This window comes from Paraburkholderia humisilvae, from assembly GCF_902859855.1.
GTDB lineage: Bacteria > Pseudomonadota > Gammaproteobacteria > Burkholderiales > Burkholderiaceae > Paraburkholderia > Paraburkholderia humisilvae.
The window spans coordinates 57,345-172,110 of sequence record NZ_CADIKH010000008.1 but is presented as its reverse complement, the minus strand read 5'-3'; the positions used below and the strand labels follow the sequence as shown (position 1 = coordinate 172,110).

104 protein-coding genes, 6 tRNA genes and 1 pseudogene (2 of these 111 only partly in view) are annotated in these 114,766 nt (G+C 63.2%); 36 read left to right on the top strand and 75 right to left on the bottom strand.

The window, feature by feature from the left end; all coding sequences use genetic code 11:
* On the bottom strand, positions 1-1,078 hold the 5' portion of the coding sequence (gene alaS, locus HV796_RS10485; protein ID WP_175226393.1) for an alanine--tRNA ligase. 1,559 nt of this gene lie to the left of the window's left edge; only the first 1,078 of its 2,637 coding nucleotides appear in the window; its start codon is at positions 1,076-1,078; its stop codon lies off the left edge, out of view.
* Between the two features lie 396 nt (positions 1,079-1,474).
* Between alaS and HV796_RS10480 the strand changes: the two genes are divergently transcribed.
* Positions 1,475-2,695, top strand: a complete 1,221-nt coding sequence (locus HV796_RS10480; protein WP_175226392.1) for a CaiB/BaiF CoA transferase family protein — start codon at positions 1,475-1,477, stop codon at positions 2,693-2,695.
* Positions 2,696-2,762: 67 nt separating this feature from the next.
* Here the strand turns inward: HV796_RS10480 and HV796_RS10475 are convergent, their stop codons facing one another.
* Both HV796_RS10475 and HV796_RS44100 read right to left on the bottom strand, forming a co-directional pair.
* On the bottom strand, positions 2,763-3,317 hold the full coding sequence (locus HV796_RS10475) for an RBBP9/YdeN family alpha/beta hydrolase (RefSeq protein ID WP_175226391.1): 555 nt from the start codon (positions 3,315-3,317) through the stop codon (positions 2,763-2,765).
* Positions 3,318-3,407: 90 nt separating this feature from the next.
* Positions 3,408-5,627: a gamma-glutamyltransferase family protein gene (locus HV796_RS44100; RefSeq protein ID WP_246355790.1), complete on the bottom strand. Its 2,220-nt coding sequence runs from the start codon at positions 5,625-5,627 to the stop codon at positions 3,408-3,410.
* A 659-nt stretch (positions 5,628-6,286) separates the two neighbouring features.
* Between HV796_RS44100 and HV796_RS10460 the strand changes: the two genes are divergently transcribed.
* Both HV796_RS10460 and HV796_RS10455 read left to right on the top strand, forming a co-directional pair.
* A complete protein-coding gene (locus tag HV796_RS10460) occupies positions 6,287-8,014 on the top strand; it encodes a glutamine--tRNA ligase/YqeY domain fusion protein (protein ID WP_175226390.1) in 1,728 nt (575 codons plus the stop codon).
* A gap of 149 nt (positions 8,015-8,163) precedes the next feature.
* On the top strand, positions 8,164-9,084 hold the full coding sequence (locus HV796_RS10455; RefSeq protein ID WP_175226389.1) for a transporter substrate-binding domain-containing protein: 921 nt from the start codon (positions 8,164-8,166) through the stop codon (positions 9,082-9,084).
* An 83-nt stretch (positions 9,085-9,167) separates the two neighbouring features.
* On the opposite strand, the gene HV796_RS10450 is transcribed toward HV796_RS10455, so the two are convergent.
* Both HV796_RS10450 and HV796_RS10445 read right to left on the bottom strand, forming a co-directional pair.
* Complete coding sequence (locus tag HV796_RS10450; protein WP_175226388.1) at positions 9,168-9,617, bottom strand: NUDIX hydrolase; 450 nt, start codon at positions 9,615-9,617, stop codon at positions 9,168-9,170.
* The gene (locus HV796_RS10445; protein WP_175226387.1) at positions 9,614-10,015 is read right to left on the bottom strand and encodes a hypothetical protein; all 402 of its coding nucleotides are present in this window, start codon (positions 10,013-10,015) and stop codon (positions 9,614-9,616) included. The genes HV796_RS10450 and HV796_RS10445 overlap by 4 nt, the downstream gene beginning before the upstream one ends.
* Before the next feature lie 261 nt (positions 10,016-10,276).
* Here HV796_RS10445 and HV796_RS10440 point away from each other — a divergent pair, with 261 nt between their 5' ends.
* Positions 10,277-10,537: a hypothetical protein gene (locus HV796_RS10440; RefSeq protein ID WP_175226386.1), complete on the top strand. Its 261-nt coding sequence runs from the start codon at positions 10,277-10,279 to the stop codon at positions 10,535-10,537.
* Positions 10,538-10,619: 82 nt separating this feature from the next.
* Here the strand turns inward: HV796_RS10440 and HV796_RS10435 are convergent, their stop codons facing one another.
* Positions 10,620-11,951 carry a cytochrome-c peroxidase gene (locus HV796_RS10435; RefSeq protein WP_246355799.1) on the bottom strand — a complete coding sequence of 444 codons (1,332 nt, stop codon included), beginning with the start codon at positions 11,949-11,951 and terminating at the stop codon, positions 10,620-10,622.
* Positions 11,952-12,233: 282 nt separating this feature from the next.
* Between HV796_RS10435 and HV796_RS10430 the strand changes: the two genes are divergently transcribed.
* Complete coding sequence (locus HV796_RS10430; protein WP_175226384.1) at positions 12,234-13,850, top strand: acid phosphatase; 1,617 nt, start codon at positions 12,234-12,236, stop codon at positions 13,848-13,850.
* A gap of 142 nt (positions 13,851-13,992) precedes the next feature.
* Here HV796_RS10430 and HV796_RS10425 read toward each other — a convergent pair whose 3' ends face one another.
* Positions 13,993-14,922, bottom strand: coding sequence for a LysR family transcriptional regulator (locus tag HV796_RS10425; RefSeq protein ID WP_175226383.1), 930 nt, complete (start codon positions 14,920-14,922; stop codon positions 13,993-13,995).
* A 100-nt stretch (positions 14,923-15,022) separates the two neighbouring features.
* On the opposite strand from HV796_RS10425, the gene HV796_RS10420 reads away from it, so the two are divergent.
* Entirely contained in the window at positions 15,023-15,919 is an 897-nt protein-coding gene (locus HV796_RS10420) for an alpha/beta fold hydrolase (protein WP_175226382.1), read from the top strand.
* Positions 15,920-15,938: 19 nt separating this feature from the next.
* Positions 15,939-16,766 (top strand): hydroxypyruvate isomerase family protein, encoded by an 828-nt coding sequence (locus HV796_RS10415; protein WP_175226381.1) that lies wholly within the window; start codon positions 15,939-15,941, stop codon positions 16,764-16,766.
* 26 nt (positions 16,767-16,792) lie between these two features.
* Here the strand turns inward: HV796_RS10415 and idi are convergent, their stop codons facing one another.
* From idi to HV796_RS10395, 4 genes are all read right to left on the bottom strand, one after another.
* On the bottom strand, positions 16,793-17,347 hold the full coding sequence (gene idi / locus HV796_RS10410) for an isopentenyl-diphosphate Delta-isomerase (protein WP_175226380.1): 555 nt from the start codon (positions 17,345-17,347) through the stop codon (positions 16,793-16,795).
* A 20-nt stretch (positions 17,348-17,367) separates the two neighbouring features.
* Positions 17,368-17,952, bottom strand: coding sequence for an NUDIX hydrolase (locus HV796_RS10405; RefSeq protein WP_175226379.1), 585 nt, complete (start codon positions 17,950-17,952; stop codon positions 17,368-17,370).
* Positions 17,953-18,476: 524 nt separating this feature from the next.
* A tRNA-Arg gene (locus HV796_RS10400) sits at positions 18,477-18,553 on the bottom strand.
* 219 nt (positions 18,554-18,772) lie between these two features.
* On the bottom strand, positions 18,773-19,603 hold the full coding sequence (locus HV796_RS10395) for an undecaprenyl-diphosphate phosphatase (RefSeq protein ID WP_175226378.1): 831 nt from the start codon (positions 19,601-19,603) through the stop codon (positions 18,773-18,775).
* 634 nt (positions 19,604-20,237) lie between these two features.
* Here HV796_RS10395 and HV796_RS10390 point away from each other — a divergent pair.
* The 6 genes from HV796_RS10390 (at position 20,238) to HV796_RS10370 (ending at position 24,960) form a co-directional block, all read left to right on the top strand.
* Positions 20,238-21,146, top strand: a complete 909-nt coding sequence (locus HV796_RS10390) for an aldose epimerase family protein (RefSeq protein WP_175226377.1) — start codon at positions 20,238-20,240, stop codon at positions 21,144-21,146.
* A gap of 207 nt (positions 21,147-21,353) precedes the next feature.
* Positions 21,354-22,073 carry a peptidoglycan DD-metalloendopeptidase family protein gene (locus HV796_RS10385; RefSeq protein WP_175226376.1) on the top strand — a complete coding sequence of 240 codons (720 nt, stop codon included), beginning with the start codon at positions 21,354-21,356 and terminating at the stop codon, positions 22,071-22,073.
* Between the two features lie 157 nt (positions 22,074-22,230).
* The gene (locus HV796_RS10380) at positions 22,231-22,554 is read left to right on the top strand and encodes a hypothetical protein (protein WP_175226375.1); all 324 of its coding nucleotides are present in this window, start codon (positions 22,231-22,233) and stop codon (positions 22,552-22,554) included.
* 285 nt (positions 22,555-22,839) lie between these two features.
* A complete protein-coding gene (locus HV796_RS43365; protein ID WP_217477879.1) occupies positions 22,840-23,079 on the top strand; it encodes a hypothetical protein in 240 nt (79 codons plus the stop codon).
* A 173-nt stretch (positions 23,080-23,252) separates the two neighbouring features.
* Positions 23,253-23,573, top strand: coding sequence for a DUF2288 domain-containing protein (locus HV796_RS10375; RefSeq protein WP_175226374.1), 321 nt, complete (start codon positions 23,253-23,255; stop codon positions 23,571-23,573).
* Between the two features lie 13 nt (positions 23,574-23,586).
* A complete protein-coding gene (locus HV796_RS10370; RefSeq protein ID WP_175226373.1) occupies positions 23,587-24,960 on the top strand; it encodes an MATE family efflux transporter in 1,374 nt (457 codons plus the stop codon).
* 48 nt (positions 24,961-25,008) lie between these two features.
* On the opposite strand, the gene HV796_RS10365 is transcribed toward HV796_RS10370, so the two are convergent.
* The gene (locus tag HV796_RS10365; protein ID WP_175226372.1) at positions 25,009-25,179 is read right to left on the bottom strand and encodes a hypothetical protein; all 171 of its coding nucleotides are present in this window, start codon (positions 25,177-25,179) and stop codon (positions 25,009-25,011) included.
* Between the two features lie 184 nt (positions 25,180-25,363).
* On the opposite strand from HV796_RS10365, the gene HV796_RS10360 reads away from it, so the two are divergent.
* The 5 genes from HV796_RS10360 (at position 25,364) to HV796_RS10340 (ending at position 27,902) form a co-directional block, all read left to right on the top strand.
* Positions 25,364-25,537, top strand: a complete 174-nt coding sequence (locus HV796_RS10360; protein WP_175226371.1) for a hypothetical protein — start codon at positions 25,364-25,366, stop codon at positions 25,535-25,537.
* 450 nt (positions 25,538-25,987) lie between these two features.
* Positions 25,988-26,146, top strand: a complete 159-nt coding sequence (locus HV796_RS10355) for a DUF3309 family protein (protein ID WP_175226370.1) — start codon at positions 25,988-25,990, stop codon at positions 26,144-26,146.
* Positions 26,147-26,236: 90 nt separating this feature from the next.
* Positions 26,237-26,313, top strand: a tRNA-Pro gene (locus HV796_RS10350).
* 169 nt (positions 26,314-26,482) lie between these two features.
* The gene (locus HV796_RS10345) at positions 26,483-26,947 is read left to right on the top strand and encodes a SixA phosphatase family protein (RefSeq protein ID WP_175226369.1); all 465 of its coding nucleotides are present in this window, start codon (positions 26,483-26,485) and stop codon (positions 26,945-26,947) included.
* Positions 26,948-27,086: 139 nt separating this feature from the next.
* Positions 27,087-27,902: a GNAT family N-acetyltransferase gene (locus HV796_RS10340; RefSeq protein ID WP_175226368.1), complete on the top strand. Its 816-nt coding sequence runs from the start codon at positions 27,087-27,089 to the stop codon at positions 27,900-27,902.
* 167 nt (positions 27,903-28,069) lie between these two features.
* Here the strand turns inward: HV796_RS10340 and ppx are convergent, their stop codons facing one another.
* The gene (gene ppx / locus HV796_RS10335; RefSeq protein ID WP_377692921.1) at positions 28,070-29,581 is read right to left on the bottom strand and encodes an exopolyphosphatase; all 1,512 of its coding nucleotides are present in this window, start codon (positions 29,579-29,581) and stop codon (positions 28,070-28,072) included.
* Positions 29,582-29,886: 305 nt separating this feature from the next.
* Here ppx and ppk1 point away from each other — a divergent pair, with 305 nt between their 5' ends.
* Positions 29,887-31,950 carry a polyphosphate kinase 1 gene (gene ppk1, locus HV796_RS10330; protein ID WP_175226366.1) on the top strand — a complete coding sequence of 688 codons (2,064 nt, stop codon included), beginning with the start codon at positions 29,887-29,889 and terminating at the stop codon, positions 31,948-31,950.
* 120 nt (positions 31,951-32,070) lie between these two features.
* Here ppk1 and phoR read toward each other — a convergent pair whose 3' ends face one another.
* From phoR to HV796_RS10275, 11 genes are all read right to left on the bottom strand, one after another.
* Positions 32,071-33,384 carry a phosphate regulon sensor histidine kinase PhoR gene (gene phoR / locus HV796_RS10325; RefSeq protein ID WP_175226365.1) on the bottom strand — a complete coding sequence of 438 codons (1,314 nt, stop codon included), beginning with the start codon at positions 33,382-33,384 and terminating at the stop codon, positions 32,071-32,073.
* Positions 33,385-33,483: 99 nt separating this feature from the next.
* Complete coding sequence (gene phoB, locus HV796_RS10320; RefSeq protein WP_134193017.1) at positions 33,484-34,185, bottom strand: phosphate regulon transcriptional regulator PhoB; 702 nt, start codon at positions 34,183-34,185, stop codon at positions 33,484-33,486.
* 77 nt (positions 34,186-34,262) lie between these two features.
* Positions 34,263-34,967 carry a phosphate signaling complex protein PhoU gene (gene phoU / locus HV796_RS10315; protein ID WP_175226364.1) on the bottom strand — a complete coding sequence of 235 codons (705 nt, stop codon included), beginning with the start codon at positions 34,965-34,967 and terminating at the stop codon, positions 34,263-34,265.
* A 37-nt stretch (positions 34,968-35,004) separates the two neighbouring features.
* Entirely contained in the window at positions 35,005-35,853 is an 849-nt protein-coding gene (gene pstB / locus HV796_RS10310) for a phosphate ABC transporter ATP-binding protein PstB (protein ID WP_175109329.1), read from the bottom strand.
* Positions 35,854-35,868: 15 nt separating this feature from the next.
* Positions 35,869-36,762 (bottom strand): phosphate ABC transporter permease PstA, encoded by an 894-nt coding sequence (pstA, locus tag HV796_RS10305; RefSeq protein WP_175226363.1) that lies wholly within the window; start codon positions 36,760-36,762, stop codon positions 35,869-35,871.
* A complete protein-coding gene (gene pstC / locus HV796_RS10300; protein ID WP_175226362.1) occupies positions 36,759-37,745 on the bottom strand; it encodes a phosphate ABC transporter permease PstC in 987 nt (328 codons plus the stop codon). The genes pstA and pstC overlap by 4 nt, the downstream gene beginning before the upstream one ends.
* 238 nt (positions 37,746-37,983) lie before the next feature.
* Complete coding sequence (gene pstS, locus HV796_RS10295; protein ID WP_175226361.1) at positions 37,984-39,021, bottom strand: phosphate ABC transporter substrate-binding protein PstS; 1,038 nt, start codon at positions 39,019-39,021, stop codon at positions 37,984-37,986.
* Between the two features lie 377 nt (positions 39,022-39,398).
* Positions 39,399-40,757, bottom strand: a complete 1,359-nt coding sequence (gene glmM / locus HV796_RS10290) for a phosphoglucosamine mutase (RefSeq protein ID WP_175226360.1) — start codon at positions 40,755-40,757, stop codon at positions 39,399-39,401.
* Between the two features lie 24 nt (positions 40,758-40,781).
* Positions 40,782-41,666, bottom strand: coding sequence for a dihydropteroate synthase (folP, locus tag HV796_RS10285; RefSeq protein WP_446687028.1), 885 nt, complete (start codon positions 41,664-41,666; stop codon positions 40,782-40,784).
* A 170-nt stretch (positions 41,667-41,836) separates the two neighbouring features.
* Positions 41,837-43,726 carry an ATP-dependent zinc metalloprotease FtsH gene (ftsH, locus tag HV796_RS10280; protein WP_175226359.1) on the bottom strand — a complete coding sequence of 630 codons (1,890 nt, stop codon included), beginning with the start codon at positions 43,724-43,726 and terminating at the stop codon, positions 41,837-41,839.
* 185 nt (positions 43,727-43,911) lie between these two features.
* On the bottom strand, positions 43,912-44,574 hold the full coding sequence (locus tag HV796_RS10275; RefSeq protein WP_175226358.1) for an RlmE family RNA methyltransferase: 663 nt from the start codon (positions 44,572-44,574) through the stop codon (positions 43,912-43,914).
* 163 nt (positions 44,575-44,737) lie between these two features.
* Here HV796_RS10275 and HV796_RS10270 point away from each other — a divergent pair, with 163 nt between their 5' ends.
* The gene (locus HV796_RS10270; protein ID WP_175226357.1) at positions 44,738-45,274 is read left to right on the top strand and encodes a YhbY family RNA-binding protein; all 537 of its coding nucleotides are present in this window, start codon (positions 44,738-44,740) and stop codon (positions 45,272-45,274) included.
* A gap of 235 nt (positions 45,275-45,509) precedes the next feature.
* Here the strand turns inward: HV796_RS10270 and HV796_RS10265 are convergent, their stop codons facing one another.
* The 7 genes from HV796_RS10265 to gloB form a co-directional block, all read right to left on the bottom strand.
* Entirely contained in the window at positions 45,510-46,022 is a 513-nt protein-coding gene (locus HV796_RS10265) for a DUF4149 domain-containing protein (RefSeq protein ID WP_175226356.1), read from the bottom strand.
* Positions 46,023-46,047: 25 nt separating this feature from the next.
* Entirely contained in the window at positions 46,048-46,524 is a 477-nt protein-coding gene (greA, locus tag HV796_RS10260; protein WP_175226355.1) for a transcription elongation factor GreA, read from the bottom strand.
* Positions 46,525-46,689: 165 nt separating this feature from the next.
* A complete protein-coding gene (carB, locus tag HV796_RS10255; protein WP_175226354.1) occupies positions 46,690-49,944 on the bottom strand; it encodes a carbamoyl-phosphate synthase large subunit in 3,255 nt (1,084 codons plus the stop codon).
* A 144-nt stretch (positions 49,945-50,088) separates the two neighbouring features.
* Positions 50,089-51,243, bottom strand: a complete 1,155-nt coding sequence (gene carA / locus HV796_RS10250; protein WP_175226353.1) for a glutamine-hydrolyzing carbamoyl-phosphate synthase small subunit — start codon at positions 51,241-51,243, stop codon at positions 50,089-50,091.
* 366 nt (positions 51,244-51,609) lie between these two features.
* Complete coding sequence (locus tag HV796_RS10245; protein WP_175226352.1) at positions 51,610-52,851, bottom strand: MFS transporter; 1,242 nt, start codon at positions 52,849-52,851, stop codon at positions 51,610-51,612.
* A 218-nt stretch (positions 52,852-53,069) separates the two neighbouring features.
* Positions 53,070-54,758, bottom strand: a complete 1,689-nt coding sequence (locus HV796_RS10240) for a transglycosylase SLT domain-containing protein (RefSeq protein ID WP_175226351.1) — start codon at positions 54,756-54,758, stop codon at positions 53,070-53,072.
* Positions 54,759-55,038: 280 nt separating this feature from the next.
* Complete coding sequence (gloB, locus tag HV796_RS10235) at positions 55,039-55,830, bottom strand: hydroxyacylglutathione hydrolase (RefSeq protein WP_175226350.1); 792 nt, start codon at positions 55,828-55,830, stop codon at positions 55,039-55,041.
* 18 nt (positions 55,831-55,848) lie between these two features.
* Here gloB and HV796_RS10230 point away from each other — a divergent pair, with 18 nt between their 5' ends.
* The 4 genes from HV796_RS10230 (at position 55,849) to HV796_RS10215 (ending at position 58,095) form a co-directional block, all read left to right on the top strand.
* Positions 55,849-56,670: a class I SAM-dependent methyltransferase gene (locus HV796_RS10230; protein ID WP_175226349.1), complete on the top strand. Its 822-nt coding sequence runs from the start codon at positions 55,849-55,851 to the stop codon at positions 56,668-56,670.
* Entirely contained in the window at positions 56,660-57,106 is a 447-nt protein-coding gene (rnhA, locus tag HV796_RS10225) for a ribonuclease HI (protein WP_175226348.1), read from the top strand. The genes HV796_RS10230 and rnhA overlap by 11 nt, the downstream gene beginning before the upstream one ends.
* 99 nt (positions 57,107-57,205) lie before the next feature.
* Complete coding sequence (dnaQ, locus tag HV796_RS10220; protein WP_175226347.1) at positions 57,206-57,970, top strand: DNA polymerase III subunit epsilon; 765 nt, start codon at positions 57,206-57,208, stop codon at positions 57,968-57,970.
* 50 nt (positions 57,971-58,020) lie between these two features.
* Positions 58,021-58,095 (top strand) — tRNA-Val (locus tag HV796_RS10215).
* 170 nt (positions 58,096-58,265) lie between these two features.
* On the opposite strand, the gene HV796_RS10210 is transcribed toward HV796_RS10215, so the two are convergent.
* The 3 genes from HV796_RS10210 to HV796_RS10200 all read right to left on the bottom strand — a co-directional run bounded on the left by HV796_RS10210 (position 58,266) and on the right by HV796_RS10200 (position 61,209).
* A complete protein-coding gene (locus HV796_RS10210; protein ID WP_175226346.1) occupies positions 58,266-59,015 on the bottom strand; it encodes a DUF2971 domain-containing protein in 750 nt (249 codons plus the stop codon).
* 131 nt (positions 59,016-59,146) lie between these two features.
* On the bottom strand, positions 59,147-59,563 hold the full coding sequence (locus HV796_RS10205; RefSeq protein ID WP_175226465.1) for a site-specific integrase: 417 nt from the start codon (positions 59,561-59,563) through the stop codon (positions 59,147-59,149).
* Between the two features lie 188 nt (positions 59,564-59,751).
* A complete protein-coding gene (locus HV796_RS10200) occupies positions 59,752-61,209 on the bottom strand; it encodes an aldehyde dehydrogenase family protein (RefSeq protein ID WP_175226345.1) in 1,458 nt (485 codons plus the stop codon).
* 187 nt (positions 61,210-61,396) lie between these two features.
* Between HV796_RS10200 and HV796_RS10195 the strand changes: the two genes are divergently transcribed.
* Positions 61,397-62,305 carry a LysR family transcriptional regulator gene (locus tag HV796_RS10195; RefSeq protein WP_175226344.1) on the top strand — a complete coding sequence of 303 codons (909 nt, stop codon included), beginning with the start codon at positions 61,397-61,399 and terminating at the stop codon, positions 62,303-62,305.
* 70 nt (positions 62,306-62,375) lie between these two features.
* On the opposite strand, the gene HV796_RS10190 is transcribed toward HV796_RS10195, so the two are convergent.
* The 7 genes from HV796_RS10190 to HV796_RS10160 form a co-directional block, all read right to left on the bottom strand.
* Positions 62,376-62,714 carry a DUF3828 domain-containing protein gene (locus HV796_RS10190; RefSeq protein ID WP_281369770.1) on the bottom strand — a complete coding sequence of 113 codons (339 nt, stop codon included), beginning with the start codon at positions 62,712-62,714 and terminating at the stop codon, positions 62,376-62,378.
* 12 nt (positions 62,715-62,726) lie between these two features.
* On the bottom strand, positions 62,727-63,575 hold the full coding sequence (locus tag HV796_RS10185; RefSeq protein WP_175226342.1) for an oxidoreductase: 849 nt from the start codon (positions 63,573-63,575) through the stop codon (positions 62,727-62,729).
* Positions 63,576-63,921: 346 nt separating this feature from the next.
* Entirely contained in the window at positions 63,922-66,417 is a 2,496-nt protein-coding gene (locus HV796_RS10180) for a penicillin acylase family protein (protein WP_175226341.1), read from the bottom strand.
* 130 nt (positions 66,418-66,547) lie between these two features.
* A complete protein-coding gene (locus HV796_RS10175; protein WP_175226340.1) occupies positions 66,548-67,390 on the bottom strand; it encodes an NAD-dependent epimerase/dehydratase family protein in 843 nt (280 codons plus the stop codon).
* 125 nt (positions 67,391-67,515) lie between these two features.
* Complete coding sequence (locus HV796_RS10170) at positions 67,516-67,986, bottom strand: DUF2214 family protein (RefSeq protein WP_175226339.1); 471 nt, start codon at positions 67,984-67,986, stop codon at positions 67,516-67,518.
* 258 nt (positions 67,987-68,244) lie between these two features.
* A complete protein-coding gene (locus HV796_RS10165; RefSeq protein ID WP_175226338.1) occupies positions 68,245-69,264 on the bottom strand; it encodes a hypothetical protein in 1,020 nt (339 codons plus the stop codon).
* 321 nt (positions 69,265-69,585) lie between these two features.
* Positions 69,586-70,650 (bottom strand): glycosyltransferase family 4 protein, encoded by a 1,065-nt coding sequence (locus HV796_RS10160; RefSeq protein WP_175226337.1) that lies wholly within the window; start codon positions 70,648-70,650, stop codon positions 69,586-69,588.
* An 896-nt stretch (positions 70,651-71,546) separates the two neighbouring features.
* Between HV796_RS10160 and HV796_RS10155 the strand changes: the two genes are divergently transcribed.
* The gene (locus tag HV796_RS10155; protein WP_175226336.1) at positions 71,547-73,385 is read left to right on the top strand and encodes an ABC transporter ATP-binding protein; all 1,839 of its coding nucleotides are present in this window, start codon (positions 71,547-71,549) and stop codon (positions 73,383-73,385) included.
* Between the two features lie 98 nt (positions 73,386-73,483).
* Here the strand turns inward: HV796_RS10155 and otsA are convergent, their stop codons facing one another.
* Together otsA and otsB are read right to left on the bottom strand one after the other, a co-directional pair.
* Entirely contained in the window at positions 73,484-74,953 is a 1,470-nt protein-coding gene (gene otsA / locus HV796_RS10150) for an alpha,alpha-trehalose-phosphate synthase (UDP-forming) (protein ID WP_175226335.1), read from the bottom strand.
* 79 nt (positions 74,954-75,032) lie between these two features.
* Positions 75,033-75,782, bottom strand: coding sequence for a trehalose-phosphatase (otsB, locus tag HV796_RS10145; RefSeq protein ID WP_175226334.1), 750 nt, complete (start codon positions 75,780-75,782; stop codon positions 75,033-75,035).
* A gap of 516 nt (positions 75,783-76,298) precedes the next feature.
* Here otsB and HV796_RS10140 point away from each other — a divergent pair.
* From HV796_RS10140 to HV796_RS10130, 3 genes are all read left to right on the top strand, one after another.
* Positions 76,299-76,943 carry an SCO family protein gene (locus tag HV796_RS10140; protein WP_175226464.1) on the top strand — a complete coding sequence of 215 codons (645 nt, stop codon included), beginning with the start codon at positions 76,299-76,301 and terminating at the stop codon, positions 76,941-76,943.
* 75 nt (positions 76,944-77,018) lie between these two features.
* A complete protein-coding gene (locus HV796_RS10135; protein ID WP_377692908.1) occupies positions 77,019-77,492 on the top strand; it encodes a copper chaperone PCu(A)C in 474 nt (157 codons plus the stop codon).
* Between the two features lie 100 nt (positions 77,493-77,592).
* Entirely contained in the window at positions 77,593-78,495 is a 903-nt protein-coding gene (locus HV796_RS10130; RefSeq protein ID WP_246355796.1) for a cytochrome c oxidase assembly protein, read from the top strand.
* A gap of 62 nt (positions 78,496-78,557) precedes the next feature.
* Here the strand turns inward: HV796_RS10130 and HV796_RS10125 are convergent, their stop codons facing one another.
* From HV796_RS10125 to uvrC, 6 genes are all read right to left on the bottom strand, one after another.
* Positions 78,558-79,052, bottom strand: a complete 495-nt coding sequence (locus HV796_RS10125; RefSeq protein ID WP_175226332.1) for a GNAT family N-acetyltransferase — start codon at positions 79,050-79,052, stop codon at positions 78,558-78,560.
* Positions 79,053-79,167: 115 nt separating this feature from the next.
* A tRNA-Cys gene (locus tag HV796_RS10120) sits at positions 79,168-79,241 on the bottom strand.
* A 145-nt stretch (positions 79,242-79,386) separates the two neighbouring features.
* Positions 79,387-79,462 (bottom strand) — tRNA-Gly (locus HV796_RS10115).
* Positions 79,463-79,604: 142 nt separating this feature from the next.
* Positions 79,605-79,680: transfer RNA gene (locus HV796_RS10110), tRNA-Gly, on the bottom strand.
* 125 nt (positions 79,681-79,805) lie between these two features.
* The gene (pgsA, locus tag HV796_RS10105) at positions 79,806-80,399 is read right to left on the bottom strand and encodes a CDP-diacylglycerol--glycerol-3-phosphate 3-phosphatidyltransferase (protein WP_175226331.1); all 594 of its coding nucleotides are present in this window, start codon (positions 80,397-80,399) and stop codon (positions 79,806-79,808) included.
* A gap of 142 nt (positions 80,400-80,541) precedes the next feature.
* Positions 80,542-82,752: an excinuclease ABC subunit UvrC gene (uvrC, locus tag HV796_RS10100; RefSeq protein WP_175226330.1), complete on the bottom strand. Its 2,211-nt coding sequence runs from the start codon at positions 82,750-82,752 to the stop codon at positions 80,542-80,544.
* A 151-nt stretch (positions 82,753-82,903) separates the two neighbouring features.
* Here uvrC and earP point away from each other — a divergent pair, with 151 nt between their 5' ends.
* The 4 genes from earP (at position 82,904) to HV796_RS10080 (ending at position 87,093) form a co-directional block, all read left to right on the top strand.
* Positions 82,904-84,178 carry an elongation factor P maturation arginine rhamnosyltransferase EarP gene (earP, locus tag HV796_RS10095; protein WP_175226329.1) on the top strand — a complete coding sequence of 425 codons (1,275 nt, stop codon included), beginning with the start codon at positions 82,904-82,906 and terminating at the stop codon, positions 84,176-84,178.
* A 226-nt stretch (positions 84,179-84,404) separates the two neighbouring features.
* Positions 84,405-84,962: an elongation factor P gene (gene efp, locus HV796_RS10090; RefSeq protein WP_175226328.1), complete on the top strand. Its 558-nt coding sequence runs from the start codon at positions 84,405-84,407 to the stop codon at positions 84,960-84,962.
* Positions 84,963-85,246: 284 nt separating this feature from the next.
* Positions 85,247-85,453 (top strand): CsbD family protein, encoded by a 207-nt coding sequence (locus HV796_RS10085; protein WP_175226327.1) that lies wholly within the window; start codon positions 85,247-85,249, stop codon positions 85,451-85,453.
* A 257-nt stretch (positions 85,454-85,710) separates the two neighbouring features.
* On the top strand, positions 85,711-87,093 hold the full coding sequence (locus HV796_RS10080; RefSeq protein ID WP_175226326.1) for a sigma-54-dependent transcriptional regulator: 1,383 nt from the start codon (positions 85,711-85,713) through the stop codon (positions 87,091-87,093).
* A gap of 116 nt (positions 87,094-87,209) precedes the next feature.
* On the opposite strand, the gene nagZ is transcribed toward HV796_RS10080, so the two are convergent.
* From nagZ to HV796_RS09970, 22 genes and pseudogenes are all read right to left on the bottom strand, one after another.
* Positions 87,210-88,238 carry a beta-N-acetylhexosaminidase gene (nagZ, locus tag HV796_RS10075; protein ID WP_175226325.1) on the bottom strand — a complete coding sequence of 343 codons (1,029 nt, stop codon included), beginning with the start codon at positions 88,236-88,238 and terminating at the stop codon, positions 87,210-87,212.
* A gap of 96 nt (positions 88,239-88,334) precedes the next feature.
* Entirely contained in the window at positions 88,335-88,733 is a 399-nt protein-coding gene (gene acpS, locus HV796_RS10070) for a holo-ACP synthase (RefSeq protein ID WP_175226324.1), read from the bottom strand.
* Positions 88,734-88,746: 13 nt separating this feature from the next.
* Positions 88,747-89,511: a pyridoxine 5'-phosphate synthase gene (pdxJ, locus tag HV796_RS10065; RefSeq protein WP_175226323.1), complete on the bottom strand. Its 765-nt coding sequence runs from the start codon at positions 89,509-89,511 to the stop codon at positions 88,747-88,749.
* Complete coding sequence (gene recO / locus HV796_RS10060; RefSeq protein ID WP_175226322.1) at positions 89,508-90,533, bottom strand: DNA repair protein RecO; 1,026 nt, start codon at positions 90,531-90,533, stop codon at positions 89,508-89,510. The genes pdxJ and recO overlap by 4 nt, the downstream gene beginning before the upstream one ends.
* Positions 90,520-91,419, bottom strand: a complete 900-nt coding sequence (era, locus tag HV796_RS10055) for a GTPase Era (protein WP_175226321.1) — start codon at positions 91,417-91,419, stop codon at positions 90,520-90,522. Before era ends, recO begins: the two co-directional genes overlap by 14 nt.
* A gap of 455 nt (positions 91,420-91,874) precedes the next feature.
* Positions 91,875-93,191: pseudogene (gene rnc / locus HV796_RS10050) on the bottom strand (ribonuclease III); the annotation flags it as partial.
* A gap of 242 nt (positions 93,192-93,433) precedes the next feature.
* Positions 93,434-94,351: a signal peptidase I gene (lepB, locus tag HV796_RS10045; RefSeq protein WP_175226320.1), complete on the bottom strand. Its 918-nt coding sequence runs from the start codon at positions 94,349-94,351 to the stop codon at positions 93,434-93,436.
* A gap of 22 nt (positions 94,352-94,373) precedes the next feature.
* On the bottom strand, positions 94,374-96,167 hold the full coding sequence (gene lepA / locus HV796_RS10040) for a translation elongation factor 4 (protein ID WP_175226319.1): 1,794 nt from the start codon (positions 96,165-96,167) through the stop codon (positions 94,374-94,376).
* 258 nt (positions 96,168-96,425) lie between these two features.
* Entirely contained in the window at positions 96,426-96,707 is a 282-nt protein-coding gene (locus tag HV796_RS10035) for a glutaredoxin family protein (protein ID WP_281369769.1), read from the bottom strand.
* A 5-nt stretch (positions 96,708-96,712) separates the two neighbouring features.
* Positions 96,713-98,242: a DegQ family serine endoprotease gene (locus HV796_RS10030; protein ID WP_175226318.1), complete on the bottom strand. Its 1,530-nt coding sequence runs from the start codon at positions 98,240-98,242 to the stop codon at positions 96,713-96,715.
* A gap of 19 nt (positions 98,243-98,261) precedes the next feature.
* On the bottom strand, positions 98,262-99,308 hold the full coding sequence (locus HV796_RS10025) for a MucB/RseB C-terminal domain-containing protein (RefSeq protein ID WP_175226317.1): 1,047 nt from the start codon (positions 99,306-99,308) through the stop codon (positions 98,262-98,264).
* Between the two features lie 4 nt (positions 99,309-99,312).
* Positions 99,313-99,948: a sigma-E factor negative regulatory protein gene (locus HV796_RS10020; RefSeq protein WP_175226316.1), complete on the bottom strand. Its 636-nt coding sequence runs from the start codon at positions 99,946-99,948 to the stop codon at positions 99,313-99,315.
* A gap of 135 nt (positions 99,949-100,083) precedes the next feature.
* Complete coding sequence (gene rpoE, locus HV796_RS10015) at positions 100,084-100,683, bottom strand: RNA polymerase sigma factor RpoE (RefSeq protein ID WP_075157742.1); 600 nt, start codon at positions 100,681-100,683, stop codon at positions 100,084-100,086.
* Between the two features lie 92 nt (positions 100,684-100,775).
* Positions 100,776-101,228 carry a protein YgfX gene (locus HV796_RS10010; RefSeq protein ID WP_175226315.1) on the bottom strand — a complete coding sequence of 151 codons (453 nt, stop codon included), beginning with the start codon at positions 101,226-101,228 and terminating at the stop codon, positions 100,776-100,778.
* 91 nt (positions 101,229-101,319) lie between these two features.
* A complete protein-coding gene (fabF, locus tag HV796_RS10005) occupies positions 101,320-102,558 on the bottom strand; it encodes a beta-ketoacyl-ACP synthase II (protein WP_175226314.1) in 1,239 nt (412 codons plus the stop codon).
* 248 nt (positions 102,559-102,806) lie between these two features.
* Positions 102,807-103,046, bottom strand: a complete 240-nt coding sequence (gene acpP / locus HV796_RS10000) for an acyl carrier protein (protein ID WP_004197638.1) — start codon at positions 103,044-103,046, stop codon at positions 102,807-102,809.
* A 148-nt stretch (positions 103,047-103,194) separates the two neighbouring features.
* Positions 103,195-103,944 carry a 3-oxoacyl-ACP reductase FabG gene (gene fabG / locus HV796_RS09995; RefSeq protein ID WP_175226313.1) on the bottom strand — a complete coding sequence of 250 codons (750 nt, stop codon included), beginning with the start codon at positions 103,942-103,944 and terminating at the stop codon, positions 103,195-103,197.
* A 126-nt stretch (positions 103,945-104,070) separates the two neighbouring features.
* Positions 104,071-105,006, bottom strand: a complete 936-nt coding sequence (gene fabD, locus HV796_RS09990; protein WP_175226312.1) for an ACP S-malonyltransferase — start codon at positions 105,004-105,006, stop codon at positions 104,071-104,073.
* Positions 105,007-105,150: 144 nt separating this feature from the next.
* A complete protein-coding gene (locus HV796_RS09985; RefSeq protein ID WP_175226311.1) occupies positions 105,151-106,140 on the bottom strand; it encodes a beta-ketoacyl-ACP synthase III in 990 nt (329 codons plus the stop codon).
* Positions 106,140-107,351, bottom strand: a complete 1,212-nt coding sequence (gene plsX, locus HV796_RS09980) for a phosphate acyltransferase PlsX (RefSeq protein WP_175226310.1) — start codon at positions 107,349-107,351, stop codon at positions 106,140-106,142. Before plsX ends, HV796_RS09985 begins: the two co-directional genes overlap by 1 nt.
* Positions 107,352-107,556: 205 nt before the next feature.
* Positions 107,557-107,736: a 50S ribosomal protein L32 gene (rpmF, locus tag HV796_RS09975; RefSeq protein WP_175226309.1), complete on the bottom strand. Its 180-nt coding sequence runs from the start codon at positions 107,734-107,736 to the stop codon at positions 107,557-107,559.
* A 150-nt stretch (positions 107,737-107,886) separates the two neighbouring features.
* Positions 107,887-108,564: a DUF177 domain-containing protein gene (locus HV796_RS09970; RefSeq protein ID WP_175226308.1), complete on the bottom strand. Its 678-nt coding sequence runs from the start codon at positions 108,562-108,564 to the stop codon at positions 107,887-107,889.
* Positions 108,565-108,792: 228 nt separating this feature from the next.
* Here HV796_RS09970 and HV796_RS09965 point away from each other — a divergent pair, with 228 nt between their 5' ends.
* Entirely contained in the window at positions 108,793-109,413 is a 621-nt protein-coding gene (locus HV796_RS09965; protein ID WP_175226307.1) for a Maf-like protein, read from the top strand.
* Positions 109,410-110,129, top strand: coding sequence for an SAM-dependent methyltransferase (locus tag HV796_RS09960; protein ID WP_175226306.1), 720 nt, complete (start codon positions 109,410-109,412; stop codon positions 110,127-110,129). Before HV796_RS09965 ends, HV796_RS09960 begins: the two co-directional genes overlap by 4 nt.
* Before the next feature lie 106 nt (positions 110,130-110,235).
* Here the strand turns inward: HV796_RS09960 and HV796_RS09955 are convergent, their stop codons facing one another.
* The 4 genes from HV796_RS09955 to HV796_RS09940 are packed head-to-tail and all read right to left on the bottom strand — an operon-like array spanning position 110,236 to position 113,391.
* Positions 110,236-111,243, bottom strand: coding sequence for a S49 family peptidase (locus HV796_RS09955; protein WP_175226305.1), 1,008 nt, complete (start codon positions 111,241-111,243; stop codon positions 110,236-110,238).
* Between the two features lie 51 nt (positions 111,244-111,294).
* Positions 111,295-111,708, bottom strand: a complete 414-nt coding sequence (locus tag HV796_RS09950; RefSeq protein WP_377692966.1) for a Rieske (2Fe-2S) protein — start codon at positions 111,706-111,708, stop codon at positions 111,295-111,297.
* Entirely contained in the window at positions 111,708-112,367 is a 660-nt protein-coding gene (locus tag HV796_RS09945) for an HAD-IA family hydrolase (RefSeq protein ID WP_175226303.1), read from the bottom strand. Before HV796_RS09945 ends, HV796_RS09950 begins: the two co-directional genes overlap by 1 nt.
* Entirely contained in the window at positions 112,348-113,391 is a 1,044-nt protein-coding gene (locus HV796_RS09940; RefSeq protein ID WP_175226302.1) for an RluA family pseudouridine synthase, read from the bottom strand. The genes HV796_RS09945 and HV796_RS09940 overlap by 20 nt, the downstream gene beginning before the upstream one ends.
* Before the next feature lie 863 nt (positions 113,392-114,254).
* Here HV796_RS09940 and HV796_RS09935 point away from each other — a divergent pair.
* Positions 114,255-114,766 carry the start of an Rne/Rng family ribonuclease gene (locus HV796_RS09935; protein ID WP_175226301.1) on the top strand. Its footprint extends 2,794 nt past the window's final position, so only the first 512 of its 3,306 coding nucleotides appear in the window; it begins with the start codon at positions 114,255-114,257; the stop codon falls past the right edge of the window.

Here is a 114,766-nt window from a genome sequence, read left to right as displayed (position 1 = left end):
CTTCCTGGCGCAGCACGTCGGTCACGCGCGCCTCGGCTTCCTTCAATTCCGGATAGGCGCCGCCCATCTGCGCGACAAGGTCCGCGACCATCTTGTGGAAGAATGCATGCTTGCGGCCGAGCTTGTAGCCATGACGGATCGCCCGGCGCACGATCCGGCGCAGCACGTAGCCGCGCCCTTCGTTGCCCGGAATCACGCCATCGACGATCAGGAATGAGCACGCGCGGATATGGTCGGCGATCACTTTCAACGAGTTGTTGGTCAGATCGGCGACACCCGTTTCGCGCGCCGCGGCCGCGATCAGCGCCTGGAACAGATCGATTTCGTAATTGCTGTGCACGTGCTGCAGCACCGCGGCGATCCGCTCGAGGCCCATGCCGGTGTCCACGCAAGGCTTCGGCAGCGGCGTCAGGTTGCCCTGCGCATCGCGGTTGAACTGCATGAACACGAGATTCCAGATTTCGATATAGCGGTCGCCATCTTCGTCAGGCGACCCCGGCGGCCCGCCCCACACATCCGGGCCGTGGTCGTAGAAAATTTCCGAGCACGGGCCGCACGGACCCGTGTCGGCCATCTGCCAGAAGTTGTCCGACGCGTAACGCGCGCCCTTGTTGTCGCCGATGCGAATGATGCGCTCGCTCGGCACGCCGACTTCGTTCTGCCAGATACCGTACGCTTCGTCGTCTTCCTGATAGACGGTGACCCACAGCTTTTCCTTCGGCAGCCGATAGACGGTGGTGAGCAGTTCCCACGCGTAGTGGATCGCGTCGCGCTTGAAATAGTCGCCGAACGAGAAGTTGCCGAGCATCTCGAAGAACGTATGGTGACGCGCGGTATAGCCGACGTTTTCAAGGTCGTTGTGCTTGCCGCCCGCGCGCACGCTGCGCTGCGCGGTCGTGGCGCGCGAATACGGACGCTTCTCGGCGCCGAGGAACACGTCCTTGAACTGCACCATGCCGGAATTGGTGAAGAGCAGCGTTGGGTCGTTGCCCGGCACGAGGCTCGACGAACGGACGATCGTGTGGCCCTTCGATTCGAAGAACTTGAGGAATTTCTCGCGGATTTCGGCGGCTTTCATAACGTGCTGGGGACGGTTCCGGGCAGAGGTCCGACGCCTTGCACACCCCTGATGCACGCTGTGCATGGAGTACCGGCGTCGTGAATCGGTGGTTTCCTGAACCGCTGATTATACGGGATCGGCTGGCACGCGCAGCGCCGTAGCGCCGCCTGCACGCGGCGCTGGCCGATCGGCCAGGGGTAACCGGCCGGGGTCCGCACCCGTGCATACGGCAGGCTGTACGCAGCGCGGATCGGAGATTTCCTATGCCACGCTTATGCCGTTTGGCCGAATGGGCTGGAGCGCCACGATCGCTTAAGATGCGCGAGGTTGCTGCGCTACGCCGCCGCAACCCGCTGCCATCGCTGTCCCGGGCGCGACGCCGCGCCCTGCTTATCGAGGAGACATCAACCGAATATGGGCGCTCTCAGTCATATCCGCGTGCTGGATCTCAGCCGCGTGCTCGCCGGTCCATGGTGCGCACAAACGCTCGCCGACTTCGGCGCCGACGTCATCAAGATCGAACGGCCGGGCACGGGCGACGACACGCGTCATTGGGGCCCGCCGTACCTGAAGGCGCCCGATGGCGCCGATACGCGCGAAGCGGCCTATTACCTCGCGGCGAACCGCAACAAGCGTTCGGTCACCGTCGATATCGCCACACCGGAAGGCCAGCGCGTCGTGCGCGAGCTCGCCGCGAAGAGCGATGTCGTGCTGGAAAACTACAAGGTCGGCCAGTTGAAACGCTATGGGCTCGACTACGAATCGCTGCGCGCGGTGAAACCCGACCTGATCTACTGCTCGGTAACGGGCTTTGGCCAGACCGGCCCGTACGCGCAGCGCGCGGGCTACGACTTTATCGTGCAGGGCCTCGGCGGTTTCATGAGCATTACCGGCGAGCGCGAAGGCGAGCCAGGCGGCGGCCCACAGAAAGCCGGCGTCGCGATCGCCGACCTGATGACGGGCATGTATGCGAGCGTCGCGGTCCTGACCGCGCTTGCGCACCGCGAGCGCACCGGTGTCGGCCAGTACATCGATATGGCGCTGCTCGACGTGCAGGTTGCGATGCTGGCGAACATGAACTCGAACTTCCTCGCCAGCGGCACGCCGCCCGCGCGCTGGGGCAATGCGCACCCGAACATCGTCCCGTATCAGACATTCCAGACGAGCGATGGCTGGATCATCGTCGCGGTCGGCAACGACGGACAGTTCCGCAAATTCGTCGAAGCGGGCGGCCGCACGGAACTCGCGGACGACGAGCGGTTCTCGACCAATCCGGCGCGTGTGCGCAATCGCGACACACTCGTGCCGCTGCTGACCGCGATGGTCCGCCTGCGCAGCAAGCGCGAGTGGATCGACGCGCTCGAAGCGGCGCAGGTGCCGTGCGGGCCGATCAATGACCTGCGCGAAGTGTTCGATAACGAGCAGGTCATCGCGCGCGGCATGCAGATCGACCTGCCGCATCCGTCCGGCGGCACGGTGAAGCTGGTGCGCAATCCGGTCAGGATGACGGAAACGCCGCCGCGCGCCGTCGCGCATCCGCCGACGCTCGGCGAGCATACCGATGACGTGCTGCGCAGCGTACTCGGCTACGACGATGCGCAGATCGCCGCGTTGCGCGCGCAACAGGTGGTCTGAATGGACCGCGCACGCAGTTCAGCCGAGTGACCTTCGGGAAACGTGGCCGGTTGCGCCTGCGCCGCGCTCAGACAAGCGACTTGAGCCAGCCCAGCCCGTCCTGCCAGTCGCCGAGGCCGCTGTCGGCGTTGATGTGACCGCGCGCGCCAATGCTGATCCAGCGGCTACCCCAGCCGGCCGCGCACGCCTGCGAGAAGGGCACGCCACCGTACGGGTCATCGGTGCTTGCAACGACGATCGTCGGAAACGGCAAGCGTTCGCCGGGCACCGGTGCGAAGCGCGTCGCCGTGGCCGGAAAGGCGCGGCCCGCCGGGTCCGGCAACGCGACAAGCAGAGCGCCGGCAACCTTGTCGCGCTGCGCGGGCGTCGCATAAGCCGTCGCCCACCACGCGACCGTCAGGCAGCCGAGGCTATGCGCCGCGAGCCGAACCGGCGCACCCGCCGCGGCCACCGCCGCATCGAGCGCGCGGCACCAGTCGTCGCGCACCGGGTGCTCCCAGTCCGGCATACGCACCCTGGAAAAGGACGTATGCGCAGCTTCCCAACGCGTTTGCCAGTGTCCTGGGCCGGAGTCGAGATACCCAGGAAGCACCAGTACGTTCGGTTCTTCTTGCAACACCATCGCGTCACCCCGTCTTCGATCAATGTATTGCCCCGTCACGGTCCGCTGTCCCGTCATCCCTGTCACGCGCGCGCAGCCATGGGTCCGTACTCAACCGCCGTTGCCGGTTAGCGGAACACGCGCGCCACGCGGATCGGCAGCGGGCTGCGGCGTGGTCCCGTCAATCCGGATCATCTGCACATCGCCTTCGAAGTTCTGCTCTTCGAGCGTGTAACCCAGCTTCTGCAGTTGTTGTGCAAGATCGCCCGCGATCGGGCGGTACGGCTCCCAATAAATCGTCTTTGGCGGCAACAGCTGGTGATGAAACCGCAGCGCGGCCAGTGCGTCCATCGGCGACAGGTTGAAGTCGTACAGATCGGTCATCACCTGGAAGATTGTCGTGAAGATCCGTGAGCCGCCCGGCGTGCCGATCACGAGCGCGACCTTGCCGTCCTTCAGCACGATCGTCGGCGTCATCGACGAGACAGGCCTGCGCCCGGGCGCGATCGTGTTCGCCTCGTCAGTGCCGGCCCCAGCCGGCTTCGCGACGAAATCGTCCATTGCGTCGTTGAGCAGGAAGCCGGCGCCGTCGACCACGACGCCCGAACCGAACGAGCCGTTCAGCGTGTACGTGTTGGATACCGCATTGCCCCATTTGTCGACCACCGAGAAATGGGTCGTCTGAGGCTTTTCTGGCGGTGGCGCGTCACCCGAAGCCGGGTTGTTCGACGCCGCCGGGCCCGGCGGCGGGGTTGGCGTTGAGGCCGGCTGGGCTGGCCTCGCCTGGTCGGGTTTCGGTTGACTCGCGGTTGCCTGAGGCGCGCTTGCCTGCCCGGCATTTGTCTGCGCTGCGCCCGGTTGGGTCGCATTCGACTGGGCCGCGCTGGCTTGTCCTCCGTTTGCCGGTGCCGGGTTTGGCTGGCCTGCGGTCGGCTGCGGCGCGCTCGCCTGGCCCGCGTTCGACTGGACCGCGTTTGCCGGACTGACGTTGGGCTGCCCCGAAGTCACTTGTCCCGAAGCCGGCTGCGCTGCGTTCGGCTGACTGGCGCTCGCCGCTTCCGACGCCGCCTGCGCCGCCTTTTCCTGCGCGGCTTTCTCCTCTGCGGCTTTCTCCTCTGCCGCCTTTTCCGCCGCAGCCTTCTCCTCTGCCGCCTTCTCCGCCGCCCGCTGCTGATCCTGCAACTGCTTCACCTCGCCAGCGCGCTGTGCGAGGTACGCATCATCGATCAGCTTGCCAACTGGCACCTGCGTCGCATCCGGATCCGCCGCATATTTCTGCCGGTCCGCAAACACGCGGTCTTCCATCTCCGCGATCAGTTGAATGTACGGCGCCGAATTCAGCTCGATCCCGGCAAACGACGGTTTCAGATCCGCCTTCATCTTCAGCAGCTGAACCAACGCGATGCCGCCCGAAGACGGCGGCGGCGCGGTCACGATCCGGTAGCCGTTCCAGTCCGCCATGAGCGGATCGCGCCAGACGGCCTTGTACTGACTCAGGTCGGTCTTCGAAATCATCCCGTGGCCGTACATCTGCTTCGCGATCAGCTCGGCGGTCTGCCCTTCGTAGAATTCGCGACCGCCGTCGTCGGCAATGCGCTCGAGCGTCAGCGCGAGCTCCGGCTGGCGAAACGTCGTGCCGGTCTTCAGGTTCGCGAAATACGCACCGAAGTTGGTGCGGCTGGAGAACTGCGCCGCCGCATCGTCGCGGCGCTTCTGCAGCGATGCGTCGACGGTGAAGCCGTCAGTCGCGTAATGGATCGCGGGCGCCAGCACCTGCTTCCACTTGAGCTTGCCGAAGCGGCGCTGCGCCTGCCACATGCCATCGACCGTCCCAGGCACGCCTGCCGCGCGAAAGCCGATCGAGCTCATACCCTTGACGACGTTGCCCTTGTCGTCCAGATACATATCGCGCGTCGCGCGCTGCGGCGCCTGCGCGCTGTAGTCGAGAAAATACGGCTTGCCGTCGATCTGCAGCGTCATGAAACCGCCGCCGCCGAGGTTGCCCGCGTCCGGACGGGTCACGGCGAGCGTGAACGCGATCGCCACCGCCGCGTCGACCGCGTTGCCGCCCTGCGCGAAGATCTGCTGCGCGGCGTCCGCGCTATACCGGTCAGGCACGGCAACCGCCGACGCATCGAACGCCGGTTTCTCCGGCGCAGTCTTCGCGCCGGCCGGCGCAGCGCCGGCGAGCACGAGCCCACCGGCCAGCGCCACCAGCGCGGCAGCGTGGATGGCCTGGCGAGCGGCCTTGCTGACAGCTCGCCTGAGGTTGGCCCTATTGCCTGTAAGGGCGTGACGCGCAACGCGCGCATCGAGCGTCGAAGTAGGCATTCAGGGAACTCCGGAATAAATGAGCGCCGGCTGGATGCCGGCAAAGCGAACACGGAAAGTGTTGCACATGACACCGGGTATTCCGGCGCAATAGCCGGTCCCACACGATGCAGCGCACGGGCGGAGCACAGGACGCGCCGCGCGCGACGCCTGCGGCGCGGTGTGAGGCCGCGACCCACCCCACCGTCCGCGGCGGCCTGTCACGACGCACACGACGCGTAACAGGCACCCGGCACGCCGCACCGTACGACGGCTGCCACGCACGCCGTCGTTGTCCGTGCCGCAGTGTGCGCCTTGTCCGCGCTTGATCCGCTTGATCCGCTTGATCCGCTTTGCGACCCGCGACGATGGCGTGTCGTGCAACGCGGCCGCATGACTGCGCGAAGCGTCAGCGTACCTGGCGAAGTGTCGTTCCGACGCGCTTCGGACACATTCCGGACGCACTTCGCCGCTGGCGCATGCTACCGGCGCCGGCGCCTTCGGTTCAAAGCGTTTTACGTCCTGTTACAGCGCCTTTCGAATCGCCTCGCACAGCGCCGCGGCATCGCGCTGCCACCGGTGCGCGCTGGCCGTCAAAGCGCTGTACCTCACAATCCCGTCAGGTAGAATTGTCGGATTAGAGGGAGCAACACGCCCCCTTGTCACCTTCTTCCATTCGAATGAGTACAGACCGTAACCCCAGCGTGCGCGACGACGCACCCGCGCCCGCCGCCAACTTCATCCGTAACATCATCGACGAAGACAATCGCTCCGGGAAGTGGGGCCAACGTGTGGAAACGCGCTTCCCGCCGGAACCGAACGGCTATCTGCATATCGGTCACGCGAAGAGCATCTGTCTGAACTTCGGCATTGCGCGCAGCTTTGGCGGCGTGTGCCACCTGCGCTTTGACGACACGAATCCGGAAAAGGAAAGTTTCGAGTACGTCGAATCGATTATCGACGCGGTGCAATGGCTCGGCTTCGAATGGAAGAAAGACAACGCCGAGCACCTCTACTTCGCAAGCGACTACTACGACAAGCTATACGCGTTCGCCGAACTGTTGATCGAGCGCGGCAAAGCGTATGTCGATAGCCAGTCGGCGGAAGAAATGCGCGTGAATCGCGGCTCGGCCACCGAACCCGGCACGCCCTCCGCGTACCGCGACCGCCCGGTCGAAGAGAACCTCGATCTGTTCCGGCGCATGAAGGCCGGCGAGTTCAGCGAAGGCGAGCACGTGCTGCGCGCCAAAATCGATATGGCGTCGCCGAACTTCAACATGCGCGACCCGGTGTTGTACCGCATCCGCTTCGCGCATCACTACCGGACCGGCGACACCTGGTGCGTGTATCCGATGTACGACTACACGCACTGCATCTCGGATGCACTCGAGAACATCACGCACTCGCTGTGCACGCTCGAGTTCGAGGACCACCGGCCGCTCTACGACTGGATTCTCGACGAACTTGCGGCCGCCGGCGTCTTCACGCGGCCGCTGCCGCAGCAAATCGAGTTCTCGCGGCTCAATCTCACCTATGCGATCACCAGCAAGCGCAAGCTGCTGCAGCTCGTCACCGAAGGCCATGTCGACGGCTGGGACGATCCGCGCATGCCGACCATCGTCGGCGTGCGGCGGCGCGGCTTCACACCGGAGTCGATCCAGTTGCTGTGCGATCGCATCGGCGTGACGAAGGTCGACTCGTGGATCGACATGAGCGTGTTCGAAGGCGCACTGCGCGACGACCTGGACGACAAAGCCCCGCGCGCGACCGCGGTGCTCGACCCGCTCAAGCTGATTATCGACAACTACCCCGAAGGCACGACCGAAGAATGCAGCGCGCCGGTCCATCCGCATCATCCGGATCGCGGCACGCGCACGTTCCCGTTTTCGCGCGAGTTGTGGATCGAGCGCGAAGACTTCGCGCAAACGCCGCCGAAGGGCTACTTCCGGCTGTTCCCGGGCAACCGGGTGCGGCTGAAGTACGGCTACGTCGTCGAATGCACGGGCGTCGACAAGGACGATCAGGGCAATATCGTCGCGGTCCACTGCAACTACTTTCCGGACAGCCGCTCGGGCACCGAAGGCGCGAACGGCTACAAGGTGAAGGGCACGATTCACTGGCTGAGCGCGGCAGGCGCCTGTCCGGCGGAGGTGCGCCTGTATGACCGGCTCTTCAGGGAAGCGCAGCCCGATGCGGGCGGCCGCGATTTCCTCGACGCGCTGAACCCGGATTCGAAGCGCATCGTACAGGCCTACGTCGAGCCGGGCGCGCGCGACGCAGTGCCCGAGCAGCGCTATCAGTTCGAGCGGCACGGCTATTTCGTCGCCGACCGTTTTGACACGAAGCCGGGCAAACCCGTATTCAATCGCATCGTCAGTCTGCGCGACAGTTGGGGCAAACCGGCGTAAGGTGGCCGAATGCCTTATCGGTTAACGCGAGCGCGACGCACCGCGACAGTGCAACGCCCGCTCGCACAACCGCTGAACGCGCCGATTCATGACAACGGTCCTTCGAGGGTGACGGTGCGGTCGTTACGGACGCCGGCCCGGGGAGAACGATGAACGCTGCACTTCGAAACTGGCGTACCGCGCTGGCAATCGCGCTGCTGTCGGTTGGCGCATGCATGGCCGTCGCGTCGCCGGCGCACGCGGACGAGCTTACCGGCACGCTGAAAAAGATTCGCGACGAGGGCGTGGTCGTGATCGGCGTACGCGAGGCATCGATTCCGTTTTCGTACTCCGACGGCGGGCGCACGATCGGCTATTCGCAGGCCATCGCGCTCGCGATTGTCGACGAGATCCGCAAGACGCTCGGCCAGCCAAATTTGCGCATGCGCGAAGTGACGATCACGTCGGCCAACCGCTTCCTGATGCTCGTCAACAACCAGATCGACTTCGAGTGCGGGTCGACAACCCACACCCGGGAGCGCGAGAACGTCGCGGCGTTTTCGAACAGCTTCTTTCAATACGCGGTGCGGATGATCGCGCGCAAGAACGCCGGCATCACCGATTTCCCCGACCTTGCGGGCAAGCCTGTCGTGACGACCGCGGGCACGTCCGACGAAAGGCTCGTGCGCCAGTTGAACAGCAACAAGCAACTGAACATGCGCATTGCGAGCGCGAAGGATCACGCGGATGCCTTTGCCGCGGTGAAGTCGGACCGGGCGGTCGCGTTCGTGATGGATGAGCCGATTCTGTATGGCTTTCGCGCAACCGACCCGCACCCGGACGACTTTGTCGTGACCGGCACGCCGCTCGGCTACGAGACCTACGCATGCATGTTCCGCAAGGGCGACGAGACGTTTCGCGACCTTGTCAACGGCGTCATCTCGCGGATGCAAACCTCGGGCGAAGCGGAGCGCCTGTACAACGTGTGGTTCACGCAACCGATTCCACCGCACGGGATCAATCTGAACTACCCGTTATCGCAGGAAATGCGCGCGATGTTCGCGCACCCGAACGACAAGGCGCTTGACTGAGCGGCGGCGCGCGCCGGCCGCCGCAATCGAACGCACGCTCGCTCCGCATTCGGACCGGCATCCGGACCTGCAAGCCCGGCCGTTCACAAAGACTGATGCAGTTCCGCGAGCGATAGCGTCGTCTGAAAGAGCCGCGTGAGACTGCGGCTCGCATAGCGTTCGACTTCATCGGGCCGGCACCAGCGGTACGCATCCATTTCCGGAATCAACACGCCGTCCGAACGACGCGGAAACAGCGACGTGCAGGTGCACGACGACAGATCGAGTTCGCCCGTGCTCGCCCGCGCGGCGAACAGATGCAGGTCCTTGTCCCGTCGATACAGGAAGCGGCCGAGGTCTTTCAGCCGCTCGGCGCCCATCGCGATGCCGGTCTCCTCGACCATTTCGCGTAACGCGGTGACCGCCGGCGCTTCGCCCGGTTCACCCTGCCCTTTCGGAATGTCCCAATGATCGGTGCCGGTCGCATGCGCGAGCAGCACCCGGCCGTCAGGCGTCAGCAGCACGACGCCGCAGGACACGACGCGCTCGTTCAATTTCTCTTTTGCATGATCCAGCGGCCACTGCTGCCCTGCCGGCAGAAGCGCGGCCGCAGATTCATCGACTGCCCTTTGGAGCTCAGCACGACGCCCACCGTACGACAAGTGTTCGCGCCTTCCTTCGCGGTGTCTTCGATCGTCAGTTGCGCTTCGACTCTGACGCCGTTGCCCGTCCCTGCGTTGGTCCACTGGACAGTCTCGCCGTCCTGCTTCTTGTCGAGCGCATCGTACGCGGCGGCCTTCAGCGAATCGATGTCGGGCTGCTTCATGTAGCTGATCGGCGTGTCATGCAGAAAGCCGAGGTTGGCCGCCTGTGCGGCGAGTGAACCCGCGACCAGCAGAGCGCCGATCATCGTTTGGGTCAGGTGAAGCACGGTCCGGTTTCGCATCGGCATTTTGCTTGGATCTCCGTCGAAGGTCGGGGGCGACAGATCGGCCATGAGAGTCAGGTCTACGATCTGGACCTGAAAAGAATAGCACGCACGCGATCGCGCCGATCTCGCAATGCGCGCGGCATCATGCGTGCCGGCGCGGCTCGACTCGACAGCACATGCCGTTCAATTTTAGGACGCGTCTCATGGCCGCGCCTCCCGGCGCTTCTTACGATGACTGGCTCATTCAGCGCATGCCGCGCCTGAGCCCTCTACGTTCCCGCCATGGACCTTTCTTTCGCGCTGCGATTTTTCACCGTGATGCTCATACTGATCTGCATCGCGCTCATTGCGCTGGCCATACCGCTTGCCGCCCCGGCTTCAACGCGCCGCGCGCCGCATCCGGATACGCATGCGCTGGTGGCCAGCATCGCCGCGCGGCCGCGCGCACGGTGGCCCGGCATGCTGACCGGGGCCGGCATCGCGTTCCTTCTGGTTTCGTTTGCGTTGCTCGCCGCGGCCGGTTGCGCGTTGGCCGCTCGGTAGGCCCTCGGTAGGCCCTCAGTCGCCCCTTCTCGCCCCCTCGGTAGGCCGCTCAATAGACATCAACCCGCCGCCACGCGCGGTTTCAATGTTGCGCTTCCGGCTGGTAACCGTCCGTCAGCGTATTGAGGAAGGCGACCACATCCTTGATTTCCGCTTCGTCAAGCGCGGGTTGGTCGCCGGGCTTCCGGTCGAACGGCGGGTCGGTGTTCAGATTGGCCCAGTACTGCTGCGGCAAGTCGTCGAACTTTTGCACCTTGCCATGTGCCACCGGATAGAACTTTGCCGGATTCGTATCGCGCTGCGCATAGAAGCGCACCACTTCATCAAGCGAATGGTAGATGCCGTTGTGAAAGAAGGTCTTGCGTAACGCGACGTTGCGCAGCGTCGGCGTGCGGAAAATACCGCAGTATTCGTCGCGCCCCTTCAGGTCGGTACGTTCCGGTCCACATGCGCCCAGGTCGTGGAACTTCGGGTCGCGGTTAACCGCGAGCGAGCGATTGCGCGGCACGCCGATCGCAATCAGGCCGAAGTCGCTGAACTGCGGCGGCGCACCCGAACGGGTTCGCTCGCTCACGTGACAGCTCGCGCAATTGCCCTTTTTCTCGTCGTTGAAAAGCTGCAGCCCGTGCAGTTCCGCAGCCGTCAACTGCGTCTTGCCCGCAAGGTACGCGTCGTACTTGCTCGAATACGGATAGAACAGTTCAGGCGTCTGCTCGAACGTTTCGAACGCCTTCAGCACCGCATTGAAGGTGGCGAGATCGCTCTCGAAAACGTGCTCGCCGAACGCATCGCGAAACGCGTCCGCATAGGGCGCCGCGCGCACGGCCGTCGCGACCTTCTGTGGGGTGCTCGCCATTTCGAACGACGACAGCAGCGGAATACGCGCCTGGTCCGAACCGTGGTCCACGCGGCCGTCCCACGTGAGCCCGCCGGTCGGGCCTGCGTCGATGCTCTCGTCGCCGTCGTCGTCCGATTCGTGGAAATGCGCGGTGAACTGCGGCACCGACTGCAGATACTTGAGCGACGGCACGGCGCGCATGCCTTGCTCATGCATATCGGCGCCGCCGAGTTGCACCGCAAGCGCGTTCGGCGGGCCGAATGCGTGATCGGGGCTATGGCATGTCGCGCAGGCGAGCTTGCCTGAGCCGGACAGCGACTTGTCGAAGAACATTAGCTTGCCAACCGCGGTCATTTTGCGCACCGACGCGTAGACCTCGGCGCGCGTCTGGCCGCCGCCATGCGCGGCAGCCGGTGCCGCGACCGGTACGGACGCGCCGGCGTGCTGCGCGGCGGCTTGCACCGCTTGCGCAGACTGTGCGGACGACTGCGTGGCAGTAGCCGCCTGTGCCGAAGCAAGTGCGGGGGAATCCCCTTGCCGGTCACACGCCGCCAGCAGCAGCGGCATGACGAACATCGTCAGACGCACCGCGCGAACGATGCCGCCAGCGGCCCGTTTCTTCATTGTTTTTCCGTGTCCGACCTGCATGAGTTTGTAATCTTCTGTTCAACTTAGACCGCGCAATCGTATTTCTATGTGATGACTTCTTAATGACATATCGCCTACATAAAAATACATATAAAAAGCATTTCGTAATTTTCTACATCGTTCTGTCAAATTCCATTGCGACACTCTCGCCCGCCGGCGGTCCCCTTTTTCAAACCACCCAGCCGGCCTCCCAACCAAGAGAGAGAAACGATGAACAAGAAATGGCTCTGCGCGACGCCTATCGCGATCGCAGCGACACTCGCGCTGTCCGCCTGCGGCGGCGACGATCCAGGCACCCACTCGACACCGACGGATGCCAGTTCGGCGCCTGCGGATGTCAGTTCGGTGAAGAACATTGTGGTCATCTACGCCGAGAATCGTAGTTTCGATAACCTTTATGGCAACTTTCCAAATGCTAACGGTCTGCAGAATGTGACGGCGGCAAGCGCCCAACAGCTCGACCGTGATGGCACGGTGCTGGCGACACTGCCACCCGCATGGGGCGGCCTCACGCAAACAGGGGTGACGCCGGCCGTCACCGAGGCGATGACCGCGAATCTGCCGAACAGCCCGTTCGCCATCAACGACCCCGCCGGTTTCAACACGCCGATCTCAACGACGACGCGCGACCTGTATCACCGCTTCTACGAGAACCAGATGCAGATCGACGGCGGCAAGAACGACAAGTTCGTTGCGTGGGGGGACTCGGGCGGCCTCGTGATGGGCCATTACTCGATGGACGCGAGCACGCTGCCGCTGTGGAAAATCGCGCAGCAATACACGCTCGCGGACAATTTCTTCATGGGCGCCTTCGGCGGCTCGTTCCTGAACCACCAGTGGCTCGTCTGCGCGTGTACGCCGATCTACCCGAACGCGGACACGAGCCCGGCAGCCGGTTCGATTTCCAAGGTCGACGCCGATGGTGTGTCGCTGCAGATCGACAGCGCCAATTCGCCTGCTTCGGCAATGGACGGGATACCGAAATTCCTGACCTCGGGCAACCTCACGCCAGACTTCTACGCGGTCAACACGATGCAGCCACCGTACCAGCCGAGCGGCAACAAGCCGGCAGCGGGCGGCGACGCGACGCTCGCGGACCCGAGCGCCACGAACACGCTCCCGCCGCAGACACAGCAGCACATCGGCGATCTGCTAAGCGCGGCGAACGTGTCGTGGGCGTGGTACGGCGGCGCATGGGGCGCGGCGCTGGCGTCCCGGCAGAACGGCACCAACGGCGTGATCAACGGCTCGAACCTGACCTCGCCGAACTTCCAGCCGCACCACCAGCCGTTCAACTACTTCGCCGACCTCGCGCCGGGCACCACGAACCGCGCGCAGCATCTGCTCGACGGCGGCATGAACGGCGCCGAGTTCATCAAGGCGATCGACGCGGGCACACTGCCGCAAGTCGCGTTCTACAAGCCGCAGGGCAACCTGAACGAGCATGCGGGCTATACCGATGTCGCACAAGGCGACCAGCATATCGCCGACGTGATCACGCGCCTGCAGAACAGCCCGCAGTGGAAGAACATGGTCGTGGTCGTCACGTACGACGAGAACGGCGGCTTCTGGGATCACGTCGCGCCGCCGAAGGGCGACCGCTGGGGTCCGAGCACGCGTATTCCGGCGCTGATCGTGTCGCCGTACGCGAAGAAGGGCTTCGTCGATCATACGCAGTACGACACGACGTCGATCCTGCGCCTGATCACGCACCGCTTCGGATTGCCGAAGCTGGCGGGCCTGACGAACCGCGACAACGCGCTCGTCGCGAACGGCGGCCAGCCGATGGGCGATCTGACGAACGCGCTCGACTTCACGCAGAAGTAAGCGGCACCGGCGGTGCCGCCGGAATCAGCCAAGGTCGGTTCAGGCAGTAGCGCATTGCAGGCGGGGGGCACCACCAGCAAGCGCGCTTTTTCAGGGCAGCTTCGGCTGCCCCTTTTTTATTCGCTAGCCTGGCGCGGGTGCGTTATCGCGATGCCGCGCCCGCGAAGCGGTTTTTTGTGCCCAGTTCGCACACGGCCTTCACGAGCGCCGTCACGGCAGGCGCAACCTTGCGCACGAACGCATAGAACTGCACGTCCGGCAGTTCGGGCAGACCGTCTGCGGCATCCAGCTCGCGCAGCCCGTCGCGCAACTGACTGCGCGCAAGCGGCGTGACCGCGAAACCGGCCAGCGCCGCCGCCACACAGCCCGCCATGCTGCCGCTCTCGAACGCGATGCGCCACGGCCGCGCCTGCGCGGCGAGCGCGGCCAGCGCCGACTCGCGATAGACGCACGGGTCCGGAAACACCGCGAGCGGCACGGGCGCGTCGAGCTCGAGCCCCGCTGCCTGCGAGTATGCCCACACAAGCGGTTCCGCCCACAGCAGTGCGCCTTCGTCGCTGGTTCCGTCGCCGATGCGCGTGCACTGCTTGCCGAACACCACATCGAGCTTGCCACGCGCCTGCTGACGTAGCAGGTCCGCGGTAATGCCGACCTTCAGCTCGATCGTTGCATCCGGATGCCAGCGGCGAAATGTCTGCAGCACCTGAGGCAGCCAGGTGCCCGCGAAATCTTCCGAGGCGCCGACGCGCAGCCTGCCGTGTACCGCGTCGCCGTGCAGTTTTGCGCGAGCCTCACGTTCCAGATCGACGATATTGCGTGCATACATGTACAGCGTCTCGCCGGCCTGCGTCAGATCGAGACGGCGTGTGGTACGCGCGAGCAGCTTCGCGCCGACGCCCTCCTCGAGCCGCCTGATGTGCCCGCTGACCGCCGATGGCGTGAGCGCAAGCTGGTCGCCCGCCAGCGCGAAGCCGCCCGCATCGACCACTTGCAGGAACGTGCGGAGCAGCACGATGTCGAGCGACGACGACCCGGCCGCCGAGCCCGTTTCGATCGAATTAGCACTCTGCATGATTCGTGAATAAAACCGGTTGATTAGTCACGAATTGCATTCTATCTCTGAACTATGATGAGCGGATCGATTACGCTGTGACGCGCTACAGGAGCGAACAATGGACGATTACCAATTCGTCGGCACCCGGTTGCTGGATGTCGGCTATCTCGAATGGAACCCACAAGGCACACGCACTGCGGTGCTGGTGCACGGCTGGCCCGATAGTCCGGAGAGCTGGTCGCGGGTCGCACCGGCGCTCGCCGCCGCCGGCTATCGCGTGCTGGCGCCTGCGCTGCGCGGCTTTGAACCGACCCGGTTTCTCGACGCGTCGACGCCGCGCAGCGGCCAGTTGGCCGCGCTTGGATGCGATCTGCTCGAGTTCTGCGACGCGCTGGGGGTGACGCAGCCCGTGCTGATCGGACACGACTGGGGCGCGCGCGCGGTGGCGAACGCGTGCGGGCTCGATCGCGGCGCCGCATCGCATCTCGTAATGCTATCGGTCGGCTACGGCACCAACGATCCGTCGCAAACACTGTCGCTGCAACAGGCGAGAAACTACTGGTATCACTGGTTCATGTCGACGTCGCGCGGACAACGCGCGGTCGAAGAGGATCGACGCGCGTTCACGCGTCTGATGTGGGACACCTGGTCGCCCGCCGGCTGGTATGACGCCGCCGCATTCGACGAAGCCTGCCGCGCGTTCGACGGCCCCGACTGGGCGCAGGTGGTCGTGCATTCGTACCGTCATCGCTGGGGCTTTGCCGAGGGCGACGCGGAGTACGCGGCAGAGGAAGCGAAACTGAACCCGGCGCCTACGCTCGACGTACCGACGCTGATACTGCATGGCGGCGCCGATACATGCAATCCTCCGTCGTCGTCGAGCGGCCGCGAAAGTTACTTCAATGGCCCTTATGACCGCGTCGTGCTCGACGGCATCGGCCATTTTCCGCAGCGCGAGGCGCCGCAAGCAGTCGCATCGCAAATTCTGAAGTTTTTGACTGCGTACTCTCTGTAACCGAAACACGATCCCACCGATGATGCTCAAGTTCTCCGCCAACCTGTCGACGCTGTTTCAGGATCGCCCGCTCGCTGAACGTATTGCCGCCGCGCGCGCGGCCGGCTTCGGCGCAGTCGAAATGTGGTTTCCGTATGACGTTCCCCCCGATCAACTGCGCGCCACGCTGCACGAACATGGCCTGCCGATGATCGGTATCAATTCGGCGCCCGGCAACGTCGGCGCGGGCGATTGGGGCCTCGCCGCGGACCCGCGCCGGCGCGGCGCGTTTGTCGACTCGCTGCACGAGGCGTTCGAATACGCGCGCATGATCGGGTGTCCGAACGTCCACGTGATGGCGGGCATCGTCGATTCGTCGATATCGCACGCGGCGGCGTGGGACACGTATGAGGCCAATATCGACGAAGCCTGCAGGATCGCTGCTCACCACGCGCTGACGGTCATGATCGAGCCGCTCAATGCGGTCGATCGTCCCGCCTATCTTCTAACGAGACAGCGGCAGGCGATTGCGCTGATCGAGAAGCTGAAACGTCCGAATCTGAAGATCATGCTCGACCTGTTTCACGTGCAGCGCGGCGAAGGCAATCTGATCGAGCGGATGTTGGCGAGCCTGCCGCATGCGGCGCACGTGCAGATCGCCGATGTGCCGGGGCGGCATGAACCTGGCACCGGGGAAATCAACTTCAGGAAGGTGTTCGATACGCTGCAGGCGGCGGGATGGAATGGGTGGGTCGGGGCGGAGTATTTTCCGCTGGGGGGGACGGAGGCGGGGCTGGGATGGATGGGAAGCGCGGCGGATGGGACTTGGCACGGCCAGCAGATCGCCGCTCATCGAACCGCGCTGTGAATTCCCGGCGATATCCGTGCAACGTCTCAACGTCTGGCCAGAGATCGTGATCCCGGTGCGTTCAGCGGCGTGAAGTGTGCGAGGACGGTTGGAAAGACGAGCTTGAACCAGGGCGCATAGGCCTGCGGCGTTAGGGCAAAGCCTCGCTGGATTTCGTCGAGCGGGCGGTACATAAAAGCATCAGCCTCGCCACGGGCGGGGACGGGCACGCTGTCTGTTCGCCCGAAGAAAATGTGGCCAAATTCGTGTTCGATAAGCCCGCCCGGCAGGGCCGCGCGATAACTGAATTCGAACATTTTCGTCAACTCACAGTTGAGGTTCATTTCTTCGAAAAGCCGGCGGTGCGCAGCATCGGCCGTCAGCTCCCCTGGCAGCGGATGACCGCAGCATGTGTTGGTCCACAGGCCGCCGCAGTGATACTTACTGGTCGCACGCCGTTGCAGCAGCAGTTCGTCGCGCGAGTTGAAGACGTAAACCGAGATTGCCCGATGCAGCCGACCCTGCAGATGCGCCGCAAGTTTTTCCATCGTGCCGACCTCGCAGTCATGCTCGTCAACCAGGATCACCTCGATATTCTCCACGGGTATCCTCCGTCGCACTTTCAGGCTCGTGGCCGCAATACGCCTTTCCAGTCGAGCAGACCGAGCCGCATCAGTGCATAGAACACGCAGGTCAAGTGTCCATTGTCAAGAAGTGCCCCCGAATCAAGCAGCGTTCGGACGCGGTCCAAGGGAATGCGCTCGAGCTCGAGTTGCTCGTCGGCGTCGGGTTGAAGTGCACCTGAGCGCACTCCGCCCGTCGCGAGAAAACAGTGCAGCCGGTTCGCGTGCGTCTCTGGATTTGGCGATACGCTGACGAGTGGCGTAAGCATTTCGAATACGTGTCCGGTTTCTTCGCGCAATTCGCGGCGGATGGCTGTTTCGGTGTTCATGTCGCCGGGTCTCATCCAGCCACCGGGAATCTCGAGATTGCGCTCGCGCGTGCCATTGCGATACTGGCGCACAAAAAGAGCGTCTCCCTCTCTCGTGAGTGCGAACGCGCTGACCCAATCCGGGTATTCGAGGACGCACGCGCTCCTTTGCAGACAACCCTCTTCATCGCGCAGCCAATCCTTGCGCACAACCATATCGCGTTCGCGCAATACATATTCCGACTGGATGGACTTTGGAAGGCGTGGATTCTTCACGCTATTTCCATTTTTGCAGAGCCTGGAATCGATAATAGTTGATAATGGTCTGGTATAGTAGTTTTATGCCACAACGGATTGGACTTATGCTCGCCGGCCAACGGGGGATTGGGCACCCCGTCATATACGCCAATCTTGATTTTCAATTCAACCAATGAGTTTTTTCATTAATGCGCCGTATATGGTTCGTGAACGTTTTAATGCATTCTGTTTTTTAACGTTTCAATTATACGCAACACGTTAAATATTCTACATTTAGCGAATGATGTGCGGGGAAGAGATTTAATGTCCTTCAGTGTCAATGGGGAACTGGACAGCTATGCCGGTCGCTGATGGATTGCGAAGGGCCACGCAGAGACGCGCCCCAAATCAAAACCGGGGCCTGAACGACAATGAAAATTTCCGGGTGAACTGTCCTGCGTCTGACAGCCAAAAGCTCGCCAAACATAGCCTCGGAATTTCCTAAGGGCAGATAAAGACCTGCCTCTCAGAATAGAAAACTGGTTGGAAAACCTTAATAGTCCTGGCGCGGCAGGAGGGACTCGAACCCCCGCCCCTCGGCTTAGAAGGCCGATGCTCTATCCAGCTGAGCTACTGCCGCAACGAAAGAGCGGTGATGCTACACCAATGCCCCGCTCATTTCACCTCTGACCGGAAGCGGCACCAGGAATTCGCCGCTTCGGTGCTCGCCCATGGCGGGCGAGCCGGCATTCTACCCGAGCGCAGAAGCGCACAGCCACGGCGGCGTGCGACGCCGGTTGTACAAACGAGTGCATGCAGTGGCAACCTCGTTCGCCCCACCGGCATCACGCCACCATCATCACACCGGCTGCGGATGCGTGATAAACCAGCCCAGACACACGAGACCCGCGATCACGCAATACACACCGAACGACGCCAGTCGCCCGCGCCCTTCGAAATAGCGCATCAGAAAGCGCACGCTCAGATACGCGGCAATCGCGGTCAGCACGCCACCGAGCACCGCATCCCCCAGTTGTTCAGGCGCATGAAACAGCTTCGGCACCTCGAGCAAGCCCGCCGCGAAAATGATCGGCGTGCCAAGCAGGAACGCGAATTCCGCTGCCTTTTCGGAGGTCAAACCGGCCGCATTGCCCGCGATCATCGTCAGGCCGCTGCGCGAGAAACCGGGAATCAGCGCGCCGACTTGCGCGAGACCGACGAAAAATGCCTGCTTGAACGTGAGCTTTTCCGGCGCACGGTGCGCACGCGAGCGCTGCAGGCGATCGCCCAACCACAGCAGAATGCCGTTGACGATCAGCGCGATCGCAACGATACGCAAGTCATGAAACACGCGCTCGAGATGCTTTTCGAGCACCAGGCCGACGATACCGGCCGGAATCGTCCCGATGATCAGCGCCCACATCATGTGGCCGTCTTCGTTGCGGCGCCCGCCGAGCGACGCGAAAAAGCCGCCGATCAACGCGATCCAGCGCGCCCGGAAATACCAGAGCAACGCCAGCGCGGTCCCTAGATGCAACGCGACCAGAAACGGCAGCAACTGCGGCGTGTGCTTGTCGATGTGCATCCCGAACAACGCGGGCACCAGCAGCGTGTGCCCAAGGCTGCTGACTGGAAAGAGTTCTGTGACGCCCTGCAACACGCTCAGAAAAATCAGAAACCACAAGCTCACGGGGCAGTCCTCTTGGAGGTAGGGAGACGGGAAACAGCGCGCCGGACGTGCTTTTCCGACGATCTGAAGGCGCGTCGATTATGCCTGGCCGAGGCTGCCCCGCCAAGCGCCGCGCTTTTTTTTTGCTTATTTTTTCCCGCACTGCCGTACACATAAACGACGCACTGCACTTGCGTTGCGCCCGATTATTACGACCATGAAAGTAAAAAGGCCCGCCGATCAAGGCGGGCCTGCACTAAGAGGACGCTGGCGGGATGCGCAACGCGCTCCCGCTATCGCGGATCTCGACGCCCCGTTTTAGCGTGCAATCTTGTGAAAAAAATAAATCGTACTGCCCGCGAACATCCCGAGCAGAGCCACGCCCATTGCCATTGCGAGATCCATAGCGCCTCCGGAAAACGATGAGCCCGATGTCCGGTTCGATACGATCGGGCGGTCATACTGATTATCGACGCGCACGACTGTGCGGTGACACTCGCAATTTCCCGACAAAGGGTTTCCCCGTAGCGCAAAGCGGCGCACAATCGGCGGCGAAAGCCGACGGCGGTCGCCGACTGGCTGCGCGCGACGCTCGCACGCGCAGCCGCCCGCTGCGCTACGCTAGTCGTTTCTTCAACCCGCTTTGCATCCGACCATGCCTCAATTCCAGCAACAGGACATCCTCGAGATCGCACAAGGTTCATCGCTGCTGCGCTTTGCGCCGCAAGCCGGCGGCCGGCTGCTGTCATGGGATATCGACGGCAGCCCCGTCATTTTCTGGCCCGAGCACGCAGACTGGACCCATCCCCCGAAGATCCGCGGCGGCAACCCGTTGCTGTTTCCGTTTCTCGGCCGCCATTTCGTCGACGGCCGGATCGGCGAGTGGCGCGACCGGCAAGGCACGGTGCGCGCGTTACCGATGCACGGTTTCGCGCGCGATCTGCCATTCGATGCGACGCTCGACGAAACCCACGCCACCGTGCGGATGACGCTCACCGATAGCGAAGCCACCCGCGAAGGCTACCCGTTCAGCTTCCGCTTCGAAGCGATCTATCGGCTGGTCGATACGCATACGCTCGACGTCGAACTGACCACGTCGAACACCGGTCACACCGCACTTCCGTACTACGCCGGCCATCACTTCTACTTCGCGCTGCCGCACACGCAGCGCAACGAAACGGTGCTCGAGCTGCCCTGCACCGAGCGCCGCTATCAGCTGCCGGACGGCACGCTCGCGGCCGCCGAGCCCGGCGAACCGAGCTACCGGCTCGACGAAGCGCACATCCTCGACCGTTTCCATTGCCTGAAAGGTGCGTCTACGCATCCTATCCGCCTCGTGCAGCTGGGGCTCAACCGCAGCATCACGATCGACCTGCAGCGGCCGGGCTCCGTGCCCTGGTTCGCGGTCACCACCTGGACCGAAAAGCCGGAATCGGACTTCTACTGCATCGAGCCGTGGCTCGGCCTGCCGGACGCGATCCACAACGAAGAAGGTCTGCGCTGGCTCGAACCGGGTGAAGCCCAGACCGCGGCGCTGCGCATCGTGGTCGGCGCGCTACCTTGACCGCAGGTCTTCAGCCCGCGTTGAACTGACCGCATGCGCATGCGAACCGTGGGCGCGCCGCGCCGTTTTTTCTGTGTTGCAACGCAAAACCGTTAAAATCGGGCGTTTTGTTTCTGCCGCGTGGGTTTTGCCGAATCCGTCTGCCCTGTCAGACAGATCCCGAGGCGTCGTCGGCAAGCCGCTGCGGCGGCGGTTTTGCGAGGTCCAATGTTGACAACAAGAATGAGACGGCTCGCCGGCCTATCGGTGACCGCGGGGTTAGTCGCGCTGCTGGCCGCATGTGGTTCCGCGCCGGTGGCGCCGGGGTTTTACCGCGTCGAACGGGGCGACACGCTGACGAAGATCGCGCGCGATAACCGGCAGCCGGTGCAGAGCATCGTGCGCTGGAATAATCTGTCGAATGCGGATTCGATCGAGGTGGGCCAGGTGCTGCGCGTCGCGCCGCCAGGCAGCGCGGCGGCGACACCCTCGACGGCCAGTGCGCGCACAAGAAGCAGCGCCGCTGCCGAGCCGCGCGGCACGGCCGCGGAGCCAGCCGCGCCGCCCGTCGCCAACGCACCGCCGATCTCGCTGGTGTGGCCCGCGTCCGGCACCGTGGTGCGCCGCTTCGATGGCAAGAATTCGAAGGGCATCGATATCACGGACACGGCCGGCACACCGGTCGTCGCGGCCGCGGCGGGCACCGTCGTCTATGCGGGCAATGGTCTGCGCGGTTACGGCAATCTGCTGATCATCAAGCACAACGCCGACTATCTGACCGCGTATGCGCACAATCGCGCGCTGCTGGTCAAGGAAGGGCAAACCGTGCAGCAAGGGCAAAAGATCGCCGAAATGGGCGATACCGACAATGACCGCGTCATGCTGCATTTCGAACTGCGTTACGGCGGCCGCTCGATCGACCCGTCCCGCTCGCTGCCGCCGCGTTGAGCGGATACGGCATCGCGCGGCAAGCCGCGCAAACGTTCGCACACGAGCGCCGCTTCGCACGCGCCGGGAACCTGGCGCGGCGCGGACGGCTCCATTGGAGAGTGAGTACACGGCGGCAAGCCGTCTCGACTATTTGAATGACAGAGAGGAACGTGGAATGAAAACCGTATTGGCGGCGGCGCGCGCGATGGCAGCGGGCCTTTCGATCTCCGTCGTGGCGGCGCTTGCCGGCTGCGCGAGCTCGACAACAATGACGTATCTGCCGAACGGCGACACCGGTTTTGCGATCAACTGCAGCGGCAGCGACGCAAGCTCGAACTGGGGTGAATGCTATCAGCGCGCGGGCGAGGCATGCGGCGCATACGGTTACGACGTGATCTCGAAAGATGTCGACAACGGCGCGACGTCGGGCGGTTCGCTCGGCGGAATCTTGGGCGCGAACGTCAAAAATCGTTCGATGGTGATTCGCTGCAAGCAGTGACGTGGCGCGCGGTTGCGTCGGCCGTTGCATCGGTTCATGCATCGCTTGGTGCGCCGACTTTGAAATCCCCCTGAAAAAAGCCCTTTTTTTGAAGATATGCATGCGTGCACAACCAAAAAAAGGCCCGGCACGAGGCCGGGCTAACGGGGGTTCGGCGCATATCGGCAAAGGACCGGTTTACCATGCGCCGAAACGAAATCTAGCAACGCCCCTATAGGCGTGCAATCGATTAATTGATCAAATAATGTGAGTCGGCGCACGGATCGAACGCAAGATCGAACGACTGTGATCACCTGGGAAGCCGAAGCAACCCGCGGTGCATCGCGGCCGGTTTGTTCGTCGGAATGTCGATGGCCTGAAGACCCGCATGGAATGGGCGTCTTCATTCGCGCGCCCAGGGCGCTGGCTGTTCGAAGCGAGCAACGCGATCATGCCGCGTCCGCCACCACTGTCCTCAACCCGACCTCGTCGCGCTTGGTGCGCAAGCGCACCCTTTCGTTGCTTTTGATTGCCCCGCGCATTTGATGCGTATCGAATCCGGCGGCGAATGATGTGACCAATGCCGTCAGCGATGCCGTGACCGATGTGTCGCACCGTGTCGCGCCGTGTCAAATAGGGCCCGCCAGCATGGTTTATAGTAACGGCCGCCCGTCCCTGTTCCCGCGCCACTGACGCACGCACTCCGTCCACGCAAGCCGATGACTTCCTCCGACACTCCACAAGGCCCTTCGCACAGCCCTCTTTACGCCAAGCTGCTCGGCGAAACCGCAAAGATCGGCTGGCAGGAACTCGAGCGCTTTTTTGCGCGCGGCATGCTGTTGCGCGTCGTGCGCGATCTCGACCTCGTGAGCGTGGCCGAAGCGATCGCGAACGACGACACCGAGCAGGTGAGCCAATGGCTGTCGGCCGGGCTCGTCGAACGCGTGCAAGCGGAAACCGCCGTCGATTTTGCCGCGCGCGATCCGGACCTGTGGGCGGTCGTCGTATCGCCGTGGGTCTGCGTGCAGGAACGCGGCTAAACGCGGCTTCAGGTTGGACACGAACTCACAGAGCGCACAAAGCGCGCGATTCGCAACGGCACCCGCGTTGCCCGTGCGTTGGCATCGACGGGTACTCGCGCTCGCCTTTCCCATCGTCCTCGCCAATCTGACGCAGCCGATTCTCGGCGCAGTCGACACCGCCGTTGCCGGGCATCTGACGAACGCGTCGTATCTCGGCGGCGTTGCGCTGGGTGGCCTCTTCTTCAACTTCGTGTTCTGGGGCTTCGGCTTTCTGCGCATGGGCACCACCGGCCTCGTCGCGCAGGCGTTCGGCGCCAGCGATCGCGCGAGCGTGCGAAGCAACGTCGCGCGCGCCCTACTGCTCGCGTTTGCGATCGGCGCGGTCGTGCTCGCACTGCAAACGCCGCTGATCGAATACGCAATCCGTGTGCTCGGCGGCAGCGCGGCCGTACAACAGCACGCGCGCGCCTATTGCCACGCGCGTATCTGGGCCGCGCCGTTCGCGCTGGCCAACTACGTCGTGCTCGGCTGGCTGCTCGGGACGCAACGGGTACGGCTTGCGCTCGTCACGCAGGTGTTGATCAATGCGGTCAACATCGTGGCTGTACTGCTCTATGTGTACCGCTTCGACTGGGGAATTGCCGGCATCGGCGCGGCCACCGCGAGCGCCGATGCGGTCGGCTTCGCGTTTGGCGCGTACCTGTTGTGGCGCTTGCGGCCGCGCGGCCTGCCCGCGTTCGCGCGCGGCGAGTTGTTCGACGCAGCGGCGCTCAAACGGCTTGTCGCGATCAATCGCGACATCTTCATTCGTACGCTGTGCCTGCTGTCGTCGTTCGCGTGGTTCACGCATCTGAGCGCGCGACAGGGCGACGCGACGCTCGCGGCGAATGCGCTGCTGCTCAACTTTCAGACTTTCATGGCATATGGACTCGACGGCTTCGCGCATGCGGCCGAAGCACTGGTCGGCGCCGCGCTCGGCGCGCGCGACCGGCATGCGTTCGGCCGTGCGGTCAAGGTCACGATGCTGTGGTCGGCACTGGGGGCGCTTGGGTTCTCACTCGTCTACTGGGCCGCCGGCGGATGGATCATTGGGCAGTTGACCGATCAACCTGCCGTGCGCGCGTCCGCGAGAACCTATCTCGGCTGGGCGGCGTTGTCGCCGGTCATTTCGGTGTGGGGTTTTCTGCTCGACGGTGTTTTTATCGGCGCAACGCGTACGCGTGAACTGATGGTATCGATGGTGATATCGCTTGCGGTGTTTGTCGCCGCGTCGTGGGCGCTTGCCGGACCAGGCGGCAACCACGGGTTGTGGGCCGCGCTGCTGATCTTTATGGGCGCACGAGGCGTGACCCTCGCCCGATTCGCACCACGCATTGCGCGCGGTATTCCGCCCGACGCTGCGTAAGCGGTGCGAGCCGTCTGTGGGCACTCGCACCGGAAGCGATCTTCGCGCTTATTGGGGCGCCGAATCGGGTACGTCGATAATCTGCGGCGGGCTCGTGTCGGTCGGCACGCCGTGATAGTCCGCCGGGTCTTGCGGCGGTCTATGAGGGTGCATGGTCACATCATCGGCGCAACCGGCAAGAGCCGACAGCGTCAGGGCAAGCAGAAAAGTACGCTTCATGAATATCCCGAAACCCGATTGAAAACATTGGGGGGTTAGAGTCTACCCGTAAAGCGCCGCGCGCGACGGCTTCCCGCCTTGATCCCGCATCCATCGAGGCCGTCCGGTCGCCCGGCACGTCGCCACGTGTGAACTAATATGTACGGGTAGGGATAAGTGGCCACAGTGGTCCGAGGAGGCTGTCATGGATGCCGAATCAATCGCCGGCTTGGCGGGTCTTGGGGTGGGCTTGCTGGTGCTCGTCGCGCTATCGATTTTCGAATCGAGAAACTATCGGCGCGAGCATAACGGGGAAGGCATGATGCATCACTGGCTCGACCAGCACCATATGCTCGACTGGGTGCATCGCAAGCACTGAGCATCGCAGCGCTTCTGCTTCTTACGCTTCCTGTGCGCGTGTCGCGCCGCTTCTCGCGCGTTTGACGTGCGCCTCTCGCCATCGCGGGCGGAACGTGCTTCCGGCCCGTGATGGTTTTCGTCTGCCGTCCGGCCGCGCGATGGTGGCGTGCGTTCACCGGCTGCGTGCGCGCGTCGCGCGTCCTTCTCTGCTGCGGTGCTTCGACATACCCATCGCGCGCTTTCCGCATCGCGCTATCCACCTCTCGTCTTCGCCTCCCACTCATGGGCACAAGCCTTGCTGAAAGCTTGTTATGAGCAGCGCGGCATTCGCCCACCGCCGCGCCGTTGACCTACGTACCGACCGCGAGCGCGCGGACGCGCGGCTCCACGGCGCCCGCGTGGCGCCCCCGCGCGACGGTCCGCCGAAGAACCGCGTGGGCCGGCCATAGGCCATCAAGGGAGAGACAACATGACCCTCGGAACCATTCTGCTGATCGTGCTAATCCTGTTGCTGATCGGTGCCTTCCCCAGCTGGCCATACAGCCGCAGCTGGGGTTACCAGCCGACCGGCATCGTCGGTGTCGTGCTGATCGTCGTGATCGTGCTGTTGCTGATGGGCACGATATAGCGCCGGACGCGCTGCGCGTCGGTCGGCGCAAAGCAAATTTCAACCGGCATTGACGGCCGGCGCGAAAGCCAGGTAGAATGCTCGGCTCGTCGGAGCGTAGCGCAGCCTGGTAGCGCATCTGATTTGGGATCAGAGGGTCGAAGGTTCGAATCCTTTCGCTCCGACCAAAGGAATCAAGGGGTTTAGCTCACGCTAAACCCCTTTTTCTGTTTACCGCACTGCACTTTTTACTCCCCCTTCACCGTCCCCACCTCGCTTGCGGTCCGGCATCCCGCATGCGACATTGCCTGTCGACCCGACATGAAGTCCGCATCGTGACTCATATGGAGACATGCGATGAACCTGATCCTCTGGCGTCACGCCGAAGCCGAAGACACCGCGTCGAGCGATCTCGCCCGCCAGCTCACCTCGCGCGGCCGCAAACAGGCGCAAGCCGGCGCCAAATGGCTGCGCGCCCGTCTCGACGACGACACGGTGATTCTCGTCAGCCCTGCCACGCGCACCGTGCAGACGGTCGAAGCCTTGACCGATCAGTACCGGGTCGTTCGTGAAATCGCGCCGGACGCGAGCGCGTCCGATGTGCTCGGCGCGGTCGGCTGGCCCGACGGCATCGCGCCGACGGTGGTCGTGGTCGGGCATCAGCCGACGCTCGGCCATACCGCGGCCCGGCTGATCGGGAAAAGCGGCGACAGCTGGTCGATCAAAAAGGGCGGCATCTGGTGGATCGAGAGCCGCACGCGCGGCACCGATATGGAAGTGGAAGCGACCCTGCGGGCCGCCATTAGCCCCGATTTGATCTGATCCGAACCATACGAACAGGCGTGCGTCAACCTTACGTGAAGTCATCGAATCGTCACAGCAATGCCACGCAAACGTCACCGGCGGTTACTACATTGGCGAACAAAGCGGAATCCTCACTTTTTCGACCAGGAACGCCACAATGCGAGAACTGCCGACGCCTACCCTGCCCTTCGCTTCGATCCCGCTTGAGCGCCGCCGTCTCCCACGCGCCGAGGAAACAGTCACTCCCCAGCACCGCCTGCAAGTGACGTGGGTACGCTCCGACGAGGAACTCCGTGAAGCGCAGCGTCTGCGTTACCGCGTGTTCGCCGACGAGATGGGCGCGCATCTGTCGGGCCCGGCAGGCCTCGATGTCGACCCATTCGACGCATTCTGCGATCACCTGATCGTCCGCGATCTGGACACGCTGCAAGTGGTCGGCACCTACCGCGTGCTGCCGCCGCACCAGGCGGCGCGCATCGGCCGTCTTTATGCGGAAGGCGAATTCGATCTGTCGCGCCTCACGCATCTGCGCTCGAAGCTGGTCGAAGTGGGTCGCTCATGCGTGCATGCCGACTACCGTAGCGGCTCGGTCATCATGTCGCTGTGGGCTGGCCTCGCCTCTTATATGCAGCACAACGGTTACGAGACGATGCTCGGTTGCGCGAGCGTGTCGATGGCCGACGGCGGCCACTACGCGGCCAATCTGTACAAGTCGCTGCGCGCAAGCGAGCTGACCGCGCCGGAATACCGCGCGTTCCCGCATACCCCGCTGCCGTTCGACGATCTGCAGACCGGTGCGAAAGTCGCACCGCCGCCGCTGATCAAGGGTTACCTGCGCCTTGGCGCGAAGATTTGCGGCGCGCCCGCGTGGGATCCGGATTTCAACGCGGCCGATTTCCTGACGCTGTTCCGTCTGTCGGAAATCAACGCGCGCTATGCCCGCCACTTCCTCGGCGACGCGCTGCCGCGCTGATCGAAGCACGGCTTGTCGCGGATTAGCGACAAGCCGGCGCTAATCCCGGTCACGCATCGTTCAAGTTCAGAAGAAAACAGCCCGGCAAAGACATGGCCGGGCTGTTCTATTGGTCATTCGAGCGATTCAAGCGAACGGCTGCATCGCAACGCGATTCACCCAATCGATTAGTCATCCGTATAAACGACGCGATAGGGCGTCCGGATCTTTTCCCATTCCGCCGCTTCCTGGCTCAGGCTGTAATCGGTCAGCGGATTGTTCGCGACCCACGCATTCGGCAGGCGCACCTCGTAACCGCCGTTCGCCTCGCCCACCTTGATGTCCGGCAGACCGACGTCGGCGCGCCGCCGGCACAGCAGCGCGGCAAGGCGCAGGCAGAACAGCAGCGTCCATTCGACGTCGCGCGTCTGCGCGAGCTTGCCCAGCTTGCCCGCATGACCCAGCACGAGCGCCGCGACGCGTGCCTGGTCGGTGCGTGAAAAACCCGGCATGTCCGCATTGCTCGCAATGTAGGCGGAATGCTTGTGATACGCGCTATGCGAGATCGATAAGCCGATTTCGTGCAACGCGGCCGCCCAGCCGAGGAACATCCGGTTCTCTGCGCGTTGCTCGGGGTCCGGTTCGTCGAGTTGATCGTAAAAACGCACTGCAAGTTCGCCGATACGCCCAGCCTGCGCACGATCCACACCGTAGCGCCGCATGAACCCTTCAACCGTGACCGTGCGCATATCCTGATGCTGCGACCGGCCGAGCAGGTCGTACAGCACGCCCAGGCGCAGTGCGGCGTCAGTCGTGTCGACATAGTCGACGTCGAGTTCCTCGAACACGGCGAGCATGATCGACAGGCCGCCGGCCAGCACCGGAATGCGATCCGGCTTCAGCGCGATCAGCTTCAGCCGGTTCACGTTTTCCGCCTTGATCAGCGCGCGCTTGAGCCGCTCGAGGCCGCCGCGCGAAATGCCGTGCGTGACGCCCGCATCGTTGAAGCCGTTCGCCTCGACCAGTTCCGCGAGCGCGCGCGCCGTGCCCGACGAGCCGATCGCCTGTTCCCACCCGGTCTTTTTGTAGTCAGCGGAGATAATCTGGATTTCACGCGATGCGGCAAGCTCCGCCTGGCGCATCGTGTATTCGTCGACGTTTCCGGCCGGAAAAAACGCGCGGCTATGGCTCACGCAACCGATATAGAGACTTTCCATCTTGATCGGCGTGTAGTGCGCGCCGATGATGAATTCCGTCGACCCGCCACCAATATCGACCACCAGCCGCTTGCCCGTGCTGGCCGGCACCGAATGCGCGGCGCCCGCATAAATCAGCCGCGCTTCTTCGCGGCCCGCAATCACTTCGATCGGAAAACCGAGCGCCGCTTCCGCTTCAGCAAGAAATTCGCCGGCATTCTTCGCGACGCGCAGCGTGTTGGTCGCGACGGCCCGCACCTGATCCGGATGAAAGTCGCGCAACCGCTCGCCAAACCGCCGCAACGCATCCCAGCCGCGCACCTGCGACGCGCGATCGAGCATCTTGTCGCGCGACAGGCCGGCGGCGAGCCGCACCGGTTCGCGCAACGCATCGACCTGGTAGATCTGGCTGCCTGCGTCGGTTTCTTCGACGCGCCCAACGATCAGGCGAAAACTGTTGGAACCGAGATCGACCGAGGCGAGCAATGACGGATTATTAGCCATCGATTGTGAGGACTCCGTGCGCGCGGACGAAACGCTCCTGCTTGCGCTCGCCCTGTTGAAAGGCGCCATTTTAAGCGTACTGGTTCCCATCGTGTCACCTCGGACCGTGTAACCTGCAATGGACGTCCCGTGTATCTTCGCGTATACCTTGCGTCATAATTGCGACACGTGGGGCCGGCCGGGGTCCGATGGGCTAAATAAAGCGCTAAAATTTGTGGCAACTGTGAATGTCACAAAAATATCATCAATCCGTGAGAATTTCCGAACGTCCTTTCGAATCCTGGTCCGAACCATCCACGCTGCCGATGTCCATCCGCTACCCTCTTCTGAACCGCGAACTGGGCATTCTGGGTTTCAACGAGCGCGTACTCGCGCAAGCCGCCGACCCGGCGGTTCCGTTGCTCGAACGTCTGCGCTTCATCTGCATCACCAGCAGCAACCTCGACGAGTTCTTTGAAATCCGCATGGCCGGATTGCAGGAACAGATGCGCGACAATCCCGGCGCACTGTCGCCGGACGGCATGTCGCTGCAACACGCGTACGATCTGGTCGCTGAGCGGGCGCAAAAGCTCGTGCACCGTCAATACGCGATGCTGCATGAAACGGTGCTGCCCGCGCTCGAAGACGAAGGCATCTACTTTCACGGCACCGAAGCATGGAGCGATGCGCAGACCGAATGGGCGCGCAACTACTTCTTCGACGAACTGCTGCCGGTGCTCACGCCAATCGGTCTCGATCCCGCGCACCCTTTTCCGCGTGTGCTCAACAAGAGCCTGAACTTCGTCGTCGAACTCGAAGGGAAAGATGCGTTCGGCCGCCAGGCGGTCATGGGCATCGTCCAGGCGCCGCGCGCATTGCCGCGGCTGGTGCGGATGCCGCATGAACTGTCCGGCTACTCGCATGGCTTTGTGTTGCTGAGCTCGCTGATGCAGCGCTTCGTCAACGAGCTGTTCCCGAATCTGATGGTGCGCAACTGCAACCAGTTTCGCATCACGCGCAACAGCGAGCTGTTCGTCGACGAAGACGAAATCACCAATCTGCGGGTGGCGCTGCAAGGCGAGCTGCCGGCGCGCCACCTCGGCAATGCGGTGCGGCTCGAGGTGTCGGCCGATACGCCCGAGCACCTGGTGCGGCGCCTGCTCGACGAAAGCGGACTGTCAGCGAAAGATTGCTATCGCGTCGACGGCCCGGTGAATCTGGTGCGGCTGATGCAATTGCCGGAGATGGTCGATCGCCCGGACCTCAAGTTCGTTCCGCATATTCCGGCCACGCCGCCGCAAATCGCGACCAGCGCGAATCTGTTCGACGTGATCGATCAGGGCGACGTGCTGCTGCATCACCCGTACGAGAGCTTCCAGCCGGTGCTCGAATTGCTGCTGCAGGCGGCGAAGGACCCGAACGTCGTCGCGATCAAGCAGACCATTTACCGCACCGGCACCGACTCGCCGCTGATGGACGCGCTGATGCAGGCGGCGCGCAACGGCAAGGAGGTGACGGTGGTCGTCGAACTGCTCGCGCGCTTCGACGAGGAAACCAACATCAACTGGGCCGCGCAGCTCGAAGCCGTCGGTGCGCACGTGGTCTATGGCGTGGTCGGCCACAAATGCCACGCGAAGATGATGCTGATCGTGCGGCGCGTGTCCGAGGCGGGCAAGTCGATGCTCAAGCGCTACGTGCACCTGGGCACCGGCAACTACCACCCGCGCACCGCGCGTCTTTACACCGACTTCGGCCTGATGACCGCCGATCAGCAGATCTGCGAAGACGTGCACCACGTGTTCCAGCAGCTGACCGGCATCGGCGGCGAGCTGACGTTGCACGAACTGTGGCAGTCGCCGTTCACGCTGCACCCGCGCCTGGTCGATTCGATTCGCGCCGAAGCCGAACATGCGCGCGCCGGCAAGCGCGCGCGCATCGTCGCGAAGATGAACGCGCTGCTCGAACCGACTGTGATTGCCGAGCTGTATGAAGCGTCGCAGGCGGGCGTGAAGATCGACCTGATCGTGCGCGGCGTCTGCGCGTTGCAGCCGGGCGTGCCGGGGCTATCGGAGAATATTACGGTCCGCTCGATCGTCGGGCGCTTTCTCGAGCATCACCGCATCTTCTACTTCTACGACAACGGCAAGGAGCAGGTGTATCTGTCGAGCGCCGACTGGATGGACCGCAACTTCTTCCGCCGCGTCGAAGTCGCATTCCCGATCAACAACCGGCGGCTGAAACGGCGCGTGATCGCGGAGGGGCTGTCGGCCTTCCTCGGCGACAATCAGGCAGCATGGCTGATGCACAGCGACGGTCACTATCGCCGGCGACGGCCGGGCAAGTCGTCGCGCAACGCGCAGATGAGTCTTCTGACGAAGTTCTGTTCCTGACGGAGAGGTTCGCGGATGCACCTTTGACGCAGCCGCAACGTCGATGAATCAAGCCCGCTGCGCAAGCAACGCAGCGGGCTTTTTTGTGGTTTGTGGTTTGTGGGGCGCGGCGGCGGGCGGTCAGGCCGGCGCCGGTTGGCGGCGCGCGGTGCGGAACGCCGGGAAGCGCGCGGTGAACGTGCTGCCGCGCCCTTCTTCGCTCTTCACTTCGAGTTGTGCGTCGTGCCGTTGCAGCACATGCTTGACGATCGCCAGTCCGAGGCCGGTGCCGCCCGTGTCGCGCGAGCGGCTGCGATCGACGCGATAGAAACGCTCGGTGAGCCGCGGAATATCGGCAGCGGGAATGCCCAGACCGCTGTCGACCACCGAGAATGCCGCTTGCGAGCCCTGCGCGTGCCAGCTTACGTGAATCGATCCGCCATCAGGCGTATACCGAATCGCGTTCGTCACGAGATTGCCGAGCGCGCTCAGAATCTCGGTCTCGACGCCGGTCACGGTCAAGCCTTCATCGATGTCGAAGGTGACGCGATGCCGGCCGGCGGACAGCGATTCCGCATCGTCCTTCAGGTGCCGCAGCACCGCGCGCATATCAACCATCTGCTCGCTGGGCGGCTTGCTGTCGCCTTCGAGCGTCGCGAGCACGAGCAGGTCGCGCACGATATGCTGCATCCGCGACGCCTGCTGCTCCATCAGTTCGAGGTAGCGCGAGCGCTCGGCGTCGTTGAGCGGCAGCTCGCGCATCGTCTCCAGAAAGCCGGCCAATACCGTGAGCGGTGTCTTCAACTCATGCGACACGTTCGCGACGAAATCCCGCCGCATCGAGTCCGTGCGTTCCAGTTCGGTGATGTCCTGCGACAGCAGCAGCTTGCGATTGTCGCCGTACGGAAACACCTGCACCGACAGCACGTGCTGCCGCCGCTCGCCCATCCCGCGCATGATCAGCATTTCGTCATACTGGCGCGTGTTCAGATAACGGACGAAATCGGGCCGGCGCACCAGATGCGTAATGTGCTGACGCAGATCGCGTTTTGCGTCGAGCCCGAAATGCTGTTCGGAGATCGCATTGCACCATTCGATCTGGTCGTGATCATCGAGCATCGCGACGCCGTTCGGCGACGCCTGGATGGCCTGAATAAAGCGCGAGTGCTGCTGCTCGACCTGCCGCACCTGCGCGTGCCAGCGCTTCGCAAGCTTGTGCAGCCGGTAATAGATTTCGCCCCAGATGCCCGGTGCGCTCGGCACTTCGCCGTATACCGGCGCATCGAGCAGACGCCACAACTGCTGTTTGTGAAACGTGCTGAAGACGCCCTGTGCAAGCAGCACGACGATCGCGAGGATCAGCGCCACCTTGACGCTGAACAGCACTCCGACCAACACGCACAGAACAGCGAGCAGCACCAGCGAAACGAGGGAGCGCGCCCAGATGATGTTCATGTTCCAGCGATCGAAGAAATAACGACGAGCGGCATGCGAGGCCCTTTTCGCGCCAGGTCCGGCGCGCGTTCAGGTAACCCTTGTAGCCCCTGGATAGTCTCAGGCGCTCTTTGCGAGCCGGTAGCCGCTGCCGCGGACCGTTTCGATCATAGCATCGCAGCCAGCCGGCTTGAGCGCGGCACGCAGCCGTTTGATATGCACGTCGACGGTGCGTTCTTCGACGAACACGTGGTCGCCCCACACCTGGTCGAGCAGTTGCGTGCGGCTGTGCACGCGCTCCGGATGCGTCATGAAAAAGTGCAGCAGACGGAACTCCGTCGGCCCGAGATCGAGCTTGATCTCGCTGCCCTGCGCGTGCGCGGCGACCCGGTGCGTCGATGGATCGAGCTTGAGCCCGTTGATCGCGACCACGTCTTCGGTCAGCTGCGGCGCGCGGCGGCGCAACACCGCCTTGATGCGCGCCATCAGTTCCTTCGGCGAGAACGGCTTCGTCACGTAGTCGTCGGCGCCGATTTCGAGGCCGAGCACCTTGTCCTGCTCGTCGCCGCGCGCGGTCAGCATGATGATCGGGATATGCTTGGTGCGATCGTTATTGCGCAGATCGCGTGCAAACGCTATTCCGGATTTGCCCGGCAGCATCCAGTCCAGCAGGACGAGGTCGGGCAGCACGTCGCTAATCAGGTTTTGCGCCTGTTCCGCGTTGTACGCGCGGATTGGGCAGTGTCCTGCATGTTGAAGATTGACCGAAATCAGTTCGGAAATCGCGGGTTCGTCTTCGATGATAAGGATACTGCTGGGCATCGGTGCCTCGTGAGCTCTTAACAGAAATCGATCAGGGCCTGCAGCTGAGCACGTTCGCCAATCGTTTGGCTGGCGTGTCAGCTGAGCGCCTCTCGCTCGAGCGCGTCGCGCGACTTGTGCCGCACATCCGTGCCCTTCACGATGTAGATGATGAATTCCGCGATGTTCTTCGCGTGGTCGCCGATCCGTTCGATCGCCTTGGCGATGAACAGGAAATCGAGCCCCACCGAGATCGAACGCGGATCTTCGGTCATGTACGAGATCAGTTTGCGCACGAATGCGCGGAATTCCTCGTCGATCGCCTTGTCGTCGCGCACGATCTGCGCGGCCGCCACGGTATCGAGGCGCGCGAACGCATCGAGCGCGCGGCGCAGGATCGACACCGCCATTTCGCCGGACAACTTGATTTCCGCGATGTTGATCGTGCGTGACGCGCCGTCTTCCATCAGGCGCTTCGTGCGCTTCGCGATCTTCTCCGCTTCGTCGCCGGCGCGCTCGAGGTTCGTGATGGTCTTCGAGATCGCGAGCAGCAGGCGCAGGTCGCGCGCGGCCGGCTGGCGGCGCGCGATGATGTTGCTGCACTCTTCGTCGATTTCGACTTCCATGCCGTTCAGGCGCTCTTCGGCCGCAATCACCTTTTCGGCGACTTCGAGATCGAAGTTGTTGAGCGCGGTCATCGCGTCGACGATCTGCGCTTCGACGAGGCCGCCCATTTCGAGCACCTTCGACGAAAGCAGGTTCAGGTCGGCGTCGAACTGGCTGGACAGGTGTTTATCGGACATCATGGACTCCCTTCGCTAGCTGCCTCATTGCCATCACTCAACCGAAACGACCGGTGATGTAGTCTTCGGTTTCCTTGCGTACCGGCTTGATGAAGATCTTTTCGGTGTCGCCGAATTCGATCAGTTCGCCGAGATACATATACGCAGTGTAGTCCGAACAGCGCGCAGCCTGCTGCATGTTGTGCGTGACGATCACCACCGTGTAGTCGCTCTTGAGCTCGGCGATCAGCTCTTCGATGCGGCCCGTCGAAATCGGATCGAGCGCGGAGCACGGTTCGTCGAGCAGCAACACTTCCGGACGGATCGCAATGCCGCGCGCGATGCACAGACGCTGCTGCTGGCCGCCCGACAGACCGTAACCGCTTTGGCCCAGTTTGTCCTTCACTTCGTTCCACAGCGCCGCCTTGGTCAGCGCCCATTCGACGCGGTCGTCCATTTCCGAGCGCGTGAGCGTCTCGAACATCTTCACGCCGAATGCGATGTTGTCGTAGATCGACATCGGGAACGGCGTCGGCTTCTGGAACACCATGCCGATACGCGCGCGCAACAGCGAAATATCGCGCTTGGTCGTCAGCAGGTTTTCGCCGTCCATCAGGATTTCGCCTTCGGCGCGCTGCTCCGGATAGAGCGCGTACATCTTGTTGAAGGTGCGCAGCAGCGTCGACTTGCCGCAACCCGACGGGCCGATGAACGCGGTCACCTTGCCCTCGGGAATGTGCAGGTTGATGTTCTTCAGCGCGTGGTATTTGCCGTAGAAGAAGTTCAGATTGTTGACTTCGATCTTCGGGCGCGACGGTGCTTGCGCGCGGCCGTTCTGGGCGGGATCGAAGCCGGCCGGCGCGGCCGGACGTTCGACGGGATTCAGGTGACTTTCTGCCATGTTCATCGGATCGCTCCGCCCTTACTTGTTCGAGAAGATCGTACGCGCGAGGATATTCAATCCCAGCACGCCGAGCGTAATCAGGAATACGCCCGCCCAGGCGAGCGACTGCCACTGCGCGAACGGGCTCATCGCGAACTTGAAGATCGTGACGGGCAGGTTCGCCATCGGCTGGTTCATGTCCCAGGAGAAGAACTGATTCGACAGCGACGTGAAAAGCAGCGGCGCGGTTTCGCCGGCAATGCGCGCGACCGCGAGCAGCACGCCGGTCACGATGCCTGCGAGCGATGCCTTCAGCGTGATCGACAGCACCATCTTCCACTTCGGCGTGCCGAGCGCGAACGCGGCTTCACGCAACGCGTTCGGCACGAGCTTCAGCATGTTTTCGGTCGTGCGGATCACGATCGGAACCTGCAGCAGACCGAGCGCGACAACACCCGCCCAGCCGCTGAAATGCCCCATCTTCGCGACGACCAGCGCATAGACGAACAGACCGACGACGATCGATGGCGCCGACAGCAGGATGTCGTTGATAAAACGCGTGACGCTCGCGAGCAGCCCTCTCTGTCCGTACTCGGCGAGATAGACGCCCGCCATGATGCCGATCGGCGTGCCGATCACCGTCGCCAGCACGACCAGCAGCAGGCTGCCGACAATCGCGTTCGCCAGACCGCCGCCATCGGTATTCGGCGGCGGCGTCGACTGCGTGAACAGTTCGACCGACAGCCCGCCGATGCCAAGACGCAACGTGGTGTACAGAATCCAGATCAGCCAGAGGAGGCCAAATGCCATCGCGACGAGCGACAGCGTGAGCGCGACCGCGTTGGTCACCCGGCGGCGCTTTTGCAGCCGGTTGCGGGTTCTTTCGAGGGTGGCCGGATCGGCCATGCCCGGCATGTTCAGAGGCTGGCTCATCGCTTCGTGCCCTCGCCTTTCTCAAGACGCAGCAGCATCAGTTTCGAAATCGCGAGCACGATGAACGTGATCACGAACAGGATCAGGCCGAGTTCCATCAGCGCCGCGGTATGCAGGCCCGGGCTCGCTTCGGCGAACTCGTTGGCAAGCGCCGACGTAATGCTGTTGCCCGGCGAGAACAGCGACACATTGTCGAGCAGGTTCGTGTTGCCGATCACGAACGTCACCGCCATCGTCTCGCCGAGCGCGCGGCCAAGGCCGAGCATCACGCCGCCGATCACACCGTTCTTCGTGAATGGCAGCACGATCTTCCACATCACTTCCCAGGTCGTGCAGCCGATGCCGTACGCCGATTCCTTCAGCAACACCGGCGTGACTTCGAACACGTCGCGCATCACCGACGCGATGTACGGGATGATCATGATCGCGAGAATCACGCCCGCGCACAGGATGCCGATGCCGATCGGCGCGCCCTTGAACAGCGCGCCGACGATCGGCATGCCGGACAGCAGCTTGCCGAGCGGCTTTTCGAACCACTCCGCGAAAATCGGCGCAAAGACGAGCAGACCCCACATGCCGTAGACGATCGACGGAATCGCGGCGAGCAGCTCGATCGCGATGCCGAGCGGCCGGCGCAGCCATGCCGGGGACAATTCGGTGAGAAACAACGCAATGCCGAAACTGACCGGCACCGCGATGATGAGCGCGATGACCGACGTGGCGATCGTGCCGTAAATCGGCACCAGCGCGCCGAACTGCTCGGAAGGAGGATCCCAGTCGGCCGTCCACAGGAAGCTCAGGCCGAACTTCTGGATGGTGGGCAGTGACGCGACAAACAGCGACACAATAATGCCACCGAGCAACAATAAGGTAACGATAGCAGCAAGCCGCGCAAGGCTGCCGAAGATAACGTCGCCGGCGCGGCTGGGCGCTTTCTGCGCTGCGCTGCCTGGCGGGGTCGACACGATTGGAATGTCGGACATGGGAGCCTGTCGAAACTGTTTCCGGATGCCGCGCGGCAGGATGCCGGACAGCGTGTACCGCGGTTGACTGCGAGCCCTACTGCCAGTTCCTCGCGCCTGCCCAAAGGGCGGGCGGGTACTGCCAACAGCCCGTTGCTGCGATGACTGATGACGCAGCGAGCCGCGGGTTTGATCCTCGCGGCGTCGGTTCAGCTGGACCGATCGCCGACCGATCCAGCTTACTTCACTTCAGTGCGACTTACTCAGCTGCGAGCGACTTGCCCGAAGCGTCCTTCACCTTCGTCTTCCACTGCGACTTGATCTGCTCGACCACCGACGGCGGCAGCGAGATGTAGTCCAGATCCGAAGCAGCCTGGCCGCCGTTCTTGAACGCCCAGTCGAAGAACCTCAGCGTTTCCTGGCCTTCAGGCGACTTCTCCTGCGTCGTGTGCACCAGCACGAATGTCGCGCCGACGACCGGCCACGCGTCCTTGCCCGGCTCGTTCGTCAGGATCTGGTAGAACGTCTTCGACCAGTCTGCGCCCGCTGCGGCAGCCTTGAAGGTTTCCGTCTTCGGCTCGACCAGCGCACCCGACTCGTTCTTCATCGCCGTGTAGACCATGTGGTTCTGCTTCGCGTACGCCCATTCGACGTAACCGATCGCGCCCGGCAGACGCTGCACGAAGGCCGCGACGCCGTCGTTACCCTTGCCGCCCGTACCGGTCGGCCAGTTGACCGTCGTGCCTTCGCCGATCTTCGACTTCCACTCGCCGTTGACCTTCGACAGGTAGTTCGTCCAGATGAAGCTCGTGCCCGAACCGTCCGCACGGCGCACCACTGCGATGTCCGTATCCGGCAGCTTCACCTTCGGGTTCAACGCGGCGATCGCCGGGTCGTTCCACTTGTTGATCTTGCCCAGATAGATGTCGCCGAGCACCTCGCCCGACAGAACGATTTCGCCCGCCTTCACGCCCGGCAGGTTGACGACCGGCACGACGCCGCCGACCACCGTCGGGAACTGGAACAGACCTTCCTTCGCGAGTTCGTCGTCCTTCAGCGGTGCATCCGAACCGGCGAAATCAACCGTCTTGGCGATGATCTGCTTGATACCGCCCGACGAGCCGATGCCCTGGTAGTTAACCTTGCCGCCGCCCGTCTTCTGATAGGCATCTGCCCATTTCGTGTAAATCGGTGCTGCAAAGGTGCTGCCCGCGCCAGTAATATCCGTGGCGGCTTGCGCTGCGATCGCGAAGAGCGCGCCAGCCAAGCCAGCGAACGCGGTTTGCATCAATTTCATGAGACCTCCAGTGGTGTGAGCGGATGACACGACACCGCGAAGAATAGGGTCTCTTTGTGACAGTCATGTGACTAATCGTGAAGTCTATGTGTCAAATTCATTACGCTAACGAAAGGGTCGGTCATGCGGATTGCTCGCCAGTCCACCCGTTCGTGGCTCGCGTTCAAGCGTGCGATTCCGGTTCGATTTGTCCGAGCGTTCGATTTCACGCGGCTTGCGCGGTGCCTGACAGCAGGCGGAATGCTCAACAGGAGGCACTAAAATCGTGCCGTAAACGGCCGTCAGGGACAGACGGCCGCCCTGGTGAAATTTAGCTGATGAGGTCGCGAAAGCAGCATGTCAGCGTGCGCCATTCGCGCGCGCCCGGCGCCGATGGTTCACGCGGTGGCCTGCCGGACCACTTCCGCGATCGCTTCAGCGTGCTCCAGCGCCTCCTGTTCGCGCGCCGCCTCGACCATCACGCGCAACACCGGCTCAGTGCCGGACGCGCGGATCAGCACCCGGCCGCTGCCGTCGAGCGCGCCCTCGGCGGCGCTGATCGCGCGCCGGATCGCATCACTGCCCTTCCAGTCGGAGCCGGGCTGCATCCGTACATTGATCAGCTTCTGCGGGAACAGCGTCACGCCGTCCAGCAGCTGCGCGAGCGACTTGCCGCTGCGCTGCATGGCCGCCAGCACCAGCAGCGCCGACACGACGCCGTCGCCGGTCGTGTGCCGGTCCAATGACAGGATGTGCCCCGAGCCCTCGGCGCCTAGCTGCCAGCCATGCTCGCGCAGTTTCTCGAGCACGTAGCGGTCGCCGACCGCCGCACGCACGAACTTCACGCCCGCGCGCTGCAAAGCGACTTCGACGGCCATGTTTGTCATCAGTGTGCCGACCGCACCTTCGACCTTGCCGTCGGTTGCGATGCGGTCCTTGACGAGCACGACCAGCAGTTCGTCGCCGTTGAACAGACGGCCAGTCGAATCGACCACCTGCAGCCGGTCCGCGTCGCCGTCCAGCGCGATGCCCAGGTCCGCGCCGTTCGCACGCACCGCGCGCATCAGCGCGTCGGGGGCGGTGGCGCCGACGCCGTCGTTGATGTTGAAGCCATTCGGCGCGACCCCGATCGGGACCACATCCGCGCCGAGTTCATGGAACACGTGCGGCGCGACGTCATAGGCGGCGCCATGCGCGCAATCGACGACCAGCTTCATCCCGTGCAAGTCGTAGTTAGCCGGGAACGTGCTCTTGCAGAACTCGATGTAGCGGCCCGCGGCGTCGTCAAGGCGTCGCGCCTTGCCGAGTTGCTCGGACGGTGCGCAATCGAGCGGTAATTCGAGTTGCTGCTCGATCTGCGCTTCGACTTCGTCCGGCAACTTGTTGCCGTCCGCGGAAAAGAACTTGATGCCGTTGTCGAAGTAGGGATTGTGCGACGCGCTGATCACCACGCCCGCGGCGAGCCGCAGCGCCCTCGTCAGGTAGGCGACGCCGGGCGTCGGCATCGGACCTGCGAGCATCACGTCGACACCCGCCGCCGAGAAGCCCGACTCCAGGGCCGCTTCGAGCATGTAACCCGACACGCGCGTGTCCTTGCCGATCAGGACCGTCGGGCGCGTGCCGCTCTTCGCCCAGCGGTCCGCGCCCGCCAGCACCTTGCCGGCCGCGTAGCCGAGCCGCAAGACAAAATCGGGCGTAATCGGCGCTTCACCGACCTTGCCGCGAATGCCATCAGTACCGAAATAACGACGTGTCATTGATGTAGTTTCCTCCTCAAGAGGTCAGCTGCGGCGCACCGCGGCGCGCGTCGCCAACCATATCTTTAGTGCGTCCACCGTTTGTGCGACGTCATGCACGCGAATGATCGACGCGCCTTGTTCAGCCGCGCAAACCGCCGACGCAATGCTTGCGGCGACCCGTTCAGCGGGGGCGCTGCGGCCTGTCACCGCGCCGAGCATCGATTTGCGCGACACGCCGGCGAGAATCGGCAGCAACGGCTTGCCGCCCGGTGCGGTCTCACGCAGATGCGCAAGCAACGTGTAATTGTGCTCGGCCGTCTTGCCAAAGCCGAAGCCGGGGTCCACGCTGATGCGCGACCGCGCGACCCCCGCTTGTAGCAGCGCGTCCGTGCGCTCGACAAGGAATTCCCGAACGTCCGCAACCACGTCGCGATAAACAGGCTCAGCGGCCTGCATCGTGCGCGGCTCGCCGAGCATGTGCATCACGCAAAGACCACAGCGGCTGTCGCGCGCCACGTCGATCGCACCTGGCATGCGGAACCCCCAGATGTCGTTGATCATGTCCGCACCGGCCGCGAGCGCGGCGCGCATCACTTCCGGCTTGTATGTGTCGATCGACAACGGCACGTTGGCGCCGCGCAATTGCTCGACTAGCGGGATGACGCGCGCGAGTTCTTCATCGAGCGCGACGGGCGGCGCGCCCGGCCGGGTGGATTCGCCGCCAATGTCGATCATATCCGCACCTTCGAGCAGCATCCTTTCGGCCTGGCGCAGCGCATCCGCACGCGTGACGTAGCTGCCGCCATCCGAAAACGAATCGGGTGTCACGTTGAGTATGCCCATGACCAGCGGGCGCTCGAATGACAGCGTGAAGCGGCCGCATTGCAGCGGATCCGGGTGGTCTTGGGAAAGTGCGTGGATGGACACGAATGCAGGTGCTTGAAAGTGGATAGACCCGGTTGGATAACCGCAAGTGAATAAACCCGGTTAGATGAGCCGTTGCACAAAGCGGTTCGACAAACCCGGTCGAGCGGGCTCGAAAAATACAAAACGGGCCGGTGTGAATCACACCGGCCCGTGTACGCAGATGGCCTCGATCAGGCCGGTGCCGTCGCGCTGCCCGGTTTGACCTCAGTGCCCGGGCTGCTACCGCCGGTAGGCGCATCGCCCGGCGACGGCGAGCTCTTCGGCGAGCGCGGCGGACGGCCGGCCATGATGTCATTGATCTGGTCAGCGTCGATCGTTTCCCATTCCATCAGCGCTGCCGTCATCGCTTCGACCTTGTCGCGATTCTCGTCGAGCAGACGCTTCGCCAGGTTGTACTGGTCGTCGAGCACGCGGCGGATCTCCGCATCGACCTTCTGCTGCGTCGCTTCCGAAATCGTGCGGGTGAACCCGCGGCCGAATGGCGTCGCATCGTTCTCGTCATCGACGTAGACCATCGGCCCCAACGCGTCGGTCATACCGAAGCGCGCAACCATTGCACGCGCGGTCGAGGTCGCCTTGTTGAAGTCGTCCGATGCGCCGGTGCTGATCAGATTCAGGAACAGTTCTTCGGCAACGCGGCCACCGAAGAGGATCGCGAGACGGTCGAGCAGATAGTCCTTCGAATACGTTTCATTGTCGTGTTCCGGCAACTGCCACGTCACACCCAGCGCACGTCCGCGCGGAATGATCGTGACCTTGTGCACCGGGTCCGCCTTCGGTAACAGCTTCGCGATCACCGCGTGGCCCGACTCGTGGTACGCGGTGGCGCGCTTCGCGTCTTCGCGGATTACAGCCGACTTGCGCTCCGGACCCATGAAGATCTTGTCCTTCGCGTCTTCGAAGTCTTGCATTTCTACGATGCGCTTGCCGCGGCGTGCGGCGAACAGCGCCGCTTCGTTCACAAGATTCGCCAGATCGGCGCCCGAAAAGCCCGGCGTACCGCGCGCAATCACCGCTGCATCAACATCGTTCGAAATCGGCACCTTGCGCAGATGCACTTTCATGATGTGCTCACGGCCGCGGATATCCGGCAAGCCGACATACACCTGGCGATCGAAACGGCCCGGGCGCAGCAGTGCCTTGTCGAGAACGTCCGAGCGGTTCGTCGCGGCGATCACGATCACACCGGAATTCGCCTCGAAGCCATCCATTTCGACCAGCATCTGATTCAGCGTCTGCTCGCGCTCGTCGTTGCCGCCGCCCATGCCAGCGCCACGATGGCGGCCGACCGCGTCGATTTCGTCAATGAACACGATGCAAGGCGCGTGCTTCTTCGCCTGCTCGAACATGTCGCGCACACGCGCCGCGCCGACACCGACGAACATTTCGACGAAGTCCGAACCGGAAATGCTGAAGAACGGGACCTTCGCTTCGCCGGCAATCGCGCGCGCGAGCAGCGTCTTACCCGTTCCCGGTGGACCGACCAGCAGCACGCCGCGCGGAATACGACCGCCCAGCTTCTGGAACTTCTGTGGATCGCGCAGGAAATCGACCAGCTCGGAGACTTCCTCCTTCGCTTCGTCGCAGCCGGCGACGTCGGAGAAATTGATGGCGTTGTTGTTCTCGTCGATCAGGCGCGCCCGGGACTTCCCGAACGAAAAGGCCCCGCCTTTGCCGCCCCCCTGCATCTGCCTCATCATGTAGAACCAGAAACCGATGATCAGGATGGTTGGGCCGAGGTAGTACAACGCGGAAACGAGCGCGTTCGGTTCGTCATCAGCCTTGCCGCTGACCTGGACGCCATACTTCATCAGGTCGCCGACCATCCAGATGTCGCCGGGCGACACGATCTGGTACTTCTGGCCATCCGCCGGGGTGACCGTCAGATTCCGGCCCTGAACGATGACGCTCTTGACCTTGCCGCTTTTCGCATCGTCCATGAACTGCGAATAGGAAACGCCTTCCTGGACACGGGGCTTGTCGAACTGCTTGAACACCGTAAACAGCACCAGTGCGATTACCAGCCACACTGCTGCCTTGGAAAACATGTTGTTGTTCAAAGCACCACTCCTTCACTCATAGACAAGCGCCTACATTTGCCTTGCGGCACCACTCAGGCATTCTAATCCAGACCGCAGACCCCTGCCATAAGCATTCGCTACCGTATATATAGCGAGCCGCGCAACACTGGCGCCGTTTTCCGGCACATTGAAAAATAAAGAACGCACATTTGAATCCGGCTTGATCAACGGGGCCGCTTCAAATGTTTGCCCAAAATAAACGTTTCTGACGATTTGTCCCTCGATGCTTTCGGTTTGCGGGCCGCCACGGTCTTAAACTGCTGCTTGAACTTTTCGACAATCTGGCTATAGCCGCTGCCGTGAAAGCATTTGACTAAAAGGGCACCATCCGGCTTCAAGTGGTTCTGCGAAAACTCCAGCGCGAGGTCGCAGACATGTTCGATTCGCGCGGCATCCGCCACCGCCACGCCGGACAGGTTGGGCGCCATGTCCGAAATTACAAGGTCGACCGGACGGTCGCCGACCACGTCTTCCAGTTGTTCGAGCACGCTGTCCTCGCGGAAATCGCCCTGGATGAAGTACACATCCGCGATGGGCTCCATCGGTAGCAGGTCCAACGCGATGATCGTGCCGTCGATCCCGCCTTCGCGCGCATCATCACGGCGCGGGCCGCGGGCCAGCTTGTTGCGCACGTACTGGCTCCAGCTGCCCGGGGCCGCGCCAAGGTCAACGATCACCTGACCCGGGCGGATCAACTTGTCCTGCTCGTCAATTTCCTTCAGCTTGTAGGCGGCGCGGGCGCGATAGCCCTCCCGTTGCGCCATTTTTACGTACGGATCGTTGATATGGTCGTGTAGCCACGACTGACTGAAGCGGTTCTTTGCCATTAATCGTTGAACTTTTGCTGCGTGATGCGGCGCTTTTAGCGGATAATACGCGTTTGATCCGCCTAGCCGCGGAGCCGCTTCTGCGTCACGCCGAATGTGCTCGCCACTGCGCGAGCCGACGGCGACCGTAGCGGCACTATTTTAGTCGAGTCCCTTTCCTTCCATGCCAGCCCTCAAAGTCTCATCCGAACAACGCGCCGCGCTGCGCTCCCAGGCTCACGCGCTCAAACCGGTCGTGCTAGTGGGCGCCGAAGGCTTGACCGATGCCGTGTTGGCGGAAATTAAAGTCCACCTCACCGCGCACGAGCTCATCAAGATCCGCGTGTTCGGTGACGAACGGGACCAACGTATCGCGATGTACGATGACATTTGCGATCGTCTGAGTGCCGCGCCCATCCAGCATATCGGCAAGCTGCTTGTGATCTGGAAGCCTGAAGCCGTGCGCCCGTCTACCCGGTCGCGTCGCACCGCGATGCCGAGCGCAGGCGAGGCGGCAGCCGCCGCTGAAGCGTCGTCCCCTCGAGGCCGTGCGCCGCGCGTCGTCAAGGTGGTCAAAGCCAGTCCGGACAACCCGCTGCGCCGCCCGAAACCGCAGAAGGTGCTCGTCCGCGGTAATGAACGGGTGACTGCGGGCGGCACGATCAAGCGCGCGAAAAAGCGCCAGGCTAGCGCGAAGCGCCAATATCAATCCAACAAGTAACACTCACGCGGAACGAGCCGAAAGACCAGGGCGTTGCTTCGCGAAAACGCTCGGACGACCCCACACGCGACGCATGGGCCATACCCGAGCCAAGTGACACGCGACAACCTGTCGCAGCTTTAATGTGTCGCCAACCAGACCGGTGTCACAATCGGCTTGCCGATCAACCCTGAGATCAACCTTGCGCAGATAAGCCGCCGAACGTGCGGGTCATGCGCCCGCAACGCGCCGGCACTCAGCCGGCCGTCTTCGCTTGACCCGCGGTCGAGCCCGCACGCGGCCCTGCCGATGCCACCGAACCTGTCGGCAGCTTCCACACCAGTGCGAGTGCCAACAGACTCTCGATCAGATAGAAAAGGCTCGACACGCCGTGCAGCACGCCGAAGCGGCTCGCATACACGGAATGACTGACATCGGTGCCCGCTTCCTGCGCCGCTACGCGCAACGCATTCATAAACGGTTCAACCGCGAAGTACCCCACCAGCACGCAAACCAGCATGCCGGCCACCAGCCAGCGCAATCTTCTGTACGCCCCTTCGCCGCGACGGATCAACACATTGGCCAGCGCGAGCAGCAGCACGCCGCACACGACACCGATAACGGCTTCGATGCGAAACAACTGCGCGGCAACCGAACCCGCCGTCATTCGATCCACCGATGCGAACAACACCGGCACAACCGCATAGCCGATTGTGAGCAGGCTGCCCACCCACACGACGGTCAACAGGCGAAACAGGCGATGCGGCATCGAAGGCACCTAATGAGTCTCGAACTCAGATGTAGCGCACCGAGATGATCTCGTACTCGCGCACGCCGCTGGGCGCCTGCACCGACGCCACATCGCCCTCGGATTTACCGATCAGTGCGCGCGCAATCGGCGAACTGACCGAGATCAGGCCATGCTCGAGATCCGCTTCGTCGTCGCCGACGATCTGATAGGTTACCGCGTGACCGGTCTTGAGATCTTCGAGTTCGACGGTGGCGGCAAATACGACGCGCCCATCCGCGTCGAGTGCGGCTGGGTCGATAATCTGCGCGGCGGCGAGCTTCGATTCGATGTCGGCGATCCGGCCTTCGATAAAGCCCTGCTTTTCTTTTGCCGCGTCGTATTCGGCGTTCTCCGAGAGATCGCCCTGGGCACGCGCTTCCGCGATCGAATTGATCACCGCAGGACGTTCAACCGATTTCAGGCGCTGCAATTCATCGCGCAACTGGTCAGCGCCGCGTTTCGTCAATGGAATAGTGCTCATAAACAACTCTTTGGCAAAAAACAGCCTTTAAAAAAAATCAACCGCGGTTAAGTGCATCCCCAAAGAGGTACCCGATGCCGGGCCGCTGGCGAAAGAGCCCGATCCGGTACCTTCAGGGACGCCGCTTAACCGCGGCACATACAGCTTCGACAGAGATTCGAAGCCTTAGTTTAGGCGAGCATGAAGCCCTTGTAAATCATAGACCTCGAGATCCCTCAGATAGCGCAGACCTTCGACCGCCGCGCGCGCACCCGACATCGTCGTGTAGTACGTGACCTTGTTCGCCTGTGCGCTCATCCGAATCGAACGCGAATCGGCGATCGCGGCGCGTGTTTCGTCGACGGTGGTGAATACCAGCGCGATCTCGCCGTTCTTGATCATATCGACGATGTGCGGGCGTCCGTCTTTCACCTTGTTGACGACGCGCACCGGCACGCCGGCGGCTTCGATCGCGGCGGCCGTCCCCTTGGTCGCAACGAGCGGATAGCCCAACTCATGCAGCATGCGCGCCACCTCGACCGCCTTCGGCTTGTCGGCGTCCATCACCGTCAGCAGAACCGTGCCGCTCTCGGGCAAGCGCGAACCGGCCGCGAGCTGCGACTTGAAAAGCGCTTCCCCGAAGGTCCGGCCCACGCCCATCACTTCGCCGGTCGAGCGCATTTCGGGTCCCAGCACCGGATCGACCGTCGGGAACTTGATGAACGGAAACACCGCTTCCTTCACGCTGAAGTACGGCGGCTCGATTTCCTTCTGGACGCCTTGCTGCGCAAGCGTCTGACCGACCATTGCACGCGCGGCGATCTTCGCGAGCGGCAAGCTCGTGGCCTTCGACACATACGGCACCGTGCGCGATGCCCGCGGATTCACCTCTAGCACGTAGATCACATCACGCCGCGTGCCATCTTCCTGCGGCACCTGCTGGATCGCGAACTGCACGTTCATCAGGCCGATGACGTTCAGCGCCCTCGCCATCTCCCCAGTCTGACGCTTCAGTTCAGCGACGGTCTCCTTCGACAGCGAATACGGCGGCAGCGAACACGCCGAATCGCCCGAATGCACGCCCGCCTGCTCGATGTGCTCCATCACGCCGCCGATAAACACCGTGTCGCCATCGGAGATGCAATCGACGTCGCATTCGATCGCGTCATTGAGGAAGCGGTCGAGCAGCACCGGCGAATCGTTGCTTACCTTCACCGCTTCGCGCATATAGCGCTCGAGATCGCGCGGCTCGTGCACGATCTCCATCGCGCGGCCACCCAGCACGTACGACGGACGCACGACGAGCGGATAGCCGATTTCGTCGGCGAGCCTCAGCGCATCGTCTTCGGTACGCGCGGTGCGGTTCGGCGGCTGGCGCAATTGCAGTTGGTGCAGCAGCTTCTGGAAGCGCTCACGGTCTTCGGCCGCGTCGATCATGTCCGGCGATGTGCCGATGATCGGCACGCCGTTCGCCTCGAGATCGAGTGCGAGCTTCAGCGGTGTCTGGCCGCCGTATTGCACGATCACGCCGAGCGGCTTTTCCTTGTCGACGATTTCAAGCACGTCTTCGAGCGTCAGCGGCTCGAAGTAGAGGCGGTCCGACGTGTCGTAGTCGGTCGAGACGGTCTCCGGGTTGCAGTTAACCATGATCGTTTCGTAACCATCCTCGCTCATCGCGAGCGCCGCATGCACGCAGCAATAGTCGAACTCGATGCCCTGGCCGATCCGGTTCGGGCCGCCGCCCAGCACCATGATCTTCTTGTTGCTGGTCGGATTCGCTTCACATTCTTCTTCGTACGTCGAGTACATGTACGCGGTTTTCGTCGCGAACTCCGCCGCGCAGGTATCGACGCGCTTGTACACCGGACGCACGTTCAGTTCGATACGGCGCGCCCGCACCGCGTCGGGCGTCGCATTCAGCAGCTTCGCCAGGCGCCGGTCCGAGAAGCCGCTTTGCTTCAGGTAGCGCAGTTCCTGTGCCGACACGCTTGTCAGCGTGCGGCCCGCGAGCACTTTTTCCTTCAGCACGATCTGCTCGATCTGCGCGAGGAACCACGGGTCGATCGCGGTTTCCTCGAAGATCTCCTCACGCGTGAGGCCAAGACGGAACGCATCGCCGACGTACCAGATGCGGTCCGGTCCCGCTTCGCCGATCTCGCGAATCGCTTCGTCACGGCTTTGGGTCTTCTCGTCGAGCCCATCGACGCCAACTTCGAGACCACGCAGCGCCTTCTGGAACGACTCCTGGAACGTGCGGCCGATCGCCATCACTTCGCCGACCGACTTCATCTGCGTCGTGAGGCGCGGATCGGCCTCGCGGAACTTCTCGAACGCAAAGCGCGGAATCTTCGTGACGACGTAATCGATCGTCGGCTCGAACGACGCCGGCGTCTGACCACCGGTGATCTCGTTCTTCAGTTCGTCCAGCGTATAGCCGACCGCGAGCTTCGCGGCGACCTTGGCGATCGGGAAACCGGTCGCCTTCGACGCAAGCGCCGACGAACGCGACACCCGCGGATTCATCTCGATCACGATCATGCGGCCGTCTTGCGGGTTGATCGCGAACTGCACGTTCGAGCCGCCCGTATCGACGCCGATCTCGCGCAACACCGCCAGCGACGCGTTGCGCATGATCTGATATTCCTTGTCGGTGAGCGTTTGCGCCGGCGCGACGGTGATCGAATCGCCGGTGTGAATGCCCATCGGATCGAGGTTCTCGATCGAGCAGACGATGATGCAGTTGTCCTGCCTGTCGCGGACCACTTCCATCTCGTACTCTTTCCAGCCGAGCAGCGACTCTTCGATCAGCAGTTCATGCGTGGGCGACAGGTCGAGGCCGCGCTTGCAGATCTCTTCGAACTCTTCGCGGTTGTACGCAATGCCGCCGCCCGAGCCACCGAGCGTAAACGACGGCCGGATCACCACCGGATAACCGATGCCGCCCGTCTGCGTCGCAATTTCAGCGTGAACCTTCAACGCCTCTTCCATCGAGTGCGCGGTGCCCGACTTCGCGGAGCCAAGACCGATCTTCGTCATCGCGTCCTTGAACTTCTGACGGTCTTCGGCCTTGTCGATCGCTTGCGGCGACGCGCCGATCAGTTCGACGTCGTACTTCGCGAGCACGCCGTGATGATGCAGATCGAGCGCGCAGTTCAGCGCAGTCTGGCCACCCATCGTCGGCAGCACCGCATCCGGGCGCTCCTTCGCGATGATGCGCTCGACCACTTCCCACGTAATCGGCTCGATGTACGTGACGTCGGCGGTGTTCGGGTCGGTCATGATCGTCGCCGGATTGCTGTTGACGAGAATGACCTTGTAGCCCTCTTCACGCAGCGCCTTGCAGGCCTGCGCGCCCGAGTAATCGAACTCGCACGCCTGGCCGATGATGATCGGACCCGCGCCGATGATGAGGATGCTTTTAATGTCTGTCCGCTTGGGCATAACGCTCTCGCTAATCTGTTCCAGTATTCATTCCGGTGGCGCGCTGCCGTGCTTGCACCGCCGACGTCGATTCAAATCGCTCAACGTCGGTGAAGCAAACCGGATCGCGGCGCGCGCCGTGCTCTGTTCGCGTTCGCGAAATGCCTATGCCGCGGCGCTGTGGCTGTCTTTGCGGCTATCCATCAGTGCGGTGAAGCGGTCGAACAGGTAGCCGATGTCGTGCGGGCCGGGCGACGCTTCCGGGTGACCCTGGAAGCAGAACGCGGGCTTGTCCGTCAGCGAGAAGCCTTGCAGCGTGCCGTCGAACAGCGATATGTGCGTGACCTTCGCATTGGCCGGCAGCGTCGCCGCATCGACCGCGAAGCCATGATTCTGCGACGTGATCACGACGCGGCCGTCCTCCAGATCCTTCACTGGATGGTTCGCCCCATGATGGCCGGTCTTCATCTTCATCGTCTTCGCACCGACCGCGAGGCCCATGATCTGATGCCCGAGGCAAATGCCGAAGGTCGGAATGCCGCGCGCGATAAACTCGCGCGTCGCTTCGATCGCGTAATCGCATGGCTCCGGGTCGCCCGGGCCGTTGGACAGGAACACGCCGTCCGGATTGAGCGCGAACGCGTCGGCGGCGGTGGCTTGCGCGGGTAGCACGGTCACCTGGCAGCCGCGCTGCGCGAGCATGCGCAGAATGTTGTGCTTGACGCCATAGTCAAACGCGACCACGCGGTACTTCGGCGTGTTCTGAAGGCCGAAGCCGCCTTCAAGACGCCACTCGGTCTGCTTCCACTCGTACTGGTTCCGGGTCGATACGACCTTCGCGAGGTCCATCCCCGCCAGGCCCGGGAACGAGCGTGCGAGTTCGATTGCCTTCGTTTCGTCATCGGAACCGGCGAGAATCGCACCATTCTGCGCGCCCTTGTCGCGCAGCAGACGCGTCAGCTTGCGGGTATCGATGCCGGCGATCGCGACGACACCTTCGTCGCGCAGATAATCGGACAGCGTGCGCTCCATGCGGAAGTTCGACGCGAGGACCGGCAGATCGCGAATGATCAGACCGGCGGCATGGACTTTCGTGGCTTCGACATCTTCGGCATTGACGCCGACATTACCGATGTGCGGATACGTCAGCGTGACGATCTGCTGCGCGTAGCTCGGGTCGGTCAGGATTTCCTGATAGCCGGTGATCGCCGTGTTGAACACGACTTCACCGATCGTATGACCGGCGGCGCCGATCGAGTAACCACGAAAGACCGTGCCGTCGGCAAGCGCGAGCAGAGCGGGAGAAAATGACGGCAACACGGGGGACTCCTTGGCGGAACACCCTGTTGCCGACCTGTTCATCCGCTCGTGCCGGGCGTAGGCGCTGCGCGACAGCGCATCGGCCGGTGCTGGCGCAAACCTGCGCACGTGGCGCGGCTGGGGTTTGCATCGCGCGCGGCGGGTCCGCGGCGTAGACGGACAGGGCAGCGCGGAACGGCGCAAAGCCGAAAGCGGCGGGCGCGGCGGCGGATGAACGGTTTAGGAGAGGTAGGCGCTAGGGTGCGGGTTGATAAGGCTCAAACCTTGGAATTATAGCGCGAAAGCACCCTCGCCTTCAAATCCGAGATACGGCGGCACCCACCCACGCCACTCGGCGCGCAGCAGCGGCAGCGCACGGCGCCGGCCTTACGGCTGGTGCTTTGCGAGCATCTGCGCGGCCTTTGACAACACCCGGCTCGGCAATACGTACCAGATCGCTCCGGCGACCTGCAGACCGAGCAGAATCGCCCACGTAGTCAGATGCGCGGCCGCTGGATAATGCCCCGCCGCCGCCGGCCAATGCGACAGCACCGCGCCGACTCCAACCTGGAAGCCGAAAATCAGCAGGAAAATGACGAGGTTCATCGTCGTGTTGGCGCGCCCGATCATATGCGCGGCAAAATAGCGCGGCAGCAGCGCATAGCTGAGGATGCCGGTGCCGCCGAAGAACCCATACGCCGCCCACAGCAACCCGGCCGGCAATGGCGCGTCCATCATGATCAGCCCTTGCGTGACGACGAACAGCACGCCGCCAATTCCGCAAAACGCATACAGCGACACGCCGCGCCTCTCCAGACTGCGTGCCGCCGCGCCGAACCCGACGCAGCCGGCCATCATCGCAAAGCCGAGCACCGACACGAGCGCCGCGGCCGGCCCCGGCTGCAAACCGCTGACATCGCGCAGCCACGCACCGACCCAGAGCGATTGCATCGCGTAGAAGACGCCTTGCGTGATCACCGGGAACGACGCGATCTTCCAGAATGCCGCGCTGCGCAAGATATCGAGCGTGCCCTTGAACTGGCCGGCGAGCGTCGTATGGCGCGGCGCGTCGCTCGCGTCGGGCGCGCACATCCACAGAATGGCGGCGACCGCGACCGTCATCACGCCGAGCCCGACACACACGGTGCGCCAGGTCGTCAATGTGAGCACCCAGGTGAGCGGCGAGCCGACCACGACGCCGCCGAGCCCGCCCACGGCCATCGTGAGCCCATTCACGAGCGGCAGACGCGGCGCGGGAAAATGCTGCGCAAGCGCCTTGAACGCGGCGCCAAGGCACACCGACACGCCGATGCCGATCAGCAGCCGCCCGATCATCATCATGCCGATGCCATGCGCGGCGCCGAATACTCCGATGCCCGCCGCGGCGAACAGCAGCATGCCTGCGGTGGTGCGGCGCGAACCGTAGTGATCGAGCAGCACCCCAGCCGGAACTTGCGCGCCGGCGAAGCCAAGAAAGTAGAGGCTCGTCAGCAGGCCGAGATCAGTCGCGGATAGCCCCATTTCGCGCGTGATCAGCGGCGCGAACCCCAGGTTCACACCGCGAAACACATACGACACGAAATAGCCAGCGGAAAACAGCAGAAAAACGCGCAGCGGAGTGGACAACATTGGCACGGGACGGATGCGGCACGATGGGGGATGGGCCAGAGTCAGAACAATAAATGATTTGTTGAACGTGCGCTTTAATGAAAACGCCGCCACTTTCGTGGCGGCGCGTAGCAAACGAGGCGTATCGGAGCGCACTGCATGCGCTGCCCCCGCAGCGCATGTTCGACATCCTCGGCATACCGCTTGTTGTATTTATTGTGGGTGACCTGTTTGCCCTTCTACTTGCCCTTCTTCGCGTTGGCCGCAGTCTTCTGGTGGCCAGGCTCGACGGCTTTCTGCGACTTCCCGGCGGACGACCCAGCCGCCGTCGACACCTTTCTCACGCCGCCCGACTTGCCCGCATGCGCCGACGTCTTCACGACGCCCTGCTTGCTGCGGCCCTTCTGACTCTTCTCGCTCTTCTGCGCCCTGTCATCGTCGTCGGCGCTGTCGCCGGCATGCGCACTGATCTTTTGCACGCCGCCGCCGCGCACATCCGTCGCGAGGCGCTGCGGACCCGGCTCGCTCGGCACAGATTTACCGACCGGCACGTGCAGCACGATCACCTGGCCGGCCCTCACGTCGTTGCGATGAGTCTTGTTCCATGCCTTCAGCTGGCCAACCGATACGCCATAGCGGCTCGCGAGCGCCGACATCGACTGCGAGCGGCGCACGCGAATCAACATCTTGCGGGTATCCGGGACATCCGGTTCCATCGCGAGCACCGCGCTTTCGGCGACGTCGGCGCTAATGTCCTCGTCGTCGTCGTCGCCGCGCGGCACAACGATCGTCGAACCCGGTTTCAGGCGCATGCCCGCGGGAATCTTGTTCACTTCCATCAGCGTGTCCGCGTCGACCCCGATTTTCTGCGCAATCGCGGCCGGGCGCGAGCGTTCCGTCACCGTATACGTGGTCCACGACGACAGCGAACCGCTATACGACTTCAGGTTGCGTTCGAATGCGCTCGCGTTGTCGAAAGGCAACAGAATCTGCGGCTGCGTCGCGCCGAGAATGACCGGCTTCTTGAACGACGGATTCAGCGAGCGGAACTCTTCCGGCGTCATGTTCGCGAGCTTCGCGGCGACGTCGACGTCCATGTCGTGCGACGTCGTCACCGTGACGAAGTACGGGTGATTCGGGATTTCCGGCAGCGTGAGCCCGTACATCTGCGGGTTCATCACGATGTTCTTCACCGCCTGCAGCTTCGGCACGTAGTTACGCGTTTCCATCGGCATGCGCAGGTTCTGATAGTCGGTCGGCAGGCCCGCCGCCTCGTTGCGCGCGATCGCGCGCTGCACGTTGCCCTCGCCCCAGTTATACGCGGCGAGCGCGAGATACCAGTCGCCGAACATGTCGTGCAGCTTCGACAGATAGTCGAGCGCGGCGCTCGTCGATGCGAGCACGTCGCGGCGCTCGTCCTGCCACATGTTCTGTTTCAGGTTGTACGTGCGGCCGGTGCCCGGCACGAACTGCCACATGCCGGCCGCCTTCGCGACCGACAGCGCCTGCGGGTTATACGCGGATTCGATGAACGGCAGCAGCGCGAGCTCGGTCGGCATATGCCGCGCCTCGAGCTCTTCGACGATGTGATACAGGTACTTCTGCGAGCGCTCGGTCATCCGTTGCACGTAGTCGGGACGCTGCACGTACCAGTTGACCTGCATGTCGACCAGATCGCTTTGCAGGTCCGGCATCTGGAAGCCGCGGCGAATGCGGCCCCACAGGTCGGCGTCGGCGCTGGTGAGTTGATCGACGGAACCCTGGTCGACGTTGATGGTTTCTTTGGCGGAAGCGGTCTTGCGAAGGGCGTCGGCTACGGCTTGCTGATGGGCGGGATCGGAGGCGGTGTTGGAACTGACGGCAGTTGGGCCCTGGCTCGCACACGCGGCGAGCGTCAGGACCAACAACGCGCTAAAGATGAATCTCATGAACGTCTCGGCTTCCCGGAAAAACTGGAACTGCAACCTGGAACGGCAGGCAGGGATTGCTGGATATCGCCGCCGGCCTGGAACCGCCCGCGGAACACGGGCTAAGCCGACGGATTGCACCGCAGCGTGAAATGCGGCTGGAATTTGCAGCCGATAGTACGAAAGAGCAAGGTTTCCGTCAATCGGAAATATATGGAAAACCCCGCCAAATCTGAGGCTTGGCGGTTTTTCCGACGATTCGGATGAAGATAGCCTTGGCCGCGCCTAGGTCAGCAGAACGTTAGCGGAACCGGTTCTTCCACTCGCGCATCAGCGCGAACGCGGTCAGGCGGTCGGGCACCGTTTCGTGCAGCTGGTCAGCGAGCGCTGCCTGAATCGCCGGCTCGCCCGCGCGCAGGAACGGATTGACGGCCCGCTCATGAGCGATCGTGGTCGGCAATGTCGGCACGTTGCGCGCGCGCCGTGCGGCCGCTTCGTCGCGCCACGCGACGAGCTGCGCGTTACCGGGCTCGCACGCAAGCGCGAAGCGGATGTTCGACAGCGTGTACTCATGCGCGCAATGCACTTCGGTCGCGCCGGGCAGCGCGGCAAGGGCATCGAGCGAATCGAGCATCTGCGCGGGCGTGCCTTCGAAGAGCCGGCCGCAGCCGCACGCAAACAGCGTGTCGCCGCAGAACACGTGCGGCGTGCCGCGCGGGTCGGACGCCTGGAAATACGCGATGTGGCCGCTCGTATGCCCGGGCACATCGAGCACCGTCAGTTCGAGCGCGGGCTCGGCGATGCTGACCCGGTCGCCATGCGCTAGTCTGTACGTGAGATGCTCGATCGCCTCGCCAGCTGGACCGTACACCGGCACTGACTGGCCTTTCAGCAGATCGGCCACCCCGCCGACATGGTCGCGATGATGGTGCGTGAGTAAAATAGCGCTCAACCGCCAGCCCCGCTTCGCGAGATAAGCCTGCACCGGGGCAGCCTCACCCGGATCGACCGCCACCGCATTGCGGCCGTCCGACACGAGCCAGATGTAATTGTCTTCGAAGGCCGGGACGGGTACGTATTCAAGCGCATTCATAGGCGACGCATCTTTAACATGTCTGACCGATCGATTATAGACTGGCCCGCCTGGACGGATTCGCCGCCCGGCCGCTACGTGCTGCAATGGGAGCAGGCGCAGCTCGACCGGGTGGTGTCGGACGTGTTCGGCTTTCACGCGATCCAGCTCGGCCTGCCGCAACTGGACGCGCTGCGCGAAAACCGCATGCCGGGCCGTGGGCTTGTGCTCGATGCGGCAAGCGGCGCAAGCGCGCCGTATGAGGTGCCGGACGGTCACGCCGGCGGCCTGCCAGGACGGCATGCGCCGCCGGGACGCAGCACCGTCTGGTGCGACCTGCTCGATCTGCCGTTCGAGGCACAAAGCATCGATCTGATCGTGATGCCGCATACGCTCGAGTTCACGCGCGATCCGCATCGGCTGTTGCGCGAAGCCGAACGCGTGCTGATGCCCGAAGGGCAGTTGATCATCCTCGGCTTCAATTCGCTGTCGCTGTGGGGCGCGCGCCAATCGGTCAGCAAGATGACCGGGCGGCCGTTCGTGCCCGCCGCACATGACCTGATCGCGTTTGCGCGCCTGAAAGACTGGATCAAGCTGCTCGGCTTTGATCTTGATCGCGGGCGCTTCGGCTGTTATCGTCCGCCCCTCGTCAGCGACGTGTGGCTTAACCGCTACGCGTTCATGGAATCGGCCGGCGACCGCTGGTGGCCGATCTTCGGCGCCGCGTACATGGTGAAAGCCATCAAGCGTGTGCCAGGCATGCGCCTCATCGGCCCGGTGAAGGTCAAGAAACCCGTGCTTGCCGCCGGCCTCGCGCCCGCTGCCACACCCAATACACGCCACCACACACATGACGTCTGATCTGATCGAAATCTTCACCGACGGGGCCTGCAAGGGCAACCCTGGGCCCGGCGGCTGGGGCGCGATCCTGCGCTTTGGCGAGCACGAAAAGGAACTGTTCGGCGGCGAAGCGAACACGACCAACAACCGGATGGAACTGATGGCGGTCATTGCCGCGCTTGAGGCGTTGAAGCGCCCGTGCAAGGCGATCGTGCACACCGACTCGCAATACGTGCAGAAAGGCATCAGCGAGTGGATTCACGGCTGGAAGAAAAAGAACTGGATGACCGCGGCGAAGACGCCCGTGAAAAACGCGGACCTGTGGCGGCAGCTCGATGCGCTCGTTCAGCAGCACGATATTGAATGGCGCTGGGTGAAGGGGCACGCGGGGCATCCGGAAAATGAGCGTGCGGATGCGCTCGCCAATCGCGGCGTCGCGGCGCTTGCCGATCTCTGATGAACACGGTTCGCGCAGTGTGCGTTGCCGCGGTACGCGTTGAGTGTTTCGCGCGGCGCCTTTCACTTTCACGCCTTATCTAAAACAGCCTATTCCGACATGCGTCAGATCATCCTCGATACCGAAACGACCGGCCTGAATGCGAAGAGCGGCGACCGCATCATTGAAATCGGCTGTGTCGAACTGCTGAACCGCCGGCTCACCGGCAACAATCTGCACTTCTACATCAACCCGGGGCGCGACAGCGATCCGGGCGCGCTTGCGGTGCACGGCCTCACCACCGAGTTTCTCAGTGACAAGCCGAAGTTCGCGGAGGTCGCCGATGCGCTGATCGATTTCGTCAAAGGCGCGGAGTTGATCATTCATAACGCGCCGTTCGATATCGCGTTTCTCGATGCCGAGTTCGGGCTGCTTGGGCTGCCTGCATTCTGCGGGCATTGCGACACCGAGATCATCGATACGCTCGTGCAGGCGAAGTCGATGTTCCCCGGCAAGCGCAATTCGCTCGACGCGCTATGCGACCGCTTTGGCATCAGCAATGCGCACCGTACGCTGCACGGCGCACTGCTCGACTCGGAGCTGCTCGCCGAGGTATATCTCGCGATGACGCGCGGCCAGGAAAGCCTCGTGATCGACATGATCGGCGATATCGCGGCGCCGGGCGTTGCGCAATCGGCGGGGGTTGTCGTCGAAGCGCTGGAGTTGCCGGTGCTCGCGGCGAGCGAGGATGAACTCGCTGCGCACGAGGCGGTGCTCAACGATCTCGACAAGGCGATCAAGGGGGTGAGTGTGTGGCGCGTTGAGCCAGCGCTACCAACGGTGGACGTCGCTGTTGCGGTAAGTGCGGACACGCAGGGCGCTTAAAAAAAATTCTTTACGGGGTCACGGAGCTCTGACATAATGCACAGCTCTTCGGGTGGTTAGCTCAGCGGTAGAGCACTGCCTTCACACGGCAGGGGTCACTGGTTCGATCCCAGTACTACCCACCAAATAGCGTATGGCGCCGCCTGTTAGCCTGGCTTGGTCGTATCTTCGGTCCCCGGCCGGCAACAGCGTACTAGCCAGAAAGAAAGCCCCGCACTCGCGGGGCTTTTTTGTTCTCCGCCGATTTCCGGTAAAGGATTCTACGGATACGCATCAACTTGCGCTCTTAAGCCACCTACAGTTCAACCGCCGTGATGCCAAAGTCCTTCCCTTTGCCGCGAACGATCTGGCAAAACTGAACTTGACTGCCGCGTCGGGCCGTTGCTTTCTTTATCCGAGCGACGTCAGCCTCAGGCGTCCGCAGACCAAAACATACCTGTATTAGCGAATCGGGCGGGATTGCGAACAGACCATGATCGAACCGCACAATTCTCGCCTCACTTTCATAACTCCAGTCAGGCGCTTTTGCCATCAGGTAGATTTTGGTGAGTTCCACACTTAACTCATACGGATCATCCGTTGGCGGATCATTCGCGAGCCAGTCGGTCAGCACATCTGGCTCGTAGTGAACCTCGTCAACCCCGATAATCTTGCTCGTCGGATCGATCAAAAATTTCTCAGCAAACCGGTAGAGCAGGCACACCCCTTTGTGTTCATCCGCATAGTGCGACCACATGAGCGAGTTATACAGATTGAGAGAGAAGGAGCATACGCCCACTTGCTTAAACAACTTCTCCCACATTTCAAAAAACTTCCCGTCACGACAAAACTGTTCGAGCCATTTCTTATGCGCTCCCGACGATTTCACAGCAGCACGGCTAAACGAGTCCTTCAGATTTATCTGGCAGTCAAACGGATCATTCAACTTAGATGGTTGCGCGCACCAGATGGTCGAACGGGCCAGAGAGTCTATGAGATGGCACGTGACGGGTTTAAATTTGAAATAATCAAACGTCGCTGCTCCGACGGACTGTTGTTCGCTCATATCGACGCCTCATATGTTGTGTAAAGCAACGGAAGACGACGTTGTCTTCGCGCAGTATACGGGCATGACAATAGTCGCGGCACGTTGAGCGCCACTGAAGGCGACACACTACTTCCGGTCGTACACAGGGGCTAAGCGCCTTTTGCGTCAGACCGCACATAGCTACCCGCCGACTCCGCAAGCAACAATTGGACAGCCGAACGGCCAACGTGAGGTGCCAGATGGGCGTATCGTTCGGTAACCACGATAGACGAATGCCCCAGAAGGTCTTTTACGACGTACAGCGATACACCAGCCATAACCAGCCACGAAGCGAACGTATGTCGCAAATCGTGCACCCGGAAATTGTCGATCCCAGCTCGTAAACACGCAGACTGAAAACCTTTCTGTATCGTCGTCAAACGCGCCCCCGAGGCGACCGCAAACACCCACCGCGAGCGGGGAGCATACCGCCTCACCCACTCCCTCTGATCAACGAGCGCAGATATCGCTTCATCGTTCAAAGGGATAGCACGAGGCTTGCCGTTCTTCGTCTTTTCAAGTTCCAGAAGTGAGCATTAATGTTTCAGACCAATTTTCGCAATGCGAACGGGAACTTGCCGATGAAACGCAAGCTCGTACTCAGTCGAGCAGATCGCGTCGGCGCTCAAACAGGCCCATCTGAGCATGCCGCTCGCCGACTATAAGCAAACCGCCCACATCAACCCCCACCACAAAACACCATCAGCACGCCACGTCACTTAACGACACCCGGCTGTAGCACGATATGTTTGTGCTCGACAAAATCCTCCAGCGACGCGAGCCCTCGCAGACGCCCACGGCCACTTTGTTTATAGCCCCCCTCTTCAAACTCATCCCGCATCACGACCCAATCGTTGATCCAGATCGTGCCCGCCTGGATATCGCGCGCCACTCTTAGCGGCCGGTCCGCATCCCGCGTCCAGATGCTCGCCGCCAGGCCATACTCAGTGTCGTTGGCCAGCGCGACCGCCTCCGCTTCGGTATCGAAGACTTCCAGCGTCAGCACAGGGCCGAACACTTCCTGCTGCACGATGGCCATGCCTGGGTCCGACACCTCGATGAGTGTGGGTCGATAGAACGCGCCTTCGGCGAGCGTTCCTTCGGTGATCGGGCCGCCACGCACGACCGCGACCGCGCCGGCGGCGATGGCATCCTCGACCATGCGGTCCACCCGGTCGACGTTGGCCCGATCGATCAGCGGTCCCATTTCGCTGTCCTTGTCCGACGCAGGCCCCACCTTGACCTTGGCAAGCCGTTTCGCGAGGCGCTCGCGAATGACCTGGGCGATCCCGCTCTGCACCAGAAGCCGGCTCCCCGTCATGCAGAACTGGCCTGCAAACGTGGTCACCGCTTTCTCGATCTTGGGCAGCGCGGCATCGACATCCGCGTCGTTGAACACAATGAGCGGTGTCTTCCCGCCAAGCTCCAACCCGAAACGCTTCAGCCGCGCAGCGCCTGTTTGGGAGATCGCACGACCGGTGTGCGTGCTGCCCGTGAAACTGATGGTCGGCACGTCGGGGGATTCGACCAGATGGCTCAGTACGTCGTGCTCGCCAGTGACGATGTTGACGACGCCCGGCGGAAGGCTCTTGACCTCGCTCATGACTTCGGCAATGAGTGCGTTCACCTGGGCGGTCTGGCTGGGCATCTTCACCACGGTCGTGCAGCCCGCGGCCAGCGCAGGTGCGAGCGAACGAACCAGCAGTGCGAGCGGAGAATTCCAGGGCACGCTGATGCCGGCGACACCGACCGCTTCGCGCAACATCAGCGAGAAGCGCCCTGCCTGCCACTCCGCGGTCCGGCCGTAATTGGCGCTAACCAGCGCAGCGCCATAACGCAGACCGGGGCCGGCCAGAGCGACCTCGAAGGTCGCCTCTGGCTTTACCTTGCCGTTCTCGAGCGCAATGGCTTCGATCAGGTCGTTGGCCCGCGCCTCGAAACGATCGGCCATCTCGTTCAGGACCCGAACCCTGAGGTCACGGTTCGCTTTCCAATCGGTCTGGCGGAACGCCCGGACCGCTGCTGCGATCGCCGCCTCGGCCTCCTCGGCGCCACCGATTGCATAACTGCCGATCGTTTTGCCCGTCGCCGGGTTGATACTGTCCCGATGCGTTTCCGAATCGCGCCATTGCCCGTTGATCCAATGGCGCGCAACCGTCGTCTGTGCGTTCATTTGCCAACCACCCTCCAGTTCTGACTGACCAAGACCCACCTGAAAAGAGAGGGAAGTCTGCTTCGCGTCGCCCCTAAGGCCGGCAGAGGTCCGCTCGCTTCGTTCCCAAATGTTGGATCACGATAGGACAGGCTCTTCATCTCAGGAAGAGATAAAATGCAGATCATCTCCATCTGCATTTCAGATCATGATCGATCCCCTCAATCTGGATCATCTGCGGGTGTTTGTCGCTATCGCTGACCAGGGAAGCTTCTCGGCCGCCGCGCGTCACCTTCATCGGGCGCAGTCGGCTGTCAGCAACGCCATTGCCAGTCTGGAAAGCACGTTGGGGGTCGCGCTCTTCGACCGCGGCAGTTGGAAACCCCGAATGACGACGCATGGGCAAGCGTTGCTCATCGATGCCCGGGCCGTCATTGCTCGAGCGGATCAGTTCAAGGCTCGTGCGCTAGGGCTGACGCAAGGACTTGAAGCCGAGCTGTCCATCGTCCTTGACGTGATGTTCCCGATGAGCAAACTCGTCGAACTGGTCACGAACTTCCAGCAGGCATTTCCGGGAGTAGTCCTACGCGTATGCATCGATGCATTGGGCGGTGTACCCGAGCGTGTACTCAACGGGGGATACGATCTCGGTGTCCAGGGATCGCTGCCAGACATCGCACCAGAACTAGCCAGTCATGCAATGCGAGAAATCGCAGTCGTGCCAGCCATTGCGCCAGGTCATCCGCTCGCAAGGCAACGAGAGATCTCCAATGGCGAACTGCGGGAACACGCACAGATCGTGCTAACGGATCACAGCAGTCGAACGGAAGGTCGCACGTTCTCCGTCTATTCCGATCGGCGCATTCTCACGGCGGATCTTGGCTCCAAGCGCGCGATGCTGCTTGCCGGGCTGGGTTGGGGTTTCATGCCACGCAGCTTCGTGGAGGACGACCTGAGTACCCGGCGTTTGATCGAGTTGGATCTGAAAGAACGCCCGCCGCGCACCCGGAGCCTGCCTTTATTTGCCGTCTACCGGTACAGCACGCCCCTTGGACCCGCCGGACGTTGGGTACTCGATACGCTGCTGTCTGACGCCTGGCAGGCTGTTGAAGTTTAGAACGGTGCAAACGGGCGCTGTCGGTGGCGCGTCAGGTATACCTTCATGCCCGATACCGTGCGCCACGGTGTTATCGATAGTCCTGCGTGTCACTCACCTTGGTAATTTTCCACGTGCCGCCGAACAGCCGCATGAACACCAGCACGTGCACTTTGTCCGTTGAGCCGAAAGTAACCGGCACAACGGCCACATCGCCGAGCTTCATCACAGGATGTGTGACGACGTGCGCTCGCCAATCCTGCGCGTCGTAGTCCTGCACCTTCAGAAAATAATCCGTGCCTTCGGGTGGCCCACTGCGCGCGTAGTCCTTCCTGAGTCGCGCGAGCGTACCGCTAGCCACGTAATTTTCAATTGCGGCGTCACGCAACGGGTGTCTAGCATCCGAATCGACGCGAACAGCAAGGCCCACCAGAACGCCCACTCACCGCTCAAAATCCGTCGACGCCGACACCTTCTCCCACGCATTGATCTGCGCAACGACGTCATCAAACTGACTGCGCACGAAGCCGAGCGCATCGCGGCCCAGCAGCAGATGGCACGGCGGATTCGGCGTATCGACGACCGCGAGGATCGCTTGCGCGGCCTTGACCGGGTCGCCCATCTGATGACCGTCGCGCCGCAAACGTCCCGCACGCAGCGGCTCGAAAATTTCGTCGTAGTCCGCAATCGTGCGCTCGGCGCGCACCATCGATTTGCCGGCCCAGCGCGTGCGGAAGCTGCCCGGCGCAATAGCCGTCACGTAAATACCGAGCGGCCTCACCTCCTTGCCAAGCGTCTCGGTAATCCCTTCGATCGCGAACTTGCTCGCGTGGTAATAGCCCAGCCCCGGAAACGTGACGATGCCGCACATCGACGTGAGGTTGACGATATGCCCCGCGCGCCGCTCCCGCATATACGGCAGCACGGCCTGCACCATCGCAACCACGGCGACCACGTGGACCTCGAACTGCTTGCGCAGCTCATCGATCGGCGATTCCTCGATCGTCCCTTCGTAACCGTAGCCCGCATTGTTGACAAGCACATCGATCGGACCAACGTTGCGCTCCACTTCTTCGATCAGAGGCGCGATGGCAGGCGTATCGGTAACGTCAAGCAGACGCCCGAACGACCGGCCAGGCGCCAGTTCGTCGAACTGCGCGCGCTGGTCCTGCCGGCGCAGCGTACCGACCACGCGGTGACCTTCGGCAAGCGCGGCTTCAGCCAGTGCGCGTCCGAAACCGGAGCTCACGCCCGTAATAAAGAATGTTCTCGAAGTGTTCGTTCGAATCATGGTGTCGAGGTCCTCCGAAGCATCTGCACCCATGCGGAAATAGCGAGGCGCGCGCGGCCGCGGCGTCCGGCGGCAACGCTGCGCACAAGCTCGATCGTGCCGGTTCGACCGTTACCGGCCTTCTCCGGTCGCACGACACATGTCGGAATCGCCCGCATGTCACCGCGCAAACACGCGCACGCTGACAACGGACCTACGTCGATCACGCATTGTCGTGCGGGATGACGCGAAACAATGGATTTCCGTACGCTACGACCAATCGGCGCCATTTGCAAAGAAGGGAAGCCCCCTCCCCTGCAACGGCAGCCGATCCGGCCAATTCGCGCCGGATGACGGTGGACCAGGACTAGTGGGTGCCGGCCGCGTCGAGAGTCAATGTATGGACCGTCGCACCCGGCAGGAACGGCGCGACATCGCCATGCACCCATGTTTCATGGCCCGCGATGAAGTACGGCGACATCGGATTGCCCGATTGCCCGCCCGGCATCTCGAAGATGCCGTCCTGCTCACGCCCCGGCGACACCACGAAACGCTCGGACGCGCCGAACGCCGGCGACTGCACGCGCGGCATATTGATGTCACCCGGCAGCGGATCGCGCGGCGTGCTGAGCCAGCCGCGCGCCCACGGCAGCCACGCGGGCAAAAGCCGCGCGAACGGATGCGCGATGGCCGAGCGATTGCGATCGCCCCAGCGCGCGTCTTCGAGCTTCGTGCCTTTCGGCAACTGGGCGATCGAGTGGTCGATCCGGTCGAGCACAAACGCGTGCCAGTCCGCGAATCCGTCGGGTATCCATGCGTGATGGTCGGCGAGCGTCTCCATCGTCGCGTCATAACGCGAGTTTGCGCCGCGATAGCTGAGCTCCGGCGCGAGCGCGGCCATTTGCTTGTCGAGCGCGCCGAACCACGCGTCGTACAGCGAGTAGTAAAACGCGCGCACCAGCCGGTAGCCAACCGCATCCGTATCCGCGCGCCCGTTCCAGGTTTCGACGAGGCGCCGGAACTCCGCGCGCTCCGGATGGCCGGCAAGCGCGCGCGCATCGAGTGCGTCGAGCGCGACACGTCGCCAGTATTCAATCCAGAATGCGCGGTCGTCAGTCTGCACCGACAGCATGTCGCGTTCGGTTGCATGCGGCAGCGCGAGCAGATCGTTGCGGATTTGCGTCGCGCGCGCGCCGAGATCCGTGCCGGAATCGCCGCCGAGGCGCGCCACTTCCGCCAACGGCAGGATACGGTTGTTTGCGGTCCAGATGCGGCCAACGGAGGGATCGACCCGCACCGGATACTCGCTGGGCGCCAGAAACCCGTGCCAACCGATGTAGGTGTCGGAACTGAACGGCAGGCTGAAGGACGCCGCCGCATTCGGGTCCGTGTCGGTAAAGCGCGGCAGCGGACCCGCAAGGGTCCAACCGATATGGCCTTGCGCGTCGGCGACCGTGAAGTTTTGCGTCGGCACGCCGAAAGTCTGCGCGGCATGCAGCGCGTCGGCGACGTTCGTCGTGTCCTCGAGCCGCACGAGGTTCACGTTGACCGCCTCCGGCGCCTGCGCAACCCAACGCAGCGCATACGCATGGGAGCCAACCATCAGTTGCGGGCCCCAGCGCGTTTGCACCACCGGCAGATCGACGCTCGCGCCGCCGTTCACATCGAGGCGCTCGTGAATCACTTGAGCCTTTTCCCATCCGCCGCCGGGAACGCGATAGCGCAACGGATCGTTAGGGTCGCGCTGCAGTTCGATCAGATCGATAAAGCGGCCGTAGCTGTTCGTGAATGCCCACGCGATATGACCGTTGCTGCCGGCCACCACGACCGGCGCGCCCGGCAGACTGACACCGGTGATACGCCGCGTGCTGCCATCCGGCGCAGGATAGACGAGCGACACGCGATACCAGATATTCGGCAGCGACAGGCCCAGATGCATGTCGCTTGCGACCAGCGCACCGCCGTGCGCGCTGTGCGCGCCGTCGACCGCGAAGCCGTTGCTGCCGACCATCGAGTTGAGCGCGGCCCCGCCATCGACGAAACCCGGCACGCCGCCGAGCAGCGCGGTTACTTCCGGTTCGATGCCGGCCGCGGACTGCGTCGCGTGCAGCCACGGCGGACGCGTCGCGGGCAGCGCAGGCGGCGCCGATGCTAACGCGCTCTGAGCGTCGAGCGGCGCATCCCAGTGGCTCGTTGCCGGCAAAAGGAAAGTGAACAGATCGGCCGGCGCGTGCTCGCGCAACGCCGCGCGCGCCAGCACATGCGTCACATGATCGTATTGAAGATCGAAGTACATCGCGTAGACCGCAAGCAAGGTGTCCTCAGGACGCCATGCCGCGGGTTGCGTGCGCAGCACCCAGTATTCGAACGGTCGCGCGCGAAGCGAGCGCAAGCCGTCGTTGACGCCTGCCGTATAGCGCTCGATCAGTTGCCGCTGGTCGGCGGGCAGCGCGGCGAGCACCGCCTGCGCGTGTTCACGAAAGCGCAACGGCCGGTCGCGACGGTCCAACGGCAGCGCGGCCGGTCCAATCAGCGCACTGATTTCGCCGGCGGCGACCCGGCGCAGCAAATCCATCTGAAAGAAACGGTCCTGCGCGTGAAGAAAACCGGTCGCATACGCGACGTCATCACGCGTGCGGCCCTGTACCGTCGGCACGCCGAGCGCGTCGCGTGCGATGGTCACCGGCGCGGAGAGCGACCCGGAGAGCGGCGTGGCATGCGTGCCGTCCAGTTGCGGCAGGCTCGCGCGCACCGTCAGCCAGCCGGTCAGCACCGCGCCGGCCAGCACGATGACGACGACACACAACAGAATGCGCGGCCACCTGCGGCGCCGCCTTCGCGGGAAAAGGCTCGAACGGGTCATTGCGGATCATGCGGTCGTAGTTCAACGCTTGTAGCAGCGGCGACCGGATCGGCCGGACGCCGTGCGACCATAGCATGCCCGTGTGAAACGATACGTCGCGACGGGAAGGACGCGAACGTGTGGCGAAGTCTTACGCGTCGCCTTCGAGCGGCGCAGCTGCCGCGAACGGGCCACCCTGAAAGCGCTGCGCGACATCGTCGAATTCGGCAGTCGGCGCGATCGGCTCGAACAGATGCGTGAACTGCGCGGAACTATCCTGCGGACGAAAGCCGAGATACGACGCCTTCGTGTTGTCGACCCACTTCGTTGGGTTATCCGACACGCCGTAAACAATCGCGTGCCCCACGCGGTTCGTGAATAGCGAACAGCGCACAAGCTCGATGAAGTCGCGGAAGCTCAGAAACGTCACGAGCATGCGCCGGTTCTTCGGCGCCTCGAACGATGATCCAATGCGCAGGCACACAGTCTCGATGCCGAAACGGTCGAAGTAGTAGCGCGACAGCGCTTCGCCGAAACACTTCGTCACGCCGTACAAGCTGTCCGGCCGCAACGGCGCATCGACGTCGACGACTGACGTCACCGGATGAAAGCCCACCACGTGGTTCGAGCTCGCATACACGATGCGCTTGACGCGATGCTTCACGGCCGCCGCGTACAGGTTATAGAGACCGCGGATGTTCGCTTCGAGCAGATCGTCGAACGGCGCGTCGATCGAGATGCCGCCGAGATGCACGACCGCATCGACGCCGTCGAGCATCGCATCGACGGCCGCGCGATCGGCCAGATCGGCCGATGCGGCTTCCTCATGACTGGCGAGCGCATCGATCGGCGCAATATCCGAAAGCCGCACGACGTCGGCCCATGCGCCGAGCGCGCCACGCAATTGCACGCCGAGATTGCCCGCTGCGCCAGTCAGCAGCAGACGGTGAAAAGGCTTGCGCGCCGCGGACGTCGGCGTCTGTTGGTCGGTCATGGCGTGTTGTTCCAGGTCAAAAGTTGAGAAAAGCCGGGTTGAAAATAATGAAGCACGTGCCGCTCTCGCGTACCGGCGATGCGCCAGCGCTCGCCGCTGCCGGTCGTGGCCGGCGCGACTCGTCTCTACCAGTCGGTGCCGGGCATGCCGACACCGCGTACCATCCCGGTCGCGGCGAACACCATCACCACCAGCAGCGCAATCTGCACCGAGCCGATCGCCGCAAACTGTTGGGCACGGTCAAGCCGCAGCGGCGTGCCTTTTCTGAGCGCGATGCGCCAGCGGATCAACGCGATCATCGGTGCGATTTCGAGTAGCAGAATCAACACCAACGCGCCCATTTTCACGTGGAAGAGCGGCGCCTGAAGATAGAACGACGCGCCCTTCTCGAAGCCACCGAACGCGCGTATCGAGCCGGTAGCGATCAACAGCAGTGCGGACAGACCCCACACGTTGTCGGCCAGAAACACGCCCGACAGGCATTGCGTCGAGGTACAGCGCCGCAGCCCGCGCGTGCGCGCAATGATCGCCACCAGCGCGAAACCATAGCCCAGCAGATGGAGTGCGGCAAGCGCCCAGCGGATCAACAAGGACATCTCCATATCGATGCGTCTCTTTCTCGTCGCGTTTTCTTCGTTATTCGCGCAGTTGGCCGCGCTCAACCGCGGTAGGTCACAGTCGGCGTCAGGCGTGACGCCGCTGCGTGGCGCGCGCGATCACAGTCGATGCGCGCGCCACGCAGCGGACCATCGTAACCATCGCCAGGCCGTCGGAAAGCTGCATGACGAAACGATGCGTGGCAGAGCGCGCTTCACGCAGGGTCCGCTGTGGCAACGGTGCGCATGGCTGCCCGTTCATCCCGCTTGCCGCAGACTCGCATCGAGCGCACGCGCGGCAGCGCGGTCGCCTTCCGACACGAGCGGCGCACGAAATACCGTCTGGCGGTTATGCCCGGCCGCCGCTGGCGAATCCCACATCAGTTCGATCTTCGGCCGACGCAGCCAGCCGCCTGGACCTGTATGACGTGGCGGCGCCGGGTCGGCGGCAGGTGCGATGACGTGCTCGCGGGCCGCGGCTGGAGCGGGCGCAGGCGGTCCAACGATGTCTTGCGGGTCGGCGCCGGGCGCAGCGGCGTCGCTTGGCGCGTCGGTATGCCGCGCGGCGTCACCCGGCACGTTGAAATCCGGCACGCCTGCAGTTGGCGCAACCGCCCCTGATCCGGCGGCACCCGACGACGCTTCAGCGCGCTCCACCCCGTTCGCCACACGCGCGCCGCCGTCCATTGCGCCACCCGGCCATCGCACCGACAGCTCGCGCGCGTCGTATTGCCCAACCTTGCGGCTTTCCACCCAGACCACGGTGGTACGCGTCACGTTATCGATCGAAATCGCGTAGCGGCCAATCGCAAAGCGGCGCGCGCCAATGTTCGTGCGCCATAGCGCGCGCGGCCGGCAAATCCACCAGACGGCCGCGTACAACGCCGGCGCCGCGAGCAGCCAGCCGTTGGTGACCGCAAGCGCGTGCACGGCGCGCCGCCAGCCGGCCGTCCACGCAAACGCGCCGACCGACCACGCAGCGAACAGAAACCCGAGAAACGCGAACAGCCGCAACGCCTGCCGCAGCCATTGCGGAAACGGATGAAACGGACGCTCGACGCGGGCGCGCGCACCCGGCAGGAAAATCAGCAAGAACAGGAACACGAGATTGATGCAGGCCCACGGCGAAGAAGCCATGGCGGACAGCGCCGTCAGCAGATCCATGTCGGACATCGAGAACAGCCACCGCGCGAGGATCACGAGACCGATCGCACGCAACGCGAAGATCGTGCCGGCGCCCGGCGCGGCGTTCGCTCGCGTCTGTTTCGTTCTCGCCAAAGCATTCTCCTCGTGTCCGTGACGCCGCCTGCGGATTTTGCGGCACGGCCATTATAGGGATATTGCGCGGCGCGCTCACCCGTGCGCATGTCGAGCCCTGACAACGATGCGTTGCACATTCACGCGGTGCATCGCGCAGGTGCCGTCACCGGTTGGCATGCGCGCGAATGTGCATCGATGCGCCAGATTGCAGCATCCGGCATCCACGACAGCCGAACCTCGGACGACCCGCAAGCAAAACGCCCCGCGTGCAGATGCACACGGGGCGTTGTGAACGATAACGGAGCCCGCCGCGCTCGCGGCGGTGTCCATCAAGCCGGGTTAGCCGGCGTTGACTTCGCGCAGCACGGTGCGGCGCTTCTGGCGCAGCAATTCTTCGTACGCCGCGACGTAGTTGCGCGCCATCACCTGCGACGAGAAGCGCGCCTGGAACGCTTTGCGCACGTTCTCGCGCGGCAGTTGCGACAGGCGGTTAACCGCGGCCACCGCGCTGATTTCATCTTCGACGACGAAACCGGACACGCCGTTCTCGATCACTTCCGGCACCGAGCCGCGCTTGAACGCGATCACCGGCGTGCCGCACGCCATCGCCTCGATCATCACGAGACCGAACGGCTCCGGCCAGTCGATCGGGAACAGCAGCGCATGCGCGTTACCGAGGAATTCCGTCTTCTCCGCCTCGCTGATTTCGCCGATGTACTCGACGTGCGGCAGCGACATCAGCGGCTTGATCACTTCCTCGTAGTACGCACGGTCGGCCTTGTCCAGCTTCGCGGCCACCTTGAGCGGCAGACCGGCCTGCTCGGCGATGCGGATCGCCGTGTCCAGACGCTTTTCCGGCGAAATCCGGCCGAGGAACGCGAGATAGCTCGGCTTGACATCGGGAATCGGCTTCAGCAGGTTTTCCGGCAAGCCGTGATAGACAGTCGACAGCCAGTTCGCCTGCTGCAACGGCTGGCGCTGGTTGTCCGAAATCGACACGACCGGCACGTCGCTGAACGTGTTGAAGATCGGCTGCAGTTCGGGCAGATCCAGACGGCCGTGCATCGTCGTCAGGAACGGCACCGGCTGGCGCGCAAACAGCGAGAACGGGTAATAGTCGATATGGAAGTGCAGCACGTCGAACTCGTCGGCGCGGCGGCGCACTTCTTCCAGCAACAGCATGTGCGGCGCCATCACGTCGCGGATGGTCGGGTCCAGGCGCAGCGCCTGCGGCCAGAATGCTTCAAGCTTCGCGGAGGTACGCGAATCGCCGCTCGCGAAGAGAGTCACGTCGTGACCCTGCTCAACCAGTGCTTCCGTCAGATAAGACACGACCCGTTCCGTGCCGCCGTATAGCTTCGGCGGAACCGCCTCGTGCAACGGAGCAATTTGAGCGATTCGCATGGGGACAACTCCTCGTAAAAGATCAGGCTAAGTAACTGCAGTTTGTAAAAGCGACTCGCGTGCTCGCCAAGGTTGCATGGCCAGATTCGACGCTGGCACACACCTGCTTCTTCCGAGAGAAATCCTGCGATGGATCGCCTGGTAGGGACGCCAGGACTCGCCACCGTCACCCACTGCATTCGCGGTAAACGCGCCGCAAGCACAGCCGTTGACAAATGTCAGTCATCCTGGGCTGACCGAGCACGCATTATCAATGCCACCTCGATCAAAGCGCCCGAACATTTCAAAGACTTTACGTTGTTACAAAGGGGAAACACTTTGCAACCCCTTGTTTTCTAAGACAGTTCTACATTGGGACCGGGTAGCCGCGCAAGCCGTGGCGGCGCGGTTTCAGAGTCCGGTAAATGCGATCTCAGGTGCAGTTTTCAATGTGGCAACCCATATTCGCCCGCGCTACGCTTTCCAATGGCCGGGCGCGGCGCCGCATTCTTTTCCGATCCCGGAAATGCCTTCGCGCGGGCCTCGTTTGTGCTTCGACGCGTATAACGTTTCTATACGTGCTCGCGAATCATGTCTGCGCAGCGCGGTGTCACGCAGTCTCGTCCGCGGTTTTGTCACTCACGCGCCACGTCACGCCTGCCCCGTAGCCCGATTGAATGCAAACTGTAATTATATCCCGAAAAATCTCGTACCACTCGTCAGACCAAACCGGGTGGCGGCCCCAGCCGGAGGACGCGTCATACGAGTTATCTTGAAATGAATCGCGCGCAAGGCCGACGCAATTCGACTTTCCGCGGTCCGAATTCGCTTTTGCATGTTTACAATGCGGAACCTACGCTGTGTTACGAGGCCACCCGTGACCGATGAGCTAACCCGACTTTCGACAGCACGCACAATTGGAACATCTCACCATTGCCCAGCGTAATGCCCATAACGCAAAGCTTGCGAGCTATGCGGACCGGCCGCTTGCGTTCCTTTTTCGCTTCATCCGCCGCCATCCGTTCGCGCATACGGTGGTTCTCTGCAGCGTGTTCGCCGCGGTCGGCTGCGCGCTCGCGTCGCAATACGCGATCAAACATCTGATCGACGTGCTGAGCCAGGGGCGGCATCATCCCGGGCCGCTGTGGGGCGCGTTCGCGGTCCTGGTCGGCCTGATCGCCGCGGACAACCTGCTGTGGCGGGTCGGCGGCTGGTTTGCCGCGCACACGTTCGTCGCCGTTACCGGTGACTTGCGCCGCGACCTGTTCCAGTATCTGAGTGGCCATTCGCCGACCTATTACGCCGAAAAGCAACCGGGGACGCTCGCCAGCCGGATCACCGCGACGTCGAACGCGGTGTACACGGCCGAAAACACCACCGCGTGGAACGTGCTGCCGCCTTGCATCGCGGTGCTCGGCGCGATCGTGATGATCGTCACGGTGAATCCGGTGATGGCCGCCGCACTGCTTAGCTGCTCGGCGGTCCTCGCGATCGTGCTGTATCGGCTTGCGAAGCGCGGCTCGGCCCGTCACCAGAATTTCGCGTCGCGGGCCGCGGCGGTCGACGGCGAGCTCGTCGACGTAATCGGCAATATGGCGCTGGTGCGCGCGTTCGGCATGACGTTTCGCGAGCAGAAGCGCTTCGGCGCGACCGTCAAGGCCGAAATGGACGCCCGGCAGAAGAGTCTGCTGTATCTGGAGCGGCTGCGTCTGCTGCACGCGGTGGTCACCGCGCTGCTGTCCGCAGGGCTGCTTGGCTGGGCGCTGTGGCTATGGGATCACGGCCGCGCGACCTCCGGCGACATCGTGCTGGTCAGCTCGCTCGGCTTCACGATCCTGCACGGCACGCGCGACCTCGCGGTTGCGCTCGTCGACGTCACGCAGCACGTCGCGCGTCTGGCCGAAGCGGTGAAGACGCTGCTCGAACCGCACGGCATGCCGGATCGCAACGACGCGAGCGAACTCGTTCCACAAGGCGGCCGCGTCGCCTTCGAGCAGGTCACGTTCGCGTACCCGCGCCGCCGGCCGATTCTCGACCACTTCGATCTGAATATCGAGCCGGGCCAGCGGGTTGGCCTGATCGGCAAATCCGGCGCCGGCAAGTCGACCGTGCTCGCGCTGCTGCAGCGCTTTTACGAACCGCAAGGCGGGCAGATCAAGATCGACGGCCAGGACATCGGCTCGATCACGCAAGACAGCTTGCGTCATGCGATCGCGCTGGTGCCGCAGGACATTTCGCTACTGCATCGGACGGTCTACGAAAACATCGCGTACGGTCGGCCCGACGCGTCGCGCGAAGAAGTGCTCGCGGCCGCGCGCGATGCGCGCTGCACGGACTTCATCGAAGCGATGCCGGACGGCTTCGATACGATCGTCGGCGACCGCGGCGTGAAGCTGTCGGGCGGCCAGCGGCAGCGCATCGCCATCGCGCGCGCGATTCTGAAAGACTCGCCGATCCTGCTGCTCGACGAAGCGACCTCCGCGCTCGACAGCGCTTCGGAAGAGGCGATCCAGAAGGCACTCGACCGCCTGATGGTCGGCCGCACGGTGGTCGCGATCGCGCACCGGCTGTCGACGCTGCATAATTTCGACCGGATCATCGTGATGAGCGCCGGCAAGGTGATCGACGACGGCACCCCGGAAGAGCTGCGCAATCGCCCAGGCCTCTATCGCGATCTGCTGGCGAAGCAGTACGGCAGGACCTCGACGCTGCATGTCGGCGGCAGCAAGAAGATCGACGAACAGCACGTGGCTTGACGACGGGCGACGCGCTCGCCCCTCAGGCGCCCGATCAAAAAAATGCCGCTTCGAACCGTGCGATTCGAAGCGGCATTCTGTTTTGGCGGCAGCGCCTTTCACACAGCTTGGTTCGTCACACCGGCCCGGTCTTCGCGATGCGGCGCCTGCGATGTGTGATCGGCATTCGGCAACGGTTCTACGCGCTGCAAGTCGCGCATGAAGTTGTCGCGCCACACCGACACATTGTTCTCGCGCAATTGGGCGATCATGTCCCGATGCCGCGCCTGCCGCTCCGCGAGCGGCATCGACAACGCCACGGCGAGCGCGTCGGCCATCCCGTCGATATCGACCGGGTTCACGATCAGCGCACCAGTCAGCTCCTGCGCGGCGCCCGCGAAGCGCGACAGCACCAGCACGCCCGGGTCCTCCGGGTCCTGAGCGGACACATATTCTTTCGCAACCAGATTCATCCCGTCGCGCAGCGGCGTCACATAGCCGACATGCGCGGTGCGGAACAGCGCGGCCAGCACTGAGCGCTCGTATTGGCGGTGAATATAGAGGATCGGTGTCCAGTCGAGTTCCGCAAAGCGGCCGTTGATACGCCCCGATTCGCTTTCGAGCTGCAGCCGGATCTCCTGATAGGCGTGCATGTCGGCCCGCGTGGGCGGCGCAATCTGCAGGAACGACACGTTGTTGCGCTGCGCCGGTGCATGGTCGAGCAGCCGCTCGAACGCCCGGAAGCGCTCGACCAGCCCTTTCGAGTAGTCGAGCCGGTCGACGCTCATGATCAGCTTGCGCTTGTGCAGCGTGGCCTTCATCGTGCGCACCGGCTTGCCGCGCTCGCCGGCTTTCGCGAGTTCGGCGATTTCGTCCGGATAGACGCCGATCGGGTAGGCGGCCGCGCGCAGCGTGCGTCCGAATGCATGGATCAGAACGGGCTCGGCAGCCACTGCGGGCCGCGCATCGACGCTGCCATTCGCTTCGTTGACGATGTAATCGCAGAACGATCGCAAATCGGGCGCCGTCTGAAAGCCAAGCAGGTCGAACGAGCATAGCGCTTCGACCAGCGCGCGATGCGGCGGCACGGCCAGCAGCACTTGCGATGCGGGAAACGGAATGTGCAGGAAAAAGCCGATGCGGTTCGCGACGCCCGCCGCGCGCAAGGCGTGGGCGAACGGGATCAGATGATAGTCGTGCACCCAGATCACGTCGTCGGCGCGCAGCAGTGGTACCAGCTGTTGCGCAAGCCACGCGTTCACGCGGCCATAGCCTTCGAACTCGTGACGGTCGTACTGCAGCAGATCAGCGCGGTAGTGAAACGCGGGCCATAGGGTCGCATTCGAAAAGCCGCGGTAGTACTGATCGTAGTCGCGCCGCACGAGACCGATCGTGGCGAAGGTCACCGGGCCGCGTTCTTCGAGCTTGATCTGCGGCTGCCCCGCGGCAAGCACGTCGCCGCTCCAGCCGAACCACATGCCGCCGGTTTCCTTCAGCGCGTCGTAGACGCCGACCGCCAGGCCGCCCGCCGCGGGACCGCCTTCGGAGATCGGCGCGACACGGTTCGAAACGATGATGAGGCGGCTCATGACGCGCGGCTCCCCGATTGAAGACGTTGGCGCGGAGCGGACGGCCGCAGCATGGAACACGAGAGGGCCGGCAGCCGCTTCATGCGCCGCGCGCCGCCGCGATCACCGCCGCGAGCCATGCGTGCAGTGCGCTGACCGACTCGAGCCGCGTGCGCGCGATCGAATCGCCGCCGCCGACCTTGATCGACACACCGCCATATTCGTTCACGACCGCAAAGCCTTTTTCGTCGGTCAGATCGTCGCCGGCGAACACCGGCTTGCGGCCCGCGAATGGCGGCTCGTCGAGAAACGCGCGCAGCGCGCGGCCCTTGTCGACGTCCTTCGGCTTGATCTCGTAGACCATCTTGCCGGGCTGCAGCACATACGCACCCGGGTAGTCGGCAACCAGGCGCGCGGTCGCGGCGCGCGCGGTCGGCTCGCGGTCCGGCGCATTGCGATAGTGCAACGCGAGCGACGCGCCCTTGATCTCGAGCAGCATGCCCGGATTCGCGTTGACGACATCCGCGAGCACCTGCTCCATGCGCAGCAGCCGGTCGTCGTTAAAGCCGATGCGCTGCGTGTCGCCGTTCGCATCGCGCCGCTCGGCGCCATGCAGCCCCGCGACCGGCAGATCCGGCATGCGCAGAAAACCGTCGATGCTGTCGATGCCGCGCCCCGACACGATTGCCACCGCGCTGGAGGTCAGGCCGCGTAAGCTGGTCAGCAACGCCGGCGTTTCCGCCTGCACAAGCACGCCGTCGGGCGTCGGCGCCAGTTCGACGAGTGTGCCGTCGAAGTCGAAGAAAAACGCGTATTCGGTTGGGGCGAGGATTGCGGGAGGTGCTTGCATTGGATCGTCTTGCCTTTCAGCCGCTTTCAGCCGGAAAAGTGTGCGCATCTTACCGCGCATCGGTCGATTAATCGAGACGCCGGGGCTCGCTCGCACGTCGGCGGGTTTGCGCGCGTGAGGGTCTCTGTGTGTGTACCCATGTTCGTACCTATGTTTGGGCCGGTGTCTGCGCTGCGTCCGCCTCCGCGTTTGTCCCCGCGTTTGTCTCATACGTCATCGGTGAATTTCGTTCAAAAGCGGAACAATCCGACTTCACCCGGCTTTCAGACGCTGCGTCATATTGCCTCGGCCGCCTCAACAGGCGGTCGACACACGGCGCGTGAAGCGAAATTGCGCTAGAGTTTCTGCCTCTGCCGCGAGCCGCATTGTTGTCGATTCTGCTTCGAATGGACTCGTCCAACGCGCGGTGCCGGCCCGCGGGTCCCCGATGAATCTGGATAAATCGAGTCGGTGGTAAAGCCTTTGTTCCCCGGTTTTTCATGCGCGCGTTCGGATGCCGTGCATTCAGCAAACGTCATTCCGACAACCAGCGCGTCGCGACCACGCACAGCACGATCGTCGCTCGCACGTTGCGTCGCCGCGCTCACTGTCGCGCTATGCGCGGCGGGCGCGCTTGCCGGCTGCTCGCACGAGGAGGCGCCGTGGCAGTTGACCAACGTCACCGGCCACCTGCCCGACCTCGAGTTCTCACTCACCGGCGACGATGGCAAACCGATCACGGCCGGTACATTTAAAGGCGACACGACGCTGGTCTACTTTGGCTACACCCATTGCCCAGACGTATGCCCGGAGACGATGGCGCGATTGATGCAAGTGCTCGGCAAGCTCGGCCCGGATGCACAGCAAGTGCGCATTCTGTTCGTGAGCGTTGACCCTGCGCGCGATACGCCGCAGGCATTGCACGACTACGTCGGCGCGTTCGATGCGCAGCATGCGCGCGGACTCACCGGTAGCGACGGGCAGATCGAAGCGCTCGCGCAACGCTATCGCGTCGCGTATCAGATGGAAAAGCGCGACCCGAACGGCAACTACGACGTGACGCATAGTTCGGCTGTCTATATTTTCGATGCGCAGGGCCACGCGCGGCTGCTGGCCACCGACCAGGACACGCCGGACCAGATCGCGCAGGATCTGCGCCGTATTATTGAGGTTCATTCCTGACGGATTGCGCGGATGCCCTTCCCTGATGCCCTTCCTCTTCCCACGACGACCAACAACATGCGACCACTGAGTTCAATGCATCGCGATCGACGCGTCACCGCATCTGCGTTTGCAGGCGCCCTCGCATTCGCGCTGATGTTTGCCGCCGGCGCGCCGGCTCACGCGGCGGGCGCCGCGGACGCGATCACCGTGAAAAACGCGTGGGTGCGCTGGCTGCCGAACAATCTGCCGGCCGCCGGCTATGCGACGCTCGCCAATCACAGCGACAAGCCGATCGACCTCGTCGACATCACGAGCAGCGACTACGGCAGCGCGATGTTGCATCAAACGGTGTCGAGCGGCTCGACGCAAAAGATGGTGATGGTCGACAAGCTAACGGTGCCCGCGCACGGTGAAGCGCAGATTTCGCCAGGCGGGTATCACGTGATGCTTGAAGAGGCGAAACGCAAGATCGCGCCGGGCGACACCGTACATCTGAAGCTGCACTTCTCGGACGGTGAAACGGTCGATACGGCGTTTCCGGTGAAATCGCCGGCGCAGGCTAACTGATGGTCGCGATGAACCTGGTCCTTTGTCCGCGATGAACCCGTTCCATTGTCCGCGATGAACCCGTTCCTTTGTCTGCGATGAACCCGCTCCTTTGTCCGCGATGAACCCGCTCTACTGGCTCGAACCATGGGAACCGTCACCGACGGTCGTGATCGTGATGCTCGTGGCCGCCGTGCTGTTCGCGCGCGGCGCGCGCAAGGCAAAGGTGTCGTTCGCGCGGCAATTGTCGTTCTGGTTCGGGCTTGGTGCGTTGTACGTCGTGCTGCACACGCGGCTCGATTATTTCTTCGAGCACGAATTCTTCATGCATCGCGCGCAGCATCTGGTGCTGCATCATCTCGGGCCGTTTTTCATCGCGCTGTCGTACCCGGGCGCGGCGCTGCGCGCGGGCATTCCGTTTAACTGGCGGCAGCGCTTTGTGCGGCCCGCGTTGCAGACACGCTATGTGCGCATGACGCTCGATGTGCTGCTGCACCCGGTCGTCGCAGTCGTATTGTTCGTCGGCCTGATCTATTTCTGGCTGCTGTCGCCGATTCACTTCGTCGCGATGATCGACTGGCGCCTCTATCGCGTGATGAACTGGAGCATGGCGATCGACGGACTGATGTTCTGGTGGCTCGTGCTCGACCCGCGTCCGGCGCCGCCCGCACGGCTCTCGCCAGGGCGACGCATTCTGATCGTGATCGCCGCGATTCCGCCGCAGATTCTGCTCGGCGCCTTTATCTTCTTTTCGACGCACGAACTGTATCCCGTCTATTCGATCTGCGGCCGCGCGTTTACATGGTTGAGCCCGATGCGCGATCAACAGATCGGCGGCCTGCTGCTGTGGATTCCAGGGTCGATGATGAGCGTCATTGGCGCGCTGATCGCGCTGCGTCACTGGATGCGCTTGTCGGCGCGCGGACGTTTGCGCAATGAGCGCACCGCGAGGCCGGGCGCGGGCGCGCGGCCGGGCACAGCGCCGTCCGCCGCGCAACCGCGATCCGCGCACGGGACGCGATAAGGTTCGCACGTACCGCGGTGCGCTCATTGCGCGAACGAAAGCGCCGTTCGCGCGCGCTTCGTTCAGGTCGAACGCATCCAGATATGCGGGATGCCGTCTTCCTCATGCACATCCGACATCGGCTCGAAGCCGTACGCGCCGTAAAACGCCTGCAAATGCGCCTGCGCATGCAAGCGTATCGGGGTGCCCGGCCACTGCGCGTAGATGTGGCTCAGCGTACGCTCGAGCATCGCTTTGCCAAGACCGACGCCGCGAAACGCGGCCGTGGTCAACACGCGACCGATGCGGATATCCGCTTCTTCGGCATCGGGCAGCAGCACGCGCAAATAACCGGCGAGCGTCGCGCCCGGCGCGTCCGAACTGTACGCCAACAGATGCCATGCGTCGCGATCGAGCCCGTCGATATCGCCGTATAGACAGTTCTGCTCGATAACGAAGACCGCAGCGCGCGCGGCCAGCATCTCGTAGACCTCGACGTTCGTCAGATCGTCGAAGGCTTTCCAGCGCCAGTCGAATTGTGGCGCCGGTTTTGTATCGGATTGCTGTGAGTCGGACATGGTGAGCTTTGATATGGGACACGCTGACACCGCGTGCGCGATAAGATACGCCAATACCGTTACGCCAATGCAAAAGCCCCGATCAGTTCATCACTTGATCGGGGCTTTTTCTTTCTGGAGGCGCGAGCCGGAGTCGAACCGGCCTACACGGCTTTGCAGGCCGCTGCATAACCGCTTTGCTATCGCGCCGTAAGCGGACTACGGAATCCATCACGTTGCCAAAGGTTGCACGCGCAACGGTCCGCAGATAATGTGCATTGGCCTACTGGCCTGCCAAAAAACCTGCCAAACAAAAAGGGAAGCTTTGCTTCCCCAGCCAGCTTCCCTTTATTGCTGGAGCGGGAGACGAGTCTCGAACTCGCGACCTCAACCTTGGCAAGGTTGCGCTCTACCAACTGAGCTACTCCCGCGTGGCCCTGCAAATCGTGGTGCTACACATGACACCCAACGAGGCGCCTTGCAGCGTATGACCTTGTTCACTGCTGAAACGGCTTCGAGCCCGACCTGCAAAAATGCAAACCCAAACTCACATAACGCGCCGCTTCGAAATTCTGGAGCGGGAGACGAGTCTCGAACTCGCGACCTCAACCTTGGCAAGGTTGCGCTCTACCAACTGAGCTACTCCCGCGTTATGACTGCCCCCGGCGCATCAATTTTCAGAACCGCTCGCACCGGAGAGACGAGATTATGTATAAAGCACTGAAACGTGTCAACCCTTTTTCCACCACCGCATTCGCGGCGGCCGCGCGTCATTCAAACCGCACCGCCGCGCTCGCGAATCTGCGGCCACGCGAGCTTCATGTAATAAAGCATCGACCAGATCGTCAGCACCGCGGCGAGATAAATCAGCCACACGCCCCACACTCGTGTATCAAGTACGAATCCGCCCGGAAACGGCACCGGCCCATACAGCAGCAGCATCGGAATGGCGACCATCTGGCATGCGGTCTTGAACTTGCCGAGCGAATTCACCGCGACACTCTTGGACGCGCCGATCTGCGCCATCCATTCACGCAGCGCCGAAATCGCAATTTCGCGGCCGACGATCACGAGCGCGATCGCCGCGTCCAGTCGCGCCAGTTGCACGAGCATCAGCAAGGCCGCGGTCACCATCAGTTTGTCGGCGACCGGGTCCAGAAACGCGCCGAATGCGGACGTCTGGTTCCATTTGCGTGCGAGATATCCGTCGAACCAGTCGGTCAGCCCGGCCAGAATGAAGATCACCATCGCCGCCAGATTGCGGTGCTCGACGTTCATCCACGCGGCCGGCAGATAAAACACGCCCACCACGAGTGGAATCAGCACGATCCGCAGCCACGTCAGAAAGATCGGGAAATTGAACGGCATGGGCAGCGACAGGCTTCTGAAAAATAGAGATGCAATTGTGCCGTCTCAATGAGACAGCCACAAGCGAACAAACATCCGGCGAAGTCCTGCGATCGGCCGGCAACTGACTCGCATCCGGCTGGCATCCGTCCCGCCGGCGCACTTAGTGGAGTTGCCGGTAAATCTGCTCGGCCAGCGCGCGCGAAATGCCTTCGACGCTCGCCAGATCGTCGACGCTTGCCGCCACCACGCCGCGCAGCCCGCCAAAACGCGCGAGCAGCCGCTGGCGCCGTTTCGCGCCGACGCCTTCCAGTTCCTCGAGCCGCGACGTCTGGCGCGTCTTGCTGCGTTTCGCGCGCATGCCGGTAATCGCGAAACGGTGCGCCTCGTCGCGGATCTGCGCGACCAGCATCAGCGCCGCGCTTTCCTTGCCCAGCTCGAGCGGCGTGCGGCCGTCCGCGAACACCAGCGTTTCGAGGCCGACCTTGCGCCCCTCGCCTTTCGCCACGCCCACCAGCATCCCGAGATCGAGCCCCAGTTCATTAAACACCTGACGCGCAATTTCAACCTGGCCCTTGCCGCCGTCGATCAGCACGATATTGGGCAACGTGGCGCCCGCGGCGACCGGCTCCGCCGCGTCCGGCGTGACAAGCGAGTCCGCGGCGTCGGTCTGCACGGTCGCGGCGGCGTCGGCCGCATTCGCCGCGGCCTGTGCGACCATTTTCTCGTAGCGGCGCGTGAGCACCTGGCGCATCGCTGCGTAGTCGTCGCCGGGCGTGATGCCGGTGATGTTGTAACGCCGGTATTCCGACGACTGCATCTTGTGATGGTGATACACGACGCACGACGCCTGCGTCGCCTCGCCCATCGTATGGCTGATATCGAAGCACTCGATACGCAGCTTCGCGAGGTCTTCGCATTCGAGCACAAGCGTATCGGCAAGCGCGCGCGTGCGCGCTTGCTGCGAGCCCTGTTCGGACAACAATCGCGCCAGCGCGAGCCGCGCGTTCTGCTCGGCCATCGCGAGCCACGCGCGCTTCTGGCCTTGCGGCTGACGCAACACGGTTACCTTGTGGCCAGCCTGTTCGGTTAGCAGATCGACGAGTTCGCGGTTTGCGGGCGCGTGACTGACGACCAGCACGGGCGGGATGCGGTTGCCGAGATAGTGCTGCGCGATAAACGCTTCGAGCACCTCGGCTTCGAGGCCCGGCGCACGCGAACGCATGACGGCCGCGCCATCGTCGGCCTCGTCGGCCTCGTCGGCGGCGGCTTCAGCGCTCGCGTCTTCTTCGTCCGTATGGTCAGGGTCTGAGCTTTCCGCGTCTTCGCTGTGCTGCCCATCTTCGTGCGTCGACTCGCTTTCGTCATGTGATGCTCGCGCACCTGGCGGCGCAACGTCGGCATGTCGATCGGCAAGCGCCGCTGACGCCACACTTTCGTCAGCGTCTTCGTCGCCGGGTTCGCCTGCCTCGATGGACAGCACGCTCTCGACGTGCGCCGGAAAATACGCCTTGTCGCCGAGATGCCGGCCGCCGCGCACCATCGCGAGATTCACGCAGACGCGTCCGCCTAGCGCGACCACCGCGAGAATATCGACATCGCTGTCGCCGCCCACTTCGATCGCCTGCTGATGCAGCACCGTCGACAGCGAGCTCATCTGGTTACGGACCGCCGCCGCCTGCTCGAACTTCAACGCGGCCGCGAACGCATGCATCTTCTGCTCGAGCTCGCTCATCACCTCCGACTGGCGCCCGAGCAGAAAACGCGATGCATTCGACACGTCACGTGCGTAGTCCTCCTCGCTGATCGCGCGCACGCACGGCGCGGTGCAGCGACCGATCTGATGCAGCAGGCACGGCCGCGTGCGGTTGTTGAACACCGAGTCTTCGCAGGTGCGCAGCTGAAACACGCGCTGCAGGATCTGGATGCTTTCGCGCACCGCCCATGCGCTCGGAAACGGTCCGAAATACTGGTTCTTTTTGTCGACCGCGCCGCGGTAGTACGCCATGCGCGGAAACTGATGGCCGGTCAGCTTCAGATACGGATACGACTTGTCGTCGCGAAACAGGATGTTGTAGCGCGGCGCCAGCGCCTTGATCAGGTTGTTCTCAAGCAGCAGCGCCTCCGCTTCGGAGCGCGTCGCGGTGGTTTCGATACGCGCAATGCGCGTCACCATCATCGCGATGCGCGGCGACAGCAGTGTCTTCGTGAAGTAGCTCGATACGCGCTTTTTCAGGTCGCGCGCCTTGCCGACGTACAGCACCGAGCCGTTCGCATCGTAATAGCGGTAGACGCCCGGCAAATGCGGCAATTGCGCGAGCACTTTTTTCGGCTCGAAGACGTCTGGAGTATCGGAAGCGTCAGAGTGGGCCATGCAGGATAGGACTGGAAGCCGCGCTTGCGGTGATCAAAACAGCGAATAAGAGCAGATCGCACCCGTCTCTCACAGGGCGCTGCTTTAAAATCGCCAGTTTAGAACATTCCGCTCACGCCGCGCCTGCGCGAAGTCCAAGGGCCCCGCTGCCATGTCCGCCGCCTCCTGCTCCGCCGCCAACCCCGCGTCCCAAAGGTCGCGCCCCGTGCGCACGCCGCCGCCAGCGCGGCCCGACACGCAGCACGACCTGCGCAAGCCGGATGGCACAGCCATCGCGTGCGACATCTTTTGCGCGGTGATCGACAACTTCGGCGATATCGGCGTGTGCTGGCGCCTTGCGCGCCAGCTTGCGACGGAACACGGCTGGCAGGTACGCGTATTCGTCGACGACCTGCGCGCGTTTCACGCGCTGTGCCCTGCCGTCGACACCCACCGCGCGCGCCAGACGGTGCACGGGATCGTTGCCGAACATTGGCATGAGCCCGCGCACGCGGGCGACACGCTCGAAGTGGCCGACGTCGTGATTGAAGCATTCGGGTGTGAACTGCCACCGGTCTACGTGGCCGCCATGGCGCGCCGCGCGCATGCGCCGGTGTGGCTGAATCTCGAGTATCTGAGCGCCGAGGACTGGGTCGCGGATTTCCATTTGCGGCCGTCGCCGCATCCGCGCTATCCGCTCGTGAAGACCTTCTTCTTTCCGGGACTCGCCCCCGGGACCGGCGGCGTGCTGAAGGAGCATGATCTGGACGCGCAACGCGCGGCGTTCGACGCGTCGCAAGCTGAGCGTGCCGCATGGTGGCGCGACACGGTCGGCACGTCGGCGCCCGCCGCCGGCACGACCGTGATCTCACTGTTCGCATACGAAAACCCCGCCATCGACGCGCTGCTCGAGCAATGGCGCGACTCAGCCGATCCCGTCGTGCTGCTCGTGCCCGAAGGGCGTATCTCCGGCGCGCTCGCGCGCTTCTTCGGGTTAGCGTCGTTCGCGGCGGGCGCGCACGCTGAACGCGGCAGCCTCGCCGCGCACGCGCTCGCCTTCACGGACCAGCCCGGCTACGACCGTCTGCTATGGGCAAGCGACCTGAACTTCGTGCGCGGCGAAGACTCCTTTGTGCGCGCCCAGTGGGCCGCGCGTCCGTTCGTCTGGCATATCTACCCGCAAGCGGACGACGCGCATCTGCCGAAACTCGACGCCGCGCTCGCGCACTATGCGCACTCGCTGCCGGCCGCCCCGTGCGCCGCGCTGACGCGCTTCTGGCATGCGTGGAACGGCGTCGGCACGCCTGACTGGGCCGCGCTTTGGCCGGATTTTGCGCGCCACCTGCCCGCGTTCACCGCGCGCGCCACGCAATGGGCGCTGGAACTCGCGCGCGCCGGGGATCTCGCTGGAAATCTGGCCCGATTCGCAAAAACTCAGTTAAAATAAGCGGTTAGCCAGCAGCCGCCGTTGCAGACGCGGCACCGCTATAGGCCCGAACGCATCGGCGCGCGCATCCCGTGCGGTTTCATCCGGATTTCCTCTACGTCGGGTAAAACACCGGCAACGGCCTTGGGCACCGCGCCCGCCTATGCCGCGCGCCGCGGCGTAGGCAACAGGAATACGCCACACAGCAAGCAACGTTGAAGCACATTATTTCGTACAGGACAGTTTTATGAAGATCGCTCAAGAACTCCGCACCGGCAACGTCGTGATGATCGGCAACGACGCGATGGTTGTGCAGAAAGCCGAATACAACAAATCGGGCCGTAACGCCGCCGTCGTCAAGATGAAGTTCAAGAACCTGCTGACGGGCGCAGGCATGGAGTCGGTCTATCGGGCCGACGACAAGTTCGACATCGTCGTGCTCGACCGCAGGGAAGTGACCTACTCGTACTTCGCGGACCCGATGTACGTGTTCATGGATGCCGACTACAACCAGTACGAAGTCGAAGCGGAAATGATGGGAGACGCACTGAACTACCTGCAGGACGGGATGACGTGCGAAGTGGTTTTCTACAACGACAAGGCGATCTCGGTCGAACTGCCGACCACGGTGGTCCGCGAAATCATCTATACGGAACCGGCTGTGAAGGGTGACACGTCGTCGGGCAAGGTGCTGAAGAACGCCAAGCTGAACACGGGTTTCGAACTGCAAGTGCCGCTCTTCTGCAACATCGGCGACAAGATCGAAATCGATACCCGGACAAACGAGTATCGCAGCCGCGCGTAAGGAAAGCAAAGGCTTCACTCAAGAGCCGCGCCCCGCTTGGGGCGGCTTTCGCGAAAGCGCCCTTTTTGGGCGCTTTTTCTTTTTTCCGCGACCGTGTATGGTGGTGGAAATCTTTACCGGAACTTTATGCAAAATTGCGCACGCTAGTGGGGGTGAACCGGCTTCCTCAAACGTCAGCGCATTGATTCAGCAGGATATTCGGGATCTGGCACGTGCTCTGCTTACGATCTATGGAACCGCTCGACTTTCATTTTCCGGGCGGACCAATGAACAGGGAGGTGTCAATGAACAACGATATTGCTGAAGGCAAATGGAAGCAGATGCTCGGTAAAGCGAAAACCGCGTGGGGCGAACTGACCGACGACGAACTGACGAAAGCCGAAGGCCGCGCCGATCGGCTGACCGGCCTGATTCAGGAACGTTACGGTAAGACCCGCGAGGAAGCGGAACGCGAAGTCCGCCGCTTCTTCGACGCGAACCGGAACCTGTAGCCGGGTTTCATGCCGTGCCCGTGCGCGCGGTGGATCACGCGGCGCGCACGCATCGGCGCAGCAACAGGTAACAGCAGGAAGCACCTACGCGGCAGGCAGCGTTCATGAGCGTCAATGGAGACAAGGATTAAAAGCCATGCGTCGAATTGCGGTGCCGCGAAGTTCGAGTGGCAGTACCGGCCGTATATCGTGCCCGAACGCGTCCGGAACATCGGCGCCCCGGGGGTTTCCGTCCATTTGAAAAAATTGCGCACGTTATGCCACATGCCCTGATTGTCGAGGACGATCCCAACAGCCTGTCCGGCCTGTCGGCGATCCTCGCCGCCGACGGCTTCTCGGTCGACACGGCGATCACGCTTTCCGAAGCGCGCGCCGCGTTGTCCCGCTTTATCCCGGACGTCGTGCTCGTCGACCTGAACCTGCCGGACGGCAGCGGCCTCGATCTGCTGCAACATCTGCCGGTGCAACCACCTGGCGGCGCGTTGCCGGTCATTGTGATGACCGGCAACGCGACCGTTGAAAGCGCGATCGAAGGGTTGCGACACGGTATCTGGGACTATCTGCTCAAACCGGTCAACATCCCACGTTTGCGCAGCCTGCTTGCGCGCATCCCCCGCCCGTACGAACTGACCGAGGAAGTGCAGACGCTGCGCGCGAAGCTGCGTCAGATGGGTCGCTTCGGTCCGATGATCGGTCGCAGCGGCGCGATCCAGCACATCTACGACACGATCGAGCATGTCGCGCCGACCGAGGCCGCGGTACTGATTTCCGGCGAAGCGGGCACCGGCAAGGAAGTCGCCGCGCGCACGCTGCACGAAATGAGCCGGCGCCGCAAAGGTCCGTTTATCGTGTTCGACTGCCGCGCGGCGGCGGCCGTCGGCGGTGGACGGCCGCTCGATAGCCTGCTGTTCGGTCATGAGCGCGGTGCGTTCAGCGGCGCCGAGCAGCGCGAGCCGGGTCTGTTCGAACAGGCGAGCGGCGGCACGCTGTTTATCGATGAGATCGCGCTGTTGCCGCGCCCACAGCAGGAAGCGCTATTGCGCGCGCTCGACTCGCAGACTTTCATGCGCATCGGCGGCACGAACCAGGTGGTGACGGACTTCCGGCTGATCGCATCGACGCGCAAGGTTCCGCGCGCCGCCGTCTCGGACGGCTCGTTACACGAAGACCTGGGCTTGCGTCTCGAAGCGGCCGCGTTGTCGTTGCCGCCGCTACGTGAGCGCGGCGACGACCCGGCGCTGTTCGCCGAGTCGATCGTCGACGAATTGAATCGCGAGGCGAATGCGCGCGGCGTCGCCGATGCGACGAAACTGATCTCGCCGAACTTCCTGCGCGAATGTCTCGCCTATGAATGGCCGGGCAACGTGCGCGAATTGCACGAGCGTGTGCGGCGCGCCTATCAGGCATCGGGCGATGTGCTCGAGACGCTGCGCGCGGATGAAACCCACGGCATCGGCGGTCGCGATCTGAATGGGGGCCGCGTGCAGGTGACCGTCGGCACGCCGCTCGCGGACGTCGAGGAAATGCTGATCCGCGCAACGCTTGACGCGGTTGGCGGCACGCGGCATCGCGCGGCCTCGCTGCTCGGCATCAGCCCGAAGACGCTGTACAACAAGCTGCAACGGATGCGGTTGAATTGATCGGTTGGGCGCGATGAAGAAAGGCGCAAGCGGGCGCCGATACCCGATCGTTCCGGCGTTGACGTCGCATCAGTCAAGCCTCCGTCAAACTTCCTCAGTCGGGCTTCGGTCCGACTTCAGGCAAACGCGTCGCGCAACAGCGCTTGCGCCTGCTGATACTCCGGCTCGTCGACCAGTTTGTCCCAGATCGGCGCCTTGCCGCGCGGCCGCAGCCGCTTGATACGCCGGCGCGAAGCTTTCGACGATTTGACGCGCAGCGCGTCGAGCACCTTGCCCGCCTCTTCCGGCTGATTGCAGATCAGCACCATATCGCAGCCCGCCTCGAGTGCGGCCGTCGCGGCCTCGGTCAGCGTGCCGCCCTGGCGCGCGGCTTCCATTGACAGATCGTCGCTGAAAATCGCGCCGTTAAAGCCGAGCGCGCCGCGCAGGATGTCCTGTAGCCACACGCGCGAAAAGCCGGCCGGCTTCGAATCGACCAACGGATAGATCACGTGCGCGGGAATCACCGACGCGAGCGACATGCCGAGCCAATCGTACGGCGCGACATCTTCGGCAAGGATCTCGTCGAGCTGGCGTTCATCGACCGGCACCGCGACATGCGAATCCGCTCGCGCGAAACCATGTCCTGGAAAATGCTTGCCGCAGTTCGCCATGCCGGCGAGCGCGAGGCCGTGATTCAGGCTCTTCGCGAGCAGCGTGACGACGCGCGGATCGCGATGAAACGAGCGGTCGCCGATCACTTGAGACTCGCCGTAGTTCAGATCGAGCACCGGCGTGAAACTCATGTCGATCCCGCATGCGCGCAGTTCGGCCGCAAGGATGTAACCGACCGCGGTCGCCACCTTCGTCGCATGCAGCACGTCGTCATCCCACAGCGCACCGAGCTTGCCCATCGATGGCAACACCGTGAAGCCGTCGGTGCGAAAGCGTTGCACGCGGCCGCCTTCGTGATCGACGGCGATCAGCAGATCGTCGCGCATATCGCGGATCGCATCGGTCAGCGCGGTCAGTTGCGCACGACTTTCGAAGTGCCGTGCAAACAGAATCACACCACCCGTCATCGGATGAGCGAGGCGGCGTTTGTCGGCTGCATTGAGCGTCTTGCCGACGACGTCGAGCATGACCGGTCCAGGAGAGGTTTTCATCGAGCGGAAGGGGAAGAAAAAAACAGACGACCGGCGCGACCGGCACACCGCGCCGCGCCGGAGAAATTCAGACAGCCGGAATGACGCGAGTGCTGGCTAATCGCCGGTCTCCGCGATCACAAACGACACTGCGTAGTCGCGCTCGTCGGAAAGCGTCACGCGCGCGGTAATGCCGCGTGCGGAGAGCCAGTCCGCGAGTTCACCGGATGCGATCACGTACGGCCTGCCACCGGCTTCGTTGAGCGTCTGCAGCGCGCGCCACGTCATTGGCCAATGCATGCCAAGGCCGATCGCTTTCGAGAACGCTTCCTTCACGGAGAAGCGTGTCGCGAGATACGCAAGACCGCGCACCGCGGAACGCGCATTGCGCGCGTGATAGACGCGAAGTTCGTCGGGCCCCAGCACCTTTTCCGCAAAGCGGCCGCCGGTGCGTTCCATCACCGCGGCCACGCGGCTCACCTGCACCACGTCAGTCCCGATGCCGTAGATCGCCATGGCGCTCGCCGCTTTAAGCGCGTGCGGCAAGACGTGCGGCGATCATGATCGCCTTCATCTCGCGCACCGCGTTGTCCCAGCCGGCGAAGATTGCGTGCGCAACAATCGCATGGCCGATATTCAATTCGACGATGCCTTCGATCGCCGCGATCTGCTGCACGTTCGTATAGTGCAAACCGTGGCCGGCATTCACCTTGAGCCCGAGCGAGCGGCCCAGCTCGACGCCCTGTACAACACGCTCGTATTCGCGCTGCTGCCCGGCTTCGTCGTGCGCTTCCGCGTAGCGGCCGGTGTGCAGTTCGATCACCGGCGCCCCCGCTTCGTGTGCGGCGCGGATTTGCGTCGCTTCGGCATCGATAAAAAGCGACACGCGCGAGCCCGCATCCGCCAGCTGTTTGCACGCGGCGCGCACCGCATCGAAGTGGCCGGCGACATCGAGACCGCCTTCGGTGGTCAGCTCCGCGCGCTTTTCCGGCACGAGGCAGACGTCGTGCGGACGCACGTCGCACGCGATGTCGAGCATTTCCTGCGTGACCGCGCATTCGAGATTCATCCGCGTCTTCAATTGCGGACGCAGCGCGCGCACGTCCGCGTCGACGATATGCCGGCGATCCTCGCGCAAATGCAGCGTGATCGCATCGGCGCCCGCCTCTTCGGCGGCCAGCGCCGCGCGGATCGGATCAGGATAGGACGTGCCGCGCGCATTGCGCAGCGTGGCCACGTGGTCGATATTGACGCCAAGGTCGATCGCGTGTGGCGACGTGAGAAAGAAGCTCATAGGTTCTGCAGGTCGATCAGGATCTGGCGCGTCGCAAGCGGCGTGCCGCCGAGGTAGGTGTTGAGCAGGAAGCGCATCAGCGTCTTGCTTTGCGCAACCGTCTGCGCACGATGGTAATCGTCCTGCTCCATATCGAGCAAGGTCTGGCCGGACACGACCGGCCATTGCGCGGGCAGATCGTCGGCTGCGTCGCGCACGCCGCGCTCCGGGTCGAACACATAGCGGCCGCCCGGTACGACCGGCTGGCGCGCGACGGTGCGGTCGAGCGCCATCGCGTAACCGGTCTCGCGCAACAGCACGCGCTCGAACGAACGCAGCACCTGGACCGGCGGCTCGTCGTGCGCAAGACGCGTGAGCGTCACCACATAGTGGTGGAAGAGTTGGGGATGCGGGTCTTCGCGCGCGCAGAACTTGACCAGCAGCTCGTTCGCGTAGAAGCCGCAGAGCAGCGCGTCGCCGGCGAGCGGCAGCATCCCGCCGACCCATTCGGCGCCGGTCAGCGTGCGCATTTCGGACTTGCCGGTCCACGCGAGCGACAGCGGCTGGAACGTTTGCAGCACACCGCGCAGCGCGGAATGCGGGCGCTTCGCACCCTTCGCGATCAACGCGAGACGGCCGTGGTCGCGCGATAGCACGTCGAGGATCAGGCTGGTTTCCCGGTACGGATAGCTGTGCAGAACGAACGCGGGTTGTTCGGAGATCCGATACTCGGAAACCGGCGCGCGCGACGTTCGGCGTGCGGGCTTCGTTGCGCGTCGCTCAGGGGCGGCTTCAACGCCATCCGGATGATCGGGCTGCCTGTCGGACCGCCTTTCCGCCTGCTTTTCACCCGGTTCGTTCGCTTCGAGCAGGGCTTCATCGGCGAAATCGTCACCGGGCGTACGCGCGGCGGCGGACTGCTTCGATGAGGTCCGCTTCGCGCGCCCGCGCACCGGCCTGGCCTCGCTGCGGGGCGAGCGCGGCTGCGCCGGATCAGGATCGGCTTCGGGTGGCTGCGTCATCCATGCGTCATTCGTACCCATACGCGCGCAGCCCGGCTTCGTTGTCGGCCCACCCGCTCCTCACCTTGATGAAGGTCTCGAGGTACACCGGACCGTCGAACAGCTTTTCCATATCGAGGCGCGCTTCGGTACTGATCTGTTTGAGCTTCGCACCCTTCTGGCCGATGATCATCGCCTTGTGCGAATCGCGCTCGACGAGAATCGTCGCGAAGATACGGCGCAGGCGCCCTTCGGTCTCGAACTTGTCGATCACGACGGTGCTCGTGTACGGCAGTTCATCGCCCGTCCAGCGGAACACCTTTTCGCGCAGGATTTCGGCCGCAAGAAAACGCTCGCTGCGATCGGTCAGGTCGTCTTCGCCGTAGATCGGTTCGCCTTCCGGCAAATACGGCTTCACCGTCGCGAACAGCCGCTTGATGTCGTCCGGATGCTTCGCCGACAGCGGCACGATTTCCTTGAAGTCACGCAGCCCGGCCATCTGCTGCATGAACGGGAACAGCGTGTCCTTGTCGCTGACGCGGTCGAGCTTGTTTGCGATCAGCAGCACCGGAGCCGCCGGCGGAATCAGATCGAGCACCTGCTGATCGTCCGGCCCGAAGCGGCCGGCTTCGATGACGAACAGAATCGCATCGACCGACGTCAGCGTCGACGTCACCGCGCGGTTCAGCGACCGGTTCAGCGCGCCGCTGTGCCGCGTCTGGAAGCCGGGTGTGTCGACGAAGATGTACTGCGCGTCGTCAAGCGTGCGGATGCCGGTGATGCGGTGACGCGTGGTCTGCGCCTTGCGCGACGTGATGCTGACCTTCTGGCCGACGAGCGCGTTCATCAGCGTCGACTTGCCGACGTTCGGGCGGCCGACGATGGCGACCATGCCGCAGCGAAATCCAGGGGGAGTGGGCGTGTTCATATTCGGGCTACAGCAAACTGGGGCCAACGTGCATCGCGGGACAGCCAGGTGCAAACTGCAACAACAATAGCATCGGCAAGGCGGCAGTAGTCGGGTGGATTAATCAGGGGCTGTCGGGAGCCAATCGGGGTGAATCAATGGCCTGCGTCGGCGACGCGGGTGTGCAGCGCGCTCGCGACGCCGGCTTCGAGGTCGGCCTCAACCGTCGCCGCGCCGGCGATTTCCCGGCTGCGAGACGTCAATCTTTCGGTGCTGCGTGACGCGGCTTCAAATTTGTCCGCCGGTCTGTCTCTTTCAGATCCATTCGCCTGATGCGCGGCGGATTCGAGCTTGTCCGCTGCTTTGTCCCCTGCTTTCTCGCCCGCTTTTTCAGCGGATTTTTCCGCTGCTTTATCGGCTTTATCGGCTTTTTCGGCTGATTTCTCGGCGATTCGGTCGGTAGGCGCGTCGCCAGCCTTGTCCGCCGCTTTCTCGGGCGCCCGCTCCACGGTCTTTTCCGCTGAGTTGTCGGCGAGGCTCGCGGCGGTTTCCGGCTTGTCCGCCGCCTTCTCGCCGTGACGAATCAGCGCGTCGGTTTTGTCAGAAGGATGATCGGGCGGGCGCGTCGCGGCATCGGTCCGCTCCGCGTGCTTCTCCGCCGGCTTGTCGACCTGCTTGTCGCCTTGCCTGTCGGCCTGCTTATCGGGTCGCTCAGACTTCTCGCCGCGGCCCGTCTTGTCCTCGGTCCGCTCGGCGGCCTTTTCGCCCGATTTATCCGCTGCTCTTTCAACCCGGTCCGGCTTATCCGCCTTTTCCGGCTTTTCCTTATCGTTGCTGTTGCTGCCGCCGCCGGCCTGGCTTTGGCTGTATTCGACGTGCGCAGCACGGATCACCGCGAGCGGTGCGACACTGGCCGCCGTAGCCGCCGGTACGCGCTCGGCGCCTGCTTCCGCCGCCGCTATCTTCGCTTCGGCACGGGCCGCACGCTCGGCCCTGCGTTGATCCGGCGCGCGCAGATCAAGCGCGGTCTGCACGCCCGTCACGCCGGGGACGATTTCCGCTTCGGCATGTTTCGCCGCACGCGCGCTCTTCGAGCGCTTCGGCTTCGCAACCACGGCCGGCGCCGCCGCCATCACCTCGTCGAGCGCCTTCTTCGCGGCCGCCTGCTCGGCGGCGCGGCGGCTCGCACCGGAGCCCGACACCTTGACATCGAGTTTTGGCACCGCGCATTCGACTTCGAATTGCTGATTGTGCGCCGCACCATGTGTGGCGATCACCGTGTAGGTCGGCAGCGCGATCTTGTGACCTTGCAGGTATTCCTGCAGCAGCGTCTTGGCGTCCTTGCCGAGCGTGCGCGGGTCGATATGGTCGAGAATCGGCACGTACAGCCGTTTGATGACGGTCTGCGCGGCTTCGAACCCGCCATCAAGAAAGATCGCGCCCAGGATCGCCTCGAGCGTGTCGGCAAGGATCGACGGACGGCGGAAGCCACCGCTACGGAGTTCGCCTTCACCAAGGCGCAGGCCGTCGGAAATATTCAGGGCCTGAGCAATTTCATACAACGACTGCTGTTTGACGAGATTAGCCCGTACGCGGGACAGATCGCCTTCATCGAGCTTGCCAAAACGTTGGAACAAAAGTGCCGCCACCGCGCAATTGAGAACGGAATCGCCGAGAAACTCGAGTCGTTCGTTATGCGTGGCGCTATGACTGCGATGAGTGAGAGCCTGACGCAGCAATTCCGCATTGCGAAATTCATAGCGCAGTCGGCTTTCCAGCGGAGATGAAGGCATGGGCAGAGTATAACGCGGGCGCTTGCCCCGGCGAAAACGCGGACCGACACGCGAACAGGCGTGGTGAAGCGACGTTACCGCAGGTTCTTAAAGTAGCGTGATAACACGCCGCAGATAGTTTGCGGCGTGTTTCGACGTTGCGATGCGATGGTGGTGATGCGCGATTTTGCGACGCGGTCACCGTGCGGTGATCGGACCGAGGCTCGCGTTCATCGCGCGACGGGCTTCGAAGATAAAGCCGTTCACTCGAATGAGCCGATCCGTTTGAGATCGCTGAAATTCATCCAGATAAAGAACGCACGGCCAACGAGGTTCGCGTCCGGCACAAAACCCCAGTAACGGCTGTCCGCGCTGTTGTCGCGATTGTCGCCCATCATGAAGTAGTTGCCGGGCGGCACCTTGCAGATCACGCCGCGATCGTTGTAATTGCAATTGCTGCGGTAGGGATAGTCATCCGCGCCGACGACGAACGGTGGCACCGCCGGATTGTTCAGGATGCGGTTCTTGCGGCCGTCGATATCTTCCTCGAACTGCTTCATGTAGCCCGCGCGCTGGTTGCCGCTCGCTTCGTCGCGCTCCTCATCGTAAAAGTCGGGCAGTTGCGTCTCGGGGACCGGTTGGCCGTTGATCGTCAGCTTCTTGTCCTGATACGCGACCACATCGCCTGGCAGGCCGATCACACGCTTGATGTAGTCGACCGATTCATCCTTCGGATACCGGAACACGACCACATCGCCGCGTTTCACCGGACGCCCTTCGGTGACCTTCGTATTCGTGATCGGCAGGCGCAGACCGTAGTCGAACTTGTTCACGAGGATGAAGTCACCGACCAGCAGCGTCGGCACCATCGAGCCGGACGGAATCTTGAACGGCTCGACGACGAACGAGCGCACGAGGAACACGACGAGAATGACCGGGAAGAAGCTCGCTGTGTATTCGAGCCACCACGGCTGGCGCAGCTTTTCATCGCGTAACTTCGCGCGCGTTTGCGCCGGATTTTCGTCGGCGAAACGCTCGCCGACACGCGCCTGCTGGCGGTCGAACTCGGCGACCGCCGCCTCCGCCGCGCGCCGCCGTTGCGGCATGAAAAAGAGCTTGTCTGCTACCCACGCGATACCCGTCAATACGACGAGCACAAAAAGGATCAATGCAAAATTCATTGAGGGATTCCCGTTGTTCGTCTTATTTGTCTTCGACGCGGAGGATCGCGAGGAACGCCTCCTGCGGAATTTCAACCGAGCCGACCTGCTTCATCCGTTTCTTGCCTTCCTTCTGCTTTTCCAACAACTTCTTCTTGCGCGAGATGTCGCCGCCGTAGCACTTCGCCAGCACGTTCTTGCGCAATGCCTTGATGTTCTCGCGCGCGATGATGTGTGCGCCGATCGCCGCCTGGATCGCGACGTCGTACATCTGGCGCGGGATGATCTCACGCATCTTCGCCGCCACTTCGCGGCCGCGGTACTGGCTCTGCGAGCGGTGAACGATGACGGACAGCGCGTCGACCTTGTCGCCGTTGATCAGCATGTCGACCTTCACGACGTCCGACGCGCGATATTCCTTGAACTCATAGTCCATCGACGCGTAGCCGCGCGACACCGACTTCAGCCGGTCGAAGAAGTCGAGCACGATTTCGGCCATCGGCATTTCGTAGGTCAATTGCACCTGACGGCCGTGGTACTGCATGTTCACCTGGTTGCCGCGCTTCTGCGTGCACAGCGTGATGACCGAGCCGACGTAATCCTGCGGCATATACAGGTTCACCGTGACGATCGGCTCGCGCACTTCTTCGATTCGCGACGGATCGGGCATCTTGGCGGGGTTCTCGACCGTCACGACCGTGCCGTCGCGCTGCAGCACTTCGTACACCACCGTCGGCGCGGTGGTGATCAGGTCCATGTCGAACTCGCGCTCGAGCCGCTCCTGCACGATTTCCATGTGCAACAGGCCGAGGAAGCCGCAGCGGAAACCAAAACCGAGCGCCTGCGACACTTCGGGTTCGTATTGCAGCGACGCGTCGTTCAGCTTCAGTTTTTCGAGCGATTCGCGCAGCGCGTCGTACTGGTTCGCTTCGACCGGATAAAGACCGGCAAACACCTGCGGCTTCACTTCCTTGAAGCCCGGCAACGGCTCGGGCGCCGCATTCTTGACCGTGGTGACCGTATCGCCGACGCGCGCCGCCGTCAGTTCCTTGATGCCGGCGATGATAAAGCCCACCTGCCCCGCGGACAGCGTTTCGAGATTCTTCGATTTCGGCGTGAACACACCGACGTGCTCGACCGGGTACTCGGCGCCGGTCGCGATCATGCGAATCCGGTCTTTCGCGCGCAGCGTGCCATTGACGATGCGCACCAGCATGACGACGCCGACATAGTTGTCGAACCACGAGTCGATGATCAGCGCCTGCAGCCGCCCGTCCACATTGCCCTTCGGCGGCGGCACTTTCACGATCAGCGCTTCGAGCACGTCTTCGACGCCCTGCCCGGTCTTTGCGCTGCAACGCGTCGCGTCGGCCGCGGCAATGCCGATCACGTCTTCGATTTCGGCGATGGCGGTTTCCGGGTTCGCCGCCGGCAGATCGATCTTGTTGAGCACCGGCACGACTTCGACGCCGAGTTCAATCGCCGTGTAGCAGTTTGCAACCGTCTGCGCTTCGACACCCTGGCTTGCATCGACGACCAGCAGTGCACCTTCGCACGCGGACAACGAGCGGCTGACCTCGTACGAGAAGTCGACGTGCCCCGGCGTGTCAATCATGTTCAGGTTGTAGACCCGGCCATCGCGCGCCTTGTAGGACAACGCGGCGGTCTGCGCCTTGATGGTGATGCCCCGTTCGCGCTCGAGATCCATCGAGTCGAGCACCTGTGATTCCATCTCGCGGTCGGACAGGCCGCCGCAAATCTGAATGATGCGATCGGCAAGCGTCGACTTGCCGTGGTCGATGTGCGCGATGATCGAAAAGTTACGAATATGATCCATTCAAGTCCGATCAAGCAAAAAAGGCGCGCTCGTTGGGTCGCGAAGCACGCCTCGTAAACTGACTGAAAAACCTGCCCATTTTAGCTGAAAAGGGGTCCCGCAGGCGGATTTGCGGGGCTGGCGGGCGCGCGAGAGCACAAGCAGGGCAAGACCTGGCGGCCTCGAATGCAAATTCGAGGCCAGTGTGTGACACGGTCCATGCGTGGGTTCATGACCGGCTCACGCGCGGTTCGGTCTGACTGTGGCCAGGTGGATGCATCAGCGCGCGGCCGCATCGGCCTTCGCGGCCAGCACCCCACGCACACGCGCTTCGTCGAGGTGATAACGGCACAGCTCGGTTCCGTCGCAGACCAGCACCGGCACCGCTTCGTTATAACGCGCTTCGAGCGCGGCGTCGGCATCGATATCGATCACATCGACGCGCGCACCGAATTCGGCAAGCAGCGGCTCGAGCGCGGCGCGCATGTCGTCACACAGATGACACCATGCGCGCCCGTAGAGCGTCAGCACCACCGGCTCGCGCGACGCCGGCTTCGTCACAAGCGTCACTTCTGCGGCGCGCGCGGGCGGATCGGCACGAACTGCGTGTTGTCGCCCCGGCGCACGAGCAGCGCGATCATCTTCTGAGGGTCGAGATGCGCGGTGAGCTCGTCGAACTGCTTCGCGCTCGTCACGTCGGTATCGCCGATCCGCAAGATGATGTCACCCTTCTCAAGGCCGACCCGTGCGGCCGGCCCGTCGACCGCGTCGACCTGCACGCCGTTGCGCAGCTTCAGCGACTTCATCTGATCCGACGGTATATCGCTGACCGCGATGCCGAGCGCATTCGATGCCTGCTGTTTCGGCGCAGGCGGCTTGCGCTGATCGGCATGCGCGGTCTTGTCCGGCTGCATCTCGGCGACCGTAACCGACAGGTCGCGCGTCTGGCCCTTGCGCCAGATCGTGATCGTGGTTTTCGTGCCGGGCTTCGTATCGCCGACCATGCGCGGCAAATCGGTTGCGGTATCCACCGGATGACCGTTGAACTTCAGGATGATGTCGCCCGGCTGCACGCCTGCCTTGTCGGCCGGACCGCCCGGCTCGACGCTGCTCACCAGCGCACCCTGCGCCTTCGGCAAGCCGAGCGAATCGGCGACATCCTTCGTGACTTCGCCAATCGCCACCGCGATGCGACCGCGCACGACCTTGCCCGACGTCTTCAATTGATCGGCGACGCGCATCGCTTCGTCGATCGGAATCGCGAACGAGATGCCCATAAACCCGCCGGTGCGGCTGTAGATCTGCGAGTTGATGCCGATTACCTCGCCTTGCATATTGATCAGCGGTCCGCCCGAGTTGCCCGGGTTCACCGCGACGTCGGTCTGGATAAACGGCAGATAGTCGCCGGTGTCGCGGCCCTTCGCGCTGACGATACCCGCCGTCACCGTGTTTTCGAGCCCGAACGGCGAGCCGATCGCGACAACCCATTCGCCGACGCGCACCTTGTTCGAGTCACCGATCGTCACGGTCGGCAGGTTGGTCGCGTTAATCTTGACGACCGCGACGTCGGTGCGTTCATCGACGCCGATCAGCTTCGCCTTGAATTCGCGCTTGTCGGTGAGCGTCACGTAAATCGAGTCCGCATCGTCGATCACGTGCGCATTGGTCATCACGTAACCGTCCGCCGACAGGATAAAGCCCGAGCCAACGCCGCTATTCGTTTCGGAATCGCTGTTGTCCTGCGGCGAATCCCCACCCTGGCCACCACCCGGCCCGCCCTGGCTACCCCCTTGACCGCCCTGGCCATCGTTGCCGCCGCCGTGCGGCGATTGCGGCGACTGCGGCAGCGGAATACCGAAGAAGCGACGGAAGAATTCGGACATGTCGCCGTCGTCGAGCCCAGGCGGCAAGCCGCGGTTGCCGGTCGGCACATGCGCGGTGGTCCGGATATTGACGACCGCCGGGCCGACCTTGTCGACCAGGTCCGTGAAATCGGGAAGGCTGGCTGCAGGCGCCGCCACCGCCGCATGCGGCAGAAACGGCAGGCAAGCCAGCAGCGCGGCCGCGAGGAATTTGCGCACCGAGAAAGTCGTCATGTCGTGGTAAGCCGATGGATTACTTGGGAGCCTTGTATTCTATGGCAGACGCGAATTGCTGCAACGTGGCTTGGGGCACCTCGCCCAGCAGGGTAATCCAGAAGTCCCCGCGGCGCTTGACGAGCACATGGGTCGCCCCACTGCTGCCCGCGCCTTCCTTCCGCGTATTTTTTTCGACCGGCTCGACGAAAATCGAAATGGCCGCGAGGCCATCGGAGAACACCATCTGGTCGACCGGAATAGGCGGGTTGCCCGGATCGTGCGCCGCCATCGGACGCCGCAGCTCACGAATCTTTCGGAAGCCTGACACGTTCGGTGTGATCTGCCAACCCTGCGCTTCCATGTCGACCGGCTCGACCGGCGGATGCACGATCGTCCATCCGGCGGTATTACGAATACCCGCTGCGATCGGCGCCTTGTCGACCGGTACACCGATACGGATCTGCGAAAACGACAACTGCTCGAGCACCTCGCCGCTCGGATCGAGCGTCTGCGCGCGCAGCAGCAGGCCGGTTTTCGTATCGGCCCACAGCTTGTAGGCGAAACGGTATGCGTCTTTCGGATCGAGCTCGATCACGTCGGCTTCGAGGCCCGCGACGCGATCGCGGCCGAGTAGCTTCGGCTCGTACACCGACAGTACGTCATCGCTGCTGGCGGACAGCAGCGCAGGAAACGAATCCTTGTTTTGCCGTTGCTCAACGACGAGCAGACGCCGCTCGGGCACGAACGTGTACATCTCGTCGTTATGCCGCAGCATCTTGCGCGGCTTGCCGTCGAGACTTTCGAGCTGTTCGTATTCGCCATCGTTGCGTGTCGCATAGTGCGAAATGTGCGACGTTTGCACGAAGGTGCCGCGCTGATAGACGAATGCGCCTTCGTAGTTCTGCTGCTGAGCGGCCTGATGGATTCGATTGAGCAGTTCGGCCGCCGTATGGTGGGCCGAAGCGTCGTCCTGCGCAAACGCGCGAGGAGCCGTGGATAACACTGAAAGTAATGCGGCTGCGCAGAACAGTAGCGCCGGCAGCCGTCCCCAGGTTGTCTTTTTATTGAACCGCAAAGTCTGCATCGAGCTATCGGCCCTGCGTAGTGACGGCCGCGCGAATCAGCGGCACGGCGCTGCCCATCACCGGCTGCTGCGCGAACTGCTGATGGGCTTCCAGATACTGATCAAGACTCGCGTCACGGATGATGTTTGCATCCTGCACCGCCGGCTGCGCGGTCGCTACCGGCATGGACGCCATCGCGACACGCTGCAGCGTGTCGCCGGACGATACCGACGCGACCTGCGACACACCCTGTACGCCCGTGTTCACGCCCTGCAGTTGCGGGACGACGATCCATGTCAGCGTCGCGGCCGCGGCGGCTACCGCGAACGCCGGCAACAGACGGCGCCCGAACGCATGACGCCGGCCGCGTAAAACCGACGACCACGACGGCGCAACGATATGCGCTTCACTTTCGAAGCGCGCCGCAAAGCCGCTCATGAAAGCGCGGCTCGCGACCGCACTCAATGCCAGATCGTCGGAACGCAGCGCGTCGCCGATCAGATGATAGTCCGACCACGCCGCGCGATCGTTGCGATCGAGCGCGGCAATCAACGCTGCCGGCTCATCGCCGGACCACTCCCCGTCGATCAGCGCGGACAGACGCTCGCCGCGCGAGCTCGCTTGCAGATTAGCTTCCGATCGCATCGAGACCGACCCCATGATGCTCCCCATCGTTACAGACACCCCATAGTGACACCACCTGACCCAGATATTGCACCGCTGCCCCGCAAGGCCGCTAAAACGCCATCGAAAAGCTTCGACCGACATCGCGCCGAAGCGCAACCCATCGTGCGATTACCAGCGTTTGCCTTCGGGAGTGTCCAGCAACGGACGCAATTTTGCCGCAATGGCTTCGCGAGCACGGAAAATTCTCGACCTGACGGTGCCAATCGGGCAACCCATCATTTCGGCGATTTCCTCGTAGCTCAAACCCTCAATTTCACGAAGAGTAATGGCGGTGCGCAGCTCTTCCGGTAAAACCGCCATCGCAGCATTGACCGTCTCCGCGATCTGTTTGCTCATCAACATCGACTCGGGCGTGTTGATATCCCTTAGTTGGTCGGCATCCGAGAAAGTTTCAGCTTCTTCAGCGTCCGCTTCGGTCGACGTGGGCGCGCGCCGGCCCTGCGTCGCAAGGTAGTTCTTCGCCGTATTCACGGCAATCCGGTACAACCACGTATAGAAAGCCGATTCACCGCGAAATTGGGGCAGCGCCCGGTATGCCTTGATAAACGCATCCTGGGCCACGTCCTCGACCTCGGCAGGATCCCGCACGAGGCGCGAGATCAGCCGGATGATCTTGCGGTGGTATTTCGTGACCAGAAGCTCGAACGCGGCCTTGTCGCCGTTCTGCACGCGTTCGACCAGCACCTGATCAATTTCTTTTTCGCTCACCTGATAAATCCGTTAGCTAGGGGCCCGCGGGGGCACCATTGTAGCGTCCCCTTCACCCCGTCACGTTACAGCAGTAATCGCGGTAACAGTCGTTACAACGCCCCGTGCGCGGCGCGCCGGGCCTGTACCGACAGTTCACGGAAATGGTCGGAGCAAAGCATGTCGGCGGTAACGAGCAGCGTGCGGGACCGGCCATTGTCGCCCACAAGCGCAATGGACAGCAGCCAACCGCTCCATTGCGCGAAGCCGGCGATACGGCCCTGCGCGACCGGCTGTCCGGCGCGATTCCAGGCGGTCAGAGTATCCGACCCGATTTTAAGCGACGCGGGCCGGCGCCGTGCGTCTTGCACGAGCACGACGCTCAGCACGACAAGCGTCGTCAGTGCGGCGACTGCGGCGTGCAACCAGGCAGTACGCGATGCGAGTGTCGTGAAAACCGCTGCGGCAGCGACCAGGATAAAGCCGGCGGCCACGCCATACAACAAGGCGGAACGTCGCAGCACGATGCACTGCGACGTTCCGCCTGCGGAGACTTCAGGTTGCATTTGCCCCGCCGGCGGCGCCGCATCGAGCGGCGCCGCCGGTGATCGGACAGATTGAGACGGCTGCGGGGGCTGCGTCAAACGGTAACGCCGCTTATACGCGCTTGAACACCAAGGTTCCGTTCGTGCCACCGAACCCAAACGAGTTCTTCAGCGCGACGTCGATCTTCATCTCCCGCGCGGTGTTCGCGCAGTAGTCGAGATCGCATTCCGGGTCCTGGTTGAAGATGTTGATAGTCGGCGGCGACATCTGGTGATGCATGGCGAGCACCGTGAACACCGACTCGAGACCGCCGGCGCCGCCGAGCAGGTGCCCGGTCATCGACTTGGTCGAGTTCACGACAATCTTCTTCGCGTGTTCGCCGAATGCGCGCTTGATGCCGATCGTTTCCGCGAGGTCGCCAAGCTGCGTGGACGTGCCATGCGCATTGAGATAGCCGACCTCGTCCGCGTTGATGCCGGCGTTCTTCATCGCGGCCAGCATGCAGCGCCGTGCGCCGTCGCCGTCTTCGAGCGGCGCGGTCATGTGGTACGCGTCACCGCTCATGCCGTAGCCGGCCACTTCCGCGTAAATCTTCGCGCCGCGTGCCTTCGCATGCTCGTACTCTTCGAGAACCATCACGCCCGCGCCTTCGCCGAGCACGAAGCCGTCACGGTCCTTGTCCCACGGACGACTCGCGGTAGCCGGATCGTCATTGCGTTGCGACAGTGCGCGCGCCGCGGCGAAGCCGCCGATGCCCAGCGGCGACACGGTCGATTCCGCGCCGCCGGCGATCATCACATCGGCGTCGCCATACTCGATCAGCCGCGATGCTTCGCCGATGCAATGCAGGCCGGTCGTGCACGCGGTCACCATCGACAGATTCGGACCCTTCAGGCCGAACTTGATCGACAGATGGCCGGAGATCATGTTAATGATCGATGCAGGCACGAAGAACGGCGAAATGCGGCGCGGGCCGCGGTTTAACAGTTCGGTCTGCGTGATTTCGATCATCGGCAGACCGCCGATGCCGGACCCTACCACCACGCCGGCACGCTCGGCATTCGCTTCGTTGATTTCGAGGCCGCTGTCCTTGATCGCCTGCATGCCGGCCGCGATGCCGTAATGGATGAACGTATCCATATGGCGCGCTTCCTTGCCGGGCATGTACTCCTCGACATTGAAGCCCTTGACCTCGCCAGCGAAGCGAGTGGAGAAGTTCGAAGCGTCGAACTTCGTGATGTCGGCGATGCCGGATCGGCCGGCGACCAGATTGGCCCATCCGTCGGCAACATTATTGCCAACAGGCGAAATCAGCCCCAGGCCTGTAACAACAACACGACGGCGGCTCACGGTAACCCCTTTTCCATAGAATGACGAAAGCAAAAGCAGCAGTTCATGCCAAAGCAAAAGCCACAGCGGCAACAGGCAACGGGCCTGTGTACCCTGTGGCTATGAACCCGGCGCAAACGCCGATAGCGGCAGCCTGACCGCCGTTTCCGCGCGGACCGCGGATGGGCGCCGCCCATGCGTCGGCTCCAGAATCACAACGGCGGCGGCAGCGGCCATCGACAACGGTGGCGATGCAGGCGCGAATGGCCTTAGGCCTTGACGTTGGCGCGAGCGTAGTCGATCGCTTGCTGCACGGTGGTGATCTTCTCGGCTTCTTCATCCGGGATTTCCATGCCGAATTCGTCCTCGAGGGCCATCACCAGTTCAACGGTATCGAGCGAATCAGCGCCGAGATCGTTGACGAACGAGGCTTCGTTCTTGATTTCCGCTTCCGCGACGCCCAGTTGTTCCGCAACGATCTTTTTAACGCGTTGTTCGATGTTGTCCATTACCCCTCCAAGGGAAAAAAGTTCATAAATACAGGTGCGCGCATTTTATCAGGTTTGCCCCGCTGCAAAACGGCGCGCACGTTGCTGCGAAGGCACCGTCCACGCGCGTGCGAAACTGCATCGCGGCGCGGATAGTAACCGAATTTGATTACGACATATACATGCCGCCGTTCACGTGCAACTCGATGCCTGTAATGTAGGCCGCTTGCGGCGATGCGAGAAACACGACCGCATGCGCGATCTCCTCCGGCGTGCCCAGGCGGCCGATCGGCACTTGCGCCTTCAAGGCCGCCTGCTGCTCTTCGGGCAACACGCGAGTCATGTCCGTATCGATGAACCCCGGTGCGACACAGTTGACCGTGATGCCGCGGCTGCCGATCTCGCGCGCAAGCGCGCGCGTCATGCCGGCGACGCCCGCCTTCGCCGCTGCGTAGTTCGCCTGACCGGGGTTACCCGCCGCGCCGACGACCGACGTAATGTTGATGATGCGGCCACCGCGCGCCTTCATCATCGGACGCAGCACCGCGCGCGACAGACGGAACACCGCCTTCAGGTTCGTGTCGAGCACCGCCTCCCAGTCTTCGTCCTTCATCCGCATCGCGAGCTGGTCCTGGGTAATACCCGCGTTGTTGACCAGCACGTTGAGCGAACCGAATTCCTTCACTGTGCCATCGATCAGTGCTTCCACCGCGGCGCCATCGTTGACGTTCAGCACCACGCCGCGGCCGCTGAGATCCGCGTCGTTGAACGCCTGGGTGATCGCTTGCGCGCCGCTCTCGCTGGTCGCGGTGCCGATCACGGTCGCGCCCTGACGGGCCAGTTCGAGCGCGATCGCGCGACCGATGCCGCGCGATGCGCCGGTGACCACTGCGACCTGCTTGTCGAGAGATTTATCCATCGTGAATTCCACTGTGCCCGCTGTTCGCAGGCGGTTTAAACCCAACTGCCGCGGCGGCGACCCTTCGTTTCCGGTGACGCTACCGCTTTGTTCCGTTGACTTCTGTTGACTTCCGTCCGCTACCGCTTATTGCGCGCTCACCTGCTTGAGCACGTCGTCGAGCGACGCCGGATCGACGATCGCCGCGCCGCCGAGATTGCCGTCGATGCGCTTCGTCAGACCAGCAAGCACCTTGCCCGGACCGCATTCGAACACGTTCGTCACGCCCGCTTTCGCCATCGCCTGCACGCATTCGACCCAGCGCACCGCGCCGGCCGCCTGACGCACGAGCGCGTCCTTGATGCGGGCCGGCTCATGGACGACCGCCACGTCGACGTTGTTGATCACCGAGATCGACGGCACATCGACCTCGACGTTCGCGAGATACGCACGCAGCTGATCGGAAGCGGGCTTGAGCAGCGACGAGTGAAACGGCGCCGACACCGGCAGCGGCAATGCGCGCTTCGCACCCTTGGCCTTCGCGATTTCGCAGGCCTTCTCGACCGCCGCTTTGTGGCCCGCGATCACGACCTGTGCCGGCGCGTTGAAGTTGACCGCTTCGACCGTGCCGGCGGTGGAGGCTTCCTTGCACACCGCGCGCACCGTTTCGTCGTCGAGACCGAGAATCGCCGCCATGCCGCCCTGGCCGACGGGCACGGCCGTCTGCATTGCCTGCGCGCGAAAGCGCACGAGCGGCACCGCGTCGCGAAACTTCAGTGCGCCGGCGGCGACCAGCGCCGTATACTCGCCGAGGCTGTGACCCGCGACGATCGCCGGCGCCGGACCGCCGTCCGCGCGCCATGCACGATAGATCGCATACGCCGCGGTCAGCATCACAGGCTGCGTGTTGGTGGTGAGGTTCAGATCATCCGCCGGGCCTTCGGCGATCAGCTTGCCGATGTCCTGGTTGAGTGCGTCCGACGCTTCCTGAACCGTCTCGCGCACAACAGGATGATCGCCGAACGCGTTCAGCATGCCGACCGATTGCGAGCCTTGGCCCGGAAAAACGAACGCAAATTTCATATCACCCCCCAAGTCGATGTATTCGAATGTCCGCGGCGTCGCGCTGCATTTCGTATGAGCGCGACGCACGATGCGCCCCGCGGTATCCGACACGCGGGCATGCATCGCGCGCAGCCGGCGCCACCGTGGATGGAACGTCAGCCGTCAGAAACGGATCACCGAAGCGCCCCATGTAAAGCCGCCGCCGACACCTTCGATCAGCACGTGATGGCCGCGCTTGATGCGACCGTCGCGGACCGCCACGTCGAGTGCGAGCGGAATGGAAGCGGCCGACGTATTGCCGTGTTCGTGCACGGTGACGATCATCCGCTCCTGCGGCAGGCCGAGCTTGCGACACGTGCTTTGCATGATGCGAATATTGGCTTGATGCGGAATCAGCCAGTCGACCTGCTCGGGTTTCAGGTTCGCTTTTTCGAGTGCTTCGACCGCGACCTTTTCTAGCACGCCCACCGCAAGCTTGAACACCGCCTGACCGTCCATATGCAGGAACGCGCTGCCCGTCACCACGCCGCCATTCACATTCCCCGGCGTGCACAGAATGTTCGAATAGCTGCCGTCCGCATGCAGCGCGTTCGCGAGCACGCCCGGCTCATTCGAAGCCTGCAACACGACCGCCCCCGCGCCGTCGCCGAACAGCACACAGGTGGTACGGTCATTGAAATCGAGGATGCGCGAAAACGTCTCGGCGCCAACCACCAGTGCGGTGCGATGCTGGCCGCTGCGGATAAAGCTGTCGGCGGTCGCGACCGCGTATGCGAAACCGGAGCACACCGCCTGCACGTCGAAGGCCGCGCCGTTGTTGCGGATGCCCAGCTTGTTCTGCAACAGGCACGCGGTGCTCGGAAACACGAAATCCGGGGTCGATGTCGCGACGATGATCAGATCGATCGATTGCGGATCGACATCGGCCGCTTCGATCGCGCGCTGCGATGCGAGCAGCGCCAGTTCACTGGTCGTCACGTCAGGTTCGGCAAAATGGCGCGCATGAATGCCCGTGCGGGCAACGATCCATTCGTCGCTCGTCTCAATGCCCTGCTTCGCGAGACGATCGGCCAGTTCCTGATTGGAGACGCGCTGCGGCGGCAGATAACTGCCGGTGCCGAGCACGCGGGAGTAGGTAGTGGATTGCGCCATTATGCCTTCGAGGATGATGCGGCGTAGGGCTCGGCGCGACCTGCGAGGGGACCCGAGGGACCGCCGGAACTGACCGCGCCGGCGGGATTGGCCGGGGCTGCCGGATCGGCCGGCGTCGGATTTGCGGGATTGGCCGGGTCTCCCGGATTCGCCGTCGCCGCCGCGCTGCTTGCATCGCGCGCGGCTTGCTTCGCCTGTTCAAGTGAGCCCGCGTTCTCCTCCATCGCGCGCGCAAGGCGTTCGAGCACGCCATTTTTGACGGCATCATACGCGCGTTTGATGGCCCACTCAAACGCATAGGCGTCAGCCGAACCGTGGCTCTTGATGACGAGGCTGCGCAAGCCGAGCAGCGCCGCGCCATTGTATTGACGGTGATCGACGCGCTTCTTGAAGCGCAGCAGCACCGGCAGCGCGAGCACCGCCATCACCTTGGTGAGCCACGACCGCCCGAACTCTTCCTTGATGATATCGGACAGCATTTGCGCAAGACCTTCCGACGTCTTCAGCGCGACGTTGCCGACGAAACCATCGCAGACGATCACGTCGGTCGTTCCCTTATAGATGTCGTCGCCCTCGACGTTGCCGCGGAAATTCAGCGTGCTTGCGCGCAGCAATTCGCCCGCGCGCTTGATCGTCTCATTGCCTTTGATGACTTCTTCGCCGATGTTCAAGAGCCCGATAGTGGGACGCTCCTTGCCTTCCAGCGCGGACACGAGCGCGTGACCCATCTCGGCGAACTGCAACAGATGCTGCGGCTCGCAATCGACGTTGGCGCCCAGGTCGAGCATCGTCGTATAGCCGGTCGGGTTCGGCAGCGCGAACGCGATCGCCGGGCGCTCGATGCCCGGCAGCGTTTTCAGCACGTAGCGGGACACCGCCATCAGCGCGCCGGTGTTGCCGGCCGAAATGCAGGCCTGCGCGTCGTCTTCCTTGACGCGATTGAGCGCCACGCGCATCGACGAGTCTTTCTTTTTGCGCAGCGCGATCTCAACCGGATCGTCCATCGCGACGATCTCGGTGGCGGGCACAACCGTCAGCGCCGGCTCGTTCAACGCCTTCAGCTTCTTCAACTGGGCGCGAATCGCACTTTCGATACCGACCAGCATCAGCTGCGCGTCGGGATGCGAGCGAACGAAGTTGACGGCAGCGGGAACGGTCACGGACGGGCCGTGGTCGCCTCCCATGCAATCGATCGTGAGTTTTACAGTCATCGAATGCGACGAATTTCAGGCACAAAAAAGCGGCAAGTGAATGCCGCCTTTTCGATGCCGGGAAAATGTCAGGCGAGTGTCTGTCAAGCCGGCGGTGAATAACTCAACCGTTAAACCTGCAGCAGTGCAAACCGCCGCGGATCCGACAGCGACGAACCCATCGCCGCGCGCAACGCCTATGAGTGGGCGCAACACGCTTCGGCGATTAGTCGTTTTTCGTCTTGACGACTTTCTTGCCGCGATAGTAGCCGTTCGGGCTGATGTGGTGACGCAGATGCACTTCACCCGTGCTCGGCTCAACTGCGAGCGGCGCCGCGGTGAGGAAATCGTGTGCACGGTGCTGTCCACGCCGGGACGCCGACTTCTTGTTCTGTTGAACTGCCATGATAACTCCTGAAAATTTTCCGAATTCTAACACAGCGCGACGCCGCGACCGCCACTGGCCGGCCCACTCACCGCCCCGCTTCACGCTACCCCTACAACCTGCTTGTTCGACCTGCTTTTCGGCTTGCTTATTCGACCCGCTGCGGCCCGTTCAACGCTCGCCACCCGAACCGGCCGATCCTTTCGGGCCTTTCGATTTCAGGCCTTGCAGCGCCGCGAACGGATTCGGCCGTTCGTCCTCGGCGCCGGAGTGTTCATCTGCTTCTTCGTGCTCGCCCTGTTCCGCACCGCTTACACCCGACACCAGACTCTCATGCACTTGCGGACACACATCGTGCTTCGGCACGAGCGGCAACGACAGCAGCAATTCTTCTTCAATCAGCTCGACGAGATTGAACTGGCGCGAACCCACGATCACGTCAACTTCATCCTCGTCGAGCGGAAACTCTTCCGCTTCCGCTTCAGTGCCGACGATCCGGTAAATCGCGTCGACATGGAACGCCTGCTCATACGGCGCAAGGCAGCGCTGGCACTCGAGCCACGCGGCACCGTGAACGGCGAGCCGCAGATACGGCTGCGGCCCCTCGGTGCCGTCGTCCTGCAACTCCGGCTGCGTCGACCCTTCGGCTTGCCAGGTGAACGCGGTATCGCGTTCGTCGGCTGGCACTTCCGCCGGGACTTCGTTTAACATGCGCGGCAGTTGCGAAATGCGCACCACACCGGCGGCTTGCCGCCCGCTGCGCGCAAACTCGAACAGGTCGAACTGCCGCGGGTCCACCGCGGCGGACTTGCCCGCGGGGCTGCCAGATTCGTGAGTCGAATGCGTCATGTTCGTCCCCTGCCTTGTGCACGATGTTGGCGCGACGTGAGCCGATGTTGCTCAACGGCCCGCACAACGGCACTACGTGCGCCCGGCGCTTTCCCAGCGCTTTCCCTATCCGCAGGAGCCGCCGCTAGAAAAGCCCAAGACTATATCCGCTTTGTCTTTAAGAGTCAAACACTTAAGCCCGTGTGTGCAAAGCCGCCAGCGGGCAACCTTTCAAAACCCGATTTCAGCATGCCGGAACCCATCCAACACCCGCCCCGCCTGATTCTCGCATCGAGCTCGCGCTACCGCCGCGTGTTGCTCGAACGCCTGCGCGTTCCATTTGATGTCGCCGTGCCCGCGGTCGATGAAACACCGCTTGCCGGCGAAAGCCCCGCTGCGACCGCGCTGCGGCTCGCCGAAGCGAAAGCACGCGCAGTCGCCGCAAGCCTCGCCGCCGACGACGCCGCGCTCGTGATCGGGTCTGACCAGGTGGCGACCTTCGACAACCTGCAGATCGGCAAGCCCGGCACGCATGACAAGGCGCTGGCACAACTACAGGCGATGCGCGGCCGTGAGGTCCTGTTCCACAGTGCGCTGTGCGTGTTCGACAGTCGCACCATCGACGCACGGTGCATCGACGTCATCACCCGCGTACGCTTTCGCGGCGATCTGTCCGATGCCGCGCTCGATGCGTATCTGCGCGCCGAGACGCCGTACGACGTCGCGGGCAGCGCAAAGGCCGAAGGGCTCGGCATCACGCTGCTGGAAGCGATCGAATCAGACGATCCGACCGCGCTGATCGGCCTGCCGCTGATTGCGCTGTCCGGGATGCTGCTCGCAGCGGGCTACCCGCTTTGGGAGGCGCGATGAGCGGTGTGCTGTATCTGATCCCGAACACGCTTGGCGAAAGCGACGCGCAAGCGCTGGCCGCCGTACTGCCGGCACCGGTGCGTGCGCGCGCCGCGGCGCTGACCTATTACATCGGCGAAAACGCGAAAACCACGCGCGTGTTTCTGAAGAAAGTCGGCACCGAGCGCCCGATCCAGGAAATCGAGATTCGCGAACTGAATGTGAACACGCCCGCCGGTGAAATCGATCGGCTGCTCGCACCGATTCTCGCGGGCACTGACGCGGGGCTGGTGTCGGAGGCCGGTTGTCCGGCGGTCGCCGATCCGGGCGCGCTGCTCGTACGGCGCGCGCATGAGCGGGGCGTCAAGGTCGTGCCGTTCGTCGGGCCGAGCTCGATTTTGCTCGCGCTGATGGCGTCGGGGCTCAACGGCCAGAGTTTTGCCTTTCACGGCTATTTGCCGGTCGACGCCGGCGAGCGCGCCAAGCGCTTACGCGAACTCGAGCAGCAGTCGCGCAAGGTAAAGCAAACGCAGATCTTTATCGAAACGCCATACCGCAATCGCGCCCTGCTCGACACGCTGCTCGCATCGTGTGCGCCATCGACGCTCGTGTGTGTCGCGGTCGATCTGACGCTCGACAGCGAAACGATTGTGAGCCGTGCCGTGAGTGACTGGAAGAAGAAGCCCGCGCCCGATTTGCACAAGCGGCCGGCGATTTTTCTGTTGCTGGCGATTTAACCGCAAACAACGATTTACCGCCGATCTAGCCGCCGATCGAGTCGACGGCTTAGCCGCCAAACACGCGCCTGCCGGACCCCACGCACCCGGCGGCGCGCCGCGCGCGTCACCGTAAATTGAGCTTCCCACCGAGAATCATCGCGTGAATCGCCGCACTCCCCACCGCTGCGCCGAACTTGCGCGCGACACGATCGGTGATGCTTTCCTTGACCGTGTAGTCGACGATATCCGCCGCCTTGATAATCTCGCGCGCCACATAATCGGTGTCGCCAAAGCCATCGGCGAGCCCCAGATCGACGCTCTTCTGGCCGGTCCAGAACAGGCCCGAGAAAATGTCCGGCGTTTCATGCAGCCGCTTGCCACGCCCCTGGCGCACCGCGTCGATAAATTGCGTATGAATTTCATCGAGCATTTGCTGCGCGTGCGCGTCCATCTTCGGCGTTTCAGGCGAGAACGGATCGAAAAAGCCCTTGTTTTCACCGGACGTATGCAAACGCCGCTGGACGCCGAGCTTGTCCATCAGGCCCGTAAAGCCGAAACCGTCCATCAGCACGCCAATCGAGCCGACGATGCTCGCCTTGTCGACATAGATCTTGTCCGCCGCCGCCGCCGCGTAATAGCCACCGGACGCGCACATGTCGCCGACCACCACGTACAAGGGAATTGACGGGTGCTTGCCGCGCAGCCGGCGGATTTCGTTGTAGATGATGCCCGCCTGCACCGGACTGCCGCCCGGACTATTGCAATGCAGGATCACGCCCGCGGTGCCGGCGTCGTCAAACGCGTCGTCTAGCGCGGAGTTGATGTCTTCGGCGTTCGCGTTGGTGTCCGATGAAATCTCACCGTCGAGGTTCACGAGCGCGGTATGACGGCCGGTCGTCACATGGTCTCCGGACAGATCGAAGATGCCCCAGCCGACGATCACCAGGATACCGAGCAACACGAAGCGAAAAAAGATCCGCCAGCGCCGCGACGCACGCTGCTCGGCAATCGCGGCCAGCGCGATGCGTTCGAGCGCGGCGCGCTCCCACCCGGGCTCAGTGCTAGGCTCGCGGCCGGGTGCCGGCTTGCGGTCGGCCGGTTCGTTGGAATCGGGAGTGAGATTGTCAGACATGCGTTGCCGCCAGCATCGATTGGAATATTCCGGAGAGGGATCCGGGCATGTTCAGGGCATTTCGGGTTCGGCACAAACCGGCCGAAGCTCATCATCCGGCAGCCAGAAAACCGCACGCCCGTCGGGCGTTTCGCGCTCTTCGACCCGCACCGCGCGCAGCCTGCCGCCACGGCACGGACCGCCGACGCATTTCCCCGTGTCCGGCGCGTAGATCGCGCCGTGCGTCGAGCACATCAAGTATAAACCTGACGATTCGAAGAACTGACCTTCGACCCAGTCGAGCTCCATCGGCACGTGCGCACAGCGATTCAGGTAGCCGTATGCGGTGCCATCGTAGCGCACGAAGAATACAACGACGTTACCGCCGCCGTACGTCGCGTCGCGCCGCAGGCCCGCGCCGCCGTCGACGAGTTCGTCGGACGCGCACACGCGCACAGGTTCGACCGCTCGGGTGCCTGCACTCATCATGCGTGCTCGCGCAACCAGTCGGACAGCGAGCCAATGCTTTCAGCAATGAATTTCGGCCCGAACGGCGTCAGGGAATCGGCGGGATGCGCGCCGTAAGCGACGCCGACGCCGGCGACGCCCGCATTGACCGCCATCTGCAGGTCATGTGTCGTATCGCCGATCATCACGGTGCGCGCCGGGTCCTGTCCGAGCTCGCGCGTGAGTTCGTGCAGCATCGCGGGATGCGGCTTCGAAAAAGTTTCGTCGGCGCAGCGGGTGCCGTCGAAGAGGCTCGTCAGGCGCGCCTCGTCGAGCGCGCGGTTCAGGCCGACGCGGCTCTTGCCGGTCGCGATGCCGAGCAGGTAACCGGTGTCGCGCAATTCGGCGAGCATGTCGTGCGCGCCCGCGAAAAGCTCGGTGGCCGGGTCTTTCACCAGGAAATGGAAGCGGTAGCGCTCGGCCAGTCGGGGGTAATCGGCCGGATCGAGTGTCGGCGCGGCGATGTGAAGCGCATCGCGCAGACCGAGACCGATCACGTAGCTCGCCGCTTCGGTGGCCGGCACCGGCAGCCCGAGATCGCGGCACGCGGCCTGAATGCTGCGCGCGATATGCGCGGTCGAATCCATCAGCGTGCCGTCCCAGTCGAAGACGATCAGATCAAATTGCTGTCGAGCCATGCGTGTGCGTCGCGTGATGAGAGGAAGTGGGGCCGTGCAGCTCGGCCAGTTGCTCGACGAAGCGCCGGCACTCGGCCGGCAGCGGCGCGTCGAACTGCAGGGTCTCGCGGGTCGCCGGATGCGTGAGCTTCAGCCGGTGCGCATGCAAGAACATGCGCTTCAACCCCGGCATGGCGTTCGCGCGGGCGAGCGCCTTGTTCAGTGCGAAATCGCCATACTTCGCGTCGCCGACGATCGGCAAGCCGATATGGGCAAGATGAACGCGTATCTGGTGGGTCCGGCCCGTTTTCAGTTCCGCCTCCATCAGCGCGTAGCCCGGCCAGCGGTCCACCAGATTGAACACCGTGTGCGACGGCAGGCCGTCCGGCTGGACCCGCACGCGCCGTTCGCCGTCCGGCAGCAGATATTTGTGCAACGGCTCCTTGACCGCCCGGCGGCGGCCCCAGTCGTTCGCCCACTCGCCGTGCCCACAAGCGTAATAGCGCTTGTCGATCCGGTTTTCGCGAATCTGTTCGTGCAGATCGACGAGCGCCGCGCGTTTTTTCGCGAGCATCAGCACGCCCGAGGTCTCGCGGTCGAGCCGATGCACCAGTTCGAGGAATTTCGCGTGCGGACGCGCGGCGCGCAACTGCTCGATGACGCCGAACGCGACGCCGCTGCCGCCATGCACGGCGACGCCGGCCGGCTTGTCGATCACGAGTAGATGCTCATCCTCATACAAAATCGTGAAATGCGCGGACGGCGGCGGCAGCGGCCTGAGTTCGGCCTGATTGTGCGCGATGCGAACCGGCGGCACCCGCACCAGATCGCCGTACGCAAGCCTATACTGCGCATCGACCCGCCCCTTGTTCACCCGCACTTCCCCGCTGCGCAGAATTCGATAAATATGGCTTTTCGGCACGCCTTTACAGACGCGCAACAAAAAATTATCGATCCGCTGACCGGCCGCGCTGTCATCGACTTCGATGATCGACACCTGATCACTTGCGACCGGTTTCTCGGAAATTTTGCCTAACTCTTTCATTCTGAATATAATTTGCCCAGCAGTCTGAGGCGGGCGGCGGGTTCGACCGGCGCGATGAAACCGGCGTGTTAGCCGAACCGCGGGCGGATTGCACAGGTGCAAGTGATAAACCGACATCTTACTTGCGCCGGGGGCTGGTTGCTCACCCCTGACAACGAGATGCAACAAGTTGCACGCACGGAAGCCGTATCCGGCAGGGACAGCGCCCAAAGGCGCGTTCGGTCGGGACGGCTCCGCGGTAACGGAACTTTGGTCAAAAAGAATTTGACTGGCGCGCCCGGCATCGGGCGGTCGCTTACCGGGCTCTACTTCGGGCCCAGACGTCGCGTTTGAACCGCGGGTTCGAATGGCACGCTCTGGCTCCCGGTCCTGATCCCGGTGGCGGTTCGATGCGAGGCGCGTCAGTGGCGAAAATACGGCGAGCGCCCATGGCGTCCTGCGAAGAGTGCGGGACTTGGCGACGTCAAAAAATCAGGCAAGACAGCTTCGAGCGGGACATCGCGCTGCAAGCGAATCCCAAGCTGCGTCAGACCGCAGCCTTCGCCCGTCCGGTCACGCGCCCCGTTGGCGCGCCGGTGGGAATGGATGAAGGCGTATGCAGGCGGTCGGCAGGGCTCGCGGCGTGTCATGCCGTTTTATTTGAAGCCGTGTTCGCATGTGCCCTGCGGCAGTCGTCCTTTTCTTGCGGACGGCGCCCTCCTAAGGCAATTCTCCCCGCCATGTTTCCCGCTCCAGCGTGCTTGTGAAAACACAATAAGGCGCGGCTTGCCGTCGTCCATCGTCCGGCGCTGAGGTTGCACTTGCTGCTGCAACCTCGTCGTTTGCCGGGCGCGGGCCATGCAAAGCCGCTCTGGAGCCGTTCAATGAAACGCATGCTGTTCAATGCGACGCAGCAGGAAGAACTGCGCGTCGCCATCGTCGATGGGCAAAAACTCATCGATATCGACATCGAAACCGCCGGCCGCGAACAGCGCAAAGGCAATATCTACAAGGGCATCGTCACGCGCATCGAGCCGTCGCTCGAAGCCTGCTTCGTCAACTACGGCGAAGACCGCCACGGCTTCCTGCCATTCAAGGAAGTCGCCCGTCAATACTTCCGCGACGGCGTCGAGATGCGCTCCGCGCGCATCCAGGACGCGCTCAGGGAAGGCCAGGAACTGATCGTTCAGGTCGAAAAGGAAGAGCGCGGCAACAAGGGCGCGGCGCTCACCACCTTCATCTCGCTCGCCGGCCGCTATCTCGTGCTGATGCCGAACAACCCGCGCGGCGGCGGCGTGTCGCGCCGCATCGAGGGTGACGACCGGCAGGAACTGCGCGAAACGATGGCGCAGCTGCAATTGCCCGACGGGATGAGCATCATCGCGCGCACGGCGGG

Bases quoted from the DNA above. Each gene is read 5' to 3' on its own strand.
- HV796_RS10270 (WP_175226357.1), top strand. From the start codon at position 44,738: ATGCCAGCCCTCAAAGTCTCATCCGAACAACGCGCCGCGCTGCGCTCC.
- HV796_RS10195 (WP_175226344.1), top strand. From the start codon at position 61,397: ATGATCGATCCCCTCAATCTGGATCATCTGCGGGTGTTTGTCGCTATC.
- recO (WP_175226322.1), bottom strand. From the start codon at position 90,533: ATGGGTACGAATGACGCATGGATGACGCAGCCACCCGAAGCCGATCCT.
- HV796_RS10200 (WP_175226345.1), bottom strand. From the start codon at position 61,209: ATGAACGCACAGACGACGGTTGCGCGCCATTGGATCAACGGGCAATGG.
- HV796_RS10010 (WP_175226315.1), bottom strand. From the start codon at position 101,228: ATGCAACCTGAAGTCTCCGCAGGCGGAACGTCGCAGTGCATCGTGCTG.
- pstC (WP_175226362.1), bottom strand. From the start codon at position 37,745: ATGTCCGACATTCCAATCGTGTCGACCCCGCCAGGCAGCGCAGCGCAG.
- HV796_RS09950 (WP_377692966.1), bottom strand. From the start codon at position 111,708: ATGAGTGCAGGCACCCGAGCGGTCGAACCTGTGCGCGTGTGCGCGTCC.
- fabG (WP_175226313.1), bottom strand. From the start codon at position 103,944: ATGGATAAATCTCTCGACAAGCAGGTCGCAGTGGTCACCGGCGCATCG.
- HV796_RS10030 (WP_175226318.1), bottom strand. From the start codon at position 98,242: ATGACGACTTTCTCGGTGCGCAAATTCCTCGCGGCCGCGCTGCTGGCT.
- HV796_RS10355 (WP_175226370.1), top strand. From the start codon at position 25,988: ATGACCCTCGGAACCATTCTGCTGATCGTGCTAATCCTGTTGCTGATC.
- HV796_RS10080 (WP_175226326.1), top strand. From the start codon at position 85,711: ATGCCACATGCCCTGATTGTCGAGGACGATCCCAACAGCCTGTCCGGC.
- HV796_RS10340 (WP_175226368.1), top strand. From the start codon at position 27,087: ATGCGAGAACTGCCGACGCCTACCCTGCCCTTCGCTTCGATCCCGCTT.
- HV796_RS10160 (WP_175226337.1), bottom strand. From the start codon at position 70,650: ATGCGAATCGCTCAAATTGCTCCGTTGCACGAGGCGGTTCCGCCGAAG.
- HV796_RS09940 (WP_175226302.1), bottom strand. From the start codon at position 113,391: ATGAAAGAGTTAGGCAAAATTTCCGAGAAACCGGTCGCAAGTGATCAG.
- gloB (WP_175226350.1), bottom strand. From the start codon at position 55,830: ATGAATGCGCTTGAATACGTACCCGTCCCGGCCTTCGAAGACAATTAC.
- HV796_RS10480 (WP_175226392.1), top strand. From the start codon at position 1,475: ATGGGCGCTCTCAGTCATATCCGCGTGCTGGATCTCAGCCGCGTGCTC.
- HV796_RS10360 (WP_175226371.1), top strand. From the start codon at position 25,364: ATGGATGCCGAATCAATCGCCGGCTTGGCGGGTCTTGGGGTGGGCTTG.
- HV796_RS10455 (WP_175226389.1), top strand. From the start codon at position 8,164: ATGAACGCTGCACTTCGAAACTGGCGTACCGCGCTGGCAATCGCGCTG.
- lepA (WP_175226319.1), bottom strand. From the start codon at position 96,167: ATGGATCATATTCGTAACTTTTCGATCATCGCGCACATCGACCACGGC.
- HV796_RS10025 (WP_175226317.1), bottom strand. From the start codon at position 99,308: ATGCAGACTTTGCGGTTCAATAAAAAGACAACCTGGGGACGGCTGCCG.
- HV796_RS44100 (WP_246355790.1), bottom strand. From the start codon at position 5,627: ATGCCTACTTCGACGCTCGATGCGCGCGTTGCGCGTCACGCCCTTACA.
- HV796_RS10245 (WP_175226352.1), bottom strand. From the start codon at position 52,851: ATGTTGTCCACTCCGCTGCGCGTTTTTCTGCTGTTTTCCGCTGGCTAT.
- HV796_RS10135 (WP_377692908.1), top strand. From the start codon at position 77,019: ATGCATCGCGATCGACGCGTCACCGCATCTGCGTTTGCAGGCGCCCTC.
- HV796_RS10390 (WP_175226377.1), top strand. From the start codon at position 20,238: ATGCCTCAATTCCAGCAACAGGACATCCTCGAGATCGCACAAGGTTCA.
- pstB (WP_175109329.1), bottom strand. From the start codon at position 35,853: ATGAACATGGCAGAAAGTCACCTGAATCCCGTCGAACGTCCGGCCGCG.
- pstA (WP_175226363.1), bottom strand. From the start codon at position 36,762: ATGAGCCAGCCTCTGAACATGCCGGGCATGGCCGATCCGGCCACCCTC.
- HV796_RS10365 (WP_175226372.1), bottom strand. From the start codon at position 25,179: ATGAAGCGTACTTTTCTGCTTGCCCTGACGCTGTCGGCTCTTGCCGGT.
- carB (WP_175226354.1), bottom strand. From the start codon at position 49,944: ATGCCCAAGCGGACAGACATTAAAAGCATCCTCATCATCGGCGCGGGT.
- HV796_RS10230 (WP_175226349.1), top strand. From the start codon at position 55,849: ATGTCTGACCGATCGATTATAGACTGGCCCGCCTGGACGGATTCGCCG.
- rnhA (WP_175226348.1), top strand. From the start codon at position 56,660: ATGACGTCTGATCTGATCGAAATCTTCACCGACGGGGCCTGCAAGGGC.
- greA (WP_175226355.1), bottom strand. From the start codon at position 46,524: ATGAGCACTATTCCATTGACGAAACGCGGCGCTGACCAGTTGCGCGAT.
- HV796_RS09960 (WP_175226306.1), top strand. From the start codon at position 109,410: ATGAGCGGTGTGCTGTATCTGATCCCGAACACGCTTGGCGAAAGCGAC.
- HV796_RS10240 (WP_175226351.1), bottom strand. From the start codon at position 54,758: ATGAGATTCATCTTTAGCGCGTTGTTGGTCCTGACGCTCGCCGCGTGT.
- HV796_RS10130 (WP_246355796.1), top strand. From the start codon at position 77,593: ATGAACCCGCTCTACTGGCTCGAACCATGGGAACCGTCACCGACGGTC.
- acpP (WP_004197638.1), bottom strand. From the start codon at position 103,046: ATGGACAACATCGAACAACGCGTTAAAAAGATCGTTGCGGAACAACTG.
- era (WP_175226321.1), bottom strand. From the start codon at position 91,419: ATGAACACGCCCACTCCCCCTGGATTTCGCTGCGGCATGGTCGCCATC.
- lepB (WP_175226320.1), bottom strand. From the start codon at position 94,351: ATGAATTTTGCATTGATCCTTTTTGTGCTCGTCGTATTGACGGGTATC.
- ppx (WP_377692921.1), bottom strand. From the start codon at position 29,581: ATGGCTAATAATCCGTCATTGCTCGCCTCGGTCGATCTCGGTTCCAAC.
- HV796_RS09970 (WP_175226308.1), bottom strand. From the start codon at position 108,564: ATGACGCATTCGACTCACGAATCTGGCAGCCCCGCGGGCAAGTCCGCC.
- ppk1 (WP_175226366.1), top strand. From the start codon at position 29,887: ATGTCCATCCGCTACCCTCTTCTGAACCGCGAACTGGGCATTCTGGGT.
- HV796_RS10175 (WP_175226340.1), bottom strand. From the start codon at position 67,390: ATGACCGACCAACAGACGCCGACGTCCGCGGCGCGCAAGCCTTTTCAC.
- HV796_RS10445 (WP_175226387.1), bottom strand. From the start codon at position 10,015: ATGCCGATGCGAAACCGGACCGTGCTTCACCTGACCCAAACGATGATC.
- glmM (WP_175226360.1), bottom strand. From the start codon at position 40,757: ATGACACGTCGTTATTTCGGTACTGATGGCATTCGCGGCAAGGTCGGT.
- HV796_RS09985 (WP_175226311.1), bottom strand. From the start codon at position 106,140: ATGGCGCAATCCACTACCTACTCCCGCGTGCTCGGCACCGGCAGTTAT.
- HV796_RS09965 (WP_175226307.1), top strand. From the start codon at position 108,793: ATGCCGGAACCCATCCAACACCCGCCCCGCCTGATTCTCGCATCGAGC.
- otsB (WP_175226334.1), bottom strand. From the start codon at position 75,782: ATGCAAGCACCTCCCGCAATCCTCGCCCCAACCGAATACGCGTTTTTC.
- HV796_RS10425 (WP_175226383.1), bottom strand. From the start codon at position 14,922: ATGCAGAGTGCTAATTCGATCGAAACGGGCTCGGCGGCCGGGTCGTCG.
- HV796_RS10475 (WP_175226391.1), bottom strand. From the start codon at position 3,317: ATGGTGTTGCAAGAAGAACCGAACGTACTGGTGCTTCCTGGGTATCTC.
- pstS (WP_175226361.1), bottom strand. From the start codon at position 39,021: ATGAAATTGATGCAAACCGCGTTCGCTGGCTTGGCTGGCGCGCTCTTC.
- fabD (WP_175226312.1), bottom strand. From the start codon at position 105,006: ATGAAATTTGCGTTCGTTTTTCCGGGCCAAGGCTCGCAATCGGTCGGC.
- HV796_RS10420 (WP_175226382.1), top strand. From the start codon at position 15,023: ATGGACGATTACCAATTCGTCGGCACCCGGTTGCTGGATGTCGGCTAT.
- rpmF (WP_175226309.1), bottom strand. From the start codon at position 107,736: ATGGCAGTTCAACAGAACAAGAAGTCGGCGTCCCGGCGTGGACAGCAC.
- HV796_RS10020 (WP_175226316.1), bottom strand. From the start codon at position 99,948: ATGGGGTCGGTCTCGATGCGATCGGAAGCTAATCTGCAAGCGAGCTCG.
- pdxJ (WP_175226323.1), bottom strand. From the start codon at position 89,511: ATGAGCTTCTTTCTCACGTCGCCACACGCGATCGACCTTGGCGTCAAT.
- HV796_RS10275 (WP_175226358.1), bottom strand. From the start codon at position 44,574: ATGGCAAAGAACCGCTTCAGTCAGTCGTGGCTACACGACCATATCAAC.
- HV796_RS10210 (WP_175226346.1), bottom strand. From the start codon at position 59,015: ATGAGCGAACAACAGTCCGTCGGAGCAGCGACGTTTGATTATTTCAAA.
- HV796_RS09945 (WP_175226303.1), bottom strand. From the start codon at position 112,367: ATGGCTCGACAGCAATTTGATCTGATCGTCTTCGACTGGGACGGCACG.
- earP (WP_175226329.1), top strand. From the start codon at position 82,904: ATGTCCGCCGCCTCCTGCTCCGCCGCCAACCCCGCGTCCCAAAGGTCG.
- HV796_RS10265 (WP_175226356.1), bottom strand. From the start codon at position 46,022: ATGCCGCATCGCCTGTTTCGCCTGTTGACCGTCGTGTGGGTGGGCAGC.
- HV796_RS10415 (WP_175226381.1), top strand. From the start codon at position 15,939: ATGATGCTCAAGTTCTCCGCCAACCTGTCGACGCTGTTTCAGGATCGC.
- otsA (WP_175226335.1), bottom strand. From the start codon at position 74,953: ATGAGCCGCCTCATCATCGTTTCGAACCGTGTCGCGCCGATCTCCGAA.
- uvrC (WP_175226330.1), bottom strand. From the start codon at position 82,752: ATGGCCCACTCTGACGCTTCCGATACTCCAGACGTCTTCGAGCCGAAA.
- HV796_RS10375 (WP_175226374.1), top strand. From the start codon at position 23,253: ATGACTTCCTCCGACACTCCACAAGGCCCTTCGCACAGCCCTCTTTAC.
- HV796_RS10170 (WP_175226339.1), bottom strand. From the start codon at position 67,986: ATGTCCTTGTTGATCCGCTGGGCGCTTGCCGCACTCCATCTGCTGGGC.
- HV796_RS10380 (WP_175226375.1), top strand. From the start codon at position 22,231: ATGAAAACCGTATTGGCGGCGGCGCGCGCGATGGCAGCGGGCCTTTCG.
- HV796_RS10430 (WP_175226384.1), top strand. From the start codon at position 12,234: ATGAACAAGAAATGGCTCTGCGCGACGCCTATCGCGATCGCAGCGACA.
- plsX (WP_175226310.1), bottom strand. From the start codon at position 107,351: ATGACTGTAAAACTCACGATCGATTGCATGGGAGGCGACCACGGCCCG.
- HV796_RS10180 (WP_175226341.1), bottom strand. From the start codon at position 66,417: ATGACCCGTTCGAGCCTTTTCCCGCGAAGGCGGCGCCGCAGGTGGCCG.
- HV796_RS10460 (WP_175226390.1), top strand. From the start codon at position 6,287: ATGAGTACAGACCGTAACCCCAGCGTGCGCGACGACGCACCCGCGCCC.
- phoR (WP_175226365.1), bottom strand. From the start codon at position 33,384: ATGAACATCATCTGGGCGCGCTCCCTCGTTTCGCTGGTGCTGCTCGCT.
- nagZ (WP_175226325.1), bottom strand. From the start codon at position 88,238: ATGAAAACCTCTCCTGGACCGGTCATGCTCGACGTCGTCGGCAAGACG.
- acpS (WP_175226324.1), bottom strand. From the start codon at position 88,733: ATGGCGATCTACGGCATCGGGACTGACGTGGTGCAGGTGAGCCGCGTG.
- pgsA (WP_175226331.1), bottom strand. From the start codon at position 80,399: ATGCCGTTCAATTTCCCGATCTTTCTGACGTGGCTGCGGATCGTGCTG.
- HV796_RS10385 (WP_175226376.1), top strand. From the start codon at position 21,354: ATGTTGACAACAAGAATGAGACGGCTCGCCGGCCTATCGGTGACCGCG.
- efp (WP_175226328.1), top strand. From the start codon at position 84,405: ATGAAGATCGCTCAAGAACTCCGCACCGGCAACGTCGTGATGATCGGC.
- HV796_RS10185 (WP_175226342.1), bottom strand. From the start codon at position 63,575: ATGATTCGAACGAACACTTCGAGAACATTCTTTATTACGGGCGTGAGC.
- HV796_RS10435 (WP_246355799.1), bottom strand. From the start codon at position 11,951: ATGTTCGTCATGCCGCTGCTGCTGGCGGCGTGTGACCGGCAAGGGGAT.
- HV796_RS10345 (WP_175226369.1), top strand. From the start codon at position 26,483: ATGAACCTGATCCTCTGGCGTCACGCCGAAGCCGAAGACACCGCGTCG.
- phoB (WP_134193017.1), bottom strand. From the start codon at position 34,185: ATGCCCAGCAGTATCCTTATCATCGAAGACGAACCCGCGATTTCCGAA.
- HV796_RS10085 (WP_175226327.1), top strand. From the start codon at position 85,247: ATGAACAACGATATTGCTGAAGGCAAATGGAAGCAGATGCTCGGTAAA.
- HV796_RS10125 (WP_175226332.1), bottom strand. From the start codon at position 79,052: ATGTCCGACTCACAGCAATCCGATACAAAACCGGCGCCACAATTCGAC.
- phoU (WP_175226364.1), bottom strand. From the start codon at position 34,967: ATGTCCGATAAACACCTGTCCAGCCAGTTCGACGCCGACCTGAACCTG.
- dnaQ (WP_175226347.1), top strand. From the start codon at position 57,206: ATGCGTCAGATCATCCTCGATACCGAAACGACCGGCCTGAATGCGAAG.
- HV796_RS09955 (WP_175226305.1), bottom strand. From the start codon at position 111,243: ATGTCTGACAATCTCACTCCCGATTCCAACGAACCGGCCGACCGCAAG.
- HV796_RS10440 (WP_175226386.1), top strand. From the start codon at position 10,277: ATGGACCTTTCTTTCGCGCTGCGATTTTTCACCGTGATGCTCATACTG.